Here is a 115,343-nt window from a genome sequence, read left to right as displayed (position 1 = left end):
GGCATCCAGGACCGGGCCTCGCACGTGCTGGGTGTCTCCGCCTTCCTCGACGAGCACCGCGGCGCCGCGGACAAGCGCCGGTACGAGGCGCACGTCCTCGCCCACGACCTCTGGTACTTCATGGAGGCGCTGCCCGACGGCGACGAGGAGTACCGCCGCGCCTTCCTCACGTACGCGAACGAGTTCACCGATCAGGTCGACCCGGTCGTCCTCGACGCCCTCCCGCTCCGGCTGCGCCTGATGTGGCACCTCGTGCGCGAACGGCGCACCGAGGAACTGCTGGCCCTGCTCGCCTTCGACAAGGCCGAACCGGGAGCGTTCGCGGTACGGGGTGTGCGGCACCGCAGCGCCTCCTTCCCGGCCCTCACCCGGCCGGTGCCGCGCCCGGTGCTGCGGGTTGCCGACGGGGACCTGCCGCTCACCGCCCGGCTGCGGGACGCCGACTGGCAGGACGGCAAGCTGCGCCTCAGGGGCTACGCGTACATCCGGAACCTGCCCGCCGCCTCGCGCGGCAGCGAGTTCCGGGCCGGCTGGCTGCGGGCGGGGCGACGGCACGTGGTGCCGCTCAGGCTGCGCACGGTCGCCGAACCCGAGGCGACCGCCCGGTCGCGGCAGAGCCTGCACGACTACGACCGGTCCGGCTTCGAGACGGTCATCGACCCGGCCAGGCTCCGCATCGATGCGGCAGGCCGCGTCGAACGGCTCACCTGGCGCCTGGAGATCGGCATCGCCGGACACGGCATGCTGCGCCGCTCCGGCCTCTCGACGAACGAGGCGGCCGCACCGCCGCCCGTGCACCGGCCCGACGGCGACCACCGGATCGTGCCCGCCTTCGAGAACGGCACGCTCGTGCTGCACGCGGAGCGGATCGACGCCCGTTTCGAGACGCACCGGGCGGGCGACACGGGCGACGGCGCCGCCACCGTGGTGATCGACGGCATGATCCGCGACCGCCTCGGCACGGGCCCGCTGCGTCTGGCGCTCACGCACCGGCCCTCCGGCACCTCCCTCGACTGCCCGGTGACCGTGCACGAGGGGGCCGTGCCCTCGGCCGCGGGATGGCGGCGCTTCACCGCCGATGTCCCGCTCGGCGCCCTCGTCGGCGTCCGTCCGGCAGCCGCGGCAGGGACGCTGCCCGCACAACTCTCGTACAGCCTGCACCTCGTCGGCCCGGACGGGCGCCGGACACCGATCGACGTACCGGGGCCCGTCCTGCCGGGCCGCTACCCGCTGGACGGGCACGGCGACGGCGACGGGGGCGGGCGCGGGCACGGGGGCGGCGGCGAACGACGCGAACTCGGCCTCACCGCCGGCCCCCGCGGCAATCTGCTGATCAGCGACCGCACCGTGCAGCCTGCCGTCGACCTGGCGACCTGGACGGAGGACGGACAGCTCCTCCTGGAGGGCACCTTTCCCGACGACGCCGACCGGCCCGCCGAACTGGTGGCCCGGCACAGCGGGCACGGGGAGGAAGCCGCCTTCCCGCTCACGTCCTTCGGGCCCGCCGGGGCACGGCGGTTCCGGGCCGCGCTCCGGCCGGACGCCGTCGAGATCCCCGGCGGCACGCTGCCACTGGGCCAGGGCCACTGGTATCTCTTCCTCCGCGAGAGGGGCGTGCGGGACGAGACGCGCGACGCGCCGCTGCGCGTCCCGGCCGCCGTCCACCGCACCCTGCCCGCCGCCCGCACCCTCGCCGGCCGGACGTACCTCGTCGAACGGCGCTTCCACGCCCAACTGCTGATCGACTGCGCGTCGGTCCTCACCCCCGCCGAACGCGGTGCGCGCGGCAGACGGCTCCTGCGCGAGGCGTACCGGAGAGCGCGCCGGGCACCCCTGCGCGACACGGTGCTGTACAGCAGCTTCGACGGCCGCCAGTACTCCGATTCGCCGCGCGCGATCCACGAGGAGGCGGCCCGGCGCGGCGTCGAGCTGGAGCACCTGTGGGTGGTGCGCGACCAGCAGGCCCGTGTCCCGGCGGGCGCCACGGCCGTGGAGCACGGCTGCGCGGCCTGGTACGAGGCACTGGCCCGCAGCCGACACATCGTCACCAACACCCAGTTGCCCGAGTGGTTCGAGCGGCGCGAGGGCCAGTGCGTCGTCCAGACCTGGCACGGCACCCCGCTCAAGCGCATCGGCCTCGACCTCGCGGGTACCGCCCAGGCCAACGCCGCCTACATCGCCACCATCGAGCAGCGCGCCCGCCAGTGGAGCCTCCTGGTCTCCCCGAACCGCTTCTCCACCCCCGTCCTGCGGCGCTCGTTCGGCTACCGCGGCGAGGTTCTGGAGTGCGGCTATCCCCGCAACGACCTGTTCCACGCCTCGGACCGGACCAAGGTCGCCGCGGCGGTACGGGAACGGCTCGGCATCCCCGCGAGCAAACGGGTCGTGCTGTACGCGCCGACCTGGCGCGAGGACCGGCCGCAGGGCGGCGGACGCTACGCCCTCGACCTCCGGCTCGACCTGGCCGCCGCCGAACGCGAACTCGGCCCGGACACCGTCCTGCTGGTGCGCCGCCACTACCTGGTCACCGACCGCCTCCCGGACAGCGGCAGCGGCTTCGTCCGTGACGTCTCCCGCTACGGGGACGTCGGCGAGCTGATGCTGATCAGCGACGCACTGGTCACCGACTACTCCTCGCTGATGTTCGACTTCGCCCGGACCGGCCGCCCGATGCTCTTCCACACCTACGACCTGGCGCACTACCGCGACACCCTGCGCGGCTTCTGCTTCGACTTCGAGGCCCGCGCGCCCGGCCCCCTGATCCCTGACTCCGCCGCACTCATCGAGGCGCTGCGCGATCCGGAGCGGGCCACCGAGGGACACGCGCAGGCGTACGAGGCGTTTCTCCGGGACTTCTGCGACCTGGACGACGGGCGGGCGGCGGCGGGCGTGGTCGACCGGATGCTCCAGGACACGGGCCGGCTCTGATCCGCCTCGATCCGCCTCGATCCGCCTCGATCCGCCCTGATCCGACTCGACCCGACCCGTCCGACCCGACCCGTCCGCCCGGCCAGACCCGACCCGAGCGGCCCGGTGCCGGCCGGGCCGGGGTCGGCCGAAACGGTCACACCCCGACTGAACCGTTCGAGTGATTCAGGAATTCGGATGTCTGCGCGGAGGTGCGGGGCATTGACGCCGTGCTCCGCTATCCGTGCTCATCGATGCGTCGCTCATTGTCTTCGTATTGCTACGTTCTGTGTTCATGGGTATCCGAATGCGGTGCGAAACCTGGGACGTACGACGGGCGAGAGCGGTGGTTCTCACCGCTGCGGCCGTCGGTCTCCTCACCCGAATGCTGATCGCGGCGAATATGCGGGGCCCGGCCGACGTCCGCATCTTTCAAGGCTTCGCAACGGCCATCGCGCGCTACGGACCCCTTCGGATTTACGAGCAGCCGCTGCCGGGACTGCCCGTCTACAACCATCCGCCGCTGGCCGGCTGGATGCTTCTCGGTCTGCATGAACTCTCCGAACTCGGAATTCCCTTCGGCACGTTGATCAGATCACCCGCCTCGATCGCCGACTTCTTCTGCGCACTCCTCGTGTTCGAGATCGTGCGCCGCCGCCGCTCCATCGGCGCGGCGGTCGCGTGCGGGGTGGGGGTGGCCCTCAGCCCCGTACTGATCGCCACCTCCGGGTACCACGGCAACACCGACGCGGTCGCCATCGCCTTCGCGCTGGCTGCCGCGCATCTGCTCGTGGACCGGAAGGCGCCGACGGCCGCCGGGCTGTGCGCCGCGCTCTCGATCAGCGTCAAGTTCATTCCGGTGGTGGTGATCCCGGCCCTGTTCGTCGTCGCGCTGCGAGCGGGCCGCCCGGCACTCGTCCGCTTCACCGCCGGGTTCACCGCCCTGGTCGCCCTCGTCTGGGGCCCGGTCGTGGCGACCGTTCCCCAGGACCTCACGGAGAACGTCCTGGAGTACGCGGGCGGCGACTACCGCCTGTGGGGCCTCGTCCGGTTCGCCGACGCGCTCGGCCTGCCGCAGTCCTTCATCACCTTCATACAGGGCGAGGGCCACTTCCTCTTCGTGCTGGTCTGCGTGGCCGCGGGGATCTGGCTCGCCCGGCTGCGGCCCGCGCAACTGCCCGCTGTCGTCGCCGTCACGATGGGCCTCCTGCTGCTGCTCTCCACCGCGTCCGCCCTCCAGTACCTGACCTGGGCAGCCGCCGGACTCTTCGTCATCGGCTTCTGGGAAGGCGCGGCGTACGGCTGTCTGCTCGGCCTGACGGCGGTCCTCGGCTACCAGGGGCGCTCCGCCGTGCGCTGGAGCGACCCGGTGCTGCACCTCGGCGAAGCCGGCTGGCTGCTCCTGGCCGCATGTCTCGCCTGCGGCATCCGCAAGATCCTCGCCGCGCCGGCGTCCGTGCCTCCGCAGCCCTCGGCCGGGCGGACCCCGGTACCGGCGCCCTGCCCCTCGCGGCCCACCGGCTCAGCCGTCAACTGACCGCCCCCTCCCGAGCACCGAGCACCGAACGCAACTGGAGAACGCCCCGTGAAGGAAAGCCCGAACCCCAGGATCGGCATCCTGGTGGTCGCGTACAACGCCGAGACGACGCTGGAGAGGACCCTCGACCGCATCCCGGAGGACTTCCGGTCCAAGGTCGCCGAGGTGCTCATTCTCGACGACGCGAGCCATGACGCGACCTTCACCGCCGGCTGCCGCTGGTCGCAGACGGAGGGAATGCCGCGGACCGTGGTGATGCGGCACACCAAGAACCTCGGATACGGCGGAAACCAGAAGGCCGGATACGCGCTGGCCGCCGCCCACGGACTCGACATCATCGTGCTGCTGCACGGCGACGGACAGTACGCCCCGGAATTCCTGCCCGAGATGGTCGGGCCCATCGAACGCGGCGAATGCGAGGCCGTGTTCGGTTCGCGGATGATGAGTTCCGGGTCCGCTCTCAAGGGCGGCATGCCGATGTACAAATGGCTCGGCAACCGCATTCTCACCCGCCTGGAGAACACCCTTCTCGGATCGCAGCTCACCGAATTCCACTCCGGGTACCGCGCCTACAGCGTCGCCGCGCTCAAGAAACTGCCGATCCACCGGAACACCGACGCGTTCGACTTCGACACCCAGATCATCGTCCAACTGCTCAACGAGGGAATGCGGATCAAGGAGATCCCCGTCCCCACCTACTACGGCGACGAGATCTGCTACGTCAACGGCATGAAGTACGCCAAGGACGTCGTCAAGGACGTCCTCGAATACCGGCTCGCCGTCAAGGGATTCGGTACCTGCGCGTGGATCCCCAAACCCGTCGAGTACGCGTTCAAGGAGGGCGACGGCTCCTCCCACGCCGTGATCCTGGAGAAGATGCGCAGCCTGCCGCCCGGCCGGGTCCTCGACCTCGGCTGCTCCGGCGGCCTGTTCGCGCAGCGCCTCGAAGCCCTCGGCCACGAGGTGACGGGCGTGGACTACGTCGAGGTCCCCGGCGTACGCGAGAGGTGCACCCGCTTCCACCTCGCCGACCTGGAGGCGGGGCTGCCCGCCGAGATCGGCGCCGACTACGACTACGTCGTCGCGGGCGATGTCATCGAGCACCTCTCACGCCCCGAACGCGTGCTCGCCGAGGTCGCCACCGTTCTGCGGCCCGGCGGCCATGTGCTGCTCTCCGTGCCGAACTTCAGCCACTGGTACTCAAGGCTGCGGGTCGCGCTCGGCGTCTTCGACTACGACCGGCGCGGCATCCTCGACGAAACGCATCTGCGCTTCTTCACCCGGGCCAGCCTGCGCCGCACGGTCAGGAGCGCGGGCTACGACGTCCTCCACCTGTCCTCCACCGGGGCACCGTTCTGGGCGCTGCTCGGTGGCGGGCCGCTGCCCGTCGTCCTCGGCGGGGTGTCGAAGCTGCTCAACCGGATCAGGCCGACGCTGTTCGGCTATCAGCACGTCGCCCTGCTCACCCCGCACGCGGCCGAGACGATCATCGCTGGAGAGCACATCGATGTACAGGACATCCTCAACCGGCAGTACGCACCGTCCGACCGGGTCGGTGTCTGAGGCCGCCGTTCCCGGCCGCACCCCCGCCCCGGCGTCCGCAACCCCGGCCGCCGCCGACAGGAGCACGTTCTTGACCCTCCCCAGTCTGATGCTGCTGCTGTTCGCCGTGTTCTCGTCGGCAGGTGGCCAGATCATGCTCAAGCACGGGATGAAGGGTGCTGCCGCAGCCGCCGCGCAGGGCGGTGGTTCCCTCGCCCTGCGCGCCGCGACCAGCCCCTGGGTCGTCCTCGGCCTGGTGGTCTTCGCGGTGTCCGCCCTCGCCTGGATGACCACCCTGGCCAAGGTGCCACTGTCGATCGCCTATCCGTTCAACGCCCTCGGGTACCTGCTGATCGTGCTGGCCGGGGCGACCGTGCTGCACGAGCGGACCTCGCTGTGGACCTGGGGCGGTTCGCTGCTCGTCGTCATCGGCCTCGTCACGGTGATGGCGGGCCAGCAACGCTGAGCGGATCAAGCCGTCCGGCGGCCGGGGACACGTCGCCGCCGGACGCGCCACCGGTCACGTCGCCACCGGACGCGCCACCGGTCACGTCGCCCCCGGACGGGCCCGGCAGCACACGCTCCCCGAGCAGCACCTGCCGCACCACCCGCTCGGCGGCGCGCCCGTCGCCGTACGGGCAGAACCGGGCCCGGAACGCTGCCCGCAGCGCCTCGTTCGCCGGACTCCGCCAACTGCCGTCGGTAAGGATCCGGGCCAGCTCCGCCGTATCGGTGGAGACGGCCCCGGGGGTGTCTCCGGGTCTGCCGGAGAGCAGGTCGAAGCAGACCCCGCGGACCGTGCGGTACGTCTCCCAGTCGGGGGCGTGCACCACGATCGGGCGGTCCAGATGGGCGTAGTCGAACATCACCGACGAGTAGTCCGTCACCAGCGCGTCCGCCGCCAGGCACAGCTCCTCGATCCGCGGATGGTCGCAGACATCGATGAGGGAGGGGTGCTCCGGCAGCCCCGCGCCTTCGTAGAAGTAGTGGGCGCGGACCATCACCACGGTGTCCGGACCGAGTTCCTCGCAGAGCCGGACCAGATCGAGCCGGCTGGTGAACGCCGCCTCGTAGTCGCGGTGCGTCGGCGCGTACAGGACGGCACGCCGGCCGGGCCGGATACCGAGACCTTCGCGGATCCGCGCGATCCGTTCGTCCGTCGCCGTCGCGAGGACGTCGTTGCGCGGATAGCCCGACTCGATGGACCGTGCGGCGCCCGGATAGGCGCGGGCCCACACCTCGGTGGAGTGCGGATTGGCGGAGACGCTCCAGTCCCACCGGTCGACGCGCTGGAGCAGCCGGTCGAAGTTCAGGCCCTGGGCCGCGGCGGGATAGTCCTGCTGGTCGAGCCCCATGATCTTCAGCGGGGTGCCGTGGTGGGTCATCACATGGATCTGACCGGGGCGCTTGACCAGGTGGTCGGGGAAGTTGACGTTGTTGATGAAGTACGTGGCGCGGGCCAGCACCTGCCAGTAGCGGCGGGTTCCGGGCACCACGTGGTCGATGTCGTCGGGGACCGTGTGCGCCTGGTTCCTCGCGACCACCCACACCCCGCGCACCCGCGGGGCCAGCTCCCGGGCCTTGCGGAACACGGCCTCCGGATTGCAGCTCACCCCGCGGTTCCAGTACGCGGCGTAGACGGCGAGCCCCGGGTCCAGCGGCAGCCGGCGCTGCCACCAGTAGAAGCGCGTGGCCAGGGCGCGTCCGGCCCGCGCCCGTACCGCGCCGGGCGCCGCCCGCAGGCTCCGGCGCAGCGCCAGGAGGGTGTCGAGGGTGCCGAGCGCGGCGTACCGGCCACGGCCCATCAGCCGGGCCCGCAGCCCCCTGGCACCGCGTGGGAAGCGGTGCCCCTCGGGCCGGTGTGTGCGGTGGAAGGCCGCCACGGACCGGACGTGGCGCCGGCGGCGCCGGGCCACCGACGGGTAGTCGGCCAGGAGTTCCGAGGCCGCCCGCTCGAACAGCAGCGCCCGCACCGGGTGGGTCAGCGGTCGTTCGCGTACGAACTCCATCAGACCGGCGTACGCGTCGACGAGCTGCCGCGGGGCCGAACCGTCGGCCTCCTCCGCGTCGGCCGGTCCCGGGAGGCGGCGTCCGCTGCGGTGTTCGACACAGGCCGTGGGCAGCACGGCGACGGACTCGGCCGCGGCGAGCGTCTGGAGCGCGTACATCCGCTCCCCGTGCCGCCCCGGTCCGAAGGCCAGCTTCTCGCCCTCGTGCAGGGTGCGGCGCACGGCGCGGTTCCAGGAGACCGGTGCGATGTCCAGGAGTACGGGATGTCCGGCCAGGGTGAGCCGGCCCTCCGGCAGTTCACCGAGCAGCTCCAGCGACCGGGTCGGCCGGGGGCGGCCCCGGAACGGGCGCCGGTGGTGGCCGAACAGCAGCAGCTCGGGGTCACCGGTGGCGTCCAGCCGGTCGGCGACGGCCCGCAGGGCGCCCGGCAGGAGGACGAACGTTCCCTCCAGGAAGAGGAGGTAGTCGCCGACGGCCCGCTCGGCCCCGGCGTCGCGCCGTCCGTGCGGACCGGCCCCCGGCGGCAGATGGATGGCCTGCACCCGCTCGTCCCGTGCGGCGAACTCGTCGAACAGCAGCCCCGAACCGTCCGGCGCCCCGTCGTCGACCCCGATCACCTCGATGTCCGTGAAGGACTGGCTGAGCACCGATTCCAGGCACTCGCGCAACTGCCCTCGGGCACGGCGGACGGGGATGATGACACTCAGCCGGGGCATACGGGTTCTTTCTCGGGCTCGGATTCACGGAGGAGAGGCAGGCGGGCGGGGAGAGGACGCCTCAGGGGCGGATGGTGGGTTGTGCTCCGGCGAGGCCGAGGCCCGTGGACGCCTGCCGGTCGGCGGGGACCACGGCGCCGGACGCGGCGGAGACCGGGATCAGGGCCGGGTCGCCCGCCGCCGGTACGGGCCGCCGCTCGGCCGGGGGGATCACGGGCGGCTGCGCGGACATGTCGCCCAGGAAGACCCGGCGCACCACACGTTCCGCCGCGTGCCCGTCGTCGTACGGGCAGAAGCGCTCCCGGAACGCCTCGCGCAGCTGGGCCGAGCGGGCGGTGTGCCAGTGGCCGGTCGCGAAGATGTCGAGCAGCTCGTCCTCGCTGTGCGCGATCGCGCCGGGCGGGCAGGAGTGCAGGTCGAAGTAGGTGCCGCGGGCGGCCTCGTAGGCCTCGCGGTCGCCGAAGTGGATGACGACGGGCCGGTCCAGGTTGACGTAGTCGAACATCAGCGACGAGTAGTCCGTGATCAGCGCGTCCGAGGCGAGCGCGAGCGCCTCGACGGAGGGGTGCCCGCTGACGTCGATGATCCGCGGGTGCGGTTCACGCACCGGCGCGGCACCGTACGAGTAGTGCGCGCGGTCCAGGATCACGGAGTGCGGCCCGAGGATCCGCAGCACGCGTGCCAGGTCGAGCGTGACGTGCTGGTCGCGCCGGTAGTCACGGTGCGTGGGGGCGTACAGCAGGGCCAGGGCGCCCTCGGGGATGCCGATCGACGCGCGCAGCCGCGCCACGTCGTCGGCGGTGGCCCGCTGGTAGACGTCATTGCGCGGACAGCCGTACTCCAGCGTCGCGCAGTCCGCGGAGGCCGACGGATAGACCTTCTCCCAGACGAGGGTGGAGTGCCGGTTCGCGGAGAGGGAGTAGTCCCACTTGTCGACACTGGCGAGCAGATGGCCGAAGTCCGTCCCCCGGGCCGCCGCGGGCCGGTCCTGGAGGTCGAGACCCATGGTCTTGAGGGGGGTGCCGTGGTGGGTCTGGAGCAGCACCTGGCCGCGCCGCTTGACCAGCCGGCGGTCGAAGTTGACGTTGTTCACCAGATACCCGGCGCGGGCCAGCGCCCGCCAGTAGCCGTACGTCCCGGGTGTGATCCGCCGGGTCGCGGTGGGCACGGTGTGCGCGTCCTCCGGGCGGCAGATCCAGGCGGTCCGCAGGCCGGGCACCAGTTCGCGGGCCTTGGCCTCGATCGCGGCGGGGCTGCAGGCGTAGCCGCGGTGCCAGTACGCCGCGAACACCGCCAGGTCCGTCTGGACGGGCAGCCGCAACTGGATGCGGTAGTACGCCTGGAGCGCGGCGGCCCGCAGCACCCGACGGCCCGCCGCGGTCGCCTTCCGTACCCGGCCGTGCAGCACCTGCGCGGTCCACAGCGCGCGGTAGGTGCGGCGCGCGCCCAGCCGGATCAGTCCGTGGCGCAGCCGGGCGCGGCGCGGGGCGGGGATGCCGGGAGTGCGGTAGCGCAGGCAGTGGGCGCGGGCCCGGCGGAAGAACTCGGCGCGGCTGTCGCGCGGCAGCCGGCCCCCGGTGGTGAACAGCGTGCAGAAGTGGTCGAGCATCCTGCGGAAGATCACCGGCCGCCAGTGCGCGAGTCCGGGGCGGGTGTCGATGAACGCGAAGACCCGGTCGTACTGTTCGAAGATGTCGAAGTGCCTGCGGCTGGTGGTGGCCAGGATGTTGCCCTGGCGCCGCTGCCGGTAGCCGACGCACACCCGGTCGAGGACGGCGATCGAACGGGCGGCCATCAGCACCGGGTACGTCCAGGGGGTGTCCTCGTAGTAGCCCGGCGGGAAGGCGAACCCCTCGGCCTCGACGAACGCGCGGCGGTACGCCTTGTTCCAGACGACCATCAGGACCTTCAGCAGACCGGGCCGGTCGGCGAGCGCGAAGGTGGCGGGGCCGGTCTCGGCGAGGTGTTCGGCGAAGGCGTTGCGTACGCTCTCGCCCGTCCAGTACGTACGGGCGTAGTCGTAGACCAGGACGTCCGGTTCCCCGGTCTCCGCGATCCGGTCGGCGACGGCCCGCAGGGCGCCGGGGGCGAGGGTGTCGTCGCTGTCCAGGAAGATCAGGTAGTCGCCGGTGGCCTGCGCGATCCCGGCGTTGCGGGCCCGGCCCAGTCCCACGTTCTCCGGCAGATGCAGGGCCCGCACCCGGTGGTCGCGGGCGGCGAACTCGTCGATGACGGCGCCGCAGGCGTCGGGTGAGCAGTCGTCGACCGCGATCAGTTCGAAATCCTCGAAGGACTGGGTCAGCACCGAGTCCAGGCTCTCGTGCAGATACGCCTGAACCCGGTACGCAGGCACGATGACACTGAACCGGGGCACAACACATCCATGGGTCGTTCGCAGCGCGGGCGGGCGGTCCGCAAACGTCCGATGGAATGAAAGAGTTACGTCAAAACGTGGCAAATCCCTGAAGCGGCAGGTGGGGCGGTCCTGTTGTGGTGAACAGGACCGCCCCACGTTGACGCACGGATGTGCGTACTACTTCACCGCGCCCGCCATCACGCCGGACACGAACTGACGCTGGAAGGCGAAGAAGACCGCCAGCGGGATCACCATCGACACGAAGGCGCCGGGCGCCAGCACATCGATGTTGTTGCCGAACTGCCGTACCTGCTGCTGCAGGGCGACCGTGATCGGCGGGGAGCCGGAGTCCGCGAAGATCAGCGCGACCAGCATGTCGTTCCACACCCAGAGGAACTGGAAGATCCCGAGCGAGGCGATCGCCGGACCGCCCAGCGGCATCACGACCCGCGTGAAGAGCCGGATCTCGCCCGCCCCGTCGAGCCGGGCCGCCTCCAGCAGTTCCCTCGGGATCTCCGCGAAGAAGTTGCGCAGCAGGAAGATCGCGAAAGGCAGGCCGAACGCCGTGTGGAAGAGGATCACGCCGAGCGTCGTCTCGAAGATCCCGACCGCGCCGAAGAGCTTGGAGACCGGGACCAGGGCCACCTGCACCGGCACCACCAACAGCCCCACGACCAGCAGGAACCACCAGTCGCGTCCGGGGAACTCCATCCAGGCGAAGGCGTAGCCGGCCAGTGAACCGATCACGACGACCAGGACGGTCGCCGGGACCGTGATCGCGATCGTGCTGAGGAGGGAGTGGGTGATGGTCGAGTTGTCCAGCAGCCGTGTGTAGTTGTCGAAGGTGAGCTGGGACGGGGCCGTGAAGATCTTCCACCAGCCGGTCGCGGCGATGTCGTCCGCGCCGCGCAGCGAGGACAGCAGCAGCCCGATGGTCGGCATCAGCCAGAACAGGGCCACCAGGACGAGGAAGACCCGCATCGCACCGCCGCCGGCGCGGGCGGCGATGCGTGAGCCGAGGGACCGCTCGGCCTTCGCCGGCGCGGTCGCTGTGGTGCTCGCGCCTGTGGTGCTCGTGGCCGGGTTCGATGTGGTCGTCATCGGCGCCCCTCCTTCCGGATCCGGCGGATGTTGCTGTGCTTTCCCGGGGGGCGACCCCCGGACCCCCGGCAGGGGGTGGCGCCCGGGTGCGATGTGGTCGTCATCGGCGCCCCTCCTTCCGGATCCGGCGGATGTTGAAGAACATCACCGGGAGGACCAGGAGCAGCAGGAGTACGGCGATGGCGCTGCCGATCCCGAGGTCCGCGTCCGTGCCGAACGAGGAGCGGTAGAGCTGGAGGGCCAGTACGTTCGCGTCGTCCTGGGAGGAGCCCGGCGCGATGATGAAGACCAGGTCGAAGACCTTCAGGACGTTGATCATCAACGTGACCAGCACCACCGCGAGCACGGGTGCGAGCATCGGCACCGTGATCCGGCGGAACACCTGCCACTCGTTCGCGCCGTCCACCCGGGCCGCTTCGAGGAGTTCACGGGGCAGCCCCGCGAGTCCCGCGGCGATCAGCACCATCGCGAACCCGGCCCACATCCAGACGTAGGAGCCGATGATCCCGGGGGTGACCAGGTTCGGTCCGAGCCATTCGACTCCGTTGTAGGGCTCCTTGAAGTTCGAGGCGGGGAGCCGGAGTTCGGCGCCGTCCGCCGACGCGGGCAGGGTGAACGTACCGTCCGCGCCCGCCTTCGCCGTGGCGACGACCTTGCCGTCCTTGACCGCCTCCACCTCGATGCCCTTGAGACCCAGCTCCTCGGCGTCGATGACATTGGGCTTGCCGCCGCCGCCCCGGGTGAAGTCCAGCCACGCGGTCCCGGTGATCTTTCCGGGATCCGTCGCGGCGGCCTTCGCGGGCTTCGCGTCCGTCGGTATCTTCGCCGGTGCCACACCGACCAGCGGCAGGTGCACCGGCTGCCCGGCCCGTACCGGTTCCTTGGTGACGAACGAACCGCCGCCGCCCGCCTTGAGCGGGTGGACGGGCAGCGGATGCGCCTTCGGGTAGCCCGCCGACTCGGCGAACGTGTCGTGCACACCCACCCATACGGCGTTGGCGACCCCGCGCTCCGGGGCCGCGTCGTACACCAGCCGGAAGATGATGCCCGCGGCGAGCATGGAGATCGCCATCGGCATGAAGACGACCAGCTTGAACGCCGTACTCCAGCGGATCCGCTCCGTCAGCACGGCGAAGATCAGCCCGAGGGCCGTGGAGACCGTCGGTGCCAGCACGACCCAGATCGCGTTGTTCTTCACCGCCGTGAGGATGGTGTCGTCGGTGAACAGCGCCCGGTAGTTGTCGAGTCCGGCGAAGCCCGTGCCCGCCTGGTCGAAGAACGACCGGTAGACGGAGTACACGATCGGATAGACCACGAGCGCGCCCATCAGCACCAGCGCGGGCGCCAGGAACAGCCCCGCGACGACCCGGCGCGTGCCGGTGACACTGCGGCGGCTGCGTACCGGGCCGCCGGCCGGGGCGTCGGACGGCTTCCTGGGCGTGGGTACCGACGTCTGTTCGGAGGGATGGTTGTCGGCGGGGGGCACCGCGTCGGTGCCCCCCGCTGCGGCTGTCGTCATCCCGTCAGCTCTTGTACGCCTTGGCCGCGTCGGACTCCAGCTTGGCTTGAGTCCCCGCGATGTCCTTCGGGTTCTTCAGGAAGTCCTGGAGGGTCTTCCACTCACCCTTCCCCGGCGTCCCGCCGAACGACTGCGGCGCCTGGTCGGACATGTCGAACCGGACGGCGTCGCCCGCCGCGACCAGCGCCTTCGCCATGGTGCGCTGCACCTCGTTCGGGTACGCGGCGGCGTCCAGGGCCTTGTTCGGCGAGATGAACCCGCCCTGTTCGGCCATGATCTTCGCCGCGTCGGTCGAGGCCAGCCAGGTCAGCAGGGCCTGGGCGCCCTTGCCGTCCTTCAGCGCCACCGCGGCGTCGCCACCCGTCACGACGGGGGACTCGGCGCCGACCGCCGGGAACGGGAACACCTTGGCGTCGGTCCCGATCTTCGCCTTCGTCTGCGCGATGTTGACACTCACGAAGTCGCCCTCGTAGACCATCGCGGCCTTGGGCTGGTCACCGCCGGTGAAGGTCTGGGTGACCGAGGCGGGGAACTCCGTCTGCAGAGCGCCGTCGGCACCGCCGGCGATCAGCGACGGCTTGCCGAAGAGCTGCGCGAGCGTGGTCAGCGCGTCCTTGACGGACGGGTCGGTCCACTTGATCTCGTGCTGGGCCAGCTGGTCGTACTTCTCCGGACCCGCCTGGGAGAGATAGATGTTCTCGAACCAGTCGGTGAGGGTCCAGCCGTCCGCGCCGCCGACCGACACCGGCGTGACACCGGAGGCGGAGATGGTCTCGGCCGTCGCCAGGAACTCCTTCCAGGTCTTCGGCTCGGACGCGCCCGCGTTCTCGAACGCCTGGGCGTTGTACCAGATCAGGGACTTGTTCGCGGCCTTGAAGTAGACGCCGTACTGGGTGCCGTCCACCGCGCCGAGGTCCTGCCAGACCTTCGCGTAGTTCTTGGTCAGCTGGGCCTTGGCCTCGGCGCCGACCGGCTTGGCCCACTTCTTCTGGGCGGCCTGCTGGATCGCGCCGACCTGCGGGATCATCGCGACGTCCGGCGGCTGACCTCCCGCGATCTTCGTACCGAGGAAGTTGACGATCGGGTCCTGCGCCGGGACGAAGGTGACTGTCGCCCCCGTGCGGCTCTCGAACTCCTTGAGAACCTTGACGAAGTTGGCCTGCTCGGCTCCCGTCCAGACCGCCGCGACGGAAAGCTTCTCACCGTCCAGTTTCGGCAGGACCACGCTCGACGCGCTTCCCTTGCCGCCCCCGGAGCTCTTGTCCGTCTTGTCCTTTCCGCTGTCACCGTCGTCGCCGCATCCGGTGAGGGCCAGTGCGCCGATGGCGGTGAACACCATGGCGGCCTTGCCCATCCGAAGGGTTGTGCGCATAGCTTCCCCGTCTCTCACATCGTTGTGTGCGCACAGTCCTACGCGGGGTCCGCGGGTGCCGCAATAGCGATCCCCACGTCAACTCGGTTATCGTGATGGGCTCGTGACGTGACGTCACGTCAATTCATACGGGTCCGAACGGGGTGATCGGCTCGGCGTTCACCGACCGGGCCGCCCGCTCCAGCGCACTGGCCAGCAGCGCCAGATCCGTCGGACCGTTGCCCAGCTCGCGGACCGGGCGCCGGGTCGGCGGATCGCCCATCCGCTCCCACTCCAACGGGACGACGGTGGGACGCAGCGTCGCCGTTCGCGGAATGCGGCCGGTCACCCGGCCGCCCTGGAACGGTGTCACCCGCCCGTCCGGATGCCCCAGCCGGCCACGTCCCGGCGCCGGGCCCTCGGGCGACGGCGGCACGGCCGGCGCGTCGAGCACGATGCGCAGCCGGGCGCCGTGCGCCAGATCCGTGTCCTCCGTACGGTCCGGGCGGGCGGACGTCGCGACCAGGTGGACACCGAGCCGGCCGCCGTCCCTGGCCACGGCCTCCAGAGCCCGCACGACCGAGCCCGCCGCGGGACGGCCGGGGCTGCCGAGCGCCGGAGCGACCAGCGCGTCGAAGTCGTCGACCAGGACGACGAGACGGGGCAGGGGGGAAGGGCCGGGGTCCGCGGACCGCGCGGCGGCGGGCCGCAGCCGGAGCGTCCCGCTCATCGAGGAGTCCACATCGCCCCGCTGCTCCGCGGCGCTCGGCGGGCGCTGACCGACCATCCGCTGCGCCACCTCGTGCCGCTCGTGCCACTCCGTGAAGTCGTACCGGCCGAGCAACTCGGCGCGCCGCTTCAGCTCACCGCCCAGCGCCTGCGCGAACTCGCGCATCCGTACCGGGTCCGAGGCCACCAGATGCGTGAAGGCGTGCGGGAGCTCGGTGCACGGGCGCAGGCTCTCGCCGCGCTCGCCACCCGCGCCGTCGACCAGGAGCAGCCCCAGCCGGTCGGGCCGGGCCGCGGCGGCCAGCGAGGCGGCGACGGCCCGCAGCAGTTCCGTACGTCCGCTGCCGGCCGGGCCCTCGATGAGGAGATGGGGGCCCTCCTCCGCCAGATCGACGCTCACGGCGCCCCGGGGCCCGGCCCCGAGCACCACGACGGGCCGCCCGGCGCCCTCGGCCCGCGCCGCACCCGTGTCCGTCTTCACCGCCGTGCGCGCTGCCGCCGCGCCGCTCTCGGCGCCCCGCGCCGCGACCCGGGGGGTGTCGCCGCCGCGCGGTCCGCTCAGCCGGTTCGAGGTCCGCCCGGATCCGGCGTTACGCGGACCGTCCGCCCCCTGGACGTCAGCACCGGCCCAGGTGCCCGACCCCGGAACGGTGCGGGAGCCGGGGGCACCCCCGGGCGAGCCGTCGTAAGGGCCGCCATCGGCGCGGGGGGCCTGGGCGCCCGGATACGGGGTGCGTCCGGAGCCGCGCGTGTCCTGGCCGTCGTCGCGTGCGAGACCGTGGCCCGCGGTGCCGACATGCGTGGTGGTCTCGCTGCCGGGGTACAGCGTGCGCCCCGAGCCGGGGGTGTAGCCGCCCGGGCCGTCGGGCCGCGTCGAGCCGCCCGTGCGCTGGGCCCCCACCCGGGGGCCCGCGCCGTAGTCCGTACGGCCGACGCCCCGGGCATCCACGTCCGTACGGCCGCCTGTGCCCGTCGGGCCGCCCGTCCAGCGGCCCGAGCCGCGGACGGTGGCGCCCGGCTGGTCGTCGGCGGTGGAGGCCCAGCGGGCCATCAGCGAGGCCGGGGTGGCACGCGCCAGGCCCAGTTCGTCCAGCAGACGGGCGGTCGGCGGGAGCGCGGCCGTCACCGACCGGCCGTGGGCCGTCGCCGACCCATCCGTACGCAGCGGGGCCAGCGCCCGGCCGAAGCGCTCGGCCCAGTGCGCCGACACCGCGTCCACCACGGCGACCGTGCCGTGGCCCGCGGCCCGGCCGTCCGCCGTCCGTATCAGCCGCAGCGCCGTCGCCACGTCACCGCTCAGCATCGCCACCGCCCCGCACTCGCGGAACGCGATCGACGCGTGGCAGGCGGCCTCGTACGTCGCCGCGACCGGCGAGGTGGGTGTGGCGGCCGGGGTCTCGGCCAGACAGATCAGATGAATCCCGGCAGCGGCCCCCGAGGCGGCCAGCCGGGCGGTGTTCTCGCGCAGTTCCGCCGAGCCGGGGTCGCCGTCGACGATCACCACGGTGTACGGGCCCGCGTACTGCCCGGCGACCTCGGCGACGATGCTCCGCTCCACGCTCGCCCAGCCGGGCCCCAGCGGCCCGTCGTCCAGCCGGCGCACCAGCTCCGTCGTACGGGCGGCGGCCTGCTCGCGGTCGTACGCGAGGAGGAGCCGGCAGTCCTGGCCGTGCATCGGGCGCAGATGGGGCAGCCAGCCGAGCCAGGCCCACTCGCGCCTGCGCTCGTCCGCGCCACGCGCGCGGTCCGTGCTGATCAGCACGATCTCCAGATCGGCGGGGGAGTGCAGCGCGGCGAGCTGCGCCACCACCGAACGGGCGAGCCCGGCCAGCCGGGTCCGCGGACCGGCGAGGCCGAGGGAACCGGCCTCCCGCAGCCCCACGGTCACCGGCACGGCGGGCAGCTCGGCCCGATCCGTCGTCCCCAGGCGCACCACGAGCGCCTCCGGGTGCGCGGTGTCGCGCTCCCACAACCGGGGGCCGGGGCCGAGCGCGGTCAGCAGCACGGCCGCGGGATCGGGCCAGCTGCTGACCGTGGCGGACCCGGGTGCTGTCGCGGGGGCGGCAGCCGGCAACGGGCCGGTCGCGCCCGTGTCGTCGGGCGCCGCCTCGTGCACGGGCTCGCCCTTGCCGCCCGCGAACCTGCGCGCCCAGGCACCTATCCCGCCCCGTCGGGGCGTCCCGTCGTCCGGGAGACGGGAGTGCGCCGAGGGGGGCTGGTGGAGGGGGCCGGCCGACCCGGTCCCACCGCCCTCGTGCGGGTGGGAGTCGGCGGACCCGGTGGCGGGCGCGGGGGCGTATCCGTGGCCGGAGCCGTCCTCCTCGGCGTACGTGCCCGCCGTGCCGGACACCCGCAGATGCCCCTCGCCGTCCGGGGCCGTCGCCAGCGTCGGCGTACGCGCGCCCGGGGCCAGCCGGAGCGTCGATTCGCCGAGCCGCAGCAGCGCGCCGGGCGGCAGGCGCACGGGGCGGTCGCGGACGTCCGCGCCGTCGAGCAGGGTGCCGTTGGTGGAGCCGAGGTCGGCCACGGAGACGAGTCCGTCCGCGGAGACCGTCACCGAGCAGTGCAGGCGGGACACGTCGGGGTCGTCGAGCGGGACGTCCGCGTCGGCGGACCGGCCGATCCGGACCAGGCCGCCGTGCAGCAGATGGACGCCGCCCGCGTCGGGCCCCGCGATCACGTGCAACTGGGCCGGAACGGCGTCGTCCGCCGCCTCGGCCTCGCCCGGGATCTGGAGCGAGAGCACCGCTCCGTCGACCAGCGGGGGTTCGCCGAGGGCGCATCGCTGCCCGTCGAGCCGCTCCCGCCCGGCGAACAGCACCACCGCGCCGCCGCCGAGCGAGCCCTCGGGTCCGGAGACGGCCGCGGCCAGCTGGGACGCCACGGTGGCGAGCGCCGTTCCCGGCGGGGCGGTGACCAGCACGTCGCAGGCGCGCGCCGGGGTCTGGCCGCTGCGCGGCGCGAGGACGGTCAGCCGGATCTGCATCGCCGTCAGCGGTCCCTTCTGCGCGGCGCGCCGGGCAGGGGAAAAGCCCTGTGATTCCCCCCACCCGACACGGACGCGTCGTCCGGTACAGGTTCGTCACGTGCCGCCGGGCCTCCCGCCCCGCAGTCCGTGCTGAAGGCATCCTCGCACCTGTCACCGACAACCCGCCCGGGGGCACCCGCTAAGTGATCTTGAAAGGTCGGCTGTGCGCCCATAAGTGCCTGCTTGGAACGTTCTCCGCGGCGGCGGAACCACTCCGCGGAACGATTCCGCACGATTCCGCAGAACGCCCGCGACGGAGCACGGGGCACGGAGCACGGAGCACGGGGCACGGAGCACGGAGCGCCCGCGACGGAACTTCGCACGGATGTGCGGCCCTCATCGGCCCGGCGGATCCGTACATCGCACGGGCATCGCACGTACATCGCACGGGCATCGCACGGGCATCGCACGGGTGCGCGGCAACCATTCGGCCCGGTGCGAGCGTCTTGTTCCGCAACCCGGGCCGGTACCTCCTTCCAGGAGGCACCCGGGCCCGGCGGGCGACGGGCGGTGGCATCCGGGCGGACCACCCGGCCTCGCCCGTCCCCCCACTAGAGTGGGCCGGAACTCCCGGACGGATCCGGGAGTTCCACGAGCACCACGACCAGCAGGGAGCGCATGACGTGCGGCCGGTAGGCAGCAAGTACCTGCTCGAGGAGCCGCTGGGACGCGGCGCCACGGGCACCGTCTGGCGTGCCCGCCAGCGGGAGGCCGCAGGCGCCGAGGCGGCCGTCACCGGCCAGCCGGGCGAGACCGTGGCGATCAAGGTCCTCAAGGAGGAGCTCGCCAACGACGCGGACGTCGTGATGCGCTTCCTGCGCGAGCGCTCCGTGCTGCTCCGGCTCACCCACGAGAACATCGTGCGCACCCGTGACCTGGTCGTCGAGGGCGATCTCCTCGCTCTCGTCATGGACCTGGTCGACGGCCCCGACCTGCACCGCTACCTTCGCGAGAACGGCCCGCTCACCCCGGTCGCCGCCGCGCTGCTCACCGCGCAGATCGCGGACGCGCTCGCCGCCAGCCACGCCGACGGCGTCGTCCACCGCGACCTGAAGCCCGCCAACGTCCTGCTCGACGAGCGCGACGGCCAGATGCATCCGATGCTCACCGACTTCGGCATCGCGCGCCTGGCCGACTCCCCGGGGCTCACCCGGACCCACGAGTTCGTCGGTACCCCCGCCTACGTGGCGCCCGAGTCCGCCGAAGGCCGCCCGCAGACCTCCGCCGTCGACATCTACGGCGCGGGCATCCTGCTGTACGAGCTGGTCACCGGCCGCCCGCCGTTCTCCGGCGGCACCGCCCTCGAAGTCCTGCAACGGCACCTCAGCGAGGAGCCCCGCCGCCCCACCACCGTCCCGGCGCCGCTGTGGACGGTCATCGAGCGCTGCCTGAGCAAGGACCCCGACCGGCGGCCCAGCGCGGAGAACCTGGCCCGCGGACTGCGCACCGTCGCGGCCGGCATCGGCGTGCACGCCAACGCCGCCCAGATCGCGGCGGCCGACGGCGTGGGCGCCCTGCTCGCACCCGATCCGGCGCCCGCGGCCGTCCCCGGAACCCCCGGCGCCGCCGACCCGACGCAGGTGCTGCCCAGCAACGCCGGATCGTACGATCCGAACGCCGCGACCAGCGTCATGCAGCACGCTCCCGGCCAGGGTGGGCACGCCGACCCGACCTCGGTCATGCCGCCCGTGCCGCCGCACCAGGACGGCTCTCCGCAGCCCGAGGAGCCGCACCCCTGGCAGTCCCAGCTCCGGGCGGCCCGCGATCGCAACGAGCAGACGCAGGTCCAGTACCTCGACCCGAGCCAGGACCCGCTGCGCCGCCGCCCCCAGCGGCCCCCGGCCCAACAGCCTCAGCGGCAGCAGCCCCAGCACCAGCAGCCACAGCATCAGCAGTACCAGCAGCCGCAGCAGTACCCGCAGCCCCGGCGGCAGCAGTACCAGCAGCAACCCCAACAGCAGCAACCCCAACAGCAGTACCAGCCGCAGCAGTACGCGCCTCCGCAGCAGCCGCCGCCTCAGCAGCCCGCGCCGAGGCAGCCCCGCGAGCCGCGGCAGCGCAGCGCCAACCCGATGAAGATCCCCGGCCTCGGCTGTCTCAAGGGTTGCCTGTTCACCCTGGTGCTGCTGTTCGTGGCAGGCTGGCTCATCTGGGAACTGACGCCGCTTCAGGACTGGATCGGCCAGGGCAAGAGCTTCTGGCAGGCCATCAGCGACTCCGTCTCCAGCGTGACCGACTGGGTCTCGCAACTGGGCGGCGGCAGCGGCTCCTGAGCAGCCGGCACACCAACAACCTTGTAGCTATATCGACTTCTGTGGGCCAGTTTCCCCCGCAATTCGCCCGCAGAAGTGAGGGTCGGCGCCAACCCGGGCACTCAACACCCCGATCGACGCGTAACTTGTCGACCGGAGGTCATGAGCGACGGTTCGTCGTCAGCCGCTGAGGGAGCAGTCTTGGCACGGAAAATCGGCAGCCGGTACACCGCCCACCAGATCCTGGGGCGCGGCAGCGCCGGCACGGTGTGGCTCGGCGACGGGCCCGAGGGCCCGGTGGCCATCAAGCTGCTCCGTGAGGACCTCGCGTCCGACCAGGAGCTGGTGGGCCGCTTCGTGCAGGAGCGCACCGCCCTGCTCGGCCTGGACCATCCCCATGTCGTCGCCGTCCGCGACCTCGTGGTGGACGGCAACGACCTGGCCCTGGTCATGGACCTGGTGCGCGGCACGGACCTGCGCTCCCGCCTCGACCGCGAGCGCCGCCTCGCGCCCGAGGCCGCCGTCGCGATCATCGCGGACGTCGCCGACGGCCTCGCCGCCGCGCACGCCGCCGGAGTGGTCCACCGCGACGTCAAGCCGGAGAACATCCTGCTCGACATGGAGGGCCCGCTCGGCCCCGGTGGCTCGCACCCGGCGCTGCTCACCGACTTCGGCGTGGCCAAACTGATCGACACCCCCCGCCGCACCAAGGCCAGCAAGATCATCGGAACGCCGGACTACCTGGCCCCCGAGATAGTCGAGGGCCTCCCGCCCCGCGCCGCCGTCGACATCTACGCCCTCGCGACGGTTCTGTACGAACTTCTCGCGGGTTTCACGCCGTTCGGCGGCGGACACCCCGGCGCGGTCCTGCGCCGCCATGTCACGGAGACGGTCGTTCCGCTCCCGGGCATTCCCGACGAGCTCTGGCAGCTCCTGGTCCAGTGCCTGGCCAAGGCCCCGGCCTCCCGGCTGCGCGCCTCCGAGCTGGCGGCCCGGCTGCGCGAACAGCTGCCGCACCTGGCCGGCCTTCCGCCGCTCGACGTGGACGAGCCGGACGCCGAGCCGGAACCCCGGACGTACGACGAGCAGCGGTACGCCCCCGCACCCGAGGAGCCCCGCCGCCGCGGCGCGGTCCCCCTGGTCCCCGGCTCGTCCACCGACTCCAACCGGGACACCCACACGAGCATGCGGGTTCCGGCCCCCGACGAACTCTCCGGCGGCCCCCGGGGCACGGCCAGGGCCCCGCGCTCGCCGGGCCGGCCCCGCCCGGGTTCGGCCCGCAACAAGTCCGCGGCCGTCCGCAAGCGCCGCCTGACACTGGGTGCCGCGGCGCTGGTGCTGCTGGCGGCGCTGGGCGTGGGCGGTGCGCTGGTGCTCGGCGACGACGGCGCGGACGCGCCCGCCCAGGACACGAAGAGCTCGTCGCCGGGAACCCCCTGACCTCGGCAGCCGCGCGAGGCGGTTCCCCGGGCCCCTTGGCGCGGTGCCCCCGCCCGGAGGCCCGCCACACGGTCACCGCGTGAGGCGCGAGCGGCCTCGCGCCGAACCCTGGCCCCCGCCGCCCGGGAGCCCGGCCGTCCGGGAAGCCCCGCCGCCCGGGAGCTCGGCCGTCTGGGAAGCCCCGCCGCCCGGGAGCTCGGCCGTCCGGGAAGCCCCGCCGCCCGGGAGCTCGGCCGCCCGGGAAGCCCGGCCCACGGGCCCCTTGGCGCGGGCTCCCGGAAGATCCACGGTCGCCGCCGGGACCGGAGGAACACCCGGCGCACCCCTGTGCCGCACGGCCCCGGCGAGGCGTCGCGGCCGGGGTCGCGGGGCCGTGATCATGCGGCCCGAGGAATGTCCGTGCCGACAGCCGTTACGCTGGACCCGTGGCAGTCGTCGATATTTCCGAAGAGCTGAAGTCCCTCTCCTCGACCATGGGGTCGATCGAGGCCGTCCTGGACCTGGATGCGCTGAGGGCGGACATCGCCGCGCTTGAGGAGCAGGCGGCGGCGCCTTCCCTCTGGGACGACCCGGAGGCGGCGCAGAAAATCACCAGCAAGCTTTCGCACCTCCAGGCCGAGGTCCGCAAGACCGAGGCTCTGCGCGGCCGGATCGATGATCTCGAAGTCCTCTTCGAGCTCGCCCAGGACGAGGGCGACGCCGATGCCCTGGCCGAGGCCGAGACCGAGCTGGAGTCCGTCAGGAAGGCGCTGGACGAGATGGAGGTCCGTACCCTCCTCTCCGGCGAGTACGACTCCCGCGAGGCGCTGGTCAACATCCGGGCCGAGGCCGGTGGTGTGGACGCCGCCGACTTCGCCGAGAAGCTCCAGCGCATGTACATCCGCTGGGCCGAGCGGCACGGCTACAAGACCGAGGTCTACGAGACGTCGTACGCGGAAGAGGCCGGCATCAAGTCGACCACCTTCGCCGTCCAGATCCCGTACGCCTACGGCACGCTCTCCGTCGAGCAGGGCACCCACCGGCTCGTCCGGATCTCGCCCTTCGACAACCAGGGCCGCCGCCAGACGTCCTTCGCGGGCGTCGAGGTGCTGCCCGTGGTCGAGCAGACCGACCACATCGAGATCGACGAGTCCGAGCTGCGGGTCGACGTGTACCGCTCGTCGGGCCCCGGGGGCCAGGGCGTCAACACCACGGACTCCGCGGTGCGCCTGACCCACCTCCCGACCGGCATCGTCGTCTCCTGCCAGAACGAGCGCTCGCAGATCCAGAACAAGGCGTCCGCGATGAACGTCCTCCAGGCGAAGCTCCTTGAGCGCCGCCGCCAGGAGGAGCAGGCCAAGATGGACGCCCTCAAGGGCGACGGCGGCAACTCCTGGGGCAACCAGATGCGGTCGTACGTCCTGCACCCGTACCAGATGGTCAAGGACCTGCGTACGGAGTTCGAGATGGGCAACCCGGAAGCGGTCTTCAACGGCGAGATCGACGGCTTCCTGGAGGCGGGCATCCGCTGGCGCAAGCAGCGGGAGAAGTAGTCGGGTCCGAAGGCCCGTTGGCGGTCCTTCGGTCGTTGCGGCGGTGCCGGAAACCCACGGGTTTCCGGCACCGCCGTTCTCGTCGGAACGGTCACGGCGCGGCCCCGGACGGAGCCGGGATTCCGATGCGCGCGGGTGCCGTGGTGCGTGCGTCACAGTCGTGAATCTGATTGGCGGTCAACTGCCGTCAAAATGGTGCACATTGCACGGAACGGCCTTGACGTAGTCCTTAACTGTGGACAGGGTGCTAGAGCAGCATGCGTATGTCTGGGACGGATGTGAACGGGGGCGGGCGGCATGACCACGGCTCCATGTGGCGCTGTTCGGAGCAAACCCCGCAGAAGCCGGGGCCCGCATATGGCTGCTCCACTGACGAGAACAGCTACTGGGGGTAGCAGCAGATGACCAAGAAGACGCGAGTACGCGTCGCGCGGATAGCCGCCGGTGCGGTGATCGCCGCGGGTGCCTCGCTCACCGCTGCCGGCGTGGCGTCGGCCGCCGGTATCGATGTCAACGTTGCCGGGCTGTCGGCCAAGGCCCACGTCGACGAGGGCGTGCTGGGTGTCGAGGCCGGCCTCGACGGCGAGGGCGGCGAGCCGGGCGGTGTCGACGTCGGTGGTCAGTCGTCCTCGGGCGAGACCACGGGCGAGACCTCGTCGACCGGTGAGACCAGCTCGACGGGTGAGACCTCGTCCACGGGTGAGACCAGCTCGACGGGCGAGACCTCGTCCACGGGTGAGACCAGCTCGACGGGTGAGACCTCGTCGACCGGTGAGACCAGCTCGACGGGCGAGACCTCGTCCACGGGTGAGACCAGCTCGACGGGTGAGACCTCGTCCACGGGTGAGACCAGCTCGACGGGCGAGACCTCGTCGACCGGTGAGACCACGAGCGGCAGCAGCTCCTCCGGCAGCAGCTCCTCCGGGAGCGGCTCCTCCGGCAGCAGCTCTTCCGGCAGCGGCTCCTCCGGGAGTGCTTCGTCCGGTACCAGCGGTAACGCCTCCTCCGGCACCACCGGTGGCGACGCCGGCACCTGCACCGTCGACCTCGACGGCGCGAAGTGCGCGGACAACACCACCCCCGACTCGGCCGGCAACCAGCCGGTCGAGCAGGGCAAGGGCAAGGACGAGCTCGCCGAGACCGGTGCCGCCGAGACCACGTTCCTGCTGGTCGGCGCCGCGACGATGATCGCCGGAGGCATCGGCTTCCGGGTCATGCCGCGCCTGATGAGCGGCCGCACGGTCGCCTAAGGGCCGCCTGCGGCACTGGCACGCACAGAGGGGCCCGGGATGCCTGTCGGCATCCCGGGCCCCTCTGCGTACGTCTACGGGCTCTTCCGGGCGGATGGACGGACGGGGTCCGCGGCTACACGGTCTGGTGCGCCAGCAGCGCCACCGCGCCCAGCAACACCACCAGCAGGGCCACCAGCATCACAGGGCTCAGCCCGGCGAACATCCCCTGCTCCTGTTCCTGCTGCAGCCGCTCGCGGCTTGCCCGGCACACGGGGCAACGGCCCTCGCTCACCGGCGCCGCGCAGTTCGCGCACACCAGTCGGTCATAGGTCATGCGCTTTCCTCCTCCCGCGCGGCGGAGCCGCATTATGCCTTCTCTCCGCACAACGCTCACGGAAACGCAACCGTTCCCCTCCCACTGTGCCAGCTCGCGCGGATTTCGGCGCGGCCCGCCGGACAGCACCCGTTCCACGGCACTTCGGCCACGCCTCCGACCGGTGCCGTTCCGCCATAAAACACCCATCCTCGGACGCTCGCCTGCACGCGTCAGCCCGGTTCGCGTATGGTCACGCACACCTACTCCCGGCCGACCGTGGTGCATCCGTGATCAGATTCGACAACGTCTCCAAGACCTACCCGAAGCAGAGCCGTCCCGCTCTACGGGATGTGTCTCTCGATATCGAGAAGGGCGAGTTCGTCTTCCTGGTGGGCTCCTCCGGCTCCGGCAAGTCCACCTTCATGCGACTCATCCTCCGCGAGGAGCGCGCCAGTCAGGGCATGGTCCACGTCCTGGGCAAGGATCTCGCGCGCATGTCCAACTGGAAGGTGCCGCACATGCGCCGCCAGCTGGGCACGGTCTTCCAGGACTTCCGTCTCCTGCCCAACAAGACCGTCGCGGAGAACGTGGCGTTCGCGCAGGAGGTCATCGGAAAGCCGCGCGGTGAGATCCGCAAGGCGGTGCCCCAGGTTCTCGACCTGGTCGGCCTCGGTGGCAAGGAGGACCGGATGCCCGGTGAGCTCTCCGGTGGTGAGCAGCAGCGCGTGGCGATCGCGCGGGCGTTCGTGAACCGTCCCATGCTGCTGATCGCGGACGAGCCGACCGGCAACCTCGACCCGCAGACCTCCGTCGGCATCATGAAGCTGCTGGACCGGATCAACCGGACCGGCACCACCGTGATCATGGCGACGCACGACCAGAACATCGTCGACCAGATGCGCAAGCGCGTCATCGAGCTGGACAAGGGCCGTCTCGTACGCGACCAGGCCCGCGGCGTCTATGGCTACCAGCACTGAGCATCGAGCACTGAAAGGACGCCATGCGCGCCCAGTTCGTCCTGTCGGAGATCGGCGTCGGCCTCCGTCGCAACCTCACGATGACCTTCGCCGTCGTCGTCTCCGTCGCCCTGTCGCTCGCCCTGTTCGGCGGCGCGCTGCTCATGCGCGAGCAGGTCAGCACGATGAAGGACTACTGGTACGACAAGGTCAACGTCTCGATCTTCCTGTGCAGCAAGAGCGATGCGACCTCGACGCCCAAGTGCGCCAAGGGCGCTGTCACCACGGAGCAGAAGAAGGAGATCGAGAGCGATCTCCACAAGATGAAGGTCGTCGACACGGTCACGTACGAGTCGGCCGACCAGGCGTACAAGCACTACCAGCAGCAGTTCGGCGACACGCCCATGGCGAGCAACATCACGCCGGACCAGATGCAGGAGTCGTTCCGGGTCAAGCTCCACGACCCGAAGAAGTACAAGGTCGTCGCCACCGCGTTCGCCGGCCGTGACGGGGTGCAGTCCGTCCAGGACCAGAGATCCCTCCTGGACAACCTCTTCGAGCTGATGAACGGCATGAATGTGACCGCGCTCGCCGTGATGGCGCTGATGCTGATCATCGCGCTGATGCTGATCGTGAACACCGTCCGGGTGTCCGCGTTCAGCAGACGGCGCGAGACCGGCATCATGCGGCTCGTCGGGGCCTCCGGTTTCTACATCCAGATGCCGTTCATCATGGAGGCCGCGTTCGCCGGCCTCATCGGTGGTGTGCTCGCCTGCGTGATGCTGCTGGTCGGCCGGTACTTCCTCATCGACAGCGGTCTGGCGCTGCAGAGCAAGCTGAATCTGATCGACTTCATCGGCTGGGACGCGGTCTTCACCAAGCTGCCCCTGGTCCTGGCAATCGGCTTGCTGATGCCCGCCATTGCCGCGCTCTTCGCGCTCCGCAAGTACCTCAAGGTGTGACAAGCGCCCCTGTGACGTGCGGCCAACCTGCCGTGCGTCACAGGGGCGTTGTCCTAGACTCGACGCCATGTCGGGCCCCACGCAGTGTTCCGGGCCCCGCGGTGTGCGCCGCGGGGCGGCCCTGACATTGGTTTTCGCGAGTGTGCTGGCCACCGCGGCGGCCACCGGCTCCCTGCCGCACGGCGGCGCGAAGTCCGCGGACCTGGCGACCCGCTCGGTCGCCTCCACCGTCGACGGCGACGCGGTGGCCGACGCCGCCGCCCGAGCCGTGGCCGACGGCAAGTCCGGCACGGAGGCCGCCGAGAAGGCCGTCAGCGGCAGTGGCGACCGTTGGGGTGCCGTGTACGACGAGCGGCAGTACGAGGAGTTCGAGCAGGCCCTCGACGGCTCGTACACCGGCGTCGGGATCGCCGCCGAACGCTCCGCCGACGGGCGGGTGGAGGTGGCCCGGGTCCAGCCCGGCGGCCCCGCCGACCGGGCCGGCATCGAGCCGGGCGACCTGCTCCGCACGATCGACGGCCGCCGTATCGACGAACTCCCCATCACCGAGGCCGTCGCCCTGCTGCGCGGAGACCGCACGGAGGCCGCCGCGGGCACCACCGTCGTGCTGGGCATCCAGCGGGGCGCCGCCCGGCGGACCGAGACGCTGCACCGGGCCAGGCTCAGTACCGAGGCCGTCACCGTACGACAGATCGGACCGGACAGTTCCGATTCCTCCGCAGCTGTACTGATCGAGGTCGACTCGTTCACCAGGGGCTCGGGTGCAGAGGTCCGCGACGCGGTCCGGGACGCGCCGGCGGGCGCCGGCGTGCTCCTCGATCTGCGGGGCAACTCCGGCGGTCTGGTCACCGAGGCCGTCACCGCCGCCTCCGCCTTCTTGGACGGCGGCCTGGTCGCCACGTACGACGTGCACGGCGAGCAGCGCGCCCTCTACGCGCAGCCGGGCGGCGACACGGCCCGGCCCCTCGTCGTCCTCGTCGACGGCGGCACGATGAGCGCCGCCGAGCTGCTGACCGGCGCGCTCCAGGACCGGGGACGCGCCGTCACCGTCGGATCGCGCACCTTCGGCAAGGGGTCGGTGCAGATGCCGAGCAAGCTCCCGGGTGGCGCGGTGGCCGAGCTGACCGTCGGGCACTACCGCACCCCGGCGGGCCGCAGCGTCGACGGCCGGGGCATCACCCCGGACCTCGCGGTCGGCTCCGGGGCCGAGCGGCGGGCCGAGACAGTATTGAGTGGCCTCGGGGGTGGGTCGTAGTGCGAAAATGGCCGCACTATGGCTAAGGAAAAGGACACAGGGCGCAAGCTCATCGCGCAGAACAAGAAGGCGCGGCACGACTACCACATCCTCGACACCTACGAGTGCGGCCTCGTGCTCATGGGGACCGAGGTCAAGTCGCTGCGCCTGGGCAGGGCCTCCCTGGTGGACGGCTTCGTCCAGATCGACGGGGGCGAGGCGTGGCTGCACAACATCCACGTCCCGGAGTACGTGCAGGGGACCTGGACCAACCACTCGGCCAAGCGGAAGCGCAAGCTGCTGATGCACCGGGCCGAGATCGACAAGCTGGAGTCGAAGTCGAGCGAGACGGGACACACGATCGTGCCCCTCGCGCTGTACTTCAAGGCCGGCCGGGTCAAGGTCGAGATCGCCCTTGCCAAGGGCAAGAAGGAGTACGACAAGCGGCAGACCCTGCGGGAGAAGCAGGACCTGCGGGAGACCAACCGCGCGGTCTCGGCAGCGCGTCGGCGCCAGCGCAGCGCGTAACCGGAGCGGGCGCGCCCGGGACCGGGACGGGCCGCGACGGACAGGGCCGGGAAGCGCTCGGGGCGGGCGGTCAGGAATAGGCTGGCATCGTCGCGTGTTGGTCACGTACGATGGCACTGCACCTCACAGCGGGTGCGCGTATTGAAAACACAACATGGGGATGATCGGTTTCGACAGCGGATGTCGAAGCAGGGGAAGCGTGTCGAGGAAGCGGCAATGATCTCGTAAACCATATGTCGCAACCAATAATCGCCAACACCAAGCGCGATTCCTTCGCCCTCGCTGCCTAAGTAGCGACTTGCGAAGTGTCAGCCCGGGGGTGATCCCGACCCGGATCCTGGCATCATCAAGGGATCTAAACTTCTAGACCCGGTCACGGGGCCTGGAAGGAAATCAAACAGTGACTGAGCCCGTCGGAGACTTGTTCGCGTGATCTCCGGGGCTGAGAAAAGCGCAGCGAACTGCACACGGAGAAGCCCTGATTCTGCACCGTTGGACGCGGGTTCGATTCCCGCCATCTCCACAATTCCCATGTGAAAGCCTCCGCCCCGCGAGTCCGCTCGCGGGGCGGAGGCTTTTTTTCATGCCCGGGCACCCCGGAGTGCCCGGCACGTGGGGCCGGCCCTGTCCCGTTCGTCCTGCTCCTGTTCCTGCACCGTGAGTGGCCCCGTCGGCACACGAGCCCTGTCCGTCCCGGGAACCCGGCCGAATCCGCCTCGTCCGTGATCCCGGTGCGGCATGCTGGGGACGGGCGGGGGCGGTGCCGCCCCGAGGGACGTCCGACGGGGGAAAAAATGCGTCTGGTCATGACCGTGCGCACCGATGACGGAGGAGCGGACGCCGGTGGCGCTGCCGAGCTGCTGCGGTGGCTGCGGGCCGAGCCCGCTCTGAAGGGCCGCGTCGACCGCCTGGAGCGGGAGCCGGACGACATCCCGGACGGGGCGATGGGCCCGGTGATGGACGCGGCGGTGGCGGTGCTGGAGCCCGGCGGGGTCGCCGCCGTGTTCGCCGGGGCCCTGGTCGCCTGGGTGCAGACGCGCCGGGGCAGTTGGACGGTCACCGTGCGGCGCCCCGACGGCACCGAGATCACCCTCTCCTCCCGCGGGGCCCGTGCGCTGAGCCCCGAGGAGGCCGCGGCCCTCGCCGAGCGGCTGGTACGTCCGCCGGGGGACGCCGACTCCCCGGCCCCCGGGCATGACGGGTGACCTGAGCGCCCCCGGGGTCCGCGCGGTGCTCGTCGGCACGGGCATCCACGTCCGCGAATCGACGCTCGCCGGCCTGCCGTCGGTCGATACGACGCTCGACGACCTCCAGCACACCCTGCTCACGGCCTGCGGCATGGCCCCCGAGCAGCTCACGCGCGTGCCGCCGCACGCCGGTGCCGCCGAGGTGATCGCGGCCGTCGAGGAGGCCGCCGCCGCCGACGGGCCCGTACTCCTCTTCTATGTGGGGCACGGGCTGCTCGGACCCGGTGACGAGTTGTACCTCGCCACCCGGGCCACCCGGTCCGACCGGAACATCGCGCAGGCCGTCGCCTATCGCACCCTGCGTGATCTGCTGGGCGAGCCGGCCCACGGCAGTCTGGTCGTCCTGGACTGCTGCTTCTCCGGGCGCGGCGCCACGCCTCGGGCGGACGGCGGTGCACGGCAGCCCTTCGCCTCCGCCCGGCCCCCGGGCAGCTTCCTGCTCACGTCGTCCTCGCACTACGCGCTCTCCTTCGCCCCCGAGGGCGAGCGGCACACCCTGTTCAGCGGGCGACTGCTGAGCCTGCTCGACGCGGGCGACCCGGCGGGCCCGCCGTGGCTGACCCCGGACCGGCTGCACGCCGCGCTGGACCGGGAGTTCGCGGACGACCCGCGAGTGAGCCCCGCCCGGCAGAGCGAGGGCACGCTCGGCTCGCTCCTCCTCGCCCGGAACAGCGTCTACCGCACCGGCGACCCGGATCCGGTGGCCCCGGTCGAGCCGCCCGCCGACCTGCCCTGCCCCTATCCCGGCCTGGAGCCGTACCGCACCGAGGACAGCGCCCACTTCTTCGGGCGCGAGCAGCTCGCCGCCCGGCTGATCCGGCTCGTCGAGCAGCAGAACGAGGACGGCCGGGTGGTGCTGGTCGTCGGCGCCTCCGGTACGGGCAAGTCGTCCCTGCTGCGCGCCGGGCTGCTCGCGGGCCTGGCGGCCGACTCCCCGGTCCGCCCGGCACTGCTGCTTCCGGCGCCCGGCGCACACCCGATGCGTAGGCTCGCCGAGGCGTGGGCCCGGGCCACCGGGCGGTCCGCAGACGAGGTACGGGACGCACTGGCGGACGGCCGCTTCCCGGAGCCGCTGCCGGGGCGGGCGGCCTGCCGGCTGCTGGTCGTCGACCAGCTGGAGGAGATGTTCACCCGGTGCCACGACCCCGCCGAGCGCGCCGGGTTCGTCGCCGTGCTCGCCGGTGACGGGCCGGGGCCGCGCCCCCGGGTCGTGCTCGGTCTGCGCGCCGACCACTACGGCAGCTGTCTGGACCACCCCGAGCTCGAACACGCCCTGGCCCGCGCCCAGCTCACCGTCCCCCCGCTGCGCGCCGGGGAGTTGCGCGCGGCTGTGGAGGGCCCGGCCGGCGCCGTCGGCCTGGTCATCGAGAAGGGACTGACGGACCGGCTGCTGCACGATCTGCGGGCGGGCCGGTCCCCCGGCGACGCGGCGGCGGCGATGCCGTTCCTGGCGCACGTGTTGCGGGAGACGTGGCTGCGCCGCAGCGGGGTCCGGCTCACCCTCGCCGGCTATCAGGCCACCGGCGGCATCTGGCGTTCGGTGGCCGCCACCACCAAGGAACTGCACCGATCGCTGGACGAGGACGGCCGGCGGATGATGCGGGAGCTGCTGCTGCGCCTGGTGTACCTCCCGCCGGACGGGGGCGCCGCCGTCGTACGCCACCGGGTTCCGCTGGCCGCGCTGCCGGACGGGTCACGGGAGATCCGGGATCTGCTCGCCGGGAAGCGGCTGCTGACCGTGGACCAGGACACCGCGCAGATCTCTCATGAGGCGCTGCTGCGGGCGTGGCCCCGGCTGCGCCGGTGGATCCAGGAGGACACGGCCACCCTGCTGTTGCGCCAGCAGCTGAGCACGGCCGCCGAGGAGTGGGAGACGGCCGGACGCGACACGGCGTTCCTCTACCGGGGCAGCCGGCTCCAGGCGGTGCTGGACCTGACCGAGCAGTCCGTACTGCCCGAGCGGGAAGGGGAGTTCCTGGCCGCCGCGCAGGAAGTGGCCGAGCGGGAGCAGCACCGCGAGCGGCGCCGGACGAAGCTGCTGCAACGGGCCCTGGCCGCTGTCGCCGTCGCCCTGTGCCTGACGTTGGTCGCCGCCGTCGTCGCCGTACGGCAGCAGCGGAACGCCGAGGCGCAGCAGCGGGTGGCCACGGCCCGCGCGCTGCTGGCGGAGGCCGGCAACCTGAGCGAGTCCGATCCCCGTACCGCGCTGCGGCTGGGTCTGGCCGCGCACGCCCTCCAGCCCAGCGGTGATTCCCGGCACCGGCTCTTCGACACGCTGGCCCGCAATCCGTTCCGCGGCGCCTCGGAGCTGCCGGTGCGGACCACGAGCGGGGCCGGGTTCAGTGCCGACGGGCGGACCCTGGCCACGAAGGAGACGGATCCCGCGCGCCTGTCGCTGTGGGACACCGGCCGCACCCCCGTCCCGCGTACGCCGTCGGCGCGGTTGGCCTGCGGGGCGCCGGAGAAGGGCGGCAGCGGTGTGGCCTTCGGCGGCCCCGGCGACCGGTTGGTCGCCGCCGCCTGCGGCGCCGACGCGGTGAAGCTGTGGGACGTCGGCGGCATCCGCGAGGGCGTGAGGCCGCGCCCGTTGGCGACGGTACGTGTGGACGGTCCGACCGGCGCACCGGACACGGTGGCCCTGAGCCCGGACGGCACATTGCTCGCGGCGACCGGCTGGTCGACGTATGTGGCGCGGGGCACGCTGGTGCTGTGGAGCCTTGTGGACCCGACGCGTCCGCGCCGTCTCGCGGTCGTCGAAGGGACCTACGAGAGGCCGGTGGACACGGACCAGTTGCTGTTCAGCCCGGACGGCCGGCTCCTCGCCACCGTGGGCGGCCAGACAGCACTCTGGGACGTCACCGCTCCGGACCGGCCGCGTTTCCTGAGCCCGGTGGAGGCCGCGAGCGATGCGGTGGCGTTCAGTCCGGACGGGAAACGGCTGGCCGCGGCCGACGACCGCCAGATCACATTGATCGACATCTCCTCGCCGCGCCACCCCGAGGAGCAGCGGAAACGGGCGGCCCACGCGGACCGGGTCGCCTCCCTCGCGTTCTCCCCGGACGGTCGCCGCCTGGCGACGGGCAGTTGGGACGACACCGTCGCGCTGTGGGACGTCAGCAAGCCGCAGGACATGACGGAGCTGTTCCGGCTGACCGGGCACCGGTACCACGTCGATGCGACGGCCTTCGCCCCGGACGGCCGTTCGCTGGTTTCGTTCTCCGGCATCGACGGGGAGACCATCCGCTGGGACATGGCCGACCTCCAGCAACTGGCCGTCCTGGGGCCGGTCGCGCAGGCGAACAAACTGGCTCTGTCGTCGGAAGGGACGACGCTCGCGGCGTCCTGGGGTTCGCAGGTCGCCCTGTGGGATCTGTCCGATCCGGCGAAACCCCGCAGGCTCTCCGCCGTGCGGCCCCCCGGGGCCGATGCCGATGCCGGTGTCGGCCGGAGCATCGCCGATGTCGCCCTCAGCGGTGACGGCACCCTGCTCGCCGCCGTGGACTACGACCGGCGGGTCACCCTGTGGAGCGTCACCGACCGGGCCCACCCCCGATTCGTGTCCACCCTGCGCGGTGCGAACGGTGGGCTGGGCCCCTCGCTCGCCTTCGCCCCCGACGCGCCGTTGCTCGTCCTGAACGATCTGAAGCGGATCCGTGTGTGGGACGTCACCGATCCCGCACATCCGTCGGAGACGGCCTCCCGCTCCGATGCCCCCATCCGCGCCGTCTCCTTCAGCCCGGACGGCCGCCACGTCCTGGTCCCCGGACGGGAGATCGAGCTGTGGGACATCAGGTCCGGAGAAACACGCGTGCTGTCCGACGGCTACCGGTATCCCGGCTCGGTGGCCGCCTTCGCCCCCGCCGGGGACGCCGTGGCGGCCGTCGACAGCATCTCCTTCTCCGACCGGGACGAGATTCCGGTGCATCTGTGGGACGCGCGCCCCGGTCGGAGACCCGGGAAGCTGGGTGAGGTCTCCGTGGGCGGCCCGCTGATCCCCAACATGCGCCACTTGGTCTTCCACCCCGACGGCGCTCTGCTCGCCGGTGCGGCGGACGACGGGGCCGTACGCCTGTGGAGCGTCGCGGACCGTGAACACCCCTATCTGGCCTATTCGTTCAGCGGCCACAGCAAGGCTGTGGACGACGTCGTCCTGGGCGGGCCGCGCGGACGGACCATGGTCACGTCGAGCGGGGGCACCGGCTTCGTCTGGGATCTCGGCGACTATCCGCAGATCGCGGCCGACACCATCAAGATGGCGTGCCGGGTCGCGGGCGGCGGGCTCACCCGTATGGAATGGGAGCGCCGGGTGCCGGACGCCGAGTTCCGGGAGACCTGCCCGCGCACCCGGAAGTGACGGCGGCGGGGGCGGGCCGTACGGAGGTGATCCGTAGTGCGGTCCGGCCCGCAGGGTTGGGGTGTCAGCTCCGGGGAGCGCGGATTCCGACCGCTGCGACGACCAGGGCCAGCCCGGCCGCGCACACCGGTAGGGCGAAACCCGTCACCTGCCCCATGTGCTCCACCGTCCAGCCGCCGGTCGCCGATCCTGCGGCGATCCCGCCCAGCAGCGCGGTCACGGCGAGGGTCATTCCTTCGTTCAACTGGCCTTCGGGGGTGAGGCGTTGCACCAGCGTCATACCGGTGACCATGGTCGGGGCCGTTGCCGCACCGGCCAGCAGCAGCGCGCCCGCGAGGGCGGCCAGCGAACCGGTCGAGGAGACGGCGAGCAGCGGCACGGACATCAGCGCCGTCATTCCCGCCAGGCAGCCCAGCAGCCGGCGCCGGATGGCCGCGGCCGGGCGCAGCGATCCGTACAGCAGCCCCGCCGCACACGATCCGGCCGCCTGGAGGGCCAGGATCGCGCCCCCGGCGTGGGCGATCGTGACGACCTCCATCGCGCCGAAGACCGCACCGGTGGCGAGGAAGGTCGCGAGCAGCGCCGGCATGCCCGGGGTGCGGAGCGGGGAGCCCGCGTGGGTGCGGGGTGCCACCGGGGGTTCGGTGGCGCGCTGGGCGGCGAAGACCAGCACACCGGTCATCAGCAGGATCGCTCCGACGAGCGTGCCGGCCTCCGGGAAGAGTCCCGCGCACAACAGGGCGGCGAGGGCCGGGCCGAGCATGAAGCAGAGCTCGTCGGCGGCCTGTTCGAAGGAGTTCGCGGTGTGCAGGGCGGCCGGGTCGCCCCGGTGCAGATGGGCCCAGCGGGCCCGGGACATCCCGCCCGTGTTGGGGGTGGTGGCGGTCGCGGCGTAGCAGGCGAAGAGCGTCCAGGCCGGGGCGTTGTAGTGCACGCAGAGCAGCAGTGCGAGCGAGCCGAGCGCGGCGATCGCGGTGGCGGGCACGGCGACCCGGGCCTGTCCGTACCGGTCGACGAGCCGGGCCGTCCAGGGCGCGACCACGGCGGTCGCTACGAGACCGGTCGCGGTGACGGCACCGGCCAGGGCGTACGAACCGCGCGAACCGGCGATCATGATCACGGCGCTGACGCTGAACATGCCCATGGGAAGCCGGGCGATGAGGTTGCCCGCGGTGAAGGCGCGGGCGCCCGGCGTGGCGAGCAGCCGCCGGTACGGGTTGGTGGGCGCCGGCCGGGTGGCGGCGGTGCGCGGGGCGATGACCAGCCGGTCTCCGGAGACGGCGAGCAGCGGCTTGGTGCGCGGGGGTGTCTCGTACGGCATGGATCAACCCTCGCGGCGTGCGGTCCGCGGGGTCCAACACCTTCTCCGTGGCCATTGACGCACCTGTGTTGTAAATTCCCGGCTGTGTCCTCCTCCTCTTCCGCCGCCGACCCCGGCATCCCGACGCACCGCCATACCGACCCCCGGCTGCTCCGCGCCTTCGTCGCCGTCGCCGAGGAACTGCACTTCACCCGCGCGTCCGCTCGTCTCTACATCGCCCAGCAGGCACTGAGCCGCGACGTCCGGCGACTGGAGCGCGAGCTGGGCGCGGAGCTGTTCGTACGGACCACGCGGCAGGTCGCCCTCACCGCCGAGGGGGAGCGGCTCCTCCCGTACGCCCGGCGGGTGCTGGAGGCGCATGCCGATCTGGCCGCGGCCTTCGCCGACCCCGCGGCCCGGCCGCTCTTCGTCGATCTCAACACCGACGGGATGACGGCCGCCCGCGTACTGGCCCGTGCGCGGGAGCTGGCTCCGGCGTGCGAACTGATGGCGCGTTTCGAGAGCGGACTCACCTGGGCCGCGGGCGAGATCCTCGCCGGACGGCTCGATGTCTCCTTCGGCCGCGCCGCCGGACTCGACCCCGCGGTGCGGGCGCGGCTCGGCGTGCAACCGGTGCGGTACGAGCCGATGGCCGTTCTGCTTCCCGCCGATCATCACCTCGCCGCGCACGAGGTCGTCACACCGGGCGACCTGGCCGACCAGACCGTCTATGCGGGCGCCGGAAATCCGCGCACCGAGGAGTGGACGGACTTCGCCCGGCTGCTCTTCGCCGAGTGGGGCATCGAACTGGCGCCGCCCACCCCTCTCGCGATCGGCGTGGCCGAATTTCAACGGATCATGGCGAAGGCGAGGCAGCCGGTTCTCTGCGTGGTCGACTTTCCTCCGGTGCCGGGCACCGTGATGCGTCCGCTGGTCCGGCCCGTACCGCTCTCCCCGCTCCTGATGGTCTGGCGCAAGGGGCTGCGCCACCCCGGCCTCGACGCCTTGCGTGAAGCCGCGGCCCACCTGGGTTCCGAGGAGGGCTGGATGGTGCGGCCCGGCGATAGCTGGCTGCCGGAGGCCGACGCAACTCTGATGCTGAAATACACCTGATCGAGGGAAAGAAATGCCATTGGCGTGTGCTGAATCCTTCGCCCGGGTGCAATGGGGCGGGGGTGCGGACAGGGTGGGGGCCCGATCCGGAAGCACATATTCGGACAGTCGTGCGCACCCGATCCTTGAGTGGGGGAAGTGCGTACACCTGTGGAAACCTGGCGTGAAGGTGCCCGTTCGGGGCACACACACGAGTCGAACGAAGTCACGGTCCAGCTCGACGGCATGGGTCGGCAGCTCTCCGAGCTGACCGCGCAGCCGAGCGCACCGGAAGGCTCGGACGGCCCCGTCTTCGTCGACGAGAGCGGACGGCGCAGCAAGACGTTCAGGCGTCTGGGCTGGGTCATCGGCGTGGCCTGCGCCTGTTATGCGGCGACGCTGGCCGTCGCCCTGATCGGCGGCAGTTCGAGCGCCCCGTGGCTGCCGCTCTCCGGACCGGAGGCGCACAAGAACGCGGACGTGGTGCAGGCGCCGCCCGCACCGACGGGCGGCACCGGCGAGCAGTCCCCGCCCGGCAGCGCGTCCGGCCGCACCACCACCGCCGCCGCCACACCCGGCGGCGCCGCGACACCGTCCGGCGGCAGCGGCAGCACCGCCGGCGCCGCGGCCCGCCCCGGCGAGGACGCCCCGTCGTCCGCGCCCGTCGTACCGCCCGAGGCGCACGGCGTCACCGGCGGCAGCAAGAAGCCCGACCCGGCGACCTCGGCCCCCGTGCCGCCCGTCGACACCGCGGCTCCGTCCGCCGGACCCTCGGCTTCGCCCACGGACAGCACACCTCCGCCGGCCCAGTCCCCGGAACCCGCCGCGCACGAGTGAGAAAGCACCCATCGATGACCTCCCCTGCCCCGCGGGGCAGACGCAACCCGGGGAAGCGGGGCGGCCGGCGCAGATTCTCCATGCGCCGCCTGCTGCCGCCGCTGCTCCTCGTTGCCCTGCTCGCCATGCTGATGCTGCGCGGCTACGTGCACAGCGAAATCCTCGCCGACCACCGGGTCCGGCCCCCGGCGGCCACCGACCGGGTGCCGGAGGCGATCCTCGACGGCGGCCCGGTCATCGACGCCCGGAGCACCACCCGGCCCGCCGGCTCGCTGAGCATCCCCGACCACCGCATCGTGCTCACCTTCGACGACGGACCCGACCCGGTATGGACGCCGAAGGTCCTCGACGCACTGAAGAAGCACCACGCGCACGGCGTCTTCTTCATCACCGGGACGATGGCCTCGCGCTACCCGGAACTCGTACGGCGCATGGTCGACGAGGGGCACGAAGTCGGGCTGCACACCTTCGACCACCCCGACCTGTCCTACCAGTCGCACTCCCGTATCGACTGGGAACTCTCCCAGAACCAACTGGCGCTGGCGGGCGCGGCCGGCATCCGCACGTCCCTGTTCCGGCCGCCCTACTCCTCGTTCGCCGACGCCATGGACAACACGTCCTGGCCCGTCGCCCGGTACGTCGGTAGCCGCGGCTACCTCACCGTCGTCAACAACACCGACAGTGAGGACTGGAAGCGTCCGGGCGTCCCCGCGATCATCGCGCGGGCCACCCCCGAGGGCGGCAGGGGCGCGGTCGTCCTGATGCACGACTCCGGCGGGAACAGGTCCCAGACCGTCGCCGCCCTGGACGCGTTCCTGCCGCGGATGCAGCAGCGGGGCTACGAGTTCACCAACCTCACCACCGCGCTCGGCGCCCCCAGCGCGCACACCCCGGTCACCGGATTCGCGCTCTGGAGGGGCAAGGCGTTCCTCTGCGCCGTGAGTCTCTCGGAGCACATCACCGACGTCCTGGCGGTGGGGCTCGCGGTGATCGGCGCGCTCGTCCTCGCCCGCTTCGGGCTGATGCTGCTGCTGTCCTTCCTGCACGCCCGCAAGGTCCGTCGCAAGGGGTTCGGCCGGGGTCCGGCGCTCACCCGTCCGGTCTCGGTGCTCGTACCCGCGTACAACGAACGCGCGTGCATCGCGAACACCGTGCGTTCCCTGGTGGCGAGCGACCACCCCGTCGAGATCGTCGTCATCGACGACGGCTCCACGGACGGCACCGCCGACCTCGTCGAGGCGATGCGGCTGCCCCGGGTGCGCGTCCTGCGCCGGAGCAACGCCGGAAAGCCCGCCGCCCTCAACCACGGCCTCGCGCACGCCCGTCACGACATCGTCGTGATGATGGACGGCGACACCGTCTTCGAACCCTCCACCGTCCGCGAACTGGTCCAGCCCTTCGCCGACCCGCGCGTCGGCGCCGTCGCAGGGAACGCCAAGGTCGGCAACCGCGACTCGCTGATCGGTGCCTGGCAGCACATCGAATACGTGATGGGTTTCAACCTGGACCGCAGGATGTACGACCTCCTGCGGTGCATGCCCACCATCCCCGGCGCGGTCGGCGCCTTCCGCCGGGAAGCGCTGGACCGGATCGGCGGCATGAGCGAGGACACCCTCGCCGAGGACACCGACGTCACCATGGCCCTGCACCGCGACGGCTGGCAGGTCGTCTACGCGGAGGACGCCCGCGCCTGGACCGAGGCCCCGGAGACCGTGCGGCAGTTGTGGTCGCAGCGCTACCGGTGGTCGTACGGCACCATGCAGGCGATCTGGAAGCACCGCCGTGCCGTCGTCGAACGCGGCCCGTCCGGGCGCTTCGGACGCGTCGGGCTGCCCCTCGTCGCCCTGTTCACGGTCGTCGCCCCGCTGCTCGCCCCGCTCATCGACCTCTTCCTGCTGTACGGGCTCCTCTTCGGCCCCACCCAGAAGACCGTCCTCGCCTGGCTCGGCGTCCTCGCGGTGCAGGGCGTCTGCGCCGCGTACGCCTTCCGGCTCGACCGGGAGCCCGTGCGGCATCTGGTCTCGCTGCCCCTCCAGCAGATCCTCTACCGGCAGCTCATGTACGTGGTGCTGCTCCAGTCCTGGATCACGGCGCTCACCGGCGGCCGGCTCCGCTGGCAGAAGCTGCGCCGAACCGGCGTCGTGGATGTGCCCGGCACGCTGCCGGACCGGCGTCGGAGCGATGACCGCAGGCCCGTCGCATGAGCCACGACTCCGCGCACCCACAGCGGCCCACGGGCGGGCAGCGGACGGTCCCTCTCCCGGGACGGGTCCAGGTGCCGTCCGCCCGGCCGTCGGCGGAGGCCGCGACGCCACCGGCGGTCGCGGAGGCCGCAGCGCCACGGACGGTCGCGGAGGCCGCAGCGCCACGGACGGTCGTGGAGGCCGCAGCGCCATCGACGGTCGCGGAGGCCGCAGCGCCATCGACGGTCGCGGGGCCCGGTGGCCGGGACCGGTATCTCGACCTGCTGCGCTCCGTCGCTCTCGTACGCGTCGTCGCCTTCCACGTCCTCGGCTGGGCCTGGCTCACCGTCCTGTTTCCCTCCATGGGCGTGATGTTCGCCCTGGCCGGCTCGCTGATGGCGCGCTCGCTGGCCCGGCCGGCACGGGACGTGATCCGCGGCCGGCTCCGCAGGCTGCTGCCCCCGATGTGGGCGTTCGCCGCGGTCGTCGTCCCGGTGATGTTCCTGCTCGGCTGGAAGCCCGTGAAGGAGGAGGGCATCCGGTGGTTCGTCGAACTGGGCTGCTATCTCGTTCCGTTCCACACCCCTCCCTACCCCTGGGCGAGCGGATCGCCGGGCGGCTTCCTGGAGGAGTCCTGGGCCGAGCAGGCCGTGGGCCCGCTCTGGTACCTCCGGGCCTACCTGTGGTTCGTCCTCGCCTCACCGCTCCTGCTGAGGGCCTTCCGCCGCCTGCCCTGGCCGACCCTGCTCGCCCCGATCGGCCTCACCGCCGTGATCGGCACCGGGCTGGTCACCGTTCCCGGCGGGACCGGGGAAGGACTCGTCGACTTCGCGGTGTTCGGCTCCTGCTGGATTCTCGGCTTCGCCCACCACGACGGCTTCCTGAAGAGGACTCCGCGCTATCTGACCGTCTCGCTCGCCGCGTTCGTCATGGCGTTCGGGCTGTGGTGGGCCTCGGGGCACCTCACCGAGGAGGGCTGGAACCTCGACGAGATCCCGCTCGCCCAGGCGGCCTGGTCGTTCGGCTTCTGCGTGATCCTGCTCCAGTACGCACCGTCCTGGAGCCGACTGCCCGGCAGAGCGGCCCGGTGGGACGGGCTGATCACCCTCGCCAACAACCGCGCCGTGACGATCTACCTCTGGCACAACCTGCTCATCATGGCCACCGAGGTGATCATCGACCAGCTGTGGAACATCCCGTACGTCGGCGACCGCTTCGGTGCGTACATCGCGGCCTCGTACTCGGCACTGACCCTCGGCCTCGTCTGGCCGCTGCTGGCACTGACGATCCCGGCGGTCGGCTGGATCGAGGACATCGCGGCGAAGCGCTCCCCGCGGCTGTGGCCGAACGGCGCGGCCGGACGACGGAAGGACACGGCGGCCCCGGGCCCCGGTTCGCGGCACGGGCGTTGACGGGGCCTTGGGCACCGGTTCGCGGCACGGGCGTTGACGGGCTCCGGGCCCCGGTTCGCGCCATGGGCGCCGACGGCCCCGGGCCCGCACGCGGACGGTGGCCTTCCGGTCCTTGCCACGTCTTCCTCGGCGGGCGTTGCCCCACCACCTGGGCGGTATACCTTCGCCACCCGGACGTTGCTCCCGCGAAGCCGTTGCCCGGCTGCGCGAAGCTGGGGGCGACCAGCCGGCGTCACGTGGCGTAACGGCTGAGAAATGTGGATGAACCAAGCCTGTCATGCTTCGTTGGCAGTCTCGGTGCTCGGCATTCATCGGGCGGACGCGGGACGAGAGCCGGTAGACCCTATGCGCGACGACGTACAGCACGGGCCCCTGACGGGTTTCACGGTCGGGGTGACCGCCGCACGCCGTGCGGACGAACTCGGCAACCTGCTGCGGCGGCGGGGCGCCGCCGTCCTGCACGCACCCGCCCTGCGGATCGTGCCGCTCGCCGACGACAGCGAACTCCTCGCCGCCACCCGGGAGATCGTGGACTTCGTCCCCGACACGGTCCTCGCCACCACCGCGGTCGGCTTCCGGGGCTGGATCGAGGCCGCCGAGGGCTGGGGGCTCGGTGACCGGCTGCGGGAGACCCTGCGCCGCACCGAACTGCTGGCCCGCGGCCCCAAGGTCAAGGGGGCCGTCCGGGCCGCCGGACTGACCGAGAAATGGTCACCCGCCTCCGAGTCCATGGCCGAAGTGCTGGACCGGCTCCTGGGCGAAGGCGTGGAGGGCCGCCGCATCGCCCTCCAACTGCACGGCGAACCCCTCCCCGGCTTCATCGAGTCGCTCCGCGCCGCGGGCGCCGAGGTCGTCGCCGTACCCGTCTACCGCTGGGTGGAACCCGAGGACATCGCCCCGCTCGACCGGCTCCTCGACAGCACCCTGGCCCGCGACCTGGACGCCTTCGCCTTCACCAGCGCCCCCGCCGCCGCCTCGTTCCTCGGCCGGGCCGAGAAGCGCGGGCTGCTCCCGGAGCTGCTGAGCGCCCTGCGGGACGACGTCCTCGTGGCCTGCGTCGGGCCGGTCACCGCCTCGCCGCTCCAGGCCCGCGGTATCGGCACCGTCCAGCCGGAGCGCTTCCGGCTCGCCCCGCTCGTCCAACTCCTGTGCGACGAACTGCCCGCCCGAGCGGGCGCGTTGCCGGTCGCCGGGCACCAGGTGGAGATCCGCGGCCACGCCGTGCTCGTCGACGGCGCACCGTGTCCGGTGTCACCCGCCGGAATGGCCCTGCTGCACGCCCTGGCCCGGCGGCCGGGCTGGGTGGTGGCCCGCGCCGACCTGCTCCGCGCGCTGCCGGGCAGCGGCAGGGACGAACACGCGGTGGAGACGGCCATGGCGAGGCTGCGTACGGCGCTCGGCGCGCCCCGCCTCATCCAGACCGTCGTCAAGCGCGGTTACCGGTTGGCGCTGGACCCGGCGGCGGATACGGCGGTGGACCCGGCGACGGACCGCCCCGATGTCAGTCCCCCTTGCTAGAACGGGAGCAGACACCGGACGACCGACGGGAGGGGGCTCCATGGGCACCTGGGGGAGAGGGAACTTCGACGACGACACGGCCGCCGATCACCTCGCGGACATCACCGGGCGGCTCGTCTCCGAGATCGAGGAGGCGATGGCCGGGGATCCGGTCGGCCTGGAGCCCGACGACTACTGGGGCGTCACCGTGCCGTGCACCATCGAGCTGCTGTGCCTGATCGCGGAGCAGGGGTACGTCGGCGCGACGGTGCCGGACACGGCGGTGGTCGAGCGCTGGAAGAAGACCTTCATGGACGTGTGGGAGGGGAGCATCGACGGTCTGGAGCCGGCTCCCGGGTACAAGGAGGAGAGACGGGCGGTCCTGACCGGCACTTTCGACCGCCTGGCGGGCCTGGCCGCGGAGCGTGCGTCGAACTGAGGGCCGTATAGCGTGGAGGGATGATCAGTGCTCCTCACCGCCTCGACGCGGAGGTGCGGCTCCGCCCCACCACGTCGGACGACGCCGCCTCCTTTGCCGCCGCCCTGACCCGCAGCCGCGCCTATATGCAGCCCTGGGAGCCCGTGCGGCCCGATGCCTTCTACACCGAGCAGGGGCAGCGGGAGCGGCTGGCCGCACTGCTCGCGGACCGCGACGCGGGGCGCGTGATGCCGTGGGTGCTGGCCGACGAGCAGGACCGTGTGGTGGGCGGGTTCAACCTCAACGGCATGGTGCTCGGTCCGTTCCGCAGCGCGGTGCTCGGTTACTGGGTCGATGTCGCGTACGCCGGCCGCGGGCTGGCCACGGCCGCCGTGTCGCGGATCTGTGAACTGGCCCGGGACGAGCTGCGCCTGCATCGGGTCGAGGCGGGGACGGTGCTGGACAACGTGGCGTCGCAGCGGGTGCTCGCCAAGTGCGGCTTCGAGCAGTACGGCATGGCGCCGCGCTACCTGCACATCAACGGCGAGTGGCGCGACCACCGGCTGTTCCAGCGGATCCTGCACGACGGCCCGCCGATGGGATGACGGCCGGTCGGGGGCGTTCCCGAACCACCGCACGGGGTCACCGCACGGGGCAGATGTCCGCGACGGTGGACGCCGACGGCTCGGCCGGCGGGCGGGTGCCTCCGGTACGCAGCCGCACATGCCGGTGTCCCTCCCGCAGCCAGGGCGGCCGAACGGGAAGAACCTCCGCGAAGCCGTATCCGCTCTTCTCCGCGACCCGGCAGGACGCCTCGTTGCCCACCTGATGCAGCAGGTCCAGCCGCACGAGGCCGTCCCCGGCGAACGTTTCGAACGCCCAGTCGGTGAGCGCCCCGAGAGCCAGCGACGCGATGCCGCGCCCGCGCGCCCGCGCCGCCGTCCAGTAGCCGACCTCCGCGCCGGAGCCCGCCGCGGTGTACGTGAGCGCCACATTGCCGACCAGTTCGCCGGAGCGATCGCGATCGACGACCGCGAAACTGAAGCGGCTGCCGGATTCCCGGCCCTCCTGCTGCACCCGCAGCCACTGCTGCGCCTCCGCCTCGTCCGTGACCAGCGTGCGCAACATGGCGCGCATCGCGGGATCGCGGTACGCCTCGACCACTGCCGGGGCGTCGTCGGGCAGCCAGGGCCGGAGCAGGAGCGGTCCGGCTGTGAGGCTGGCGGTACGGGGATCGGCGACCATCAGGACACCGTACGGGCCCCGCGTCCGGCGGGGCGGAGGGGGTTCCGGGTCCGTCCCACGAGGAGCACTCTGGGACGGACCCCGATCGGAGACCCCGAGGCGGTGAGACGCCCATGGCGGCGGGCAAGAGCACGAACGACCAGCGGTTCGACTCCGGCCGCCCGTGCCTGGATCTGCTGGCCACCGGGGCCGGCACCTTCGGCGCATGCGAACTGCTCGACGGCGCCGATCGGCTCGCCGACTGGCTGGTGGCCGCCGGACTCGTGCCGAGCGGCACCCGTCTCGACGCGGTGGACGACACCTGGGTGGTGCGTTTTTGGCAGTTGAGGACGGGCGTCGACCGGCTGCTGACCGCCGAGCTCGCCGGACGCAGGGCCGAGAGCGCCCTGGAGTGGGTCAACGCGCTCGCCGCGGCCGCACCACCGGGGCTGCGGGCCGTGCGCGGGACCAGCGGCACCCTGGTGCGGACACTGAGCGCCGACCCCGAATGCGGGGCCCTGCTGGCCGCCGTGGCCCGCGACGTCGTGGAACTCCTGACCGACCCCGTGGCCCGGGCCGGACTCCGCCGCTGCGAGGCCGACCACTGCCGCCACCTCTACCTGGACACCTCGCGCGGGCGCCGACGACGCTGGTGCTCCAGCGAGGTGTGCGGGAACCGTGAGCGGGTGGCCCGGCACCGGCGCCGGGTGGCGGACGTGGCGGCTGTGGCGGACGTGGCGGACGTGGCGGACGTGGGGGACGTGGCGGGCGTGGCGGCCTCGGCGGTCGAGGACGCGGCCGGTGGCGCGGTCACGGGCGGGGCAGGGGAAGCGGAAGCCCCGTGAGCAAGGGCGTGGGAGTACCGGCAACAGGTCCGGCCGGGCGGGGCAGGCCCGCAGCCGGAGGCCGTACCTGTGGAGGACGGGTTCGCTCCGCCGCCGGAGGCCGTACCGGCGGAAGACGGGTTCGACACGTGCCGCAGGTGCGCGGCGGGCCCCACTTCGCATAGGGTTGACGGCTGCCCAATGCACGTCAGAAAGGGGCCTCGGTGGCCGCGCAGGATTCCGCTGTCGATTCGATGCGGGACCGGGAGATCGGTGTCGAGCAGGAACATCTCGACCGGGTGTATCGCCGTCTCGAAGAGAAGATCCACGAAGCGGAATTTCTTATGAGTGACGCCGTCAAGCGCGGCCAGGTCGGTACGCCCGGAGCGCTGGCCGAGCGGGACGCCCAGGTGTTCCGGGCCGGAATCCATCTCAACCGGCTGAACAGCGAGTTCGAGGACTTCCTCTTCGGAAGGATCGACCTGCTGCTCGGCAAGGACGGCGAACGCGGCCCGGACGGCGCGTACACCTCCGTCGAACCGGCCGACGACGCCGTGCGCGAGGACAACTCCGCCGACATCGCGGAGACGCTGCACATCGGCCGGATCGGGGTTCTCGACGCCGACTACGCGCCGCTGGTCATCGACTGGCGCGCACCGGCCGCCGCACCGTTCTACCGGTCGACGCCCAAGGACCCGGGCAGGGTGGTGCGCCGCCGGGTCATCCGCTCCAAGGGCCGCAAGGTCCTCGGGGTCGAGGACGACCTGATGCGTCCCGAGCTGACCGCGCACCTGGGCGGCGACACGCTGCCCGTGATCGGCGACGGCGCGCTCATGGCGGCTCTCGGCCAGGCCCGCAGCCACACCATGCGCGACATCGTCTCGTCCATCCAGGCCGAACAGGACCTGGTGATCCGCGCCCCCGCGGCGTCCGTCACCGAGGTCTCCGGCGGTCCCGGCACCGGCAAGACCGCCGTCGCCCTGCACCGTGCCGCGTACCTCCTCTATCAGGACCGGCGGCGTTACGCGGGCGGCATCCTCGTCGTCTCGCCGACGCCGCTGCTGGTCGCGTACACCGAAGGAGTGCTGCCGTCGCTGGGCGAAGAGGGGCAGGTCGCGATCCGCGCGGTCGGCTCGCTCTCGGACGAGGCGGCCGGTATCGAGGGCGCCACCACCTACGACGAACCCGCCGTCGCCCGGATCAAGGGCTCCTCCCGCATGCTCCAGGTGCTGCGCAAGGCGGCGCGGGGCGCACTGGAACAGCCCGGTACCCCGCACAGGGCGGCGGACCGGGCCGGCCAGCTGTCCTTCGGCGACGTGGCCGAGGAGGCGCCGGTCACGCCGACCCGGCTGCGGGTCGTCGCGTTCGGCGCCCGCGTCGAACTGAACGCCGACGAGCTGCACCGCATCCGGCAGTCCGTGCTCGGTGGCACCGCCCCGGTCAACCTGCTGCGCCCGCGCGCCCGCAGGCTGCTCCTGGACGCCCTGTGGAACAAGTCCTCCGGCCGGGGCCGCTACACCGACCCCGAGCTCGCCGCCGAGCTGCGCTCCTCCTTCGACGAGGACGTCTCCACCGAGACGCCCTTCCTCGACTTCCTGGGCGCCTGGTGGCCCGAGCTCACCCCGCGCGGGGTGCTCGCCGCCATGGCCGACGAGAAGCGGCTCGGCCGCTGGTCGCGCCGGGTCCTCAACCAGGGCGAGGTGCGTCGGCTCGCCCGCTCCCTGAAGCGGCTCGACAGCGCGGGGAACGGGCCGCTCTCCGTACACGACGTCGCGATCCTCGACGAGTTGCAGACGCTGCTCGGCACTCCGCACCGACCGAAGAAGAAGCGCGAACTCGACCCGCTGGACCAGCTCTCCGGCCTGGAGGAACTGATGCCGCAGCGCGAGGAGACCCAGCGCGAGCGGGCCGAGCGGCTGGCCGCGGAGCGTACGGAGTACGCGCATGTCATCGTTGACGAGGCACAGGACCTCACCCCCCTGCAGTGGCGCATGGTGGGCCGCCGTGGCCGGCACGCGACCTGGACGATCGTCGGCGACCCGGCGCAGTCCTCCTGGTCCGATCCGGACGAGGCCGCCCGCGCGCGCGACGAGGCGCTCGGCAACCGGCCGCGCCGCCGCTTCACCCTCACGGTCAACTACCGCAACCCGGCGGAGATCGCCGAGCTGGCCTCGAAGGTCCTGGCGCTCGCGATGCCCGGGATGGAGTCACCGGCCGCCGTGCGTTCCACCGGCGTGAAGCCGCGCTTCGAGACCGTGCGGGGCGGCGATCTGGCCGCGGCGGTGCGCGAGGAGGCGCGGCGGCTGCTGGCCGAGGTGGACGGCACGGTGGGTGTGGTCGTCGCGATGAACCGCCGGGCTCAGGCCCGCGACTGGCTCGCCGATCTCGGCGAGCGGGTGGTGGCGCTGGGCAGCCTGGAGGCGAAGGGCCTGGAGTACGACGCCACGGTGGTCGTCTCGCCCGCCGAGATCGCGGACGAGTCCCCGGCCGGCCTGCGCGTGCTGTACGTGGCGCTGACGCGCGCGACGCAGCAGCTCACGGTCGTTTCGGGGGAGCGGGACCTGCCCGACGAGGAGGGCGTCCCGGATCTGCTGAGGGACTGAGACGAGGCTGAGGGGCTGGGACGGGGCTGGGACGGGGCTCAGGGCCTGCTGAGGGGCTGGGCCGAGGAGCTGGGGCACCGCCGGGAGAAACGTTTTCCGAACCGGCGTGCTCTTCAGGAATCACTTCTGCGAGGTCTTTGTTAGCCTGGTGTCGGCACCGGCTCGATCCAAGCCCCCGGGCCCAACCTTCGTCGCTTCGAGCGACCACTTGCCGCGAGGCGAGCATGGCGGGTCGGTGCCGCTTGACCTGGAAGACAGACCCGCGTCACCCTCCGGTGGCGCGGGTCTGTTCTTGTTCACGGACCATGTCGTTCACTGGCCATGTCGTTCACTGGCCATGTCGTTCACGGACCGCATCCTGTTTCCCCCGCCTCTCCCGCAGGCCACGTGGTGCCCGTTTCTGCCCTTTTCTGTCCGTGGTGGCTCCGTGCGGGTGGAGAGGGTCCGGCCTGTGGAGTGGCCGGGTGCCGTCGAAGCGGCCACCTCTCGTATGGTGAAAATTAATTTCCGAAACGTGGCAGCCATTACCAGCTACTGGCCAGTAGGTGCGACGATCGGGAGGCGTGTCGGAGGCGAGAGCCCCGGCCGCGTAGCAATGAAGCTAGGGAAAGTGAAGGACTCGGCCATGGCAACGGCGCCCAGCGTCTCGTACTCGATGACGGTCAGGCTGGAGGTGCCCGCGAGCGGCACAGCGGTCTCCCAGCTGACCACGGCCGTGGAGTCCTCCGGTGGTTCGGTGACCGGCCTCGACGTGACGGCCTCCGGCCACGAGAAGCTGCGGATCGATGTCACCATCGCCGCCTCCTCCACCGCGCACGCCGACGAGATCGTCGAGGGCCTGCGCGGCATCGAGGGCGTCGTGCTCGGCAAGGTCTCCGACCGTACGTTCCTGATGCACCTCGGCGGCAAGATCGAGATGGCGTCCAAGCACCCCATCCGCAACCGTGACGACCTCTCGATGATCTACACCCCGGGCGTGGCCCGGGTCTGCATGGCGATCGCCGAGAACCCCGAGGACGCCCGCCGCCTCACCATCAAGCGCAACTCCGTCGCAGTTGTGACGGACGGCTCCGCGGTGCTCGGTCTCGGCAACATCGGCCCCAAGGCCGCGCTGCCGGTGATGGAGGGCAAGGCGGCCCTCTTCAAGCGGTTCGCCGGCATCGACGCCTGGCCGCTCTGCCTGGACACCCAGGACACCGACGCCATCGTCGAGATCGTCAAGGCCATCGCCCCCGGCTTCGCGGGCATCAATCTGGAGGACATCTCCGCACCCCGCTGCTTCGAGATCGAGGCACGGCTGCGCGAGGCCCTCGACATCCCCGTCTTCCACGACGACCAGCACGGCACCGCGATCGTCGTCCTGGCCGCGCTGACCAACGCGCTGCGCGTGGTGGGCAAGGGAATCGGGGACGTACGGGTCGTCATGTCCGGCGCCGGAGCGGCCGGCACGGCCATCCTGAAGCTCCTCATCGCCGCAGGTGTGAAGCACGCCGTCGTCGCCGACATCCACGGTGTGGTGCACGCGGGCCGCGAGGACCTGGTCTCCGCCGACGCGGACTCGCCGCTGCGCTGGATCGCCGACAACACCAACCCCGAGTCCGTCACCGGCACCCTCAAGCAGGCCGTCGTGGGCGCCGACGTCTTCATCGGCGTCTCCGCCCCGAACGTGCTGGACGGAGCCGATGTCGCGGCCATGGCCGACGGTGCGATCGTGTTCGCGCTCGCGAACCCGGACCCCGAGGTGGACCCGGCAATCGCCCGCCAGACGGCGGCAGTTGTCGCCACCGGCCGCTCCGACTTCCCGAACCAGATCAACAACGTGCTGGTCTTCCCGGGTGTCTTCCGCGGCCTGCTGGACGCCCAGTCCCGCACCGTCAACACGGACATGATGCTCGCCGCGGCGCGCGCCCTCGCCGACGTCGTCGCCGAGGACGAGGTGAACGCGAACTACATCATCCCGTCGGTCTTCAACGACAGGGTCGCGGGTGCCGTCGCCGGTGCCGTCCGCGATGCCGCGAAGGCGGCCGGAGGCGCTGTGACGGGCCCCACGTCGGTCTGAGCTACGGCGCGTCGCGGGTCGCGGCGCCCCAAACGCCCCTTTAGGGTGGGCGGGCGGCGCGTCCGCGGAGCCGGCATCCGCTGCGGACCGCTTTCGGGCAGTCGACGGAACGTCACCACGACGAGGCCGTGGCGCTTTTCGTGTGACTCCGGAGGGTGCCGGATTGGCTTTCCCGCCGCAGGTGGGGGCAGGATGCGTAATCGGGCGCGAGGGTCTGACGACAGACCCGGGTCCGGGGACTGTCCGAGGACCCTGGCAGCATCGGCTTCGATCTCACGCCTCACAGGCAAGAAGAACACGGGAGTAACGAACATGAACCGCAGTGAGCTGGTGGCCGCCCTGGCCGACCGCGCCGAGGTGACTCGCAAGGACGCCGACGCCGTGCTGGCCGCGCTCGCCGAGACCGTCGGTGAGATCGTCGCCAAGGGCGACGAGAAGGTCACCATCCCCGGCTTCCTGACCTTCGAGCGCACCCACCGTGCCGCTCGTACCGCTCGCAACCCGCAGACCGGCGACCCGATCAACATCCCGGCCGGCTACAGCGTGAAGGTCTCCGCGGGCTCCAAGCTCAAGGAAGCCGCCAAGGGCAAGTAAGCCGCCAGGGGCGAGTAAGCCCCACAGGCGCGACGAAGGGCGGTCACCCCATCCAGGGGACCGCCCTTCGGTGTACCGGCCGGAGAGGGCCCGTTCCGGGTCTCTGGTGGCGTCACCGGGCCAAGGCGCACGAACCCGGCGTCGCGGTCCAAGCCGCGCGAACCGGCGTCACCGGGCCAAGTGGGCGAATCCGGCGTCCCCGTTCCCCGGCGTGCGAACGGGCGTCACCGGTCCCGGGGCGTGAACCCGGCGTCCCCGTTCCCCGGCGCGCGAACCGGCGCCACCGGGTCCACGGCGCGCGGACCCGGCCCCTCACGCGCACGGCGGGAACGACGAACGGGGGCCCGGGGCAGCGCCCCGAACCCCCGTCAGCAGCCGTCGGGCGCCGGACCTCAGACCAGCGCCCCGCCCGGCAGCTCCACCTTCGCGCCGAGCTTCTCCAGCTTCTCCATGAAGTTCTCGTAGCCGCGGTTGATCAGGTCGATGCCGTGCACCCGCGACGTGCCCTGCGCCGCCAGCGCGGCGATCAGGTACGAGAACCCGCCGCGCAGGTCCGGGATGACCAGATCCGCGCCCTGGAGCTTCGTCGGCCCGGAGACGACCGCGGAGTGCAGGAAGTTGCGCTGCCCGAAGCGGCAGTCGGAGCCGCCCAGGCACTCGCGATACAGCTGGATGTGCGCGCCCATCTGGTTGAGCGCGGAGGTGAAGCCGAGCCGGGACTCGTACACCGTCTCGTGGACGATGGACAGGCCCGAGGCCTGCGTCAGGGCCACGACCAGCGGCTGCTGCCAGTCGGTCTGGAAGCCGGGATGCACGTCCGTCTCCAGGGCGATGGCGTCCAGGGCGCCGCCCGGGTGCCAGAAACGGATGCCCTCGTCGTCGATCTCGAACGCGCCGCCGACCCGGCGGAAGGTGTTCAGGAACGTCATCATCGAGCGCTGCTGTGCGCCCCGTACGTAGATGTTGCCCTCGGTGGCCAGTGCGGCGGACGCCCAGGAGGCCGCCTCCAGGCGGTCCGGGATCGCCCGGTGCGTATAGCCGTCCAGCCGGTCGACCCCGGTGATCCGGATCGTCCGGTCGGTGTCCATCGAGATGATGGCGCCCATCTTCTGCAGGACGCAGATGAGGTCCTCGATCTCCGGCTCCACGGCCGCGTTGGACAGTTCGGTGACGCCCTCGGCGAGCACCGCCGTCAACAGCACCTGCTCGGTGGAGCCCACCGACGGGTACGGCAGCCGGATCTTCGTGCCGCGCAGCCGCTGAGGGGCCTCCAGGTACTGGCCGTCCGCCCGCTTCTCGATCGTCGCGCCGAACTGCCTGAGCACGTCGAAGTGGAAGTCGATCGGCCGGCCGCCGATGTCACAGCCGCCGAGGCCCGGGATGAACGCATGGCCCAGCCGGTGCAGCAGCGGGCCGCAGAAGAGGATCGGGATGCGCGACGAGCCCGCGTGGGCATCGATGTCGGCGACGTTGGCGCTCTCGACATGGGTCGGGTCCAGGATCAGTTCGCCCGGTTCGTCACCGGGTCGGACCGTCACGCCGTGCAACTGAAGCAGCCCCCGCACCACCCGCACGTCGCGGATGTCGGGCACGTTGCGCAGCCGGCTGGGCCCGCTGCCGAGCAGCGCGGCGACCATTGCCTTCGGCACCAGGTTCTTGGCGCCTCTGACGCGGATCTCGCCCTCCAGCGGGGTTCCGCCGTGGACAAGCAGGACATCGTCTGTGCCGGTCATGAATCTCGCGTTCCGGAGTGGTCGGTCAGGGGGCCAAACGAAAGGGTAATGGCCCACTGCCCCCCTTCCGTAAGGGAGCGGGGGGTGTGCGAACGTCATGAATTCGCCACAACACGCTCTGCTTCCCGGCTCTTGCGGAGGGTCACCGCCCGCAAGGGCTTCCCGGCCGTGCGCTCCTCGTGCATCTGTGCGCCCTGAGCTGCGCTCGGGCCTTCTCTGCCACGGCGCGGCCCCCAGGGCCCCCGCGGAGAGCGAAGATGCGGGATCATTTCTGCCATGACCGAGGTGTCCTCGCTCACAGGGCGACTGCTTGTGGCCACACCCGCGCTCGCGGACCCGAATTTCGACCGCGCGGTGGTGCTGCTCCTCGACCACGACGAGGAGGGCTCGCTCGGCGTGGTCCTGAACCGCCCGACCCCGGTCGGCGTCGGCGACATCCTCGCGTCCTGGGCCGGTCTGACCGGCGAGCCCGGCGTCGTCTTCCAGGGCGGCCCGGTCTCTCTCGACTCGGCGCTCGGGGTGGCCGTCATCCCGGGCGACGGGGATCCTTCCCCGGGCTCCCGGCCCCGTGCGGACAAGGGGGACGCCGCCGGGGGAGACGTCACCAGGGGAGAGGTCATCAGGGGAGACGTGTACAGAGGGGAAGAGAACAGGGGAGGCGCGAACAGGGGAGGCGCGAACGGGGGAGACCCCCTGGGCTTCCGCCGGGTGTACGGGGCGATCGGCCTGGTGGACCTGGAGGCCCCGCCGGAGTTGCTGGCCGCGGCGCTCGGCTCGCTGCGGATCTTCGCCGGGTACGCCGGCTGGGGCCCCGGACAATTGGAGACGGAGCTGACGGAGGGGGCCTGGTACGTCGTCGAGTCCGAACCGGGGGATGTGTCGTCGCCGCGTCCCGAACATCTCTGGCGGGCGGTCCTGCGCCGCCAGCGCAGCGAGCTGGCGATGATCGCCACTTATCCGGACGACCCTTCGCTGAACTGAAGCTCCGGGCTTTCAGTACCCTTGGCGGTTATGAGCACTCTTGAGCCCGAGCGCGGGTCAGGTACGGGGATCCTCGTAGAGCCGACGCCGCAGGTGTCGAACGGCGACGGCGACCACGAGCGCTTCGCCCATTACGTCCAGAAGGACAAGATCATGGCGAGTGCCCTGGAGGGCACCCCCGTGGTCGCACTGTGCGGGAAGGTCTGGGTACCGGGTCGTGACCCGAAGAAGTATCCGGTCTGCCCCATGTGCAAGGAGATCTACGAGTCCATGGGCGCCGGCGGCGACAAGGACAAGGGCAAGGGCGGCAAGGACAAGAAGTAGTCCGGAGCCGTTCGGCCACCCTGGCTTCAGGCCCCGGGGGCGCGCATCGATGCGCGCCCCCGGGGCCTTGTGCGTGGCAGGGGCCGGTGCCTTGCGTGTTTCACGGTCCGCGGCACCGGTCACACAGTGGTTGAGACCACTTGGGTCACAGAGTGGTTGAGACCACTTGTCGGCGTCCGCGTCCCGCACCTACTCTCCTGCAAGTTGTGCAGAACGAAACGCATGTTGCGTATCCTGCAACGCTGACAGGTAGGGGTTCCGGATGAAGTTGTCTGCCCGAATGGTCGCCCCGGCCGCGGCGCTGGTGCTGGCGGGGGTCACCGCCACCGCTTGCGCGCCGCAGACCTCCGACACCGGCGCCAAGGGGGACGAGAAGACCGGCACGCTGCGGGTCTGGCTGTTCCAGGAAGTCGGCAACCAACCGAAGGAACGGGTCGTCGACGCGGCGGTGGCCGACTTCGAGAAGGCCCACGAGGGTGCGAAGGTCGAGGTCGAGTACATCCCCGTCGACACCCGCGCGCAGCGCGTCAAGGCGGCGTTCAACGACCCGAAGAGCGCCCCGGACCTCATCGAGTACGGCAACACGGACACCGCCGGATACGTCAAGGACGGCGGACTCGCCGATGTGAGCGCGGAGTTCGCCGCCTGGGACGAGGCAAAGGACACCGACCCGACGGCCGAGCAGTCCGTGACGGTCGGCGGCAAGGTCTACGGAGCGCCGCTCTTCGTCGGCGTACGCGCGCTGTACTACCGCACCGACATCTTCGAGGACTTGGGGATCGAGGCCCCCAAGTCCCAGGCCGAGCTGGTCTCCACCGCGAAGAAGATCCACAAGAAGAAGCCGGATCTGTACGGACTGGCGGTCGGCGGCGCCTACACCTACGGCGCGATGCCGTTCATCTGGGCGGCCGGCGGTGAACTGGCCGACGAGAGCGGCGGTACGTACAAGGCGGCCATCAACAGCGACAAGGCCCGCAAGGGCATCGAGGCGTACACCTCGCTCTTCGGCGACGACAACTGCCCGGCCGCCAAGTGCGCGGCCATGGGCGGCAACGCGACCGTCACCGCGTTCGCCTCCGGCAAGGCCGCCATGGCGATCGGCGGCGACTTCAGCCACGCGGCCGTCGAGGCGGGAACGGTGAAGGGGAAGTACGCGGTCGTGCCACTGCCCGGCGTCGGCGAAGGCTCCGTCGCTCCCGCGTTCGCGGGCGGGAACAACATCGGCGTACTGAGGAGCAGCAAGCACCGCACCCTCGCCGTGGACCTGATGAAGTCCCTGACCGGCAAGCGGACGCAGACCAGGATGTTCGACGCGATGGGCTTCCTGCCGACGTACACCGATGTGCGGGCGACGGTCGCGAAGAAGGAGCCGTTCGTCGAGCCGTTCGTCAGGACGCTCGGCGCGGGCGCGAAGTTCGTCCCGGCCTCGCCCGGCTGGGGGCAGATCGACTCCTCGCTGGTCCTGCCGACGATGTTCCAGGAGATCGTCAGCGGCCGCAAGAACGTGGCGAAGGCCGCGGACGACGCGGCGAAGAAGATGGACGCGGCGTTCGCCGACGCGGGCTGACGATGACGGCGAACAGTACGGCGTACACGACGCCCGGCACCGCCGGAGCGGGTGGCACTTCCTCCCGTCCGCTCCGGCGCCGCCGTCCCGCCCCACCCGTGCGCCACTCCGGCTGGACCCCGTGGCTCTACCTCCTGCCCGCGCTCGCCGTCCTCGGCGGCCTGCTCGTCTACCCGATCTGGCAACTCGGCCTGATCTCCTTCCTGGAGTACACCCAGGCCCAGGTCAGCGGCGGTGAACCGGTCACCTTCCAGGGGCTGGGGAACTACGCGACGCTCTTCCACGACAGCCAGTTCTGGCAGGTGCTCCTGGCGACCGTGGTCTTCGCCGCCGCCTGCGTCATGGCCACCCTGCTGGTCGGCTGCGCGCTCGCCGTCCTGCTGACCCGGATCCGGGCGGTGCCCCGGCTCGCGCTGATGCTGGCGGCGCTCGGCGCGTGGGCGACCCCCGCGATCACCGGGTCCACCGTCTGGGTGTTCCTCTTCGACCCGGACTTCGGCCCGGCCAACCGGGTGCTGGGGCTCGGCGACTTCTCCTGGACGTACGGGCGCTACAGCGCCTTCGCCCTGGTGCTCCTCGAAGTCCTGTGGTGCTCGTTCCCGTTCGTCATGGTGACCGTGTACGCGGGCATCCGCGCGATCCCCGCCGAGGTGCTCGAAGCGGCCGCGCTGGACGGCGCCTCGCAGTGGCGGATCTGGCGGTCGGTCCTGGCCCCGATGCTGCGCCCGATCCTCGTCGTCGTCACCATCCAGTCGGTCATCTGGGACTTCAAGGTCTTCACCCAGATCTATGTCATGACCAACGGCGGCGGCATCGCCGGCCAGAACCTCGTGCTCAACGTGTACGCGTACCAGAAGGCGTTCGCGTCCTCGCAGTACGGTCTCGGCTCGGCGATCGGCGTCGTGATGCTGGTGATCCTGCTGGCCGTCACGCTCGTCCACCTGCGCCTGGTGCGGCGCCGGGGGGAGGAACTGTGAGCGCGCGGAGCATGCTGCGCATCCGCCGGCCCGGGCGGCTGGCGGCGGAGGCGGCGGCCCTGCTGATCGCCGCCGCGGTCGCCTTCCCGCTGTACTGGATGGTGCTCTCGGCCCTCAAGCCCGCCGGCGAGATCCAGTCGACCGACCCCCGGCCGTGGACGCTGTCGCCGTCGCTGGACTCGTTCCGCCGGGTCTTCGAACAGCACGACTTCGGACGGTACTTCCTCAACAGTCTGCTCGTCGCCGGTACGGTCGTGATCGCCTCGGCGCTGATCGCCTTCCTGGCGGCCACGGCCGTGACCAGGTTCAGATTCCGCTTCCGCACCACCCTGCTGATCATGTTCCTGGTCGCGCAGATGGTGCCGGTCGAGGCGCTGACCATCCCGCTGTTCTTCCTGATGCGGGACTTCGGGCAGCTGAACACGCTCGGTTCGCTGATCCTGCCGCACCTCGCCTTCTCGCTGCCGTTCGCGATCTGGATGCTGCGCGGCTTCGTCAAGGCCGTCCCGGACGCACTGGAGGAGGCCGCCGCCATCGACGGCGCGAGCCGCGCCCGGTTCCTGTGGCAGATCCTCTTCCCCCTGGTCCTTCCCGGCCTGGTGGCGACCAGCGTGTTCTCGTTCATCTCGACCTGGAACGACTTCCTGTTCGCGAAGTCGTTCATCATCAGCGACCTCTCCCAGTCGACGCTCCCGATGGCGTTGCTGGTCTTCTTCAAACCCGATGAGAACGACTGGGGAGGGATCATGGCAGCCTCGACGGTGATGACCATCCCCGTCCTGGTCTTCTTCGTACTCGTACAGCGCCGCCTGGTGTCGGGACTCGGCGGAGCGGTGAAGGACTGACGCCATGGACATGGAACTGATTCCGACCCCGGTGCGTGTCGGTGGTCTTGGTGGCTCTGGTGGCTCTGGTGGCTCTGGTGGTTCCGGTGGTTCCGGTGACGACGGGCGCGACGGCTTCCGGCTGGATCCGTCCACCACCCTTGCCGCGGCCCCCGGCACCGAGAGCACCGAGCGCTGGCTGCGCTCCACGCTCGGCGCCGCCTTCGGCCTGCCGCTCGCACCGGGCGCCCCGGACGCCGAGAACACCATCCGGCTGCGCATCGACCCGGCTCTGGAGCCCGAGGGCTACCGCCTGGGCACCGGAACCGGCCGGAGCGTCGAGATCACCGGGGGAAGCGCCGCCGGTGTCTTCTGGGGCGCCCAGACCCTCCGCCAACTCCTCGGCGCCGAAGCCTTCCGCCGCGCACCCATCAACTCCGGCAGCAGCATGCCCGCCATCCCCGTCATCCACATCGAGGACAGCCCCCGCTTCCCCTGGCGGGGCATGATGCTGGACGTGGCCCGGCACTTCCTGCCCAAGGACGACGTCCTGCGCTACCTGGACCTCCTCGCCGCGCACAAACTGAACGTCTTCCACTTCCACCTCACCGACGACCAGGGCTGGCGCATCGAGATCAAGCGTCACCCGCGGCTGACCGAGGTCGGCTCCTGGCGGTCCCGCACCAAGCACGGCCACCGGGCCTCCGAACTGTGGGACGAGACCCCGCACGGCGGCTACTACACGCAGGACGACATCCGCGAGATCGTCGCGTACGCCGCCGAGCGGCATATCCGCGTCGTCCCCGAAATCGACATCCCGGGCCATTCGCAGGCCGCCATCGCCGCGTACCCCGAACTGGGCAACGCCGACGTCATCGACACCACCGCCCTCTCCGTCTGGGACACCTGGGGCATCAACCCGAACGTACTCGCCCCCACTGACACCACCCTGCGCTTCTTCGAGGGCGTCCTCGAAGAGGTCCTCGACCTCTTCCCCGTCGCCACCTCGCCGTTCATCCACATCGGCGGCGACGAGTGCCGCAAGGACCAGTGGAAGGAGTCCCCGGCCGCCCAGGCCCGTATCGAGGAATGCGGACTGGCCAACGAGGACGAACTCCAGTCCTGGGTCATCCGGCACTTCGACACCTGGCTCACCGCACGCGGACGCAGGCTCATCGGCTGGGACGAAATCCTCGAAGGCGGCCTCCCCGCGGGTGCCGCGGTGTCGTCCTGGCGCGGGTACGGGGGAGGCATCGCCGCCGCCGAGGCCGGCCACGACGTGGTGATGTGTCCGGAACAGCACGTGTACCTGGACCACCGTCAGGACGGCGGCCCCGACGAGCCGATGCCCATCGGATTCATCCGCACCCTGGAGGACGTCTACCGCTTCGAACCCGTGCCGGCGGGCCTGGCCGAGGAGGCGGCCCGTCACATCGTCGGCACCCAGGCCAACGTCTGGACCGAGGTCATGCAGAACCGGGCCCGCGTCGACTACCAGGTCTTCCCGCGCCTCGTGGCGTTCGCGGAGGTCGCCTGGTCGCCCCTGCCCGCCTCCGCCGACCGCGACTTCGCCGACTTCGAACGCCGGATGACCACGCACTACGCCCGTCTTGACGCGCTCGGCGTCGACTACCGGCCGCCGAACGGGCCGCTGCCCCGGCAGCAGCGCCCCGGCGTACAGGGACGTCCCCTTGAAGGACCGCCCCCGAACGTGTGATCCCGGCCGCGCTCCGGTTCCGGCCGTCACCCTCCCCCGGGAGTGTGGCGGCCGGCCGTCGTTCCTGTGAACGCGTCCCGCAGGAACGGGCAGGAGCGGGCAGCAACGGGCAGGTTCGGGCGGGACCGGAATGGCCGGAACGTGTCCTCGCCGGATCCGGACAAGGGACGGCGGCGGTGGGCCGACCGGAAAGAGCGGCCCGAGTGCGGCCCGAGTGCGGCCCGAGCAAGCGGCGCGACCAAGCGGCCCGAGTGAACAACCCGCAGGAATCCGCCGGGACGGACAGCCGGAAAGGAACTGAAAAGGAACCGGACAGAAACCGGAAAGAAACCAGAATGAACAGCCCAAACCGAACAGTGGGAACGGGCAACCGGAACTGAACGGTCAGAGCGGGCACCGCACATGGGACACGCCGAAGAGCGGCAATGCGTGCGTAGCGTCCAAGCAGGGTGAATTGGGATCATTCCCCTGAGTAGGGATGTATACGCCCTTCGCGGACCCTCGCGTCGGGGCGGTCGGAAGATGTGCCAGAGTTGCCACGTCCAGGCTTTGAGCACGTACCGTACGGCGAAACGAGCCGGACCGCCGGGACACCGGGAAGGGGCAGCTGGGTTGACCACGCACGCACCGCAGGCGACGCAGTCCGTGATGCTGCCGGCCTCGCTAGACGAGGCCGTGGCGGCGCTGGGCGCCATGCCCGCCGCCGTTCCTGTGGCAGGTGGCACGGACCTGATGTCGGCCGTCAACAAGGGGCTGCTGCGCCCCTCGGGGCTGGTCGGCCTCGGCCGGATCAGCGAGCTCCGTGGCTGGCACTACCAGGACGGTCACGCCCTGCTCGGCGCCGGACTCACCCACGCACGCATGGGACGCCCCGACTTCTCCGCCCTCATCCCCGCCCTGGCCGCCTCCGCGCGCGCCGCGGGCCCGCCCCAGATCCGTAACGCCGGAACGCTCGGCGGCAACATCGCCACCGCTGCCCCGACCGGTGACGCCCTGCCGGTGCTCGCCGCCCTGGAGGCGGAACTCGTCATCGCGGGTCCGGGAGGCGCGCGCCGCGAGATCCCGGTGTCGCACCTGCTGGCCGGCCGCGACATGCTCGAACCCGCCGAACTGATCGGCTTCGTCCGGGTACCGCTGCTGCACGCCCCGCAGGTCTTCCTGAAGGCCACCGGCCGCACCGGGCCCGGCCGCGCCACCGCGTCCGTCGCGATCGTCCTCGACCCGGCCCGGCGCGGGGTGCGCTGCGCGGTCGGCGCCATCGCACCGATGCCGCTGCGGCCCCTGGAGGCCGAACGCTGGATCGCCTCACTGATCGACTGGGACGGCGAACGGGGTCTGGCCCCCGACGCGCTGGCCGCCTTCGGCGAGTACGTCGCCGCGGCCTGCATCCCGGACGAGGCACCACCTGCCGACGGGGGAGAGGTGCCACCGCTGCCCCCCGCCGTACTGCACCTGCGGCGGACCGTCGCCGCACTGGCCCGACGCGCGCTGGGGAGGGCACTGTCGTGAGCAACGAGGACCACAACGACCAGCACGGGCAGCGGGAGCGGCCGCAGCACGGGGGCTGGCAGCCGACACCGCAGGGCGGCGAGTACGACGCCGAGGCGACGGCCTTCGTCCACCTGCCGCCGGAGGACCTGGCGAGCATCCCGCTGGCCGCGCCCGGCCAGGGCTACGTACCGCCGATGATCCTGCCGCTGACCCCCGCGGTCGGGATCGACCCGGCGGCCACGGGCAGTTGGACCGTGCAGACGCAGAGCCAGCAGGAGCCGGGCGCGCAAGCGGAGCAGCAGGCGCCCGACGCGGTGCACTGGCCGGATGCGAACCAGCAGCCGCAGTACACGTACGACTACCCGCAGGAGCAGTACGGGGGGACGCCGGCCGCGACGGGCCAGTGGAACTTCACGGAGCCCGCCGAGTACGGCGGTCACGCCGACCGCAGCGGCCAGTTCGACCGTCCGGCTCCCCCGGACCACAGCGGTCAGTTCGACCGTCTGGCCCCCCCGGATCACGGCGGTGAGTTCGACCGTCCGGCTCCCCCGGACCACAGCGGTCAGTTCGACCGTCCGGCTCCGCCTGATCACAGCGGGCAGTTCGGTCATATCGCTGCGACCCACAGTGGCCGGTTCGACGAGAGCGGACAGGCAGGCCCCGCCGCCGCTCCTGCCGCCCCCACCGGCCACACCGGGCAGTGGACGATTCCGGTCGCCGACGGTGACCTCCCGGAGGAGTCCGGAGAGTTCGCGGCGTCGGCTCTGGCCTCGCAGTGGTACGCGGACCGGACCCCGCCGGCCACGCTGCCGGGCGGTGCGCCCGCTCCGTGGGCGACGCCGCAGCCGGTCGCGGACGCCGAGCCCGAACCCCTGCTGGAACAGCAGCCACCCGGAACGGACATAGAGCCGGAGCACGCGCCCGGGGACGCGTACGCGCCCGCGACGGAGAACACGGAGAACTCCGGGGCGCCTTCGGCGACGCACTCCGAGGCAGGCGCCGCGACGACTGCGGCCCCGCACTCCCCGGCGTCCACCGCCCCGGACTCCGCGACATCCTCCCCGGCCTCTCCCTCTCCCTCTCTCTCTCCCTCTCCCTCTTCCGCAACGTCCTCCGTGTCGTACGAAGACACCCTCCGGGCCCCCGCCGCCGAGGCGGCACCGGAAAGGGCTGCCGGGGGCGGCGCGGTATCCGATGCCGGAGAGCCCCCCGTTCCCGGGACGGACCTCACACGGGCCTCGGCCACCGAAGCCTCCCCGGCCCCCGAGACACAGGCCGAGACACAGGCCGCGACACAGGCCGCGACACCGACCGAGACCGCGCCCGGGACACCGGCCGAGTACGGGACCGAGACGCCGACCGGGACACCGGCCGAGTACGGGACCGAGACCGCGCCCGAGCAGGACCCGACGGACCTGTCGGCCGAGACGGCTTCCGGCGCCGAGCCGGACGCGGACGCCGACGCCGACCCCGACGCGGACCCCGACGCTCCGCTCGCGACCTCGTCCCTCGACGCCCCCAGCGAACACCCCGCCGCCTCCTACGTCCTGCACGTGAACGGCGCCGACCGGCCCGTCACGGACGCCTGGATCGGCGAGTCGCTCCTGTACGTGCTCCGCGAGCGCCTGGGCCTCGCCGGTGCCAAGGACGGCTGCTCGCAGGGCGAGTGCGGTGCCTGCAACGTCCAGGTGGACGGCCGCCTGGTCGCCTCCTGCCTGGTCCCGGCGGCGACCGCGGCCGGCAGCGAGGTCCGTACGGTCGAGGGACTGGCCGTGAACGGTGAACCGTCCGACGTCCAGCGCGCCCTCGCCCGATGCGGTGCCGTCCAGTGCGGCTTCTGCATCCCCGGCATGGCGATGACCGTCCACGACCTGCTGGAGGGCAACCACGCCCCCAGCGAACTGGAGACCCGCCAGGCGCTCTGCGGCAACCTCTGCCGCTGCTCCGGCTACCGCGGCGTCCTCGACGCCGTGAACGAGGTCATCGCAGGCCGCGAGGCGACCACCGGCCCCGCCCCGTCGGACTCCTCGTCCCCGGCGTCCGACGAGGCCCGCATCCCGCACCAGGCGGCACCCGGCGCCGGTAGCGTTCAGCCGCACCCGCAGGACGGAGGCATGGCGTGAGCAACGACGCAGCCACCGCTGCCAACGCGACCGGCACACGGATCACCGCCGCGTCGGCCGAAGGGTCCGACACCGAGCCGCCCGCGCTCGGCCTCGGCGCCTCCCTCCCGTCCGCCGACGCGCGCGCCAAGACCCAGGGCACCTTCCCGTACGCCGCCGACCTGTGGGCCGAGGGCCTGCTGTGGGCGGCGGTCCTCCGCTCCCCGCACCCGCACGCCCGCATCCTGTCCATCGACACCTCGGGCGCCGTCGAGATGCCGGGAGTACGGGCCGTCATCACGCACGAGGACGTCCCCGGGGAGAGCGCCTACGGCCGCCGGATCGTCGACCGGCCGGTCTTCGCCTCCGACCTGGTGCGCCACCACGGCGAGCCGATCGCCGCGGTCGCCGCCGACCACCCCGACACGGCCCGGCTCGCCGCCGCGGCCATCGCCGTCGAGTACGAGGTCCTCGAACCGGTCACCGATCCGGAGAAGGCCTTCGAGGCCGAACCGCTGCACCCCGACGGCAACCTGATCCGCCACATCCCGCTGCGCTACGGCGACCCGGACGCCACGGGCGAGATCATCGTCGAGGGCCTGTACCGCATCGGCCGTCAGGACCCGGCCCCGATCGGCGCCGAGGCCGGACTCGCCGTGCCCCGCCCCGACGGCGGCGTGGAGATCTACACCGCCTCCACCGACCCGCACACCGACCGCGATCTCGCCGCAGCCTGCTTCGGCCTCGAACCGGACCGGGTGAAGGTCGTCGTCACCGGAGTCCCCGGCGCGACCGGCGACCGCGAGGACCCCGGCTTCCAGCTCCCCTTGGGCCTGCTCGCCCTGCGCACCGGCTGCCCGGTCAAACTGGCCGCCACCCGCGAGGAGTCCTTCCTCGGTCACGCCCACCGTCACCCGACGCTGCTGCGCTACCGCCACCACGCGGACGCCGAGGGCCGGCTGGTGAAGGTCGAGGCGCAGATCCTGCTCGACGCGGGCGCGTACGCCGACGCCTCGGCCGAGTCACTCGCCGCCGCGGTCGCGTTCGCCTGCGGCCCGTACGTCGTCCCGCACGCCTTCATCGAGGGCTGGGCGGTCCGTACGAACAACCCGCCGTCGGGCCATGTGCGCGGCGAGGGCGCGATGCAGGTCTGCGCGGCGTACGAGGGCCAGATGGACAAACTGGCCGCCAAGCTGGGCATCGACCCGGCCGAACTGCGCCTGCGCAACGCCCTGTCCACCGGCGACATCCTCCCCACCGGCCAGACGGTGACCTGCCCGGCACCGGTGGCCGAACTCCTGCAATCCGTAACGGACTTCCCCCTCCCCGCACTGCCCAAGGACTCCCCGGAGGACGACTGGCTGCTCCCGGGAGGCCCGGAGGGCGCGGGCGAACCGGGCGCGGTGCGCAGGGGAGTCGGCTATGCGCTGGGCATGGTCCACATGCTCGGGGCGGAGGGCGCCGACGAGGTCTCCACGGCCACGGTCCGGGTCCACGACGGCGTCGCCACGGTCATCTGCGCCGCCGTCGAAACGGGCCAGGGCTTCACGACCCTGGCCCGCCAGGTGGTTCAGGAGACCCTGGGCATCGAAGAGGTCCACGTGGCGTCCGTCGACACCGACCAGCCCCCGGCGGGCCCCTCCGCGCACGGCCGCCACACCTGGGTCTCGGCGGGAGCGGTGGAACGCGCGGCCAAGATGGTCCGTACGCAACTGCTCCAGCCCCTGGCCCACAAGTTCGGCATGTCCACGGAACTGCTCCAGATCGCCGACGGCAAGATCACCTCGTACGACGGGGTGCTGTCCACGACCGTCACGGAAGCGATGGACGGCAAGGAACTCTGGGCCACCGCCCAGTGCCGCCCCCACCCGACCGAGCCCCTGGACGAGTCGGGCCAGGGCGACGCCTTCGTCGGCCTCGCGTTCTGCGCGATCCGCGCGGTGGTGGACGTCGACATCGAACTCGGCTCCGTACGGGTCGTGGAGATGGCGGTCGCCCAGGACGTCGGCCGGGCCCTCAACCCGTCCCAACTGGCCACCCGCATCGAGGCGGGCATCACCCAGGGCATCGGCGCCGCCCTCACCGAAAACCTCCGCAGCGCCCGCGGTCTCATCCGCCACCCCGACCTCACCGGCTACCTGCTCCCGACCGCCTTGGACACACCGGACATTCGCATCGTGAAACTCGTCGAAGAACGCGACGTGGTGGCCCCCTTCGGCGCCAAGCCCGCCTCGGCGATCCCCGTCGTGACCTCCCCCGCAGCGGTGGCCGCTGCCGTACGAGCCGCCACCGGCCGCCCGATCAACCGCCTCCCCATCAGGCCCCAGGCGGCGGTGGCAGCCCCCAAGTCCTGAGCCCTGCGCGGATGGCGTGATCCGGGTTGCACCTGCAACCCGGAGGTGCGCGCTGTCACCGCTGCTGGCTAAGGTGAACCCCAAAGCTGGAGCCGAAGCGTCAATCGGCTGTTGCTCAACGGGGGAGGGTGCTGTGGGACAGAACGATCCGGGGGCGGAGTCTTCGGCCTATCCACTGGCCGTGCTGGGCGGCATGGGCGCCATCGGCGCGGTGGCCCAGAACGCCGTGGGCGAACTGGTCACCGAACTGTCGTCGTTCACCAAGTTCCGCGAACGCGTCGAGGAGATCCTGCGCGACCTCAAGGCGTCGCCGGCGGACGCGAAGAAGCTGGGCGAAGTCGCCATCGGTAAAACTCAGTTCGGCGACCCCGCGTGGGCAGAAGCAGCGGGCTTGCACACTTCGTACCAGAAGGTCATCACGGAGCTGGAAACCCTCTCGAAGCTGCTGTCGGATTCCATCGAAGGTCTGGGCATCGCGGTGCTGGCGGCACACAAGGGCTACGAGAACCTGGACGATGACATCCGCGATCGCATGCTCGCCATCAAGCGGGGCGCGGAGAAGCACTATGACGGTGAGTACAACCCGGTCCCCGAAGAGGGGAAGCCTGGAAGCGGGCAGTCGGCTGCTGCGAAGCCGGCGGGAGGCGACACGGCGGGCGGCGCTGGCATCTGATGACCACGATCATTGGTTCGGTACCGGCAAAAACGGGGGTGTGAGATGGGTACGACATCGTTCGACGGCATGTCGCACGAGAAGATGAGCGCGTGGCTGGACAAGGCCAACAGTGCGGCTGTCCAGGCTGCGGCTGACCGCTTGTCGAGCGCGGCGACCGAGATCGACAAGATCGGCGAAGAGCTGAAGATCCGTCCGCAGATCGTGGACTGGAAGGGTGAGGGAGCGCACTCGTTCCGCACCTGGAGCGCCGACCTGGCCAACGCCACCCTGCGTCTGGGGCTGTACAGCAGGGAGGCATCGAAGCGGATCGGTGAAGCCGCTGAGGCGATCGCCTCAGCCAAGGCGGCGGCGCCTCGTCCCCAAGCGGGCGCGAAGGCGAATCTGGAGGCGGCCCTCGCGGTACCGAATGACCCGGACGCGGTCGCACTGGCGACGAAGCTGGGCGCGGAGAAGGACGCCATGGCCAGGGCGATGACGAACCTCTCTCAGGCGTACAACCAGTCGGTGGATGGAATCGGCGTACTGGAGAAGCCGGAGTTTCCGCCGCCGCCGCAGGTGATCGTGCCCCGCTCGGAGGAAAGCCGCGACCACGCCACCAATGACTATGTCTCTGGCGGCGGGACGACAGGAGGCGCCGCCGGTGCGGTGGCAGGGAGTGTCTCGATGCCTGGGGTCGGCCACGTCTCGTCTGGCGGGTCGACAGCACTCTCAACTGCGCACTCAAGCGTGACCGCTCCGGTCGGCGGCACAGTGTCGCGCCCGGTGGACATGGGGATCGACAGTCTCGAGACGCTGCCGACCACCTCACCGAATCCTTTGGTGAATCAGCCTGGCGTGCCGGTGCCGGGAAAGCCCGATGGCGGAATGCCTGTAACGCCCGCCGTTCTGCCGCCCAGCATCGGCGGCGGACCCCGCGTACAGCCCGCGTTGACAAATGGGGGTGGCAGGACAACCAATATCTCTCGTCCATCAATGTCTTTGCCCACAGGGAACCCGGTGACAGGACCTGCGGGGAGGCCGTCCCAAAACAGTGGAATCGTAGGTGGCCGCCCGGCCGCGCAGCCTTCTGGGCGTCCCACGGGGGGTCTTCCTCGCGGCACCGTGATCGGTGGCGAGGGCACTCACGCCGGTCGCGGAGCGATGGGGCACGGCGCCGGGATGGGCGGGGTCGGGGGCAGCGGCCAGAGCGGGATCGCCGGTGGCCGCCGATTGGCGGGCGAGGCGGGTGGCGTGGTGGGAGGCCGCCCTCAGCAGCCTGGTCGCGTGGGCACTCGCCCCTTTACGCCCGGTGGCACCGGTCTGGTGCGGGGTACGGCAACGGGCGGCGGCAGCAACGGAGTTGGGCAGGCGGGTCGCGGAGCCGCCAATAGCGGGAGAGCAGGAGACCCGCGCCGTGATGAGCAGGAACGCCCGGATTACCTCGTCGAGGATGAGGAAACCTGGCAGCAGGGTGACCGACGGGTCGTCCCGCCGGTGATCGACTGATTAGCAGAAAATCGGGAAAAGGGAATGGGATGCGTACCAGCAGTGCAGCGGCCATCCGTCGTGGAATCGCCGTCTCGTCCGCAGTGACGCTGCTACTGGTGGGCGCCAGTCCTGCGTACGCGGACACCGTCCGTTCGGACCAGTGGTACCTGGATGCGATGCAGGCCGAGCAGATGTGGGAGTTGAGCACGGGAGAAAACGTCACCGTAGCTGTCATCGATTCGGGTGTGGACGCATCTGTCCCAGATCTCCAGGGACGCGTTCTCAAGGGATTGGATCTGGCCAAGGATTCCGCCGGGGATGAGCACACAGACTACGACAATCACGGGACTGGCATCGCGAGCATGATCGCCGGAATCGGTAATGCGCGTGGTGGCGGTGGTTCTTTCGGGCTCGCCCCGGGAGTAAAAATCCTGCCGATTCGCCTGAGAGACAATGCCGGTAAAGTGAATGGGGCAACAGGGAACAAGTATTTCAATGAAGACTTGTCCGTGGCTATTCGCTTCGCTGTCGATCACGGTGCAAAAATCATCAATGCTTCTGTCGGGGACAGCATCGGGGGATCGCAGCAGCTCACCGATTCCGTGAAATACGCCCTGGCTAAAGGTGCGCTCATCTTCGCGGCTGTGGGAAACAGTGCTGACGAGGGAAACCTGATCGAGTATCCTGCCGGAACCCCGGGGGTCGTCGGTGTGGGAGCGATCGGGAAGGACCTGCACAAAGCGGATTTCTCCCAGTACGGCTCGCAGGTCGATCTCTCGGCCCCGGGCGTGGACATGGTGCACGGCTGTAGCGGGGGCACCAAACTATGCAAAACCAGTGGTTCCAGCGATGCCGCAGCCATCGCTTCCGCTTCCGCCGCGCTGGTCTGGTCCAATCATCCGGACTGGACCAATAACCAGGTACTGCGCGTTCTGCTCAACACGGTCGGCGCTCCGACCAGTGGTGCACTGCGCAACGACTATGTCGGCTACGGCATCGTCCGCCCCCGCATCGCCCTGAAGACCCCGGGCGACCCCGGCCCCGCCGACGAGTACCCGCTCCCCGACCTCGCCGCAGCCGAGAACCCCAGCCCTTCCCCCTCCGCCAAGCCTTCCAGGACGGCCGAGGGTTCAACGGACGAGGGCACGCCCGCGGCCGGAGCACCGGCCTCCGACGACGAGAGCAGCAACACCGGCCTCTGGATCGGCATCGGAATCGGCGGAGCCGCGCTCATCGGTGCAGCGGTCGCCGCCCTGGCCATCCGCTCGCGCCGCCGCAGGTCGGCCGATGCGGCGGCACCGCCCGTGTACCCGCACCAACCTCCGTACCCCAACCCATATCAGCAATCCCAGCATCAGCCCCAGCCCACATACCCGGCCTACGGGCCCCCTCCGGCTGGTCCCCCCCGCTCCAAATCGCCTTATGCCGGGCCTCCCCACGATGAAATGCCCAACTGAAACACCATTCTGATACCCCCGGGTATCGGACGGTACAGAGCTTGTCGTGTGCGGCAGGCTAGGTCGGTACCTGCGGTGGACCAGCGACATCACGACATCACGAGACTTTGCGACCGCTCTTTGGCCTTGAGTGCGCGCACTCAAGGCCGAGGAAGAAGCGGTGGTTGGCCCAAGGATGATCAGCGACCGAGGGGGAACGCATGTCCACGCCGATCGGCGGTGCGACGCAAGGGTTCTGGATCGAACCGCACGAGGTGCAGAAGGCTGGTGAGGCCGCCCAAAAGGTCGCCCAGGACATACCGGAAGACATTAAAACCCTGTTCGCGCCCACGGACACGGCTGTCGCCGGACTGGTCGGTTTCCAGTCCGCTCAGGCGGTTGACGATTGTCTGGAGGCGTGGGCGAAGGCACTGCGCTCATTGGCGGGCATGGTGGGAGGCGCGGCGGACGCGGTCAGTAACTCCCATAAGAGTTTCACACTTGAGGACGAGGAGCGTCGGAAGTCGTTCCTCGGCCCCAACGCTCCGGGCATCAGCACCCCGGGCCTCTATCACCCGCACACCCCAGGGCTCACCGAACTGCCGTCGACGAACGGAGGGTACTGACACATGCGGGTCTCGGAGCTCCGTGATGCCAAGCCACTTCTACTGACCGACGCCGGCGACGCCTGGGACGGGCTGGCAGAAAAGTTCACCACCCATGCCGGTGACTTCGGCAAGTATCTGCACCGCCCCCTCCGCCAGGATGGGGTCTGGGGCGGGGTAACCGCCGAGTCTGCTGCCGACCGACTTGCCCGGATGCAGAGAGACCTGAACGTCGCCAAGGAGGAACTCGACGGAGTGGGGACCGTGTTGAGGGCATGTGGTGAGGAGTTCTCCACCCAGCAGGGCCGACTCCTGGCCGCCGTCGCGGATGCCACGGAAGCAGGCTATGAAGTCGCCCACGACGGTACGGTCACCGCTCCGGCTGTCGACACCAGCCACATGATGCCGGGTGATGTCGCGATGATGAATCGAGACCACGCCGCTCGTGCTCAGGAGTACGCCGACCGGATTGGTGATGTCGTGAGCGCGGCACAGGCGGCCGACAAAGAGTACGCGGCGGCGATCAGGCTCTTCACTGAGGCCGCCAACCGGTGCGCCAAAGGTAACTGGAACGCCGGCCTGCTGGAATTGGCGACCGCGAACGCGCTCAATCGTGAGCTGCTGTCCGAGCTCGGCATGCCGGACAAGAAAGCTTCACCCGGGGCCGTGCAGGCGTGGTGGGATGGACTCTCGCCCAGTCTTCAGGCAGAGCTGATCCAGGACTACCCACAGCAGATCGGCAGCCGGGACGGAATACCGGCGGCCGACCGCGACCGGGCCAACCGGACGTACCTGCCGATGTTGCTGAGCAGTCTGGAGGCCGACTACGCGGCGGCGACCGGAGATGAGGCGACCGCTCTCAAGGACAAGATCGATGGCGTCAAGGGCATCCAGCAGCAACTGGGCCGGGGGCGCGAGCCCCGCCCGTACCTGCTCGGCATTGGCTCGGAAGGCAACGGCCGCGCCATCGTGTCGTTCGGCAACCCGGACAGTTCGAAGAACGTCTCCGCGTATGTGCCGGGCCTGAACACCAAGCTGAGCGAACACTTCGCGTCATCGGACGTGGACCGGGCCTGGAATGTGGCACACGCTGCGAACAAGATGTACCCGGACACCACGACCGCCTCAGTCGTCTGGCTGGGCTACGACGCACCTCAGTTGGACGGCTTCAAGTGGTCGGCCACTGACGTTATGGACGACGGTGACGCCAAGGCCGGCGCCCCGGCCTACGACAGCTTCCTGAACGGTATGCGAGCCACCCACGAATCCGGATCGCCGCATGTGACAGCCATTGGTCACTCATACGGATCCTTGACCGTGGGCCAGGCCACCCAGCAGCCCGGCGGAATCCCCGCCGACGACGTGGTCCTCGTCGGGAGCCCTGGCGTTGGCGTCGACAAGGCCGCCGACCTCGGCGTGGGTGCCGACCACGTCTACGTCGGAGCTGCGGAGAACGACCAGGTGACCCACCTTCCCACGCCCAACCTTCTGGAGTACATCGCTCCGGGGAGTGAGTACGGCCCCAAGAAGAACTGGTTCGGCACTGACCCGGCTGACAACCATTTCGGAGGTCATCACTTCAGCGTCGCCCCCGGCGAGGACTCCGGCTTCACGGGGCTCGTGACGGGAGACCTGCCCGCGCATTCGATCTACTTCGACCCGGTCGACGGTGGCGATTCACTGAACAACATAGCGAGCGTCGTGGCTGGTCACGGTGACAAGATTCAGACGACGATGCCGAGGTGACACACGTGATCAAACCAGTGTGGCCGCTGGGGTGCGCACTGCTGGTGGCGGTGCTCGCCGCCTGTGGAACCGGCGGTGGGCCCAACGGCACGGAGAGTCGGAGCACGAGAGAACAGAAGGCACCCACGATGGACATGCAGCACGCGGGGCAGCGCTCGGAAGCGATTCTCGACGGCACGCTGGCGGCCATCCGGCCGCCGGTGAAATGGGCCTATGGTGCCCCCGCGGAAGCGGCGTGCAGCACCGGTCTCAACGAGGCGACCGAAACGACGACCGTCACCCGCAGCAGGAACATCCTCACCGTGGTCTCCGAGCAGCGACGCGGCAACCTGTTGGGACTCGTCCAGCGCTACTGGGAACAACAGGGCTTCAAGGTTGTCAGCGTCAACTCCGACAAGGACATGCCACGAATCCGGGCCAGGCATGCCGATGGATTCACCGTCTCCCTGGAAGTCGGCAGCATCGGCAATGTCTCCATCAGCGCGGGACTCAGCTGTGCCGGGAATTCCGTGATGACCTATCCAACAGGGACACCCGGCCACCCCGGAGGGCCGAAGACGGAGGAGTTGAGACCGCAGGAGCATTCGGCCTTCTGGTCCTCCACCGAGCCGGTTCGGCAGTAGATGAGGAACGGGCAGGCACGGCCCCCCAGGGGGCACGTCCGGTCGACGGCAAGGAAGTGCCGTAGCTGCGCGGGTTCCTGTGGTGACATTGCCGCGTATGCACATTCAGCCGTCGCCGTAGTGGTGGGCAAGCCGCGGCCGACTCGGTCTTCCGTCGGTCCGCAGCAGAGTCGTGCAGGTGCGTGGCCGTTCACGCCTGGGGGGTCAGGTTCGCTGAGAGACGGCGCCTCGGGGGAATCAGGGCGTGGTGCGGGGCCGACAGGGCGCGGCGGTGGGATCGCCGTCAACGACGACGTGTCCGCAGGGATTCGTTTTGCGGTTGACAATGGTGCCAAAGTAATCAATGTCTCTCTCGGCAACAATGTGGGATCGCAACGGCTCACGGACGCCGTGAAGTACGCCCTGGGCAAGGGATCACTTGTTTTCGCAGCCGCTGGGAACAGTGCAGACAAGGGAAACACGATCGAGTACCCGGCCGGAACTCCTGGCGTCGTCGGTGTGGGGGCGGTCGGGAAGGACCTGAAGAGGGCCACGTCGTCACAGCACGGTCCACAGGTTGATCTGGCCGCCCCGGGCGTGGACATGGTCCACGCCTGCACCGGGGGTACTCAGCTGTGCAAGAGCAGCGGCACCAGCGACGCCACCGCCATCGCCTCCGCATCTGCCGCCCTGATCTGGTCCAAACACCCCGACTGGACGAACAGCCAGGTCCTGCGCGCCATGCTCCACACGGCTGGCGGCCCGTTCAGTGGTGACGAGCGCACGGACTACATCTGCTACGGGATCGTCCTTCCCGCATCGCCCTGAAGCCCCCGCCACCGCGCCTTCCGGCTCCAACCAGCCCTACGGCATGCCTCATACGCCGGCGGACCGCGCAACTGAGGGCCGAAGGATTTCATGTGTACATGACCGTGAGCTCCCGCGTCGCGCGGGGATATCGGGGAGCAGATCACTCATGGTGCGGGAAGAGTACGAACAGGCCAAAGCGGAAGTCGCCCAGGGCACCGCGGCCAGCACCCGGCTCAGTCAACTGCCAACGAACGGTGCCAAGCTCGACTACCGCGGCATCGAAGGTTCCCCAGTCAGCGACCTCATGACCGGATTCCTTCGCGCCGCCTCCCACGGGCCCGGATTCGCCACCGAACTCTTCGGCCGGGACGACCTGGCGGACTACCTGCTCAGCGACCGCGCTTTCTATCACCAGGACCGCCCCAATGAATGCGGGGGCGGCGATGGTTCGATCCGGGCCAGGGAGGCGCTGGGATCGGCGCTGTTCGCGGCGGGCAGCGGTGTGGACCCTGATCACCCGACGTCGTATGTTGAGCAGACGGAAGCCCGGCGCCAGGTGCTCACCGGGACGTTGCATCGACTTTCCGCGCAGGATGAATGGTGAGGATTGGCTGCCGCCCATTCTGCATGGAGCTTCTTGAGATACGCCTGTCGAGATTGGAAGTTTTCATGGGCTTGCAACGCTCTGGAATAGCTATCTCATGGAGGATTCAATAGGTAACTCTGCTTTTAATGAGAATGGTATCGCTAATGGGATGGTGGGTGTCCACTGATGTGCCGAAGAGAGGGCGGTGTATTGTTTCGCCTGTGCGGAGTTCTGGCTGTGCTCCTTGTCGCGTCGGGGTGTGGTGATTCCCGAAACTATGCCGTCCCTGAAAAAATGTGCGGCAGGGACGTCAGCGCTGATGCGCTTGAGCCGTTGCTCCCTGCCGGGGAGAAATTTGAAGCAGAGGATTCCGGGTCCAATGCCGGAGAGATGCGTTGCGCGATATCTGTGGATGGCCGACCTGTGATGTGGGTAGCCGAACGGCGGGACCAGAATAAGTTCGACGTGATGGATCACGTCAAAGAGGGCCGGGATGCGAGGCGAAACCCCGAAAGGTCCGCGATAGGGGGCGACACGGTTCTCACGGATGGAGAGCTGCTCTCGATGAATCCCTGCCGGGCCCGCGGAGCCGACAAATTCTACATTCTGGACGTGACCATGGCGGAGCCGAGTGGTGCGGAGCAGGACCGAAAGGCGCTGGAGCGGTTCGCGGCCTCGTACCTCCCGGTCGGACTCAAAGCCATGGGCTGCTACTAGCTGCTCGGGTGTTCGCCCTGTTGAGTACCTGGGTTTCGTGCTTACGGGAAAGGCGTTGCGCGGTAGGGGTTCTACGTTCCCTGGGTGGTGGCGGGGGTTGTCGGGACGGGTGGACTGGCTGGTCAGTCAGTCAGTGTTCGGCAGAGCCTGGAGCCGGTCGAGGGCATCGGCTATCGCGTTGCCCAGGGCCGGGTGTGGGCGAGCTTGAGCGAGTGGCGTCGGCCGGAGGCGGCCGGCTGGTCAGCGATGAAGAACAGCCGCAGGTGGCCAAGGCGGTCTCGGCGAGCGGATCCGCGTCGAACACCTGGGCGCCGTCCGGACCTCCGATGGCGTGGGCGGGCCGAGGTGGCATCGGGCGGCCTGTGCCTCCGTGAGGAATCGGGCGGAGTCGACGCCGTCGAGCGGGACGCTCACCACGGATGTCCGGTCGCCTTCCGCGGTACGCGCGATGAACCGCCGCTCGCGGACGGGCATCGCGCCGGGGCCGGTCGGATCCAGCCTCGTGATGACGGTGTAGGGGCCGATCTGCCGGGCTGAGGTGCGGCGCGGCTGTTGCATGTGTCGGAAATCCCCCCGGACGTCATCAGAACTACGGCAGCCTACTCAGTCCCCGTAGCTTCGCCTGCGGTCGCTGTCGACGAGCGCCGCGACCAGTGCGGCGGCGACCTGAGCCACCTGGCGTTCGAGGTTGTCAGATATCCGTGTGGCTGTGGCTGTGGCTGTGGCTGTGGCTGTGGCTGTGGGCGAGGGCGAGGGCGAGGGCGAGGGTGACGGGTGGGTGGGCACAGCACCATCAGTGCTCGGTGGAGAGGTCGGTTCCTTCAGGGGCTTTGTAGCAGCGAGAGCCGACGTCAATGCTGATCAACTCCTTCAGGCTGCCCGACCTGTTCTTGGCCCACTCGATAATGACGGTGTGGTGACTCTTGGTGTTCACGGCCTCGAGCTCAGGGTTCTTGGCGTTCGACTTCGTCACGCCATCTTTTGTGATCTCCCACCCCATCTTGGGAAGTTGATCCCTCAGATTTCGCATGGCTTCTTCAAATGTGCCCTCTTGAAGGTCGTAAATCGACCAGGGATGGACCACCGTGTAGTACTTTTTCATGCCCGGGTCCACCGCTTCGCACAGGTTGATCACGGCTCCCGCCCCCTCGGTCTTCCCCTTGATCTTCATCGTGTCAAGGAGCCTGCTGGAGATGTCTTCCACCTCCTGCTCCGCCGATTCGACCTCCCGCACCCGAGGTGCATAGCCGAGCTTTTCCTCATCGGTCTTCATGGATGAACAACCTGCCAGGGGGATCGCAAGAGAAACTGCAGAGAGAAGGACGGGGACGAGTCGAAGCCGGGGCAGTGGCATCGGCTGGGCGCTAGTCAAGGGTCACACTTTCGTAGTCGCCGACGATGACGCGAGCCTGATTTCTCAGGCTGACAGATGGTCTCGAACCATCATCGCTGCCGTCCCAATAGGCGCCATGGCCTCCGGCACCCGACTCCATGATGTTTGCGCCGAATTCAGGATCCGTCGGGATGGTCCAGTTGTCTCCGAGCCCCACGACTCTGCCACCGACAGTCACGAAGTTGTCACTCGTCCCACGCCATGCGAGATCGTCCTCCCCGTGTCGCGAGCCTGCTCGGGGCAGCCCGCCCGGCTTTGCCGCACCTACCTGGACACGGCCAACTGCCTCGACAGTAGTAGCGCACTGGCCACGGTCCGTGAGTATGCGTACTCAGGCCATTCCCGAGCAGAGAGATTGGCGTGATGGCGACGGTTCCGCGTGCACGAGGGCAGGCACGTCTTGAAGTCGCCGGCCCATGAGTGGAGAAGGCCGAGACCGCCACACTCACCGCCAAGTCCAACGGCCGCGCCTATGAAGGTGTGGAGATCCCCGTCCCGACAGGCCATCCGTCTCCTGGTCGGCATACGTCTCTCTTTCTTCGGCTGCCGCGAGCTCCGGCTGACGTGGAGATCGATCGCGCCGCCATCGCCGTCCGCCTCACTCCTCCTCCGGTGCCAACTGCGCCCTCACCAGCCCGTACAGCAGTTCCGCGTCCACGAACTCCCCCTCCTCCGGCGCCCCGCACCGCCAGCTCAGCGGGTACGTGTTGCCGTCCGGGGCGGGGATTCCCACGTACTGGTCGCGGGCTGTCGGGCCGAAGCACCGGGCTCCCGGGGGCCAGTCGTACTCCTTGCTCGACCCGGGCGGGATGAGGAAGTACATCCACCGGCCGCCCGCGATCTCCCTTACGACCGGGCCCGGTTCGCCCTCGGTGAGGGTTCCGAGGTGGTGCAGCACCGCCTCGCCCCGCACGCCCCGCAGTCGGATGGCATCGAAGTGGATGCCGGTCAGGTGGAGTTGCAGGCCGGCGGCGGGCACCCATTCGGGGTGCTTCTTGCTCGTCATGACCTCAAGGATTCCGGCGGTTGCGTAGCGTGACCAGGAGGACGTGGTCCACATCGACGAGGTGTGGTGAGGGCGGAGGTGGCTGTGGGGACGAGTGGTGAGCCGTCGCAGGTGCGCAGGCTCGTGGGCGAACTGATCCGTATCCATCGGGTGCGGGCCGGGCTCACGCAGAAGGAGGCGGCGGAGCGGTTGTTGATCTCGGAGTCGCTGATGGGGGCGGTCGAGAGGGCGGAGCGCATTCCGTCGCTGGAGCTGCTGGCCGACGCGGACCGGGTCTTCGTCGCGGGCGGTGCGCTGGAGGCGTGCATCGAGCTGGTCGACGAGGAGAAGTATCCGGCGAAGTTCCTGGACTGGGCGCGGCTTGAACGGCAGGCGCGCGTCATCAGCGCGTACGAGACGATGCTGATCCCGGGGCTGCTCCAGACGGAGGCGTACGCGTACGCGCTGTACCGGGCACGCAAACCCGCGTACACGGAGGACGAGATCGTCCGGCACGTCGAGGCGCGGCTGGAACGGCAGGCGGTGCTGATGCGCACGCCGCCGCCGTACGTCGGGTTCGTCATCGAGGAGTCGATCCTGAGCCGGACGCTCGGCGGCGCGGAGGTGCTGAAGGAGCAGTTGCTGTATCTGCTGGAGTGCATGGAGCGGATGAACCACCTCACGGTGCAGGTGATGCCCTCGGAGCAGCACACGCACGCGGGGTTGATGGGGCCGATGCAGTTGATGTGCACGGCGGAAGGCCGCAATCTGGTGTACGTGGAGGCGCAGGGCGGCGATAGGTTGATCTCCAGGCCGGAGCAGGTGGGCGACATGTTCGACCTCTTCGGCATTCTGCGTGCCCAGGCGCTCAACCCCTGGAAGTCGGCGGAGATCATCGAAACGAAGGCGAGACAACTGTGACCACCGGGCCCGAGCTCTCCTGGTTCACGTCCAGCTACAGCAACAACGAGGGCGGTGCCTGCGTCGAAGTCGCCTACTACTGGCGCACGTCCAGCTACAGCGGCAACGAGGGCGGCGCGTGCGTGGAGGTGGCCGCCTGCGCCCACACCGTCCACGTCCGCGACTCCAAGGTCGTCGACGGCCCCACCTTCGCCGTCGCCCCCGCCGCCTGGACCGCCTTCCTGGCGGGTGCCGTCGCGGGCTGATCGTGAGCGTGTTGCGAGCTGCTGATCCCGGCCCCGCCGTCGTCCTCATCACCGGTGTGATGGCCTCGGGGAAGTCCACCGTCGCCCAGGCCCTGGCCGAGCGGCTGTCAAAGGCTGTTCATGTACGCGGGGACGTCTTCCGGCGGATGGTGGTGTCCGGGCGGGCGGAGATGGTGCCGGGGGCGTACGAGGAGGCTGTGGCCCAACTCCGTCTCCGCTACCGGCTGTCGGCGATGACGGCCGACGCGTACGCGGACGAGGGCTGGACCGCCGTGGTGCAGGACGTGGTGCTGGGGGAGGAGCTGGCCGGGTACGTCGCTCTCGTGCGGACCCGACCGCTGTACGTCGTCGTGCTCGCCCCCGACCCGCGGGCCGTTGCCGAGCGGGAGGCCGGGCGGAGCAAGAGCGGTTACGGGGCCGGGTGGACGGTCGAGTCGCTGGACCGGGTGCTGCGGGAGGAGACACCGCGCATCGGGCTCTGGCTGGACACGACCGGTCAGACAGTGGAGCAGACGGTCGACACCGTCCTCGCGGGGCTCGAAGGCGCGCGGGTGGTGGGTGCGTCGGAGTCGGACCGACGTCCTGCTTGACGTGGCGCATGCGTCGGAGTCGGACCGACGTCCTGCTTGACGTGGCACATGCGTCGGCGGCCGGTCATGCGCCAGGGGTTCGGTGCTCCGGATGTGCGTGCATGCCCGTGGACGTCGACTGCCCCCGCTGACGCCGCTCCTACGCCTCGCAGCCGTAGTGCTTGGCGAGACGGGTGGCGGCTTCCCGCACCACGGCCGTGCTGTTGCGGATCGCGGTGTCCCGGTCGACGAGTTCCTTCTTCTCCGCCTGCGAGGGCGCGCTGAGCGTCACGGTGATGTACGGGGCGGTCGAGCCCATGCGGGCGGCGCAGCCGGTCGGCAGCGTGGCCTCGGCCTGGTCAGGGAGGGCCCAGCCGGTGAATCCGGGGCCGAGGGGGACAGAGCCCTTCTTCTGTTCGGGGGCGCCCTTGGTGTCTGCTATGACCAGTCCGTAGACACCGCGAGGGTAATCACTGTCCTTGTTGGCGCGCAGCACGCGGCACGACTTGAACACCGCGTAGTCGCCCTTGCCCTTCCGCTCCCACTCCTCCGCGCTGGCCCCGCCGCCCTCGCCGTCGTCGATCAGTTCCGCGGTCTCCCGGCTGAGCGCTCCGTAACACAGGCTCTGCGGCGGCGGTGGCTTCTCCTCGCCGTCGGGCCACAGGCTCGCCGTCACGACAGCCACCCCGGCAGCGCCGAGCACGATGGTCAGCGGCAGCCATTTCCTGTCCATCAGCAGCGCTCGCCCTTTTTCATGTCAGGGTCCTTGATTCCGTTCCGGTACCACTGCTGGGCAGCCGGCTGGAGACCGTCCTCGTACGCGCCGGGGCTCGCGCCCGGCTCCGTGTCCTCAGGCCCGCGCTCCTTCGCCATCTTGTGCAGCATGGCGTACAGCTCCTTCGGGCCCCCGTCGTCATGGCTGGTCATGGTGTTTCGGCGGTTGGTGACGACCTTGACGTTCTCGTCGTTCATGGACGCGGTAGTGCCCGCGTCCACCGTGTGCTGGACGGCGTCGCCGACGATCGGGATGGGCGTCGGCGCGCCACCCTGGACATGGTAATTGACCGCCTTCTGCCAGGCATTGACGTCCTTCTGCGCCTGCCCCAGGTCGTGGATGACGTCGCCGCGCACACCGTCGAGGTGGCCGAACACGGTCGAGGACTGCTTGACCCAGGCATGTGTTCCGTGCCGGATCAGGCGGCGTGGTCGGCCTTCAGGGTCCGCGTCGGTCGTCTCCGCTGCACCCGGGATGCCCACTGCTCGCTCGTCACCCGCGGCTCCACGTGATCAAACCGGGGTATGTCCGGCGGACGGCGCCACCCTGTCCTGCGAGCGACGACGAATGTATAGCGTGGGTGACTGATGAATGCGGGGCTTTGGCTTCGGTGGTGCTCGAGACGGGGATACGGGGAATTTCATGACGTTCGACGCGGAATGGGCGGCGCTACGGGCGGAATCGACGCAACGGGTCGACATGCGGCTCAACGGCGCCGGTGACGGCGGTGGAGGGCAGGGCGGGCCGAGTGCGCCGGATCTGGCGGTCAACCGGGGTGACCTCGGTGCGATCGGACATGACGCGTACGAACTGCGCACCCGACTGTCCAAGGACGGTGATCAGGCCCGGCCTTCGACGTTCGACGCGTCGATCGCGCTCACCAACGGCAACTTCGAGAGCGGATCCGCGCTGCTGAAGGTCCACGACCGGTGGAACACGCACCTGCACACTCTGCTTGATGCCTGTGCACAGATCTCGAACCATCTCAACTACACCAAGTCGGCCCATATGAAGGACGATGTCCAGATCGGCGGCGACCTGATCTCCGTGTCCAAGCTCAGCGACTACCTCAAGTAATCAACGGAGAACGGACATGCTGAAGTACGAGGACATCATCGACGCACCCGTCGGCCCGCTCCAGACGGCGGCAGACGCATGGTCGGACATGGTCACCCAGTTGGACCGGCTCGCAACGGACGCCTCCGACGGCATGAAGGTCAAGGCCGACAAGGCCGAGTGGGAAGGCGCCAACGCAGGCGTGACCAAGGCGTTCATAGGCAAGACCGCCAAGGAGTTCAAGGACGCCGCTGCCGAGGCCAAGGGTGTCAAGGCCCTTCTTGAGGATGCGCACACCGCCATCAAGCAGGCGAGGGACGACCTGGTGCGTATGCGCGACGACGAGGGCCCGGGGGCCGGCATCCACGTCGATGCCAAGGGGAAAGCGAGGGCGCGGCATCCTCTGGAGGAGGACGCCGGAGCCCGCCACGATCCGGACTATCCGGAGGCCTTGCGCAAGCAGCGGGCCGCTGTCGACGCCTGGCAGGAGAGGATCGACCTGATCGTCGAGAAGTGCAGGGAGAGCGACGAATCGTTCAAGCGCGCCCTCGAAGCCAACGTGACGGACCGCCCCGACTTCAACGCTCCCGAGTACGACAGCCTCGGTGAGGAACAGGAGGACGCCGCGGAGGCGAGCAGGACGGCCGAGGACATGGCGCGGCTCGTCAAGCAGAAGGGGGACGACATGTCCCCCGAGGAGTTCGACAGGTTCAACCAGGCGCTGGCACGGTACAAGGACAACCCGGTCTTCCAGGAGAAGTTCGCCACCACGCTCGGTGCGCGGGGAACGCTCGACTTCTGGGCGGATCTGGCCGATGTCAGCGACGGCGGGGATCTGATGAGGGCCCGCCGCGGTGACATGGCGGAGATGCAGAAGAACTTCAGCCTGGTCCTCGCAGGGGCGACGCAGTCCGACAGTCCCGCGATGCAAGCCTGGGAACGTGACATGGTGAAGCTTGGAGACGAGCAGATCCAGACCCGGGGCACCCGTGTCTACGGATTCCAGATCATGAGCAACTTCATGAGGGTCGGGGACTACGACGACAAGTTCCTCAACGACTACGGCAACGCGCTGGTGGCCACCGAGAAGAAGATGAAGCTGCCGTCCCACTACTGGAACAACGGGGTGGGCGGACCGGGCAAACTCAACTTCATGGGCGAGGAGTTCGGGCGTGATCCGATGACGGGCTTCATGACGGCACTCTCCAACAGCCCCGACGCGGCAACGGACTTCTTCAACACGAAGGAACCGAACGACAACGCTCAGTATCTTCTCTCGGGCAAGCGTGATGTGTTCGACGACACCCCGCTGGACCACGGCGACTCCAACCAGGCGAACGATGCCACAGGCAAGGCCCTGCTCGCCGCGGCCACCGGAATGAATCCGAACGACCCCGACGCGCCGCTGGCGGCGCACGGTCCGCAGCACCGGGAAGTACTGGAGCGGTCACTCAAATACATCGCGGAGGCGGGGGACGACTTCCCGTCCGAGATGCGCGACGACATGGCGATCGTGCTGGGCAATCACTCGGATGAAGTGCACTACACCGCGAGTGCGCTGGCCGACGATCCGAATGATGCGCAGCTCCTCGACCGGCACCATCTGATCGAGGTCGCCAAGCAGGTGTCGCGTGATCAGAACGCGTACGGAATCCTCAACGAGGCGCTGAACCAGGAGATGGTCCAGGACATCAACAACGATCATCCCAAGGACCCCAGAGAGACTCTGCTGCGTGCCGGTCACACCACGGGCTTCCTGGAGGAAGCGCGTTACCAGGCGCTGAAGACCGACAAGGAGGACCCCTCCTGGAACGCGAAGTGGCTGTACCACGGCTTCGGCGGTGCGGCGAACTTCATTCCGGTGGCGGGTGATGCCGTACAGCGCGGCGTGGACGCTCTCGCCTATCGCTGGCAATTGGAGGAGCAGGCCCGCATCGACGGCGAGATCCAGGAGACCAACACGAAGACCTTCGGGCAGCGCGAGCAGCAGCTTGCGGAGCTGGCTCGTCAGTGGCAGGCCGCGAACCCGAGCAGCTCTCACAGCGTGTACACCGCGACGGACGAGATCAACGGAGCGGCCTTCGACGGCAACGACCGGGCCAAGGGCCTTTTGGGGGACCAGTGAACATCGCGACAGGCCATCGCCGTACGGGGCTCTTCACCCGCCATGCGGCCGCTGCCGGCCTGTGCGCCGCGCTGCTTGCCGTGTCGGCCTGCGGCGGCGGTGACGACGGCGGGGGGCGCGGTTACGCGGTGCCGGAGCGGCTGTGCGGTGTCGGCGTCAGCGTGGACACGCTGGCACCGCTGCTGCCGGACGGAGAGAAGCTCGCGGAACGGGATTCCGGCTCCGCCCCCGGAAGTCTCCGGTGCGCGCTCACCGTCGACAAGCAGCCCGCGCTGTCCGTCGTCGGGGACGTACTGGAGACGGACGCCGATCCCTTCGCCGACGCGGACTGGTACCTCAGGCTGGGGAAGGATGCCGCGCCGCAGGACGGTGCGCAGTACCGGGGCACCCGCATCATGGATCGTTTCGCGCTCGCCGTGAAGGAGTGCGCGTACCGGGGTTCGCCGCGGAAGTACGCCGTCCTTGTCGAACTCGGCGAATCCGGGCCGGTGCCCGAGGACGTCGCCGACCGCCGCACGGCGCTGAAGGAATTCATCGACGGATTCGTACCGTCCGCGCTGAAGGCCCAGGGCTGTTCCTGAAAGGCCGAAAGCCCGTCCGGCACGACGTATGACGCGTGCCGGACGGGCTTTCCGTGGAGGCCGTGACCGGAATCGAACCGGTGTAACTCGAGTTGCAGTCGAGCCCCTGAGCCTCTCGGGCACACGGCCGTGCGTTTTCTTGCTGTGATCCGACCGTAGGGCCGGACGGCCCCGCGACTCAAGAGAACGGGGCGGGCCGCAATACGACTGCCATGCCGCGTTCACGATCGGCTCTCGCCGCCGCGCGTGCGGCAGGTCGCGGTCGTACGACCAACGGACGAGCGGCGGACCGTCCACCGACAGGGGCCACAGGAGGTCGTGCCCCTTACTCTTGGGCTCATGAGTGAGCTGGACCCACGAGACGCCGGTACCGATACCGGTACCGCCGTCCCCGCGGCGATACCGGCCCCGCCCGCCGCATCCGAAGGGGTGCTCGGGCGCACCTATCGGACGCTGAGTGTCGGCATCGTCTCCGTCGTGTTCCTGATCGCCTTCGAGGCGACCGCCGTGGGGACCGCGATGCCGGTCGCCGCCCGGGAACTGCACGGCATTCCGCTCTACGCGTTCGCGTTCTCCGCGTACTTCACCACCAGCCTGTTCGCCATGGTCCTCTCCGGACAGTGGGCGGACCGGCGCGGGCCGCTGGGGCCGCTGGCCACCGGGATCGGCGCGTTCGGGGCGGGGCTGCTGCTGTCGGGCACGGCGGGCGGCATGTGGACGTTCATCGCCGGACGGGCCGTCCAGGGGATCGGCGGCGGGCTGGTGATCGTGGCCTTGTACGTGGTGATCAGCAGGGCCTATCCGGAGCGCCTGAGGCCGTCGATCATGGCCGCGTTCGCCGCGAGCTGGGTGATCCCGTCCGTCGTCGGGCCGCTCGCCTCCGGAAGTGTGACCGAGCACCTGGGGTGGCGGTGGGTCTTCGTCGGCATCCCCGTCCTCGTGGTGTTCCCGCTGGCGCTCGCGCTGCCCGCGATCCGGCGCAGGGCGTCGGGGCCCGCCGACCCGGCGGCCCCCGTCGAGCCGTACGACCGACGCCGCATCCTGCTCGCGCTCTGCATCTCGCTGGGTGCCGGACTGCTCCAGTACGCCGGGCAGGAACGGAACTGGTTCGCACTGCTTCCGGCCGTCGCGGGCGTGGCCCTGCTCGTCCCCGCCGTGCGGGGGCTGCTCCCGCCGGGCACGGGCCGGGCCGCGCGCGGGCTGCCCTCGGTGGTGCTGCTGCGCGGGGTGGCGGCCGGGTCGTTCATCGCCGCCGAGTCCTTCGTCCCCCTGATGCTGGTGACCCAGCGCGGGCTGAGCCCGACCCTGGCCGGGCTCTCGCTCGCGGCCGGGGGCGGCACCTGGGCGCTCGGCTCGTACGTGCAGTCCCGGCCGCGCGTGGAGCCGTACCGGGAGCGCCTGATGGTGGGCGGCATGGTGCTGGTCGCCGCGGCGGTCGCGGCCGCACCGTCCGTGCTGATCGACGCGGTGCCGGTCTGGACCGTGGCCGTGGCCTGGGCCTTCGGGTGCTTCGGCATGGGCATGGTGATCGCGTCGACGAGCGTGCTGCTGCTGAAGCTGTCGGCGCCGCACGAGGCGGGCGCGAACTCGGCCGCCCTCCAGATCTCGGACGGGCTGTCGAACGTCCTGCTGCTGGCCGCCGGCGGTGCTGCCTTCGCGGCCCTCGGCGGCGGTGCGGTGGGGGCCGTGCACGGGGCGGCGGAGGCCGGGACCTCCGGATCCCACCCGGGGGCCTTCGCCGCGGTCTTCCTGCCGATGGCGGGCGTGGCGCTGGCGGGGGCGTGGGTGGCGGCCCGGGTGCGGGTGAAGTCCTAAGGGCTGCCCCGTAATCCCTGGCGGGCGCGACGACAGCTACGGCACCTCGCCGCGTTGTCGGGACATCTGCATACATCCAGTATGCGGACGTCCCTCCGCCTTGCGATGCACCGCATCTGACGCCGCGCGCTGATCCGCCACGGATTACGGGACAGCCCTTTAGCTTGATCTTTAACCTCGGGGTCCGAACGAGTCCTCGTACTTGATCACTCGGAGTGGTAACTGCCCTGCACGTAAGCGGCCTTCGGCTGAGCATGTGATCCGACCAAGGAACACACAACGCCCAGCACGAAGGCCGTGGGGATGAGTCTGTCGCATCATGTTGTCCGGCAGGATCCGTTTGCGGAACTGTCACGCTTCCCGGGTGCGTTCTACTCCTGTCTGACCAGGCGTGCGGATGCGTTGTTCGAGCTCGCGGACGCGGTGTTGTGTGCGGATGGTCCGGTCCGGTCCGGTCGCTGGTGGAGCTGTCGCTGGTGGGCGAACACCGTCGCGGGCACGGCGGGCTCTACGACGCCCTGTCCGCGGGCCGGGTCGATGTGGCCCGGCTGCGGCGGGCCCTGGTGACAATGCCGCTGCCGCGGGCGGCGGACGGCCGGCTGGTCCTGGCCGCCGACCTCACCTGCTGGCTGCGGCCCAGCGCACACACCTCACCGCAGCGGATCCTGTGCCACACCTACGGGCGGGGCAAGGACCAGCACGTTCCCGTGCCCGGCTGGCCGTACTCGGTGATCTGCGCCCTGGAGACGGGCCGCAGTTCCTGGACCGCTCCGCTGGACGCGCTGCGTCTGGCACCGGGTGATGATGCCGCGGCCGTCACCGCGCGACAGATGCGCGAGCTTGTCGAGCGGCTGACGGCGGCCGGGCAGTGGAAGGACGGCGACCCGGAGATCCTGATCGTGGTGGACGCCGGCTACGACGTGCCCCGCCTGGCCTTCCCGCTGAAGGATCTGCCGGTGCAGGTACCGGGCCGGATGCGCTCGGACCGCGTCCTGCGCAGGGCCGCTCCGACCCGCGAGCCCGGCGTGAGGGGCCGTCCGCCCCGCCACGGCGGCGAGTTCGTGTTCGGCGACCCCGCCATGAGGGCCAGATCGCTACGCGGGTTCTGCGGCTTCTCGACAAGGCGCGTCAGGGAACCGCTCTCGTCGACCTCCGCGACACCGAACTCGCGGGGGTCGGGCACCTTGTGGACGACCACCTGGGCGGCCGGGCGGGATCCGGCGAAGTCCTTGGCGATCTCGCCCACGCCGTCCATGAGCATGTTGTCGCCGAGGTACATGACGAAGTCATCGGCCCCCAGGAAGTCCCGGGCGACCAGTACGCAGTGGGCCGGGCCCAGGGGTTGGTCCTGGCGGATGTAGGTGATCCGGACGCCCAGCCGGGAGTCGTCCCCGATCGCCGCGGCGATCTCGGGGGCCCACTCCCCGACCACCACGCCGATGTCGGTGACGCCGAGGTCCTTGATGCTCTCGATCACGTGCTGCAGGACGGGCTTGTTCGCGATGGGGATGAGTTGCTTCGGCATGGAGTGGCTGAATGGCCTGAGGCGGGTTCCCATTCCACCGGACAGCACAAGGGCCTTCATCGGGCTCTCCGCACGTCGAAATAAGGGATTCGAAATGCATATTTGCCGGCAGGGCGTAAAAGAGGGAATCGGCCGGGCGGCTGACACCTGCGCATGCTGTTCCCCGGCGGATTTCCGCACCGCCGATACCGCCCTTTGCTATTTCGGATTCACCATCCGACATGAGTCTCTTCGAATGGCCTGCCGGAAGTCAATGACGCCTTATTCCAGGCCTGCAAGGTTTTGTCAAATGGATGTCAAGCGGAGGGCCTTGAGAGGGAACGCAGCCGAGTGTGCACACGCCGGTAACCTGCCGGCGGCATGCGCGACCACGGTCGGACGGCAACGCAAAGCAGGCGCCCGCGGTGGCGGGCGCCTGCCGGTGACTTCGTCGCGTCAGACGAGCAGAACGGACTTTCCGATGGCCGTGCGGGCCGCGATGGCCGCGTGGGCGTCGGCTGCCTGGTGCAGCGGGTAGGTCTGCCCGATCAGCGGTCTGATACGGCCCATCGCCGCCTCGGCCAGGATGTACTGGGCCAGTTCGCGCCGCTCCTGGTCCGCGAGCTGCACGTCCTGGATGCCCCGCACGGCGATGCCGAGGCGTTCCGCGGCCTGGGGGTCGATCTCGGCGAATTCCCCGCTGGGCGCTCCGTGCGCGGAGAACCGCCCGCCGCGCGCCGTGACGGTCAGGGCGGCTCGGCCGATGGCGCCACCGGCGCCGTCGAGGACGACGTCGGCACCGGCTCCACCGGTGGCCGCCAACACCTGTTCGGGCCAGTCGGCCGCGGAGTAGTCGACGACGAAGTCGGCCCCGCTCCTTCGGACCTGGTCGAGCTTGCGCTTGCCACGGGCCGCGCCGATGACCTGTGCCCCGGACTGGTGCGCGAGCTGGACCAGGAGATTGCCCATACCGCCGGCCGCGGCCAGGACCAGCACCGCGTCGCGCGGGGTGACGCCGGCCGCCGCGAAGATGGTCAGCGCCACCGGACCGTCGTTGAGGAGCGCGGCCGCCTGCGGCAGGCTCAGCCCGTCGGGCACGGAGAGCAGCGCTTCGGCCGGGACCACGACGCGTTCGGCGTAGCCGCCGTATCCGCCGGTGTGGGCGACGACGGGTCGGCCCACCCACGCGGGGGCGACTCCCTGGCCGACCGAGAGGACCGCTCCGGCCACTCCGTCACCCGGCACGTAGGGCGGGCTCACGGGGAAGAAGTCGCCGCCCAGGCCGGCGCGCACCTGGGTCTCAAGGAACAGGATGTCCGCCGCGGACACCCCGATCACCGCCTGTCCCGGCCCGGCGACGAGGTCGGGCACCTCGGTGGCGGCGAGGACCTCTGGCGGTCCGAAGCGTTCCACCTGTACCACTCGCATGACGATCCTCTTCCTGGCTTGCGCGGTCGGGGCGGTGGAGCGGGGTCCGGGATCCCTCCTTCACGGGTGCGCGTCGGCGCCGGTGGCCAGCACTCCGGGATCCCCCTCGGACCAGGCGTTGTCCACGGCCAGCCGGGCGAACCGCCAGGTGTCACCGCTGCGGACCAGTTCCCCCTCGAAGAGGTTCATCGAGATGAACTGGCGCTCGTGGTCCGGCTTCGCTCCCTCGCCGGGCGGGAAGTGCCGGCCCAGGACCTGGGCAGCGAGGGTGGCGGCGTCGCCCTCCACCGCGATCCGGAGATTGCTGACCGAATGCGTGGTGTCCAGCGGGCCCATGGAGGCGAGAAATCCTCCCACGACGACGTCGCGGCCCTCGATCGGTGGAAAGTCGAGACCGGTCTTACGGCCGACCTTGCTGAAATCGACGACGACGTCCTCGGTGACCGCCGATGCGAACAGATCGGCATTGTTCGTGTCGATCCCCATGGCCCAGCGATGCAGGGCATCGGCCACTTCCTGGCGATCGTGCGCTATGCGGCCCCAATCGGCGGCCACGGAGCTGGATTTCACGTTGCTTCTCCAGAGAGGAAGGGGATGGAGTGCAGAGGCGGACGAGGGGAACCGCGAAGCGGTCCGTGCGCGGGCCGGATGCCCGCGGCTGCCGGGCCGGGCGTCAGACGGAGACGGCGGCGCCGTCCCCGGCCTTGGAGCCGGAGCCACCGGCATCGGCATCGGCATCGGCATCGGCCTGGGCGATCCGGCCGCTGCGGTAGAGCAGGACGCTGATGACCAGCCCGGCCAGGAAGATGCCGGCCGACCACCAGTAGGCGGTGTAGTAGCTCTCCATGGCGGCCTGTGCCACGGCTTGCGGGGTGCGGCTCTTGCCGGCCAGATAGCTCGCGGCCGCGCTGGTGGCGACGGTGTTGAGCAGCGCGGTGCCGATCGAACCGCCGATCTGCTGAACGGTGTTGACCGAGGCGGAGGCGACGCCGACGTCCTCGGGAGCGACCCGGTAGGAGGCCATGCTGATGGCCGGCGCGCTGATCGATCCCAGCCCCACACCCATGACCAGCAGCGGCCACAGCAGGGCCATGAAGCTGGTGTTCAGGTCGGTGCTGGTCAGCCAGACCAGGCTGGCCGCGGTGAGCCCCATCCCAACAGGGATGACGGGCTTGGGGCCGAAGCGGGGCACGAGCACGCCGGCGGACACGGTCGAGCCGATCACCATCGCGGCGACCAGCGGCAGGAACGCCAGCCCCGTCTGGACCGGCGTGTAGCCGAGCCCCTGCTGCAAGTAGTAGGTGAGGAACAGGGAGGAGCCGAACTGCCCGACGCCGGCGATGAGCAGCGACAGGAACGACGCCCCGCGCGTGCGGTCGAGGAGCAGGCGCAGCGGCAGAAGGGGCTGCTTGGCCCTGGTCTGCCAGGCGGTGAAAGCGATCAGCAGGACCACGCCGACGGTGAGATTCCCCCAGGTGGACGGCGAACTCCAGCCGTGGCTCTCGGCGTTGGAGAACCCGAACACCAAGCCGAAGAGGCCGACCGAGACCAGGACGGTGCCGATCAGGTCGAGCTTCTGACCCTGGCCGTGGGCGCCCCTGCCCAGCAGGGCGGAGCCGCCCGCGAAGGCCACGGCGGCGAAGACCAGGTTGACGTACAGGCACCAGCGCCAGTCCAGGTACTCGGTGATCAGCCCGCCGGCCAGCAGGCCGATCGCGCCGCCGGCTCCGGCCACGGCGCCGAAGATGCCGAACGCCTTGCCCCGCTCCTTGTCGTCGCTGAACGTCGTGGCCAGCAGTGACAGGGCAGCGGGGGCGAGCAGCGCGCCGAACAGGCCCTGCGCGCTGCGAGCGGCGACCAGCAGCCCGAAGCTCGTCGCGGCGCCGCCCGCGGCAGAGGCGAGGGCGAAGCCGACCAGGCCGGTCAGGAAGGCCCGCTTCTGGCCGAAGAGGTCGGCGACCCGGCCGCCCAGCAACAGGAGGCTGCCGAAGGCCAGGGCGTAGGCGGTGATGATCCACTGCCGGTTGCCGTCCGAGAAGCCGAGGTCCGCCTGGGCCGAGGGCAGGGCGATGTTCACGATCGACGTGTCCAGGATGACCATCAACTGGGCGATTCCGACGACCGCCAGGATCCACCACCGGAATTCGTGAGTCCGGTCCGCGGTGGGCGGCTGACCGGCTCCTCCGCCCGGTGACGTACCGACCGCGTCCTGGGTGCTCATGAGGCTCTCCAAAGAAAGTGGATATCGCGCATCAACTTACCCGCAGGCTAGCAGCGAACTTGATAGAGCGCATCCACTTAGGGGGTGTGCCGGGCGGAGAGCAGCGGGTTGTTCGGACCGCGGCGTCCTAAAGTGGTGCCATGACCTCGACCTCAGCCGCCGATCAGGACACCGGAGCCGTCGATGGCGAGCGGCCGCTGCGCCGGGACGCCGAACGCAACCGTGGCCGCATCCTGGAGGCCGCCCGCGAGGTGTTCGCAGCGCGCGGTCTCGAGGCGACCCTCAACGACATCGCTCACCACGCGAACCTCGGAGTCGGCACGGTCTACCGGCGTTTCCCCAACAAGGACGTGCTGGTGGAGGCGTTGTTCGTGGAGCGCCTCCAGGAGATCCAGGCGGCGGCGGAGAACGCTCTGCGCGAACCGGACCCCTGGGACGGGCTGCTCGGCTTCATGGAGTGGATGACCGCCTCGCTGGCCCAGGACCGCGGTCTGTACGAGGTCTCTGTGAACGGCTCGCACGGTCACAGGCTCGTCGCCCGGGCCCGCGACGACATGTGCCGGTGCGTCGCGCAGTTGATCGAGCGAGGCGAGCGTGAGGGCGACCTGCGCCCCGGCGCCAGCGGAACCGACGTGCTCGCCTTCATGGTCATGCTGGGAGCCGTCGTCGAATACGCTCGCGGCGTCCGTCCGGAACTGTGGCGCCGATATCTGGGCATCTTCCTCGACGGTCTGCGCAACACCCCCGACCGCCAGGACACCCTGACGGAGCCCGCGCTCAGCGACGCGGAACTCGACCGTGCCGTCTATTGGTTCACCGACCGCGACCACGCGAAGCCCGGTTCCGGGGCCTAGCTTGATCTTTAACCTGTGCGGCGTGGTCGTGGGGTCGTTGACTTCTTCTGTCTCATGCCTGACTTGCCGATGGTGTGCACGTCGTGGGGTGGGGTGGGTCGGGTGTTCTTGCGGCCCGGCGGCCGTCCTGGTCCGGGGCGGGAAGGTTTCGGTGCTGCGGCGGGACAGGTCGCCTGCGGGCGGAGGTGCCGAAAAGCGCGGCGGACTCGGGCGGGAGTCAGTCTGTCGGGCGGGCTTGGTTTCTCCCACGGCCGCCGGAGGTCGGCCGCCCGCGGGCGGGCCAGACGCAGCTGGGTGAAGACGGCGAGGATCAGCCAGGTCCAGCGGTCGGCTGCTTCGGGGGTACGGATTTTCGGGCAGGTCCAGCCCAGGGTCTGCTTGAACAGGCGGAAGGTGTGTTCGATGTCGAAGCGCCGCAGGAATGCCTGCCAGAGCAGATCGACCTGGGCAGGGGCGGCGTCGGTGCCCGACCACCACAGCCAGACCGGTTTCGGTGTCGCGCCGCTGGGCGGGTGGTTAGCGCATCCGGCCCGGTACCTGCACCGGCAGATCCTTCAGCGGGAAGGTCAGGCGGGGCACGTCGTAGCCGGCGTCCACCACGATCAGGATCTCCGGGTCGCCGTCCTTCCACTGCCCGGCCGCCGTCAGCCGCTCGACAAGCTCGCGCATCTGTCGCGCGGTGACGGCCGCGGCATCATCACCCGGTGCCAGACGCAGCGCGTCCAGCGGAGCGGTCCAGGAACTGCGGCCCGTCTCCAGGGCGCAGATCACCGAGTACGGCCAGCCGGGCACGGGAATGTGCTGGTCCTTGCCCCGCCCGTAGGTGTGGCACAGGATCCGCTGCGGTGAGGTGTGTGCGCTGGGCCGCAGCCAGCAGGTGAGGTCGGCGGCCAGGACCAGCCGGCCGTCCGCCGCCCGCGGCAGCGGCATTGTCACCAGGGCCCGCCGCAGCCGGGCCACATCGACCCGGCCCGCGGACAGGGCGTCGTAGAGCCCACCGTGCCCGCGACGGTGTTCGCCCACCAGCGACAGCTCCACCAGCGACCGGACCGGACCATCCGCACACAACACCGCGTCCGCGAGCTCGAACAACGCATCCGCACGCCTGGTCAGACAGGAGTGGAACGCACCCGGGAAGCGTGACAGTTCCGCAAACGGATCCTGCCGGACGACATGATGCGACAGACTCATCCCCACGGCCTTCGTGCTGGGCGTTGTGTGTTCCTTGGTCGGATCACATGCTCAGCCGAAGGCCGCTTACGTGCAGGACAGTTACCACTCCGAGTGATCAAGTACGAGGACTCGTTCGGACCCCGAGGTTAAAGATCAAGTTGGACGCCGTGCGGTACCGCGCGGTCCTCGACATGCCCAGGATCGCGGAACGGCTCCCCGGGTTCGCCGCGTAGCGCGCATCTGTGAAGAGGGTCTCAGTGGGCCCGAACCATCGCTCGTCCATACGGGGTTCCGGTCGGCCCCCCGGTAGGGTGGCCCGGTTGTCGTATCGCGTGCGAGTCCGTCCCGGCCCGTACGGACAGCGCCCCACGTACCCGAGAGACCCGAACCGGAGACCGTGACTACTACCGCCTCCCACCACCTCTCACCCGCCTTTCCCGGCCGCGCCCCCTGGGGCACGGCCGGCAAGCTGCGAGCCTGGCAGCAGGGCGCCATGGAGAAGTACATCCAGGAGCAGCCGCGGGACTTCCTCGCGGTCGCCACCCCCGGCGCGGGGAAGACCACCTTCGCGCTGACCCTCGCGTCATGGCTGCTGCACCACCACGTCGTACAGCAGGTCACCGTCGTCGCGCCGACCGAGCACCTGAAGAAGCAGTGGGCCGAGGCAGCGGCCCGGATAGGGATCAAGCTCGACCCCGACTACAGCGCGGGGCCGCTGAGCAAGGAGTACGACGGCGTCGCGGTCACCTACGCGGGTGTCGGCGTCCGCCCGATGCTGCACCGCAACCGCTGCGAGCAGCGCAAGACCCTCGTGATCCTCGACGAGATCCACCACGCGGGCGACTCGAAGTCCTGGGGCGAGGCGTGCCAGGAGGCGTTCGACCCGGCCACCCGGCGGCTCGCGCTCACCGGTACGCCGTTCCGGTCCGACACCAACCCGATCCCCTTCGTCGTGTACGAGGAGGGGAACGACGGAATCCGGCGCTCCTCGGCCGACTACACGTACGGCTACGGCAACGCGCTGGCCGACGGCGTCGTCCGGCCCGTGATCTTCCTCAGCTACAGCGGCAACATGCGCTGGCGCACCAAGGCCGGTGACGAGATCGCCGCCCGGCTCGGCGAGCCGATGACCAAGGACGCCATCGGGCAGGCCTGGCGCACCGCCCTGTCGCCCACCGGGGACTGGATCCCCAATGTGCTGAGCGCCGCCGACAAGCGGCTGACCGAGGTGCGCAAGGGCATTCCCGACGCCGGCGGGCTCGTCATCGCCACCGATCAGGAGTCGGCGCGCGAGTACGCCAAGATCCTGAAGAAGGTCACGGGTGAGAAGGCCACCGTGGTCCTCTCCGACGAGAAGGCCGCGTCGAAGAGGATCGACCAGTTCAGCGAGGACGGATCGCGCTGGATGGTCGCGGTCCGCATGGTGTCGGAGGGCGTCGACGTGCCCCGCCTCGCCGTGGGCGTGTACGCCACCACGATCTCCACGCCGCTCTTCTTCGCGCAGGCCGTCGGGCGTTTCGTGCGCTCGCGAAGGCGCGGCGAGACCGCTTCCGTCTTCGTCCCGACCATTCCGATGCTGCTCGACTTCGCCAACGAGATGGAGGTCGAACGGGACCACGTCCTCGACAAGCCCAAGAAGGGCAGCGACGAGGAGAACCCGTTCGCCGAGGAGGACAAGCTCCTCGCCGACGCCGAGAGGCTGGAGGACGAGGAGACCGAGGACCAGCTGCCCTTCGAGGCACTGGAGTCCGACGCGGTCTTCGACCGGGTGCTCTACGACGGTGCCGAATTCGGCATGCAGGCGCACCCCGGCAGCGAGGAGGAGCAGGACTACCTGGGGATTCCGGGACTTCTGGAACCGGACCAGGTGCAGCTGCTGCTCCAGAAGCGGCAGACGCGGCAGATCGCGCACAGCCGCCAGAAGCCGGCCGGGGACGCCGATCTGCTGGAGAAGCCGGCCGAGGCGCGGCCGGTGGTCACCCACAAGCAGTTGCTGAGTCTGCGCAAACAGCTCAACACGATGGTGTCCGCGTACACACATCAGAGCGGCAAACCGCACGGAGTGATCCACACCGAGCTGCGTCGGGTGTGCGGCGGGCCGCCCAGCGCGGAGGCCACGGCCGGGCAGATCCAGCAGCGGATCCAGAAGGTCCAGGAGTGGGCGACGCGTATGCGGTAGGGGCGACGCGTATGCGGTGAGGACGCCCTCGTGAAGTGCCGGCCCGGGGCGGGGACAGCGGTCCTCGCCCCGGGCCGGCGCCGTTGGCGCGGATCAGGTGCGGATCAGGCTCGGCTGCCGGGTGCGGGTCGGGCGCGGTCGCCGGGTGCGGTTGCCGGATGCGGGTCGGGCGTCGTTGCCGGGTGAGTGGATGTCGTACGTACGGCTACCGGGCGTGCGGCTACCAGACGAACGCTGCGGACTGGTTGACCGTGGCCACGCACGGAACCGTGGCCGACGTCGGGGACGACGCCACGATCTGCAGTGACCAGTTGGTGGCGCTCGGCGGACTGGACAGCACCGCGGAATTCGTGGTGTCACCCGCCGCCAGGGTGCCGGAGGTGAGCTTCAGCGGTCCCAGGGTGATCGGGTTGGGGCTGGTCATACCGGGGTTGGTCTTCCCGGAGAACTGCACCTCACTGGTGACGCCGCCCGAGGTCTTGGTGAGCTTCAGCGTCGTCGTGATGCTGTTCGGGTCGGCGCTGGTGCCGGTCGGCATGGTGATCGCCGTGGAGTTGATCTTGATGGTCTTGGACGTGCCCGAGTCGGCCGCGGTCAGGGTCGCGAGACCGCTGCCCCAGGTCCCGCAGTCGTACGTGGCGGTCGCGGTGAGCGGGGTCACCGCCTGGGCCGTCGGTGCCAGGGCGAGCGCGGCGGCCGCGGTACAGGCGGCGGCGAGCACGAGCGGGACGCGGACGCGTCTTCGGTTCGACGGCCGTACATGCGACGGCCGTACAGAAGTGATCGACATGACGGGAGGGACTCCTTCCGGTTGAATTCCGCAGATGCGAAGAAATCGCCGTATGCGATCTTCTTGCGGAGCTGCGTGCCGGGCCCGGCATGTCGGGTGCAGTGAAACCGTGATCTTCGGAGATGTCAAGAGATGTCAACGCGTGCGTGAAAAGTGCCGACGGAAATGCTTTTCGAGCATTTCAGACAAGGATCAGTCAATTCTCTCTTGACTTCTCCGCACGCGACCTCCTCAATGTGCGCAATCAATGGGCCATGGAGGGGTGTCTGGTGATTCGACGACGAAGACCGGGCGTGACCGGTCTGCTCGCTGCCTGCTTCGTACTCTTACTGAGCTGCGCCGGGGCCACCGCCCAGGCCGCACCGCCGGCCGGGCAGCAGGCCGCCTCCGGCACGGTCACGCCGACCGTCCACTGCACCCTGCCCGCGGGTCAGGGAGAGGCGACCGGGCCGCAGGAGATGACCGTCGAACTGTCGCCCGCGGTCGTCGCCCCGGGCGGCAAGGTGCATGCGAAGGTCACGCTCGGTCCGTCCCCCGCCACGAGCGGTCTGGCGCTGGACGACGTGCCGACCATCCCCAGCCTCGACCTCGCCATGTCCGGTGGGGCCTCGGGAACCGTCACCGTGCGGGGCGCCGAGTTCACGATGGACATCCCGGCCGGGACACCCATCGAACTGCCGCCGTACGAAGGTGACTTCCTGGTTCCGGCGGACGCGTCCGGCGACATCTCGTTCGCCCCGGTCCGCACGTTGACGCAGACCAAGGTGCTCGGCTCGGTCTTCGAGACGCCCTGCGACGTGGTCGGCGGGGCCGGCAGCGTCGGCAGCGTCTCGGTGGAGGGCACCGGCACCGAGCCCGCCACCCTGACCGCACCCGCCGATCCGGTACGGCCCAACACCGCTGTCACGCTGGGCGGTTCGGACTGGACGCCGGGCGGCACACCCGTGCCCTCGCTCTGCGCGGTGGGGGGTGGTGGCTGCGATCCGCTGAAGTTCAAGAGCCACACGCTCACCATCGACAGCTACGGAACGCTGCACGGTACGGCCACCCTCGCGGAGGCCGGGGCGGTTCCGAACGGCGCGTACGCGGTGAAGGTCAACGACGGTACGAAGGAAGCCACCGCCCCCCTCACCGTCGAGGCCGTCGCGGCCGGCGACCGCGAGATCGCGCTCTCGCAGAGCAGCGGTCCGGTCGGCAGCGTGATCACGGTCAGCGGCCGGAACTACAACCCGGACCGGTGGATCAACGTCATCGGGCTCGACGCGACGGGGACCGGGCTCGATGACAGCGCCGTCTACGTCAAGAGCGGCCCGGACGGCACCTTCGCCGTCGAGTTCACCGTGATCTCCGATGCCGTCGTCGCCGTCCAGGCCGACGAGGGCAATGACCCGGCGACCGTGCGCACCGCACCGTTCACCGTCTCCACGGGCGGGGGAGGGGGCGGTGAGAGCGCCGACCAGAGACTGAACACCTCGGTCCGGGCCGGGACACTGTCCATGGTCCAGGACGGTGACACCGTCGACTTCGGTACGACGGTCCTGGGCACCGGCAGCGGTGTGCAGCGCTCCCGGCTCAACCGGGTCGAGGTGGAGGACGCCCGCGGTGTCAACAGCGGGTGGTCCCTGACCGCCACCCTCACCGGCTTCACCAGCCCCGACGGGGGCACCATCCCGCCGGATGCCGTCCGGTGGACACCCCGGTGCGCGGGCCAGAACGGGAGTGTGGGGGTGCCGGTCGCAGGGTCGCCCACCGCGCTCGGGAGTGAGGCGGCGAGCCTCTGCCGGATGAATCCGGACGGGGCCCGTCCGTTCACCGGCGGCCGGTTCGACGCCGACGCCGATCTCACCCTGACCGTTCCCGGATTCACCCGGCCAGGAGATTACAGCGCCACCCTGACACTCACTCTTCTCTGAGGTCTCAGAGGTCTCAGAGGTCTCTGAGTTCTTCGAGTTCTTCGAGTTCTTCGAGATCTCCGAGAGGTGTCACCGTCCGGAAAGAAACGCACCGAAGACGCCCGCCTGATCCGAATCGCACGGGAGCAGGCGGGCGTCCCCCTTTTCGCATTCGGAGAATTTCCGTAGTCACGGAGGAGCCGCATGTCCTTACGGCCGGGATCGAGAAGACCGGAAGAAGCGAGAAGAGCTGAAGGGGCGGGAAGAGCTGACGGGTCGAGAAGACGGGGAGGGCCGGCAGGACGGGAAGCGTCGGCAGGACGGGGAGGGTCGGCAAGACGGGGAGGGTCGGCAAGACGGGGCGCGGTGGTGCGTCGGGCCGTCGCGCTCACCGCCGGAGCCGTGCTCGCCTGGACCGGTGGGACCGTCGCCCTCGCCCCCGTCGCTCATGCGGGCACGGTCACGCCGACCGTCCACTGCACCCTGCCCGCCGGCCAGGGCGAGGCCACCGGGCCGCAGCAGATGAGCGTCGACCTCTCGCCGGCCGTGGTCGATCCGGGCGGCAAGGTCCACGCCAAGGTCACCCTCGGCCCGTCTCCCGCCACCAGCGGGCTCAGCCTGAGCGACGTGCCCACCACCCCCAGCATCGACCTCGCCATGTCGGGCGGCGCGACCGGCACCGTCACCGTCACCGGCCCCCAGGTCAACCTCGACATCCCGTCCGGTCAGCCCATCGAGATCCCGCCGTACGAAGGGGACTTCCTCATCCCCGTCGACGCGAGCGGACCGATCTCCTTCGCCCCGGTACGCAATCTCACGCGTACGAAGGTGCTCGGCTCCACCTACGAGACCCCGTGCGACGTGGTCAGCGGCGGCGGCTCCATCGGGACCGTCACCGCCGAGGGCACCGCGGGTCTGCCCGCCACCCTGACGGCACCCACCGCCGCCGTCCGGCCGTCCACCGGCGTTGCTCTCACCGGCAGCCTGTGGACCGCCGGCGCCACCCCCGTACCGTCGCTGTGCGCGGCGGACGGCGGCGGCTGCGACGCCGGAAAATTCGTCTCCAGCACCCTCGCGATCAGCGGATCGGGGGAGTTGACGGGCAGCGCGGTGCTGGCCGCCGCCGGCAGCGTGGCCGACGGCTCGTACCTGGTGAAGGTCGGCGACGGTACGAAGGAGGCGACGGCGCCCCTGACCGTCAAGGCGTACGTTCCCGGCGGGCCGCGGACCATCGCCCTCTCCCGCGCCGGCGCGCCGCTCGGCAGCGTCGTCGAGGTGACCGGCAGCAACTACTTCCAGGACCGGTGGATCAACACCGTCGGCCTGGACGCGAGCGGGGCCACGCTCGACGACACCGCCGTCTATGTGAAGAGCACCTCTGACGGCACGTTCCGCGCCGAGTTCACCGTCTCCGACCCCGCCCTCGCGGCGATCCAGGTCGACGAGGGCAACGATCCGGCCACCGTGCTGACCACCCCGTTCACCGTGACCGACGCGTCCGCGACCCTGTCCGCAGGCGCCGCGAAGGTCAAACCCGGCGGAACGATCACCCTCTCCGGGGGTGACTGGCCGACCGGGACCACGCCCGCCGCCGCGCTCTGCGCCGCCGACGGCAGTGCCTGCGACAGTGCGCGGATCAGCGGCTCCACCCTCCGGATCGGCACCGACGGGACGCTCACCGGTACGGTCACCGTGGCCGGATCCACCCCGCGCGACGTGTACGCGCTCCAGGTCACCGCGGGAGGAGCCCAGGCCCTCACCCCGCTGACCGTCGCCCCGACCTTCGTCGTCCTCACCCCGTCGGCGGGGCCGAAAGGCACCGCCGTCACCGTGCTCGGGCAGGGGTTCGCGAAGGTCGCCACCGTATCCATCGTCGGGCTGAGGGCCGACGGTTCGGAGACGTCCGATCCGGTGAGGACCAAAGTGGTCGGGCTGGACGGGGCGTTCTCGCAGACCTTCACGGTCGGCGCCGCGGACACCGTCGCGATCCGCGTCCGGGAGGTCCTCGTCAACCCGCGCACCGAGACGGCGGCGTTCACCGTCCAGGACGGGACCGCCCCCGCCGGACCGTCCTTCGCGCTCTCGCCCCCCGAGGGCCCCGTCGGCACGGTGGTCCAGGTGACCGGCCGGGGCTTCGCCCCCGTCGCGACGGTCTCGGTGACCGGCCGCACCGCGGAGGGGAAGCAGACCTCGGACTCGTACGTCACCCGGATCATCGGACTCGACGGCACGTTCGCCCTCAACTTCACCGTCCGCGACCCGGCGACGCGTGCGATCCGCGCCTCCGAGGTCCTCGTGAACGGAAAAATTATGCAACAGTCGTTCGCAGTGAGTTAACGATCGTTCCCCTCTGGTGTGCGGAGCGTCACCGAGCCGTCGGCCGACCTGGACGCGCGTAGACGTCCAGGTTTCGGTCGGCGTGGCGCTGACCGGCGCTTATGCTTCTTCGTGACAACTCCGCTTCCGGCGACGATCGGATTCTGGACGAGGTCTTCCGCTGAGCGAACTGGCTCGCTACTGTCCAAAAAATGCACGCCCCGTGGCAACGCCGCCGCGGAGCGCAGCCGGATGCCTTGGCCAGTCCGGCGGCCTCCCCGTGCGTCGCCGCTGGGACCGGTGGCACACACCCCGTGGGAAACCAGCCGCCGCTCACCACAGAGGAGAGGGCGTCGTGACCGCGGAGACCTCCCAGACGCTCGACCGAGGACTACGCGTCCTCAAACTGCTCGCCGACACCGACCACGGCCTGACCGTCACCGAGTTGTCCAACAAACTCGGGGTCAACCGAACCGTGGTCTACCGTCTGCTCGCCACACTGGAACAACATGCCCTGGTGCGCCGGGATCTGGGCGGCCGGGCCAGGGTGGGTCTCGGCGTGCTGCGCCTGGGCCGCCAGGTGCATCCGCTCGTGCGGGAAGCCGCGCTGCCCGCGCTGCGGTCCCTCGCCGAGGACATCGGGGCCACCGCCCATCTCACGCTGGTCGACGGCAGCGACGCGCTGGCGGTCGCCGTCGTGGAGCCGACCTGGACCGACTACCACGTGGCCTACCGGGCCGGCTTCCGGCACCCGCTGGACCGGGGCGCCGCAGGCCGGGCGATCCTCGCCGCCCGCCAGAAGCCGGTGGGCGAGACCGCCTTCACCCTCACCCACGGCGAACTGGAGGCCGGGGCGAGCGGAGCCGCAGCCGCGCTGGTGGGAGTGACGGGGGTCGAAGGCAGCGTCGGCGTGGTGATGCTCGCGGACGCCGTACCGGAACGGGTCGGGCCGCGCGTGGTGGACGCGGCCCGCGAGGTGGCGGACGCGCTGAGGTAGGGCCTGGGGAGAGGCGGGTGGTACGCGGCGGACCCACCGCCCGGACCGGTCGCCCCGCCCCGGCGGTTAGATTGGGCGGGTGCTCACTCGTCTCTCGCGTTTCCGCACCCTCGCGCTGTGCGCCCTGCCCGTCCTCGCCCTGTTCGGCGTGGCCGCCTTCGCGCCTCTGCCGTTCACGCTGGCGCAGCCCGGCACCACCGCGAACGTGCTCGGGAGTGATCACGGCACTCCCGTGATCAGCGTCAAAGGCGCGCCCACCCGCTCCACCAAGGGCGAGCTGCGGATGACGACGATCGTCGCGACCGGGCCGACCGCCGATGTCGGCCTGGGGGATGTGATCGACAGCTGGTTCCGTACGGACCGGGCGGTCATGCCCCGCGGCTCCGTCTACCCGACCGGCGGATCCGAGAAGGAGATCGAGAAGCACAACCTCGAAGACATGCGGAAGTCGCAGAACTCCGCGGTCGACGCGGCCCTGAACTACCTCGGCAAGCCGAAAGGCTCGGTCGACATCACCCTGCACCTCGCCGATGTGGGCGGCCCCAGCGCCGGCCTGTTCTTCGCGCTCGGCATCGTCGACAAGCTCGAAGGCAACGGCAACGGCGGCGATCTCACCGGGGGCCGCACCATCGCGGGCACCGGCACGATCCAGACGAACGGTGAAGTCGGTGCGGTCGGCGGAGTGTCCCTGAAGACCCAGGCCGCGCACCGCGACGGGGCGACCGTCTTCCTCGTGCCGAAGGACGAGTGCGGGGAGGCGGGCGCCGAACTCCCCAAGGGACTCCGGCTGATCCCGGTCACGACCCTGAAGAACGCGGTGTCCTCGCTCCGGGCGCTGGAGCAGGGACGCAAGGTCCCGAGCTGCTGACCTCGACGGCCGGTGACGGCACAGCGTGCCTCGCCGGTATGTCCGCGGCATCGGCCTCGGCCCCGGCCCCGTCCCCGGCCCCGTGTCCGTCCACTTCCCCGGTCGCCGGGTCGTCCATCGTGCGCCACGCCGGGAACACCAGGGGGCTGAGCGTGGCCAGCAGGTACACGCCGCCCATCGCCAGCAGCGCACCCCTCGCCCCCGCGCTCTCCACGAGCAGGCCGGCCACGAGACCCCCCACCGGCATGGCCAGTTCGCAGCCCGCCGTGAGGACCCCGGAGACGCGGCTGCGCAACGCGTCGGGCACACGTCCGTAGGTCACCGTCGTCAGGATCGGGTTCAGCACCCCGCCCGCGACACCGCTCAGTGCCATGGTCACGGCGAGCGGCAGCGTCGTCCCGGTCAGGGCCGCGACCGCGTACCTGGGCGCGCCGCACAGCATCACGCACACCGTGAAGACGGCCCGGCGCGAGAACCGGTGCCCGACCGCCCCGTACAGCAGCGCCCCGGTCAGTCCGCCCGCGCCGAACAGCGCGGTGAGCACCCCGATGTCCCTCGCCCCGCCCAGTTCGGTCGAGGCGTGCACCGGCAGCAGGACGGCGTTCCAGCCCTGATCGGTGCCGTTCATGAAGAGGACCATCACCACGACCGCCAGCATCAGGCGGTTGCCGAGCAAGAAGGTGTATCCCTCGCGCAGTTCGGTGCGGTAGGCCCGCAGGGACACGGGCGCCGCGGCCTTGCGCGGCTCGGCCGCGCGTATCCCCCGCACCCCGGCAGCGATCAGCAGCGCGGACGTCAGGAACGTCGCGGCGTCCAGCAGCAGTACGGTCTCCGCGCCGACCAGCGCGATCAGTACGCCCGCCAGCGCCGCGCCGACCATCCGGGCGCCGCGTGAGACGGCGTCGAAGAGGCTGGCGGCGCGGGCGAGGGTGGTGCCGGCGTGCTCGGCGAGATCCGGTACGAGTACGTAGCGCGCCGTGTTCCCCGGAGTGTGCAGGAGCCCGCTGACCGCCATCAGTGCGCAGAGCATCCAGAAGGCGAGCGCGTCCGCGTAGTGCAGCAGCGGTATCGCGGCGACGGCGGCGCCGCACACCAGGTCGGAGGCGACGGAGACCCGGCGTCGTCCGATCCGGTCGATGACGGGCCCGCCGATCAGTGCGGAGACGACGATCGGCAGTGTCGCGCAGAAGGCGACGACTCCGGCCCGTCCCGCGCTTCCCGTGGTCTCCAGCACGAACCACGGGACGCCGATGAGAGTGAGTGAACTCCCCATGGTCGAGACCGAGTTGGCTGCAAGGATGGCGATGAGCGGCCTGCGGTCGCGTCGGTCGGCGCGTGGGGAGTCGGATGCGCCGGTGTGCGGGCCGGTGCCGTTTCTGCTGTCGTTCGCGCCCTTGTGCGCGGCGTCCCCGCCGGTGTCCTCGTGCGCGCTGTCGGGTGTGTTCTTCCCCCCGTCCACGGCGCTAGGCCGTGCGAGGCGAGCAGGCCGGCAGCGTGGGCCGGTTCGGTATCAGGCGCAGGCCCACCTCGACCATGGTCCAGCCCAGCCGGGTCCGCAGATCCGTGCGTGGCACGCGCGGGGCGAGGCTGAACTCGGCTGCCTGGCCGCGCAGTTCGGCGGAGTGGATGTCGTGCAGCCACAGGTGCGTCTCGGCGTTCACGGTGAAGGATCCTCTCGGTCTGTTCAGGCTTGGGGGCGCGGGAAGACGTGCAGGTGCGTACGGACCACAGCCGAGCCCTCGGCGTCGTCGGGGACGCGTCCGCGGTAGCTGTTGATCACTTCGTGCAGCTTGTCGGAGAGTTCGGCGGCCAGCTCCGGGGTGAGCCGGACCTTGAAGTCGCTGAGGTTCCAGCTCTCGGTCCATTCCTGGGACCACTCGTGCATCGTGCCGAGCCAGGTGTTGAGTTCCTGGGTGTGGACCGTCGCGATCTCGTGGAGCACGACGTTCATCGCGCCGCGGACCTCCGGATCGGTGTCCTGCATGATCTTCGGGTCGAAGGTGGCGCCGGAGTGCAGTGCCCGCCACCACCGCTCGCGGCCCTTGCCGAGCGTCGGGTCGTCCTCCACGAATCCGTACGAGGCCAGTTGGCGCAGGTGGTAGCTGGTGGCGCCGCTGGATTCGCCGAGCCGGTCGGCGAGGCTCGACGCGGTGGCGGGGCCGAACTCCCTGAGCGTCGTGAGCAGCCGGACGCGCAGGGGGTGGGCGAGCCCCCGCAGCTTGCGGGCGTCGACGTTGAGCAACTTCGTATGGGCGGTGGCGGAGTCGGTGGCGCTGTCGCTCTCGGGGGCTTCTTCCGTGTCCATGCCTCAACTGTAGAGTTGCAAAGACAGCTTTGCAACACCTTCTTTGCATGGACTTCTTTGTAACTCTGCGAAGGGTGAGGTGAAGCCAACTCAGCGCGGCGGCCCGTCACTTCTGCTTGATGAACCCCTCCTGGATCAGCCAGTCCTTCGCCACCTCGTGGGGGTCCTGCCCGTCGACGTCCACCTTCGCGTTGAGCGTCTGGGCGACCTCCGTCGTCAGCTTCTTGCTGAGCGGGTCGAGCAGCTTCGCGATCACCGGGTACTTCTCGAAGGTCTTGGTGTGGATGACGGGCGCCGCGTTGTAGTTGGGGAAGAAGTGCTTGTCGTCCACGAGTACGTCGAGGTCCATGGCCTTGATCCGGCCGTCCGTGGTGAACACCTCGCCCAGCAGGCAGGAGTTGGACTTCGAGACCTGGGTGTAGATGATCCCTGCGTCCATCTTCTTGATGCGGGAGGCCGGGACCGACATCCCGTACGCCTTCTCCATGCCCGGCAGTCCGTCGTCGCGCGAGGCGAACTCGTTCTCCACGCAGATCGACACCGCCGACGGGTTCTTCTTCGCCAGTGCGGCGGCGTCGGAGAGCGTCCGCAGGTGGTACTTCGCGTTGTTCTTCCTGCTGATGGCGAGCGCGTAGGTGTTGTTGAGGGTGGACTGCGGCAGCCAGGTCACCCCGTTCTTCCGGTCCTCGTCGCGGACCGCCTCCCACTGCTTCTGCGGGTCGGCGATCGGCTTCGCATGGCCCAGATAGGTGATCCAGCCGGTGCCGGTGTACTCGTACATGGCGTCCGCGTCGCCCTTGACGATCGCCTCGCGCGCACTGATCGAGCCGGGCAGGTTCGTCCGGTCCAGCACCTCCGCGCCGGCGGCCTTGAAGATCAGGCCGATCATCTGGCCCAGGACGATGTTCTCGCTGAAGTTCTTCGAGGTGACGGTCAGTGAGGCGCCGCGCAGCGGCTCCCCCGCCCCGACGGAGCCCGGCACCACGTCGTCCACCATCGGCGAGCCGCTCTTCAGCCCGCACCCGGAGAGCGCCAACGCCAGCGCGACCGCTCCCACCAGCCCCGTACGCACCTTGCGCGGGCCCATCTCACCCCACCTCCAGTCCGCGCGGCGTCAACGCCAGCTCGACCAGCGAGGCCAGCCAGTCCACCAGCAGGGCCAGCACCACCGTCAGCACGGAGCCGAGGACCAGTACCGGCATCCGCTGGGTCTGGATGCCCGACGTGATCAGGTCGCCGAGGCCGCCGCCACCGACGAACGTGGCCAGGGTCGCCGTACCGACGTTGAGTACCAGCGCCGTCCGTACACCGGCCAGGATCAGCGGCACCGCCAGCGGCAGTTCGATCTTGGTGAGCGTCCCCATCGCCGACATGCCGATGCCGCGCGACGCCTCGACCAGGCTCGGTTCGATCGCCTTGAGACCGGCCACCGTGTTGGAGAACACCGGCAGCACCGCGTAGATCACCATGCCGATGATCGCGGTCGACGGCCCGATGCCGAGCCAGATGACCAGCAGCGCCAGCAGACCGATCGCCGGGGTGGCCTGCCCGATGTTGGCGAGCGCGGTGACCACCGGGGCACCCTTGCGCAGCCCGCGCCGGGTCAGCGCGATCCCCAGCGGGATGGCGATGATCAGCACCCAGAACGTCGAGATCGCGGTCAGCTTCACGTGCTGCCACCAGCGCAGCCGCACATTGCCGCCGGTGAGCGAATTCCTCGCGATGGAGTCCAGGTGGACGTGGGTGATCCACAGATAGGTGACGGCCAGGACGATCGCGAGCACGGCCGGCAGCAGCACCAGCTTGTGCCAGGTGATCCGGCGCGGTGGCCCCGCCGGTGGCGGTGCGGGTTCCTCCGTGTCGGAGAAGGCGTGGCCGTCGACGTCGTGTTCGCCGGGCGGGCGGTCGTTGTCGGACGCGGGCGCCGGGCGGGCGGAGCGGGGAGTGCGGCGCGCGCCGGAATGCGGCGGAGAGTTGCGTTTCATGCGTCCGCACCGCCCTCCAGCTCCTGTTCGGTCTGGTGGGCGCGCATCTCCTCCAGATCGTGCTGGTGCTCGATCGCGGCGAGCCGGTCGGCCTCCAGCAGTTCATGGACGGAATTCATCAGGGTGTGCATGTCGACGACCCCGATGAACTCGCCGCGCCGCCCCGTCACCGCGGCCCGTCCGCCGCTGTCGGTCAGCACCGCCTCCAGCGCGTCGTGCAGCGTGGCGTCCCGTGTCACCGTGTCGTGGACCAACTGCCCGGCGCGCGCCAGCGAACCCCGGGCCCGCATCAGGTCGCCGCGCCGCAGCCACTTGTACGGGCGGTTCCTGCGGTCCAGCATCAGCAGCTCGTTGTGCGGGCCGGTGCGCAGCTTGTTGAAGATGGACTGGAGCGGGTCGTCGACCGTCACCGTCGGGAACTCGGCCATCTCCACGTCCCGTACACGGGTGAGGTTGAGCCGCTTGAGCGCGGCCCCGGCCCCGACGAAACCCGAGACGAAGTCGTCCGTCGGGTTGGTGAGGATCGCCTCCGGGGTGTCGAACTGCGCGATGTGCGAGCGCTCCCGCAGCACGGCGATCCGGTCACCCAGCTTGATCGCCTCGTCGAAGTCATGGGTGACGAAGACGATCGTCTTGTGCAGCTCGTGCTGGAGCCGGATCAGTTCGTCCTGGAGGTGGTCGCGGGTGATCGGGTCGACCGCGCCGAACGGCTCGTCCATGAGAAGCACCGGCGGATCGGCCGCCAGGGCGCGCGCCACGCCCACCCGCTGCTGCTGTCCGCCGGAGAGCGCACGCGGATAGCGCCCGTGGAACTCCCGCGGGTCCAGGCCGACGAGATCGAGCATCTCCTCGACCCGGTCCTTCACCTTCGACTTCGACCAGCCGACCATCTTCGGTACGAGGGCGATGTTCTCGGCGACCGTCATGTGCGGGAAGAGACCGGACGACTGGATCGCGTAACCGATCTTGCGTCGCAGCTTCACCGGGTCGATGTCGGTGACGTCCTCGTCGCCGATCAGGATCCGGCCGGACGTCGGCTCGATCAGCCGGTTGATCATCTTCAGGGTGGTGGACTTCCCGCAACCGGACGGGCCGACGAAGATCACCGTCTCGCCGGCCTTGATGTCCATCGTGACGCTGTCCACCGCCGGGGTCGGAAGGCCCGGATAGCGCTTGGTCAGGTCGTCGAGGTGGATGGTGGCGCCGGACGCCGGCTGCGCCGTCCCGCCGTTGTCGGCGGTGGCGGAGTCGGCTGTCCCGGACGTGACGCGTGCGGAGCCGGCGGTCTCAGACACGGATCCCCCTGGGAATGGTGAGCCGTCCGAGCAGCACGTACGCGGCGTCGAAGAGCAGGGCGAGGATGACGATGCCGAGCGTGCCGGCGAGTACCTGATTGATCGCGTTGGCGCTGCCCAGCGAGGCGATGCCGCGGAAGATCTCATTGCCCAGGCCGGGGCCCGACGCATACGCGGCGATGGCGGCGATGCCCATCAGCATCTGGGTGGAGACCCTGATCCCGGTGAGGATCGGTGGCCAGGCGAGCGGCAGTTCCACCCGGCACAACCGGGCCAGCCGCGACATCCCGATGCCCTTCGCCGCATCGACGAGCGACGGGTCGACACCGCGCAGCCCCACGATCGAGTTGCGAACGACGGGCAGCAGTCCGTACAGCGTGAGAGTGATCACCGTGGGCGCCACCCCGAGTCCGACCAGCGGGATGAGCAGACCGATCGCGGCGAGGGAGGGAATGGTGAGGACCGTCGCCGTCGACGTGATGGCCAGCGACCCGGCCCATCCGCTGCGGTAGGTGACGACCCCGATCAGGACGCCGAGCAGGGTGGCGATGACCATGCACTGGAATACGGCACTGACGTGCTGGTACGCGTCGGTGAGCAGCTGTTGGTGTCGGTTGCCCAGGTACTCCCAGAAGCTCACACGCCACTCCCTCGGCTCAGTCGTTGTCCTCCGCGGCCTGCTCGACGAGCGGGATGATGCGCAGCGGAACGGGGTTCTCCATGACGATGGCCGTGGAGGCCCGGACAATGCCATCAAAGCCGACAACCCGGTCGATCACCCGTTGGAGATCGGCGTTGGACCGTGCGACCAGGCGGCAGAGCATGTCCCCGTGACCGGTGGTGGTGTGCAGCTCCAGCACCTCCGGGACACCCCCCAAGTGGGCCCGTACATCGGCGCCTTGACCCTGCTTGATCTCCAGCGTCGCGAACGCGGTGACGGGGTAGCCGAGCGCCGCCGGATCGACGGCCGGGCCGAATCCGCGAATGACTCCATTCGACTGAAGCCGGTCGAGCCGCGCCTGCACCGTCCCGCGCGCCACGCCGAGCCGGCGCGACGCCTCCAGGACGCCGATACGGGGCTCGCGGGCCAGCAGTACGATGAGCCGCCCGTCCAGACGGTCGATCGCCATGGTGCGCCTCCGGAGGATCGCTGTGATGGTCATCATGTACAGATAGCCCGGTCATCATCCCTATCGGCTGGGCAGATTGCCCAGTGGATTCGCGAACTGTTGCGCACCTTGCGAAGCGGCGAGAGCCTTCGCACATGACTGAGACTCTGCACACCACCCCCGACACAGCCCGGCAGGCCGATCCCTTCCCGGTCAAGGGAATGGACGCGGTCGTCTTCGCCGTCGGCAACGCCAAGCAGGCCGCGCACTACTACTCGACGGCCTTCGGCATGAAGCTGGTCGCCTACTCCGGACCGGAGAACGGCAGCCGCGAGACGGCGAGTTACGTCCTCACCAGTGGCTCCGCCCGTTTCGTCTTCACCTCCGTCATCAAGGTGTCCACCGACCACGGCCGCTTCCTCGCCGACCATGTCGCCGAGCACGGCGACGGCGTCGTGGACCTGGCCATCGAGGTCCCGGACGCCCGCGCGGCCTATGCGTACGCGGTCGAGCACGGCGCCCTCGGTCTCTCGGAGCCGCACGAGGTCAAGGACGAGCACGGCACGGTCGTCCTGGCCGCCATCGCCACGTACGGCAAGACCCGCCACACCCTCGTGGAGCGCACCGGCTACGACGGCCCGTACCTGCCCGGCTTCGCAGCCGCGGACCCGATCGTCGCGCCGCCCGCCAAGCGGACCTTCCAGGCCGTCGACCACTGCGTCGGCAACGTGGAACTCGGCCGGATGAACGAGTGGGTCGGCTTCTACAACAAGGTCATGGGTTTCACCAACATGAAGGAGTTCGTGGGCGACGACATCGCCACCGAGTACTCCGCCCTCATGTCGAAGGTCGTCGCCGACGGCACGCTCAAGGTCAAGTTCCCGATCAACGAACCGGCGATCGCCAAGAAGAAGTCCCAGATCGACGAGTACCTGGAGTTCTACGGCGGCGCGGGCGTGCAGCACATCGCGCTCGCGACGAACGACATCGTCGCCTCGGTGCGTGCGATGCGGGCGGCCGGGGTGCAGTTCCTGGACACCCCCGACTCGTACTACGACACCCTCGGCGAGTGGGCGGGCGAGACCCGCGTCCCCGTGGAGACCCTGCGCGAGCTGAAGATCCTCGTCGACCGCGACGAGGACGGCTACCTGCTGCAGATCTTCACCAAGCCGGTCCAGGACCGTCCCACCGTCTTCTTCGAGATGATCGAGCGCCATGGCTCGATGGGCTTCGGCAAGGGCAACTTCAAGGCCCTGTTCGAGGCGATCGAGCGCGAGCAGGAGAGGCGCGGCAACCTGTAGGACGCCTGAGAGCTGCCCCGTAATCCCTGGGCCGGCAGGGGCAATGGTCCGGTGGCGAACGCCCACCGACGCTCGGACCGGGGGCCTCCGGCACGGCCGAGGCCCCCGGCCCTGTACGCCGGCCGGAGCGGTGCGCCACCGCGCCCGCGTCGCGGGCCGGCCGGCGATTGAGACCGTCGCCCGCCGTCAGCGACGACTCGGCGCCGGTGGAGCGGGCTGCGGCTTCGCGGGTGCCATGCCCGGCGAGCCGTCCGCCACCGGACCGCCCAGCGCCTCCAGGGCCTTTTGGGCCTCCGGACCCTCCAGCGGCGAGAAGCGCGGATTGATGAGCAGGGCCTCACCCAGACTGCGGCGCGCCGCACCGTAGTCCTCCAACGACTGCTGGATCGCCCCCAGATGGGCCTGGTACGAGGCGTTGCGCCCACCCGTCCCGACCGCCCGCGTCGCGTACTCCAGCGCGGAGGCCGAGTCGCCGGAACGGTGCAGTGCCCAGCCCAGCGCGTCCGCCACCGCCGCACTGCGGTGCGACCGGGCCCACTGCGCCTTCAGCGAGGTCACCGCAGCGGCCGCGTCACCGTGATCGGCCTCGAAACGGCCGCGCAGAGTCGCGTTGTCCACGCCCTGGGCGTCGTCGCGCGCAAGGGCCTCGCGGAGCTGTGCGTACAGTTTCCCGGACTCCTCCTCCCGGCCCAGCGACTCGTACAACTCGCCCAGCTCCAGCATGTATTCGGGCCGCGGAAGGTCAGCCAGCGCCGCCTTGTAGTCGCGCTCCGCCTCGTCCGTACGACCGAGCGCCGCCAGTGCCCTGGCCCGGCCCGCGAGCGACGGGTGGTGGGCGCGGTCGGTCCGCAACGCCGCGCTGTACCGCGCCACCGCCTCGTCGGGTTCGCCTCCCTCCCAGGCCAGCTCGCCGAGCAGGGACAGGCACTCCGCCTTCTGCGCCGGAGTGGAGGCCCGGTTCGCCGCCTTCCGCGCATCCGCCAGCGCCTCCTCCCTCCGGCCACTGTCCCGGTACCTCTGCGCCGACCGGACGAGCGCCGGAGCCCCGGAGTGCAGCGCGGCGAACTTCTCCACCGCCGCGTTCGCCGATGTGTAGTCACCGACGCCGTTGTACGCGTCGATCAGCGCCGGATACACGTTCCACTGCTTCGGCTGCCGCGCCCGTACCCGCTCGCCCCACTTCTTCGCCGTGACGAAGTCGTGCCGGGCGTTGGCGAGCACCGCGAGCCCCACCCAGGCCGCCGTGTTCCCGCTCTCGCCCGGCTCGACGTCCAGCGAGCGCTTCAGCGCCTGCTCGGCCCGGCCGTAGTAAGCCGAGTCCGCGGCACGCTGCCCCCACTCCACGAACGCCGTCCCGAGCAGCGCCCACGAGCGCGCGTCGGACGGATGCGTGCCCAGCCACTCCTGCCGGTCCCCGATCAGCGCCGTCAGATCGGAGAGCGACGCGGGAGAACCCGAGCCCCGCGCCTTCAGAGCCCGCGACACCGGTCCCGGCGCGGGCGGCGGCGCGGACTTCTCCTCGTCCTCCGGCACTGCCACCACCGCACCCGTCACCAGCACGGCACCCGCCACCACACCCAGGGCCGCCCTCCGCAGCGTCGTACGCAACGACACGGGCGGCAGCTCGACCGGGGCCGGGCCCGGCGACACCGCGTCCAGCGGCACGGGTTCGCCTCCGGGAGGCTCAAGGACAGGCTGCGTCGGATCGGGGGACTCCGGAGGCTGCTGCGGCGTGACATCCATGCCGATCACTCTGCGTCAGTACGAAGAGCACACCGCGTCTTGCGAAGGGTGCGGCAGACGGGTTCACACCAATGGGCCCGGGTGCCACGCTTGGATCATGAACGGTCTTCTCGAACGTCTGCGTACGGGGCTGCCCGCCGAGGCCCTGATCACCGATCCGGACATCACCGCCTCCTACGCCCACGACATGGCGAGTTTCTGCGATGCGGGCACGCCGGCCGTCGTCGTGCTCCCACGCACGGTCGAGCAGGTCCAGCACGTCATGCGCACCGCCACGGCCCTGCGCGTCCCGGTCGTTCCGCAGGGGGCCCGTACCGGACTGTCGGGCGCGGCCAACGCCTCCGACGACTGCATCGTCCTGTCCCTGGTGAAGATGGACCGGATCCTGGAGATCAACCCGGTCGACCGGATCGCCGTCGTCGAACCGGGCGTCATCAACGCGGTGCTGTCCCGAGCGGTCAACGAACACGGTCTCTCCTACCCGCCGGACCCCTCCAGCTGGGAGATGTGCACCATCGGCGGCAACATCGGCACCGCGTCCGGCGGCCTGTGCTGCGTGAAGTACGGGGTCACCGCCGAATACGTACTCGGACTGGAGGTCGTCCTCGCCGACGGGCGGCTGCTCACCACCGGCCGCCGCACCGCGAAGGGCGTCGCCGGATACGACCTCACCCGGCTCTTCGTCGGTTCGGAAGGCAGCCTCGGCATCATCGTCAAGGCCGTGCTCGCACTGAAACCCCAGCCGCCGCAGCAGCTGGTCCTGGCAGCCGAGTTCCCGAGCGCGGCCACCGCCTGCGACGCGATCTGCCGGATCATGGAGCGCGGACACACCCCGTCACTCCTCGAACTGATGGACCGTACAACAATCCGTGCCGTCAACAGGGTGGCCGCCATGGGCCTCCCCGACACGACCGAGGCGCTCCTGCTCGCCGCCTTCGACACCCCGGACCCGTCGGCCGACCTGGCCGCCGTCGCCGAGCTGTGCACCGCTGCGGGCGCCACCGAGGTGGTTCCCGCCGACGACGCCGCCGAGTCCGAACTGCTGCTCCAGGCCCGGCGGATGTCGCTCACCGCGCTGGAGACCGTCAAGCGGGCGACGATGATCGACGACGTCTGCGTACCGCGGTCGAAGCTCGGCGCGATGCTCGAAGGCACCGCCGCCATCGCCGAGAAGTACGACCTCACCATCGGCGTCTGCGCACACGCGGGCGACGGCAACACCCACCCCGTCGTCTGCTTCGACGACACCGACGCCGACGAGTCCCGGCGGGCCCGCGAATCCTTCGACGAGATCATGGCGCTCGGCCTGGAACTCGGCGGCACGATCACCGGTGAGCACGGCGTGGGCGTCCTCAAGAAGGAGTGGCTCGCGCGCGAACTCGGCGAGGTGAGTGTCGAACTGCACCGGGGCATCAAACAGGCATTCGACCCCCTGGGCCTGCTCAACCCGGGCAAGGTGTTCTGACGCCGGGGCGGGACGGGATGCCGGGGCGGGACGAGATGCCGGGCTGGGGCAGGGTGTCGAGGCTGATCGGGATGGCGGGTCAGGACGGGATGGCGGGGCTGATCGGGATGGCGGGTCGGGTCGGGATGGCGGGGCTGATCGGGGCGCCGGGCCGGGGCCGCGGTTGCTCACGCGTCGCCGTCCGACTCGTCCGACGCCCACGGGTCGCTCAGCCACAGATCGTCGGCCGGCAGCGGCGCGAGCAGTTCGGCGAGCGCTTCGTCGAGGCCGAGCCGCTCGGCCTCCGTCCCCGGAGGCACCAGCCGCAGTGTCCGCTCCATCCAGGTCGCCACCGCGGCGGACGGCACCTCCAGAAGGGCGTCGCCGTCGGGCGAGGTCAGCGCCACGAAGATGACGTTGCGCCGCTCGACCTTGGTCGGCCAGATCCGCACGTCTCCATGGCCGCACGGCCGGAACACGCCCTCGACCAGCAGATCGCGGGCGAACGTCCAGTGCACGGGGAAGTCGGAGCCGATATGGAAAGTGATGTGCACGGCGAACGGATCCTCCGTGCGGTAGGTCAGCCTGGCCGGTACGGGGATGCTGCGCTCGGGCGACAGAACCAGCTTGAGCTCCAGCTCGCGTTCCACGACGGTGTCCATGAGTGCGTCCTCTCGGTGCCTGTGGGCCGGTCCCGTGACCGGTCCGCACAGGGAGAGAGCGCACTGACCGCTCTTCATTACGCGACTTCCGGAAGAAATTTTGGCGTGCCCGGAAAGTGGCCCAAACCCCTGGACTGGCCCAGGGGTACGCGGGCGTCTGATAGATGTGGACCCGTTGTATTGAGGCCTCGAAGAGATACGGGACCACGGTGATGAGCGCCCCAACCCCGGCACCCGGTGACGAACGCCCCCGCGAGGGGTATTACCCCGACCCGTCCATTCCCGGATACGTCCGGTACTGGAACGGCACCTCGTGGGTGCCGGGCACGAGCCGGCCCGCCCCTCGGCAGGGGGAGTCGATGCCCGCGTCGGCCCCCGAAGCGTCGGCCCAGCCGCAGCCGCAGCCGCAGCCGCAGACACAGCTACCGCCGCAACCCTCGGCTTCTGCTCCGGCTCCGGCTCCGGCCGAGGAGACCGGTCCGGTCTTCCTCGACGAGCAGTCGCAGCCGGACAGCCGCCCCGAACCGTCCATTGCCTGGCAGGCCGACGCCTCCCGCCAGACCGGCTTCGGCGGAGACCAGCGGGTCTCCTGGGGTGGGACCGGGCAGACCGGGCAGACCGGCGGACAGAGTGGACAGGGAGGGCCCGGCAGGTCGTCGGTGCCGGTGTCCGGAGCAGAGGCGGGCTCGGGACCGGACTCCGGCCGTGATCCGCGTACACCCGCGGACCGGGCCCCGTCCGATCGTGTTCCCGCGGTCCGGGAACCTGTCGATCGTGTTCCCGCGGTCCGGGAGCCTGCCGATCGTGTTCCCGCGGTCCGGGAGCCTGTCGGCCGTGCGCCCGCGGTTCGGGAGCCTGCCGATCGTGCGCCCGCAGATCCGCGTCGGCCCGTCTCCACGGATTCGGCGGGCGGCGCGCTGCCGGGCATGCGCGAGGGCGGCGGCCGGCCGGCCGAGAACACCGTCGCGATCCGGCCCGAGGGCCGGGGCACTCGCCCGACCACCCCTCGGGCGAACGAACAGCAAGCCGCGGACGGGACGATGGCGATCCGCGCGATCGCCCCCGGGACCACCGCCCGGACCCCCGCACAGCCCCCGGCCCGGAACCAGCCTCCCGCCCCGGCACAGAGCCGGCCCTCCGCCCCGGCGCAGAACCCGGCACAGCCCCCGGCGCAGAACCAGCCGCCCGCCGGGGCCAATCGCCCGCTCGCTCCGGGCCCCGGCGGCGGCTCGGCCTCCTGGGCTCAGCAGGTCCACCAGCTCGCCCAGCCCGGCCAGGCGGCCCCTCCGCAGCAGCAGCAGCCACAGCCGCTGCAGCCACAGCCGCAGCCGCAGCCGCTGCAGCCACAGCCGCAGCCGCAGCCGCTGCAGCCACAGCAGCCGCAGCCGCCGCAGCTCCCGTTCCAGGGGCAGCAGCCGGCACCGCAGCCCGGTGCGCGCGGGGGACAGCCGGACCAGCCCGTCGTGCCGTGGAAGCCCCCGGTCGATGACCCCTTCCAGCAGCTCGTACAGGCCCAGGCATCGGCCAGGCCCGCCGGACTCGGCAAACGGTTCGCCGCCCGGCTGGTCGACACGGTGGTGCTGGCCGCACTCGTCGGCGCGATCGGATTCCCGCTCGTCTCGCGGGCGATGGACCACATCGACGAGAAGATCAACGCGGCGAAGCTGTCCGGTGAGACGGTCACCGTCTGGTTGGTGGACTCCACCACGGCGGGTCTCTTCGGCGCGGTGCTCGGCGCGTTCCTCGTGCTGGGCGTCCTGCTGGAGGCGCTGCCGACCGCCAAGTGGGGCCGCACGCTCGGCAAGAAGCTCTGCGGACTCGACGTGCGGGACATCGAGTCCCACGCACCCCCGTCCTTCGGTGCCGCGCTCCGTCGCTGGCTGGTCTACGGCGTGCTGGGTGTTCTGGTCGTCGGGGTGGTCAATGTGCTCTGGTGCCTGTTCGACCGGCCGTGGCGCCAGTGCTGGCACGACAAGGCGGCGCACACGTTCGTGGCGGGCTGACGCCGCTCCGGCGTCCGCGGAGCCACTCCTCCGGCGTCCGCGGAGCCACTCCTCCGGCGTCTGCGGAGCCACTCCTCCGGCTGACGGCTCATCGGGGGAACGGCTCCGCGGAATGTGCCGTTCCCCCGAACGCACCTGAGCCGTTGCGGGGGCACCGCAGCCGGGGTGCACTGCCCCCATGAGCAACGATCAGCCGACGTCCGGTCAGCCGCCCGAGGAAGACCCGTTCCTCAAGAAGCCTCAGGAACCAGGGGGACCGCAGGGGGCTCACGGGGCTCATGGACCGAACGGGCCGCAGGAGCCCCAAGGACCTCAGGGACCGAACGGACCTCAGGGGCCGAACGGACCTCATGGACCTCAGGAACCCCAAGGTCCATGGGGGCCGGAGACGCCGCAGGGGCCGCACGGGCCGTCGTCGGGTTCGCCCTACGACAGCGCTCCGCCTCCCCCTCCGCCTCCTCCGCCGTACGGTCCCGGTCCCTACGGCGGAGGCGGCCCGTACGGGGGTGTGGATCCGCTGGCCGGCATGCCGCCGCTGGGCGAACCGGGGAAGCGGATCCTGGCCCGGCTGATCGACTTCCTGATCATCTCGATCCCGCTGTATCTGATCTCGTTGCCGTGGGGCGGCGCGGTCGAGATGAACAGCAACAGCAGCAACAGCGACGTGTTCAGCCAGACGTACAGCGGGCACCAGCTGACCTGGTCGCTGATCGGTCTGGTGATCTACGTCGCGTACGACACGTACTTCACGCACAAGGACGGCCGGACCATCGGCAAGCGGCTGCTGAAGCTCCGGGTCGCGATGCTCAACGACGGCCGGGTGCCGGACACCGGTGCGTCGTTCCTGCGGGCCGTGGTGCTGTGGCTGCCCGCGCTGCTGTGCTGTCCGTGCCTGTGGTGGCTGATCAACATCGTGCTCATGTTCACGGACAAGCCGTACCGACAGGGCCTCCAGGACAAAGCGGCGAAGACGGTGGTCGTCCAGACCAACTGAGGCCACCTCCGGCACCCGCGCCCCGCGCCTCACACACCCGCGCCCCGCGCCTCACACACCAGCGCCCCGCGCCTCACACACCCGTGCCCCGCGCTTCACGCCCCCCGCGCACTCAGGCCCCGCGCTTCACGCCCCGCGGACCCGCGCATCCCCGCTCTCGCCGTACGGCCTCGGTCTCCGTACGGACCCGATCACCGGGTCCGTACGG

87 protein-coding genes, 1 tRNA gene, 1 other RNA gene and 3 pseudogenes (1 of these 92 running past the window's edge) are annotated in these 115,343 nt (G+C 70.5%); 61 read left to right on the top strand and 31 right to left on the bottom strand.

Features of this window, described 5'->3' with window-relative positions; all coding sequences use genetic code 11:
- The 4 genes from ACFVUT_RS28030 to ACFVUT_RS28015 form a co-directional block, all read left to right on the top strand.
- Positions 1–2,928, top strand: partial view of a CDP-glycerol glycerophosphotransferase family protein gene (locus tag ACFVUT_RS28030; protein WP_389659512.1) — the 3' portion only. It extends 675 nt beyond the left edge of the window; the window shows 2,928 of its 3,603 coding nt (coding positions 676–3,603); the start codon falls outside the window, past its left edge; its stop codon occupies positions 2,926–2,928.
- A gap of 274 nt (positions 2,929–3,202) precedes the next feature.
- Positions 3,203–4,444 carry a glycosyltransferase 87 family protein gene (locus tag ACFVUT_RS28025; protein ID WP_389659473.1) on the top strand — a complete coding sequence of 414 codons (1,242 nt, stop codon included), beginning with the start codon at positions 3,203–3,205 and terminating at the stop codon, positions 4,442–4,444.
- Between the two features lie 48 nt (positions 4,445–4,492).
- A complete protein-coding gene (locus ACFVUT_RS28020; RefSeq protein WP_389659476.1) occupies positions 4,493–6,007 on the top strand; it encodes a methyltransferase domain-containing protein in 1,515 nt (504 codons plus the stop codon).
- A 70-nt stretch (positions 6,008–6,077) separates the two neighbouring features.
- Positions 6,078–6,452, top strand: a complete 375-nt coding sequence (locus ACFVUT_RS28015) for a hypothetical protein (RefSeq protein WP_389659479.1) — start codon at positions 6,078–6,080, stop codon at positions 6,450–6,452.
- Here ACFVUT_RS28015 and ACFVUT_RS28010 read toward each other — a convergent pair.
- From ACFVUT_RS28010 to ACFVUT_RS27985, 6 genes are all read right to left on the bottom strand, one after another.
- Positions 6,424–8,712 carry a CDP-glycerol glycerophosphotransferase family protein gene (locus ACFVUT_RS28010; RefSeq protein WP_389659482.1) on the bottom strand — a complete coding sequence of 763 codons (2,289 nt, stop codon included), beginning with the start codon at positions 8,710–8,712 and terminating at the stop codon, positions 6,424–6,426. The two genes, ACFVUT_RS28015 and ACFVUT_RS28010, sit on opposite strands and share 29 nt — an antisense overlap.
- A 61-nt stretch (positions 8,713–8,773) precedes the next feature.
- Entirely contained in the window at positions 8,774–11,086 is a 2,313-nt protein-coding gene (locus ACFVUT_RS28005; protein ID WP_389659485.1) for a CDP-glycerol glycerophosphotransferase family protein, read from the bottom strand.
- 159 nt (positions 11,087–11,245) lie between these two features.
- Positions 11,246–12,169: a carbohydrate ABC transporter permease gene (locus ACFVUT_RS28000; RefSeq protein ID WP_389659488.1), complete on the bottom strand. Its 924-nt coding sequence runs from the start codon at positions 12,167–12,169 to the stop codon at positions 11,246–11,248.
- A gap of 100 nt (positions 12,170–12,269) precedes the next feature.
- Complete coding sequence (locus tag ACFVUT_RS27995) at positions 12,270–13,688, bottom strand: carbohydrate ABC transporter permease (RefSeq protein WP_389659491.1); 1,419 nt, start codon at positions 13,686–13,688, stop codon at positions 12,270–12,272.
- Between the two features lie 4 nt (positions 13,689–13,692).
- Positions 13,693–15,060 carry an ABC transporter substrate-binding protein gene (locus ACFVUT_RS27990; protein WP_389659494.1) on the bottom strand — a complete coding sequence of 456 codons (1,368 nt, stop codon included), beginning with the start codon at positions 15,058–15,060 and terminating at the stop codon, positions 13,693–13,695.
- A gap of 124 nt (positions 15,061–15,184) precedes the next feature.
- Complete coding sequence (locus tag ACFVUT_RS27985; RefSeq protein ID WP_389659497.1) at positions 15,185–18,754, bottom strand: FtsK/SpoIIIE domain-containing protein; 3,570 nt, start codon at positions 18,752–18,754, stop codon at positions 15,185–15,187.
- 665 nt (positions 18,755–19,419) lie between these two features.
- Between ACFVUT_RS27985 and ACFVUT_RS27980 the strand changes: the two genes are divergently transcribed.
- The 4 genes from ACFVUT_RS27980 to ACFVUT_RS27965 all read left to right on the top strand — a co-directional run bounded on the left by ACFVUT_RS27980 (position 19,420) and on the right by ACFVUT_RS27965 (position 25,270).
- Positions 19,420–21,069, top strand: a complete 1,650-nt coding sequence (locus tag ACFVUT_RS27980; protein ID WP_389659500.1) for a serine/threonine-protein kinase — start codon at positions 19,420–19,422, stop codon at positions 21,067–21,069.
- Positions 21,070–21,249: 180 nt separating this feature from the next.
- Positions 21,250–22,488, top strand: coding sequence for a serine/threonine-protein kinase (locus ACFVUT_RS27975; RefSeq protein WP_389659503.1), 1,239 nt, complete (start codon positions 21,250–21,252; stop codon positions 22,486–22,488).
- Between the two features lie 425 nt (positions 22,489–22,913).
- The gene (gene prfB, locus ACFVUT_RS27970) at positions 22,914–24,020 is read left to right on the top strand and encodes a peptide chain release factor 2 (protein ID WP_389659506.1); all 1,107 of its coding nucleotides are present in this window, start codon (positions 22,914–22,916) and stop codon (positions 24,018–24,020) included.
- Positions 24,021–24,421: 401 nt separating this feature from the next.
- Positions 24,422–25,270 (top strand): hypothetical protein, encoded by an 849-nt coding sequence (locus ACFVUT_RS27965; protein WP_389658391.1) that lies wholly within the window; start codon positions 24,422–24,424, stop codon positions 25,268–25,270.
- A 115-nt stretch (positions 25,271–25,385) separates the two neighbouring features.
- Here ACFVUT_RS27965 and ACFVUT_RS27960 read toward each other — a convergent pair whose 3' ends face one another.
- Positions 25,386–25,586: a hypothetical protein gene (locus tag ACFVUT_RS27960; protein ID WP_389658388.1), complete on the bottom strand. Its 201-nt coding sequence runs from the start codon at positions 25,584–25,586 to the stop codon at positions 25,386–25,388.
- 269 nt (positions 25,587–25,855) lie between these two features.
- Here ACFVUT_RS27960 and ftsE point away from each other — a divergent pair, with 269 nt between their 5' ends.
- The 7 genes from ftsE (at position 25,856) to ACFVUT_RS27925 (ending at position 34,849) form a co-directional block, all read left to right on the top strand.
- On the top strand, positions 25,856–26,545 hold the full coding sequence (ftsE, locus tag ACFVUT_RS27955) for a cell division ATP-binding protein FtsE (protein WP_389658385.1): 690 nt from the start codon (positions 25,856–25,858) through the stop codon (positions 26,543–26,545).
- A gap of 23 nt (positions 26,546–26,568) precedes the next feature.
- Positions 26,569–27,486, top strand: a complete 918-nt coding sequence (ftsX, locus tag ACFVUT_RS27950) for a permease-like cell division protein FtsX (protein WP_389658382.1) — start codon at positions 26,569–26,571, stop codon at positions 27,484–27,486.
- Positions 27,487–27,553: 67 nt separating this feature from the next.
- On the top strand, positions 27,554–28,741 hold the full coding sequence (locus ACFVUT_RS27945) for a S41 family peptidase (RefSeq protein WP_389658379.1): 1,188 nt from the start codon (positions 27,554–27,556) through the stop codon (positions 28,739–28,741).
- Between the two features lie 18 nt (positions 28,742–28,759).
- Entirely contained in the window at positions 28,760–29,248 is a 489-nt protein-coding gene (smpB, locus tag ACFVUT_RS27940; RefSeq protein ID WP_389658376.1) for an SsrA-binding protein SmpB, read from the top strand.
- A 156-nt stretch (positions 29,249–29,404) separates the two neighbouring features.
- Positions 29,405–29,774, top strand: a transfer-messenger RNA (tmRNA) gene (ssrA, locus tag ACFVUT_RS27935).
- A 280-nt stretch (positions 29,775–30,054) separates the two neighbouring features.
- Positions 30,055–30,453, top strand: coding sequence for a hypothetical protein (locus ACFVUT_RS27930; RefSeq protein WP_389671066.1), 399 nt, complete (start codon positions 30,055–30,057; stop codon positions 30,451–30,453).
- Positions 30,443–34,849, top strand: coding sequence for a hypothetical protein (locus ACFVUT_RS27925; RefSeq protein WP_389658370.1), 4,407 nt, complete (start codon positions 30,443–30,445; stop codon positions 34,847–34,849). The genes ACFVUT_RS27930 and ACFVUT_RS27925 overlap by 11 nt, the downstream gene beginning before the upstream one ends.
- Before the next feature lie 64 nt (positions 34,850–34,913).
- Here ACFVUT_RS27925 and ACFVUT_RS27920 read toward each other — a convergent pair whose 3' ends face one another.
- The gene (locus tag ACFVUT_RS27920) at positions 34,914–36,170 is read right to left on the bottom strand and encodes an MFS transporter (protein WP_389658367.1); all 1,257 of its coding nucleotides are present in this window, start codon (positions 36,168–36,170) and stop codon (positions 34,914–34,916) included.
- Between the two features lie 84 nt (positions 36,171–36,254).
- Here ACFVUT_RS27920 and ACFVUT_RS27915 point away from each other — a divergent pair, with 84 nt between their 5' ends.
- The 7 genes from ACFVUT_RS27915 to ACFVUT_RS27885 all read left to right on the top strand — a co-directional run bounded on the left by ACFVUT_RS27915 (position 36,255) and on the right by ACFVUT_RS27885 (position 44,193).
- Entirely contained in the window at positions 36,255–37,262 is a 1,008-nt protein-coding gene (locus tag ACFVUT_RS27915) for a LysR family transcriptional regulator (protein WP_389658364.1), read from the top strand.
- Positions 37,263–37,400: 138 nt separating this feature from the next.
- Positions 37,401–38,078, top strand: coding sequence for a hypothetical protein (locus tag ACFVUT_RS27910; RefSeq protein ID WP_389658361.1), 678 nt, complete (start codon positions 37,401–37,403; stop codon positions 38,076–38,078).
- 14 nt (positions 38,079–38,092) lie between these two features.
- Positions 38,093–40,282: a bifunctional polysaccharide deacetylase/glycosyltransferase family 2 protein gene (locus ACFVUT_RS27905; protein ID WP_389658358.1), complete on the top strand. Its 2,190-nt coding sequence runs from the start codon at positions 38,093–38,095 to the stop codon at positions 40,280–40,282.
- Complete coding sequence (locus ACFVUT_RS27900; RefSeq protein ID WP_389658355.1) at positions 40,279–41,673, top strand: acyltransferase; 1,395 nt, start codon at positions 40,279–40,281, stop codon at positions 41,671–41,673. The genes ACFVUT_RS27905 and ACFVUT_RS27900 overlap by 4 nt, the downstream gene beginning before the upstream one ends.
- A gap of 345 nt (positions 41,674–42,018) precedes the next feature.
- A complete protein-coding gene (locus ACFVUT_RS27895) occupies positions 42,019–43,191 on the top strand; it encodes a uroporphyrinogen-III synthase (RefSeq protein WP_389658352.1) in 1,173 nt (390 codons plus the stop codon).
- Between the two features lie 40 nt (positions 43,192–43,231).
- Entirely contained in the window at positions 43,232–43,609 is a 378-nt protein-coding gene (locus tag ACFVUT_RS27890) for a DUF4259 domain-containing protein (RefSeq protein WP_389658349.1), read from the top strand.
- A gap of 20 nt (positions 43,610–43,629) precedes the next feature.
- Complete coding sequence (locus ACFVUT_RS27885) at positions 43,630–44,193, top strand: GNAT family N-acetyltransferase (RefSeq protein ID WP_389658346.1); 564 nt, start codon at positions 43,630–43,632, stop codon at positions 44,191–44,193.
- A gap of 37 nt (positions 44,194–44,230) precedes the next feature.
- On the opposite strand, the gene ACFVUT_RS27880 is transcribed toward ACFVUT_RS27885, so the two are convergent.
- Positions 44,231–44,833, bottom strand: coding sequence for a GNAT family N-acetyltransferase (locus ACFVUT_RS27880; RefSeq protein ID WP_389658343.1), 603 nt, complete (start codon positions 44,831–44,833; stop codon positions 44,231–44,233).
- Between the two features lie 113 nt (positions 44,834–44,946).
- Between ACFVUT_RS27880 and ACFVUT_RS27875 the strand changes: the two genes are divergently transcribed.
- The 4 genes from ACFVUT_RS27875 (at position 44,947) to ACFVUT_RS27860 (ending at position 50,892) form a co-directional block, all read left to right on the top strand.
- Positions 44,947–45,657, top strand: coding sequence for a CGNR zinc finger domain-containing protein (locus ACFVUT_RS27875; protein ID WP_389658340.1), 711 nt, complete (start codon positions 44,947–44,949; stop codon positions 45,655–45,657).
- 203 nt (positions 45,658–45,860) lie between these two features.
- Positions 45,861–48,239: a HelD family protein gene (locus ACFVUT_RS27870; protein WP_389658337.1), complete on the top strand. Its 2,379-nt coding sequence runs from the start codon at positions 45,861–45,863 to the stop codon at positions 48,237–48,239.
- A gap of 625 nt (positions 48,240–48,864) precedes the next feature.
- Positions 48,865–50,298 (top strand): NAD-dependent malic enzyme, encoded by a 1,434-nt coding sequence (locus ACFVUT_RS27865; RefSeq protein ID WP_389658334.1) that lies wholly within the window; start codon positions 48,865–48,867, stop codon positions 50,296–50,298.
- 312 nt (positions 50,299–50,610) lie between these two features.
- Complete coding sequence (locus ACFVUT_RS27860) at positions 50,611–50,892, top strand: HU family DNA-binding protein (protein ID WP_003968811.1); 282 nt, start codon at positions 50,611–50,613, stop codon at positions 50,890–50,892.
- Positions 50,893–51,284: 392 nt separating this feature from the next.
- Here the strand turns inward: ACFVUT_RS27860 and murA are convergent, their stop codons facing one another.
- Positions 51,285–52,625, bottom strand: a complete 1,341-nt coding sequence (murA, locus tag ACFVUT_RS27855) for a UDP-N-acetylglucosamine 1-carboxyvinyltransferase (RefSeq protein WP_266746489.1) — start codon at positions 52,623–52,625, stop codon at positions 51,285–51,287.
- A gap of 276 nt (positions 52,626–52,901) precedes the next feature.
- Here murA and ACFVUT_RS27850 point away from each other — a divergent pair, with 276 nt between their 5' ends.
- The 17 genes from ACFVUT_RS27850 (at position 52,902) to ACFVUT_RS27770 (ending at position 72,908) form a co-directional block, all read left to right on the top strand.
- Positions 52,902–53,606: a YqgE/AlgH family protein gene (locus tag ACFVUT_RS27850; RefSeq protein WP_389658331.1), complete on the top strand. Its 705-nt coding sequence runs from the start codon at positions 52,902–52,904 to the stop codon at positions 53,604–53,606.
- Positions 53,607–53,636: 30 nt separating this feature from the next.
- Positions 53,637–53,930 carry a DUF3039 domain-containing protein gene (locus ACFVUT_RS27845; protein WP_389658328.1) on the top strand — a complete coding sequence of 98 codons (294 nt, stop codon included), beginning with the start codon at positions 53,637–53,639 and terminating at the stop codon, positions 53,928–53,930.
- A gap of 262 nt (positions 53,931–54,192) precedes the next feature.
- Positions 54,193–55,497, top strand: coding sequence for an extracellular solute-binding protein (locus ACFVUT_RS27840; protein WP_389658325.1), 1,305 nt, complete (start codon positions 54,193–54,195; stop codon positions 55,495–55,497).
- A 2-nt stretch (positions 55,498–55,499) separates the two neighbouring features.
- Positions 55,500–56,474, top strand: coding sequence for a carbohydrate ABC transporter permease (locus ACFVUT_RS27835; RefSeq protein ID WP_389658322.1), 975 nt, complete (start codon positions 55,500–55,502; stop codon positions 56,472–56,474).
- Positions 56,475–56,485: 11 nt separating this feature from the next.
- A complete protein-coding gene (locus ACFVUT_RS27830; protein WP_389658400.1) occupies positions 56,486–57,319 on the top strand; it encodes a carbohydrate ABC transporter permease in 834 nt (277 codons plus the stop codon).
- 4 nt (positions 57,320–57,323) lie between these two features.
- Positions 57,324–59,015, top strand: coding sequence for a beta-N-acetylhexosaminidase (locus tag ACFVUT_RS27825; RefSeq protein ID WP_389658319.1), 1,692 nt, complete (start codon positions 57,324–57,326; stop codon positions 59,013–59,015).
- Positions 59,016–59,627: 612 nt separating this feature from the next.
- The gene (locus ACFVUT_RS27820) at positions 59,628–60,524 is read left to right on the top strand and encodes an FAD binding domain-containing protein (RefSeq protein ID WP_389658316.1); all 897 of its coding nucleotides are present in this window, start codon (positions 59,628–59,630) and stop codon (positions 60,522–60,524) included.
- Complete coding sequence (locus ACFVUT_RS27815; protein ID WP_389658313.1) at positions 60,521–62,629, top strand: 2Fe-2S iron-sulfur cluster-binding protein; 2,109 nt, start codon at positions 60,521–60,523, stop codon at positions 62,627–62,629. Before ACFVUT_RS27820 ends, ACFVUT_RS27815 begins: the two co-directional genes overlap by 4 nt.
- Positions 62,626–64,962 carry a xanthine dehydrogenase family protein molybdopterin-binding subunit gene (locus ACFVUT_RS27810; RefSeq protein ID WP_389658310.1) on the top strand — a complete coding sequence of 779 codons (2,337 nt, stop codon included), beginning with the start codon at positions 62,626–62,628 and terminating at the stop codon, positions 64,960–64,962. The genes ACFVUT_RS27815 and ACFVUT_RS27810 overlap by 4 nt, the downstream gene beginning before the upstream one ends.
- Positions 64,963–65,095: 133 nt before the next feature.
- Positions 65,096–65,635: a hypothetical protein gene (locus ACFVUT_RS27805; protein WP_389658307.1), complete on the top strand. Its 540-nt coding sequence runs from the start codon at positions 65,096–65,098 to the stop codon at positions 65,633–65,635.
- A gap of 45 nt (positions 65,636–65,680) precedes the next feature.
- Positions 65,681–67,123, top strand: a complete 1,443-nt coding sequence (locus tag ACFVUT_RS27800; protein WP_389658303.1) for a hypothetical protein — start codon at positions 65,681–65,683, stop codon at positions 67,121–67,123.
- A 29-nt stretch (positions 67,124–67,152) separates the two neighbouring features.
- Entirely contained in the window at positions 67,153–68,562 is a 1,410-nt protein-coding gene (gene mycP, locus ACFVUT_RS27795) for a type VII secretion-associated serine protease mycosin (protein ID WP_389658301.1), read from the top strand.
- Positions 68,563–68,762: 200 nt separating this feature from the next.
- Positions 68,763–69,167, top strand: coding sequence for a hypothetical protein (locus ACFVUT_RS27790; protein ID WP_389658298.1), 405 nt, complete (start codon positions 68,763–68,765; stop codon positions 69,165–69,167).
- A gap of 3 nt (positions 69,168–69,170) precedes the next feature.
- Positions 69,171–70,892: an alpha/beta hydrolase gene (locus ACFVUT_RS27785; RefSeq protein ID WP_389658295.1), complete on the top strand. Its 1,722-nt coding sequence runs from the start codon at positions 69,171–69,173 to the stop codon at positions 70,890–70,892.
- Positions 70,893–71,020: 128 nt separating this feature from the next.
- A complete protein-coding gene (locus ACFVUT_RS27780; protein ID WP_389658292.1) occupies positions 71,021–71,515 on the top strand; it encodes a hypothetical protein in 495 nt (164 codons plus the stop codon).
- Positions 71,516–72,322 carry a S8 family serine peptidase gene (locus ACFVUT_RS27775; protein ID WP_389658289.1) on the top strand — a complete coding sequence of 269 codons (807 nt, stop codon included), beginning with the start codon at positions 71,516–71,518 and terminating at the stop codon, positions 72,320–72,322.
- Between the two features lie 148 nt (positions 72,323–72,470).
- The gene (locus tag ACFVUT_RS27770) at positions 72,471–72,908 is read left to right on the top strand and encodes a hypothetical protein (protein WP_389658286.1); all 438 of its coding nucleotides are present in this window, start codon (positions 72,471–72,473) and stop codon (positions 72,906–72,908) included.
- 1,492 nt (positions 72,909–74,400) lie between these two features.
- On the opposite strand, the gene ACFVUT_RS27765 is transcribed toward ACFVUT_RS27770, so the two are convergent.
- Positions 74,401–74,880 (bottom strand): hypothetical protein, encoded by a 480-nt coding sequence (locus tag ACFVUT_RS27765; RefSeq protein WP_389658283.1) that lies wholly within the window; start codon positions 74,878–74,880, stop codon positions 74,401–74,403.
- A gap of 718 nt (positions 74,881–75,598) precedes the next feature.
- Positions 75,599–76,006: a hypothetical protein gene (locus tag ACFVUT_RS27760; RefSeq protein WP_389658280.1), complete on the bottom strand. Its 408-nt coding sequence runs from the start codon at positions 76,004–76,006 to the stop codon at positions 75,599–75,601.
- 84 nt (positions 76,007–76,090) lie between these two features.
- On the opposite strand from ACFVUT_RS27760, the gene ACFVUT_RS27755 reads away from it, so the two are divergent.
- The 3 genes from ACFVUT_RS27755 to ACFVUT_RS27745 are packed head-to-tail and all read left to right on the top strand — an operon-like array spanning position 76,091 to position 77,741.
- On the top strand, positions 76,091–76,906 hold the full coding sequence (locus ACFVUT_RS27755; RefSeq protein WP_389658278.1) for a Scr1 family TA system antitoxin-like transcriptional regulator: 816 nt from the start codon (positions 76,091–76,093) through the stop codon (positions 76,904–76,906).
- Positions 76,903–77,151: a DUF397 domain-containing protein gene (locus ACFVUT_RS27750; RefSeq protein ID WP_389658275.1), complete on the top strand. Its 249-nt coding sequence runs from the start codon at positions 76,903–76,905 to the stop codon at positions 77,149–77,151. The genes ACFVUT_RS27755 and ACFVUT_RS27750 overlap by 4 nt, the downstream gene beginning before the upstream one ends.
- Positions 77,152–77,162: 11 nt before the next feature.
- Entirely contained in the window at positions 77,163–77,741 is a 579-nt protein-coding gene (locus ACFVUT_RS27745; RefSeq protein ID WP_389658272.1) for an AAA family ATPase, read from the top strand.
- 139 nt (positions 77,742–77,880) lie between these two features.
- Here the strand turns inward: ACFVUT_RS27745 and ACFVUT_RS27740 are convergent, their stop codons facing one another.
- Together ACFVUT_RS27740 and ACFVUT_RS27735 are read right to left on the bottom strand one after the other, a co-directional pair.
- Positions 77,881–78,453, bottom strand: a complete 573-nt coding sequence (locus ACFVUT_RS27740) for a hypothetical protein (RefSeq protein ID WP_389658269.1) — start codon at positions 78,451–78,453, stop codon at positions 77,881–77,883.
- Positions 78,453–78,977: a hypothetical protein gene (locus ACFVUT_RS27735; protein WP_389658266.1), complete on the bottom strand. Its 525-nt coding sequence runs from the start codon at positions 78,975–78,977 to the stop codon at positions 78,453–78,455. The genes ACFVUT_RS27740 and ACFVUT_RS27735 overlap by 1 nt, the downstream gene beginning before the upstream one ends.
- A 160-nt stretch (positions 78,978–79,137) precedes the next feature.
- Between ACFVUT_RS27735 and ACFVUT_RS27730 the strand changes: the two genes are divergently transcribed.
- The 3 genes from ACFVUT_RS27730 to ACFVUT_RS27720 are packed head-to-tail and all read left to right on the top strand — an operon-like array spanning position 79,138 to position 82,257.
- Positions 79,138–79,572, top strand: coding sequence for a hypothetical protein (locus ACFVUT_RS27730; RefSeq protein ID WP_389658263.1), 435 nt, complete (start codon positions 79,138–79,140; stop codon positions 79,570–79,572).
- Positions 79,573–79,588: 16 nt separating this feature from the next.
- A complete protein-coding gene (locus ACFVUT_RS27725) occupies positions 79,589–81,676 on the top strand; it encodes a hypothetical protein (protein WP_389658260.1) in 2,088 nt (695 codons plus the stop codon).
- Positions 81,673–82,257 carry a hypothetical protein gene (locus ACFVUT_RS27720; RefSeq protein ID WP_389658257.1) on the top strand — a complete coding sequence of 195 codons (585 nt, stop codon included), beginning with the start codon at positions 81,673–81,675 and terminating at the stop codon, positions 82,255–82,257. The genes ACFVUT_RS27725 and ACFVUT_RS27720 overlap by 4 nt, the downstream gene beginning before the upstream one ends.
- A 54-nt stretch (positions 82,258–82,311) precedes the next feature.
- Here the strand turns inward: ACFVUT_RS27720 and ACFVUT_RS27715 are convergent.
- Positions 82,312–82,386: transfer RNA gene (locus ACFVUT_RS27715), tRNA-Cys, on the bottom strand.
- Between the two features lie 210 nt (positions 82,387–82,596).
- Between ACFVUT_RS27715 and ACFVUT_RS27710 the strand changes: the two genes are divergently transcribed.
- Positions 82,597–84,072, top strand: a complete 1,476-nt coding sequence (locus tag ACFVUT_RS27710) for an MFS transporter (RefSeq protein WP_389658254.1) — start codon at positions 82,597–82,599, stop codon at positions 84,070–84,072.
- A gap of 303 nt (positions 84,073–84,375) precedes the next feature.
- Positions 84,376–85,151, top strand: a pseudogene (locus tag ACFVUT_RS27705) (transposase); the annotation flags it as partial.
- On the opposite strand, the pseudogene ACFVUT_RS27700 reads toward ACFVUT_RS27705, so the two are convergent.
- The 4 genes and pseudogenes from ACFVUT_RS27700 to ACFVUT_RS27685 form a co-directional block, all read right to left on the bottom strand.
- Positions 85,151–85,657 (bottom strand): annotated as a pseudogene (locus ACFVUT_RS27700) (sugar phosphate nucleotidyltransferase); the annotation flags it as partial. The pseudogenes ACFVUT_RS27705 and ACFVUT_RS27700 overlap by 1 nt on opposite strands.
- Before the next feature lie 375 nt (positions 85,658–86,032).
- Complete coding sequence (locus ACFVUT_RS27695) at positions 86,033–87,004, bottom strand: zinc-binding dehydrogenase (protein WP_389658250.1); 972 nt, start codon at positions 87,002–87,004, stop codon at positions 86,033–86,035.
- 60 nt (positions 87,005–87,064) lie between these two features.
- Positions 87,065–87,574 carry a nuclear transport factor 2 family protein gene (locus tag ACFVUT_RS27690; protein ID WP_389658247.1) on the bottom strand — a complete coding sequence of 170 codons (510 nt, stop codon included), beginning with the start codon at positions 87,572–87,574 and terminating at the stop codon, positions 87,065–87,067.
- A 103-nt stretch (positions 87,575–87,677) separates the two neighbouring features.
- Positions 87,678–89,225 (bottom strand): MFS transporter, encoded by a 1,548-nt coding sequence (locus tag ACFVUT_RS27685; protein WP_389658244.1) that lies wholly within the window; start codon positions 89,223–89,225, stop codon positions 87,678–87,680.
- 140 nt (positions 89,226–89,365) lie between these two features.
- On the opposite strand from ACFVUT_RS27685, the gene ACFVUT_RS27680 reads away from it, so the two are divergent.
- The gene (locus ACFVUT_RS27680; protein WP_389658241.1) at positions 89,366–90,079 is read left to right on the top strand and encodes a TetR/AcrR family transcriptional regulator; all 714 of its coding nucleotides are present in this window, start codon (positions 89,366–89,368) and stop codon (positions 90,077–90,079) included.
- An 8-nt stretch (positions 90,080–90,087) separates the two neighbouring features.
- On the opposite strand, the pseudogene ACFVUT_RS27675 reads toward ACFVUT_RS27680, so the two are convergent.
- A pseudogene (locus tag ACFVUT_RS27675) lies at positions 90,088–91,270 on the bottom strand (transposase).
- Between the two features lie 379 nt (positions 91,271–91,649).
- Here ACFVUT_RS27675 and ACFVUT_RS27670 point away from each other — a divergent pair.
- A complete protein-coding gene (locus tag ACFVUT_RS27670) occupies positions 91,650–93,431 on the top strand; it encodes a DEAD/DEAH box helicase (protein WP_389658238.1) in 1,782 nt (593 codons plus the stop codon).
- Positions 93,432–93,651: 220 nt separating this feature from the next.
- Here ACFVUT_RS27670 and ACFVUT_RS27665 read toward each other — a convergent pair whose 3' ends face one another.
- Positions 93,652–94,221 carry a hypothetical protein gene (locus tag ACFVUT_RS27665; protein ID WP_389658235.1) on the bottom strand — a complete coding sequence of 190 codons (570 nt, stop codon included), beginning with the start codon at positions 94,219–94,221 and terminating at the stop codon, positions 93,652–93,654.
- A 293-nt stretch (positions 94,222–94,514) separates the two neighbouring features.
- Here ACFVUT_RS27665 and ACFVUT_RS27660 point away from each other — a divergent pair, with 293 nt between their 5' ends.
- From ACFVUT_RS27660 to ACFVUT_RS27645, 4 genes are all read left to right on the top strand, one after another.
- Entirely contained in the window at positions 94,515–96,134 is a 1,620-nt protein-coding gene (locus ACFVUT_RS27660) for a hypothetical protein (protein ID WP_389658232.1), read from the top strand.
- A 345-nt stretch (positions 96,135–96,479) separates the two neighbouring features.
- Positions 96,480–98,450, top strand: coding sequence for a hypothetical protein (locus tag ACFVUT_RS27655; protein WP_389658229.1), 1,971 nt, complete (start codon positions 96,480–96,482; stop codon positions 98,448–98,450).
- Between the two features lie 334 nt (positions 98,451–98,784).
- Positions 98,785–99,426, top strand: coding sequence for a helix-turn-helix domain-containing protein (locus ACFVUT_RS27650; RefSeq protein ID WP_327367684.1), 642 nt, complete (start codon positions 98,785–98,787; stop codon positions 99,424–99,426).
- A 79-nt stretch (positions 99,427–99,505) separates the two neighbouring features.
- Positions 99,506–100,294: a S16 family serine protease gene (locus tag ACFVUT_RS27645; RefSeq protein WP_389658226.1), complete on the top strand. Its 789-nt coding sequence runs from the start codon at positions 99,506–99,508 to the stop codon at positions 100,292–100,294.
- On the opposite strand, the gene ACFVUT_RS27640 is transcribed toward ACFVUT_RS27645, so the two are convergent.
- The 8 genes from ACFVUT_RS27640 to ACFVUT_RS27605 all read right to left on the bottom strand — a co-directional run bounded on the left by ACFVUT_RS27640 (position 100,224) and on the right by ACFVUT_RS27605 (position 107,009).
- Positions 100,224–101,567: an MFS transporter gene (locus ACFVUT_RS27640; RefSeq protein WP_389658397.1), complete on the bottom strand. Its 1,344-nt coding sequence runs from the start codon at positions 101,565–101,567 to the stop codon at positions 100,224–100,226. The two genes, ACFVUT_RS27645 and ACFVUT_RS27640, sit on opposite strands and share 71 nt — an antisense overlap.
- Positions 101,568–101,757: 190 nt before the next feature.
- Complete coding sequence (locus ACFVUT_RS27635) at positions 101,758–101,955, bottom strand: hypothetical protein (protein WP_389658223.1); 198 nt, start codon at positions 101,953–101,955, stop codon at positions 101,758–101,760.
- Between the two features lie 23 nt (positions 101,956–101,978).
- On the bottom strand, positions 101,979–102,599 hold the full coding sequence (locus ACFVUT_RS27630) for an ArsR/SmtB family transcription factor (protein WP_389658220.1): 621 nt from the start codon (positions 102,597–102,599) through the stop codon (positions 101,979–101,981).
- 106 nt (positions 102,600–102,705) lie between these two features.
- A complete protein-coding gene (locus tag ACFVUT_RS27625; protein ID WP_389658217.1) occupies positions 102,706–103,686 on the bottom strand; it encodes a glycine betaine ABC transporter substrate-binding protein in 981 nt (326 codons plus the stop codon).
- 1 nt (position 103,687) lies between these two features.
- Entirely contained in the window at positions 103,688–104,584 is an 897-nt protein-coding gene (locus tag ACFVUT_RS27620) for an ABC transporter permease (RefSeq protein WP_389658214.1), read from the bottom strand.
- Positions 104,581–105,780 carry an ABC transporter ATP-binding protein gene (locus tag ACFVUT_RS27615; RefSeq protein ID WP_389658394.1) on the bottom strand — a complete coding sequence of 400 codons (1,200 nt, stop codon included), beginning with the start codon at positions 105,778–105,780 and terminating at the stop codon, positions 104,581–104,583. The genes ACFVUT_RS27620 and ACFVUT_RS27615 overlap by 4 nt, the downstream gene beginning before the upstream one ends.
- Positions 105,781–105,871: 91 nt before the next feature.
- Positions 105,872–106,519 carry an ABC transporter permease gene (locus ACFVUT_RS27610; RefSeq protein WP_389658211.1) on the bottom strand — a complete coding sequence of 216 codons (648 nt, stop codon included), beginning with the start codon at positions 106,517–106,519 and terminating at the stop codon, positions 105,872–105,874.
- A 16-nt stretch (positions 106,520–106,535) separates the two neighbouring features.
- Positions 106,536–107,009: an Lrp/AsnC family transcriptional regulator gene (locus ACFVUT_RS27605; RefSeq protein ID WP_389658208.1), complete on the bottom strand. Its 474-nt coding sequence runs from the start codon at positions 107,007–107,009 to the stop codon at positions 106,536–106,538.
- A gap of 134 nt (positions 107,010–107,143) precedes the next feature.
- Between ACFVUT_RS27605 and hppD the strand changes: the two genes are divergently transcribed.
- Positions 107,144–108,289, top strand: a complete 1,146-nt coding sequence (gene hppD, locus ACFVUT_RS27600) for a 4-hydroxyphenylpyruvate dioxygenase (protein ID WP_389658205.1) — start codon at positions 107,144–107,146, stop codon at positions 108,287–108,289.
- Between the two features lie 186 nt (positions 108,290–108,475).
- Here the strand turns inward: hppD and ACFVUT_RS27595 are convergent, their stop codons facing one another.
- Positions 108,476–110,032, bottom strand: a complete 1,557-nt coding sequence (locus ACFVUT_RS27595; protein ID WP_389658202.1) for a tetratricopeptide repeat protein — start codon at positions 110,030–110,032, stop codon at positions 108,476–108,478.
- A 97-nt stretch (positions 110,033–110,129) separates the two neighbouring features.
- Between ACFVUT_RS27595 and ACFVUT_RS27590 the strand changes: the two genes are divergently transcribed.
- Positions 110,130–111,497 (top strand): FAD-binding oxidoreductase, encoded by a 1,368-nt coding sequence (locus tag ACFVUT_RS27590; RefSeq protein ID WP_389658199.1) that lies wholly within the window; start codon positions 110,130–110,132, stop codon positions 111,495–111,497.
- A 167-nt stretch (positions 111,498–111,664) separates the two neighbouring features.
- On the opposite strand, the gene ACFVUT_RS27585 is transcribed toward ACFVUT_RS27590, so the two are convergent.
- Entirely contained in the window at positions 111,665–112,138 is a 474-nt protein-coding gene (locus ACFVUT_RS27585) for an SsgA family sporulation/cell division regulator (RefSeq protein ID WP_389658196.1), read from the bottom strand.
- A gap of 212 nt (positions 112,139–112,350) precedes the next feature.
- Between ACFVUT_RS27585 and ACFVUT_RS27580 the strand changes: the two genes are divergently transcribed.
- Together ACFVUT_RS27580 and ACFVUT_RS27575 are read left to right on the top strand one after the other, a co-directional pair.
- Positions 112,351–114,141, top strand: coding sequence for an RDD family protein (locus tag ACFVUT_RS27580; RefSeq protein ID WP_389658193.1), 1,791 nt, complete (start codon positions 112,351–112,353; stop codon positions 114,139–114,141).
- A 178-nt stretch (positions 114,142–114,319) separates the two neighbouring features.
- Entirely contained in the window at positions 114,320–115,135 is an 816-nt protein-coding gene (locus ACFVUT_RS27575; RefSeq protein WP_389658190.1) for an RDD family protein, read from the top strand.
- Positions 115,136–115,343 lie beyond the last annotated feature (208 nt).

The sequence above is a fragment of the Streptomyces sp. NPDC058051 genome (assembly GCF_042885475.1).
Lineage (GTDB): Bacteria > Actinomycetota > Actinomycetes > Streptomycetales > Streptomycetaceae > Streptomyces.
Note: the sequence above shows the minus strand (reverse complement) of the source record. Positions and strands in the feature narration are given on the sequence as shown.

What these genes read in the sequence shown, in the direction of transcription:
- ACFVUT_RS27780 (WP_389658292.1), top strand. Translation starts at nt 71,021, where the DNA reads ATGGACATGCAGCACGCGGGGCAGCGCTCGGAAGCGATTCTCGACGGC.
- ACFVUT_RS27885 (WP_389658346.1), top strand. Translation starts at nt 43,630, where the DNA reads ATGATCAGTGCTCCTCACCGCCTCGACGCGGAGGTGCGGCTCCGCCCC.
- ACFVUT_RS28000 (WP_389659488.1), bottom strand. Translation starts at nt 12,169, where the DNA reads ATGACGACCACATCGAACCCGGCCACGAGCACCACAGGCGCGAGCACC.
- mycP (WP_389658301.1), top strand. Translation starts at nt 67,153, where the DNA reads ATGCGTACCAGCAGTGCAGCGGCCATCCGTCGTGGAATCGCCGTCTCG.
- ACFVUT_RS28025 (WP_389659473.1), top strand. Translation starts at nt 3,203, where the DNA reads ATGGGTATCCGAATGCGGTGCGAAACCTGGGACGTACGACGGGCGAGA.
- ACFVUT_RS27990 (WP_389659494.1), bottom strand. Translation starts at nt 15,060, where the DNA reads ATGCGCACAACCCTTCGGATGGGCAAGGCCGCCATGGTGTTCACCGCC.
- ACFVUT_RS27590 (WP_389658199.1), top strand. Translation starts at nt 110,130, where the DNA reads ATGAACGGTCTTCTCGAACGTCTGCGTACGGGGCTGCCCGCCGAGGCC.
- ACFVUT_RS27630 (WP_389658220.1), bottom strand. Translation starts at nt 102,599, where the DNA reads ATGGACACGGAAGAAGCCCCCGAGAGCGACAGCGCCACCGACTCCGCC.
- ACFVUT_RS27830 (WP_389658400.1), top strand. Translation starts at nt 56,486, where the DNA reads ATGCTGCGCATCCGCCGGCCCGGGCGGCTGGCGGCGGAGGCGGCGGCC.
- ACFVUT_RS28010 (WP_389659482.1), bottom strand. Translation starts at nt 8,712, where the DNA reads ATGCCCCGGCTGAGTGTCATCATCCCCGTCCGCCGTGCCCGAGGGCAG.
- ACFVUT_RS27800 (WP_389658303.1), top strand. Translation starts at nt 65,681, where the DNA reads ATGGGTACGACATCGTTCGACGGCATGTCGCACGAGAAGATGAGCGCG.
- ACFVUT_RS27840 (WP_389658325.1), top strand. Translation starts at nt 54,193, where the DNA reads ATGAAGTTGTCTGCCCGAATGGTCGCCCCGGCCGCGGCGCTGGTGCTG.
- smpB (WP_389658376.1), top strand. Translation starts at nt 28,760, where the DNA reads ATGGCTAAGGAAAAGGACACAGGGCGCAAGCTCATCGCGCAGAACAAG.
- ACFVUT_RS27575 (WP_389658190.1), top strand. Translation starts at nt 114,320, where the DNA reads ATGAGCAACGATCAGCCGACGTCCGGTCAGCCGCCCGAGGAAGACCCG.
- ACFVUT_RS27585 (WP_389658196.1), bottom strand. Translation starts at nt 112,138, where the DNA reads ATGGACACCGTCGTGGAACGCGAGCTGGAGCTCAAGCTGGTTCTGTCG.
- ACFVUT_RS27850 (WP_389658331.1), top strand. Translation starts at nt 52,902, where the DNA reads ATGACCGAGGTGTCCTCGCTCACAGGGCGACTGCTTGTGGCCACACCC.
- ACFVUT_RS27845 (WP_389658328.1), top strand. Translation starts at nt 53,637, where the DNA reads ATGAGCACTCTTGAGCCCGAGCGCGGGTCAGGTACGGGGATCCTCGTA.
- ACFVUT_RS27945 (WP_389658379.1), top strand. Translation starts at nt 27,554, where the DNA reads ATGTCGGGCCCCACGCAGTGTTCCGGGCCCCGCGGTGTGCGCCGCGGG.
- ACFVUT_RS27865 (WP_389658334.1), top strand. Translation starts at nt 48,865, where the DNA reads ATGGCAACGGCGCCCAGCGTCTCGTACTCGATGACGGTCAGGCTGGAG.
- ACFVUT_RS27605 (WP_389658208.1), bottom strand. Translation starts at nt 107,009, where the DNA reads ATGGCGATCGACCGTCTGGACGGGCGGCTCATCGTACTGCTGGCCCGC.
- ACFVUT_RS27580 (WP_389658193.1), top strand. Translation starts at nt 112,351, where the DNA reads ATGAGCGCCCCAACCCCGGCACCCGGTGACGAACGCCCCCGCGAGGGG.
- ACFVUT_RS27925 (WP_389658370.1), top strand. Translation starts at nt 30,443, where the DNA reads ATGACGGGTGACCTGAGCGCCCCCGGGGTCCGCGCGGTGCTCGTCGGC.
- ACFVUT_RS27740 (WP_389658269.1), bottom strand. Translation starts at nt 78,453, where the DNA reads ATGGACAGGAAATGGCTGCCGCTGACCATCGTGCTCGGCGCTGCCGGG.
- ACFVUT_RS27665 (WP_389658235.1), bottom strand. Translation starts at nt 94,221, where the DNA reads ATGTCGATCACTTCTGTACGGCCGTCGCATGTACGGCCGTCGAACCGA.
- ACFVUT_RS27930 (WP_389671066.1), top strand. Translation starts at nt 30,055, where the DNA reads ATGACCGTGCGCACCGATGACGGAGGAGCGGACGCCGGTGGCGCTGCC.
- ACFVUT_RS27710 (WP_389658254.1), top strand. Translation starts at nt 82,597, where the DNA reads ATGAGTGAGCTGGACCCACGAGACGCCGGTACCGATACCGGTACCGCC.
- ACFVUT_RS27695 (WP_389658250.1), bottom strand. Translation starts at nt 87,004, where the DNA reads ATGCGAGTGGTACAGGTGGAACGCTTCGGACCGCCAGAGGTCCTCGCC.
- ACFVUT_RS27625 (WP_389658217.1), bottom strand. Translation starts at nt 103,686, where the DNA reads ATGGGCCCGCGCAAGGTGCGTACGGGGCTGGTGGGAGCGGTCGCGCTG.
- ACFVUT_RS27770 (WP_389658286.1), top strand. Translation starts at nt 72,471, where the DNA reads ATGGTGCGGGAAGAGTACGAACAGGCCAAAGCGGAAGTCGCCCAGGGC.
- ACFVUT_RS27995 (WP_389659491.1), bottom strand. Translation starts at nt 13,688, where the DNA reads ATGACGACAGCCGCAGCGGGGGGCACCGACGCGGTGCCCCCCGCCGAC.
- ACFVUT_RS27960 (WP_389658388.1), bottom strand. Translation starts at nt 25,586, where the DNA reads ATGACCTATGACCGACTGGTGTGCGCGAACTGCGCGGCGCCGGTGAGC.
- ACFVUT_RS27620 (WP_389658214.1), bottom strand. Translation starts at nt 104,584, where the DNA reads ATGAAACGCAACTCTCCGCCGCATTCCGGCGCGCGCCGCACTCCCCGC.
- ACFVUT_RS27860 (WP_003968811.1), top strand. Translation starts at nt 50,611, where the DNA reads ATGAACCGCAGTGAGCTGGTGGCCGCCCTGGCCGACCGCGCCGAGGTG.
- hppD (WP_389658205.1), top strand. Translation starts at nt 107,144, where the DNA reads ATGACTGAGACTCTGCACACCACCCCCGACACAGCCCGGCAGGCCGAT.
- ACFVUT_RS27685 (WP_389658244.1), bottom strand. Translation starts at nt 89,225, where the DNA reads ATGAGCACCCAGGACGCGGTCGGTACGTCACCGGGCGGAGGAGCCGGT.
- ACFVUT_RS27875 (WP_389658340.1), top strand. Translation starts at nt 44,947, where the DNA reads ATGGCGGCGGGCAAGAGCACGAACGACCAGCGGTTCGACTCCGGCCGC.
- ACFVUT_RS27880 (WP_389658343.1), bottom strand. Translation starts at nt 44,833, where the DNA reads ATGGTCGCCGATCCCCGTACCGCCAGCCTCACAGCCGGACCGCTCCTG.
- ACFVUT_RS27765 (WP_389658283.1), bottom strand. Translation starts at nt 74,880, where the DNA reads ATGAAGACCGATGAGGAAAAGCTCGGCTATGCACCTCGGGTGCGGGAG.
- ACFVUT_RS27920 (WP_389658367.1), bottom strand. Translation starts at nt 36,170, where the DNA reads ATGCCGTACGAGACACCCCCGCGCACCAAGCCGCTGCTCGCCGTCTCC.
- ftsX (WP_389658382.1), top strand. Translation starts at nt 26,569, where the DNA reads ATGCGCGCCCAGTTCGTCCTGTCGGAGATCGGCGTCGGCCTCCGTCGC.
- ACFVUT_RS27895 (WP_389658352.1), top strand. Translation starts at nt 42,019, where the DNA reads ATGCGCGACGACGTACAGCACGGGCCCCTGACGGGTTTCACGGTCGGG.
- ACFVUT_RS27775 (WP_389658289.1), top strand. Translation starts at nt 71,516, where the DNA reads ATGAGGAACGGGCAGGCACGGCCCCCCAGGGGGCACGTCCGGTCGACG.
- ACFVUT_RS27905 (WP_389658358.1), top strand. Translation starts at nt 38,093, where the DNA reads ATGACCTCCCCTGCCCCGCGGGGCAGACGCAACCCGGGGAAGCGGGGC.
- ACFVUT_RS27985 (WP_389659497.1), bottom strand. Translation starts at nt 18,754, where the DNA reads ATGCAGATCCGGCTGACCGTCCTCGCGCCGCGCAGCGGCCAGACCCCG.
- ACFVUT_RS27825 (WP_389658319.1), top strand. Translation starts at nt 57,324, where the DNA reads ATGGACATGGAACTGATTCCGACCCCGGTGCGTGTCGGTGGTCTTGGT.
- ACFVUT_RS27680 (WP_389658241.1), top strand. Translation starts at nt 89,366, where the DNA reads ATGACCTCGACCTCAGCCGCCGATCAGGACACCGGAGCCGTCGATGGC.
- murA (WP_266746489.1), bottom strand. Translation starts at nt 52,625, where the DNA reads ATGACCGGCACAGACGATGTCCTGCTTGTCCACGGCGGAACCCCGCTG.
- ACFVUT_RS27595 (WP_389658202.1), bottom strand. Translation starts at nt 110,032, where the DNA reads ATGGATGTCACGCCGCAGCAGCCTCCGGAGTCCCCCGATCCGACGCAG.
- ACFVUT_RS27725 (WP_389658260.1), top strand. Translation starts at nt 79,589, where the DNA reads ATGCTGAAGTACGAGGACATCATCGACGCACCCGTCGGCCCGCTCCAG.
- ACFVUT_RS27890 (WP_389658349.1), top strand. Translation starts at nt 43,232, where the DNA reads ATGGGCACCTGGGGGAGAGGGAACTTCGACGACGACACGGCCGCCGAT.
- ACFVUT_RS27640 (WP_389658397.1), bottom strand. Translation starts at nt 101,567, where the DNA reads ATGGGGAGTTCACTCACTCTCATCGGCGTCCCGTGGTTCGTGCTGGAG.
- ACFVUT_RS27900 (WP_389658355.1), top strand. Translation starts at nt 40,279, where the DNA reads ATGAGCCACGACTCCGCGCACCCACAGCGGCCCACGGGCGGGCAGCGG.
- ACFVUT_RS27835 (WP_389658322.1), top strand. Translation starts at nt 55,500, where the DNA reads ATGACGGCGAACAGTACGGCGTACACGACGCCCGGCACCGCCGGAGCG.
- ACFVUT_RS27790 (WP_389658298.1), top strand. Translation starts at nt 68,763, where the DNA reads ATGTCCACGCCGATCGGCGGTGCGACGCAAGGGTTCTGGATCGAACCG.
- ACFVUT_RS27760 (WP_389658280.1), bottom strand. Translation starts at nt 76,006, where the DNA reads ATGACGAGCAAGAAGCACCCCGAATGGGTGCCCGCCGCCGGCCTGCAA.
- ACFVUT_RS27785 (WP_389658295.1), top strand. Translation starts at nt 69,171, where the DNA reads ATGCGGGTCTCGGAGCTCCGTGATGCCAAGCCACTTCTACTGACCGAC.
- ACFVUT_RS27965 (WP_389658391.1), top strand. Translation starts at nt 24,422, where the DNA reads ATGACCAAGAAGACGCGAGTACGCGTCGCGCGGATAGCCGCCGGTGCG.
- ACFVUT_RS27730 (WP_389658263.1), top strand. Translation starts at nt 79,138, where the DNA reads ATGACGTTCGACGCGGAATGGGCGGCGCTACGGGCGGAATCGACGCAA.